The organism is Psychrobacter sp. 1U2 (assembly GCF_051847575.1).
Map to the genome: position 1 here is coordinate 57,672 of NZ_JBPYDC010000002.1, position 115,343 is coordinate 173,014.

Here is a 115,343-nt window from a genome sequence, read left to right on the forward strand (position 1 = left end):
GAGTTTTAACGTACTGCTCATCAGCCGCGTGGGTATCGCGCTCTCGCATGCGATATTTTGGGCAATTACCGCCGCTATAGCCCTGCGAGTTGCGCCTCAAGGCAAAAAGGCTCTGGCACTCAGTATATTAGCGACTGGTACTTCCTTGGCTCTCGTATTAGGAGTACCGATAGGACGTATATTGGGTCAATGGTTCGGCTGGCGTACCACTTTTGCGGGTATTGGTATCATCGCTTTTATCGTCTTTATTTTGCAAGCTAGGCTACTACCAGATTTGCCTAGTATGTTTGATGGCTCTTTTAGTAAGCTGCCAGAGTTACTGAGAAACCCGCTGCTTATCTGCCTCTATTTATTCTGTTTTGTGGTGTTCACGGCTGACTACGCTGCTTACTCGTATATCGAACCGTTTATGAGTAAGATTGGCACTATCAGTGAGAATCAAGTTACCCTTATCTTACTGTTGTTCGGCGGTGCTGGCCTGATCGGTAGTTATATCTTTAGCCGCTGGAATGAGCGCTCAACCACAAGGCTTATGCTCATATCTACCGTATTGATACTGGCCGCTATGATGCTGATGTTATGGGCGGTTAGCTCGATATGGCTACTGAGTATCGTAACGGTGGTTTGGGGCACAGCGATGATTCTATTGATGCTCACCATTCAGTCGAAAGTCATCGAAATCGATGTCAATGCGCAAGATATGGTCATGGCGATGTTCTCGGCAATTATCAATTTAGGAATCGGGATGGGCGCTTTACTCGGAGGTTACGCGGTGACTTATATCTCCTTATCGAGCGTGGGTTTTGTCGGCGCGGCGATAGCTGCAGTTGCTCTGATAGTGATGATATATATGGTTAGGCGTTTTCCTGAGCTCAGTCATAACAGCTGAGATAATTTATCCTATTGTAAGTAATCTACTGTCCTTCTGTGCCTGTCTCAACCTTCACACTCGTCATGATAGAACGTATCTGACAAGGGGTGATTTGCTTAATACTGTCAGCCAGTTTTGGTTTGTCAGTCAAGCCGAGCCAATAGCCAAACCCGATTTGTGTTAAATCGACACCGCTATGTTTGGTGTAGCCAATCCCGCCAGAGGGACGAGAGTTAATCTCTAACACGCAGTGTTGCCCCGCATCGTTTTCTTTGGTCTGTACGCTGACGATACCATCGCAGTTAAAAGCTTTGATTAGTGGAATGACCACATCCATCACTGGCTTATCATAGCCCACGTGTTGAATCTTGCCTTCTTTATAGCGAGTGACTGCCGCTAGCACTTCACCATATTCGCAGACCACGTCGATAGAGTACTCGCGACCTGATAGGTAAGGCATCAACAACATAGGAATAGGGTGCTCGCGTACCATTTGGCTATGACTGTAGGCGTTAATAAATTGCTCAGTGCTAATTTTCTTGCTATCGGTAAAGTATAAATGCTCAAAGCTATCGTATTGACTATCGTTATCAAAACCAGAGTCTAAGCGCCAAAACCCTTGTGCAAATATCCCGGTCACAGGCTTGACACAGAGGCATTTATCGCTATGCTCACTAAGTAATGCAGTGAGTTCAGCGGTAGTATCGAAGCGCCAAGCGGTAGCTACTGGAATGTTATGCGCCTGACAGTGCTGCATAAAAGCAAATTTATCATCGATAGTCTCAAGCGCTGCGACGCTAGTGGCTCCTGTCAGCAGCCGAATACCTGCTTGGGTAAATAAGTCTCTATGTGCTTCATAATCGATACCATTACGGCCAGTCAGCAAAACTTTGACATGGTTTTGCTTGGCCTGTTCTAATACAAAGGGCCAGCGCTCAGCAGGCGCTTGATGGTTTTGCGTTTCTGCTATTTCAGTAGAGTGATAGGGTTCACGAAAAATAGTATCGGCAAACTCAAATATCTCAGGGCGGTCATGACGATGCGAGGCAATAATTGTAAAAGGGGTTTGTGCTTTGAGGGCTTGTAGACTCTCCAGCATATCGCGCTGACTCGATTGTCCTTCCGCGAGCCAAGCCGCTTTTATTAGTTCATTACCATTCGTTTTATTCGTCATAACGCTGTCCATAATTTTCAAAACTTCAAGAGATAACTCGTCGTCATTATATACAAATACGCTAACTGATAAATGACTTATAGTCAGCTAATTTTCAAAATAATCTTGCCAAAAGCTAAGTCATAAGTCGCTATAAAACTAGCCTAATATCCATGCTACTATATAATCATCGCTAAGCGAATCACTCATAAATAGCTTTCACAGATAGATAAAAAGACGACAAACAGCAAAAGGACAATATAATGAGCCAAACCCAACCGCAAGAATTAGTAGCGGGTGCTAATGCGTCGCTGCCCAATGACAGTATTAGCATTCGTATCTTGAGCCACAACGCAATCGACTGCGCCGCTTATCGCTTGACCAGTAGCGGAAAAGTACGCGGTGATGGCGATATGATCTTTTATGGTCAGACGCGCAGTGATGATGGTAGCGTCAGCTTTCGTGGACATGATAGCGATGGGTTTTTTGATATTAATTTGCCTGCACAAGCGAGCGAGATTGAAAAAATCGCTTTGGCGTTCTCTAGCAATCAAACGCTGTCGCAGCTCGGTGATGTTGATATTCAAGTGCTACAAGGTAGCCAAGTATTGATAACTTGCCAGCTCAGTAGCGCCGGACGTAATGAGAAAGCCATTATTTTAGCGGAATGCTATCGCCGTCAAGGCAGCTGGAAGTTTCGCTTTATCGCACAAGGGTTTGCAGGCGGTCTTAAGCCTTTATCTGAGCATTTTGGAGTGGAGATTGCGGACGAAGCGCCAGCCCAGAATCAGAGCCAATCACCATCCATCAATACGCAAAAGCCCAATCGTAGTGCCCAAAATCATGCTAATCAAAGCGATGTTAACCAAAATAATCCGCCGCCGATTCCAGCGAGCCCTTCAGTTAATTTGAGTAAAATCACCTTAACCAAAAACCAATCTACCATTAATTTAACCAAGCGCGATGACTTCGGTAAGATAGCAGTCAACCTCAACTGGAACCAACGTCCCAATATCGATAAAGCGGCACCAAAAAAGGGACTGTTAGGCGATTTATTTAAGCAGCGCGGTTCAGGCGGTATTGACCTTGATATCGGCGCAATGGTGCATCTCAAAAACGGTGAGAAGACGTTAATTCAAGCGTTAGGTAATCGCTTTGGCAATTTGAATGGTTCGCCCTTCGTCTTGCTACGCGCTGATGATAGAACGGGGCAAGTCAGCGATGGCGAATGGCTCGATATTAACGGTCAGCAGTGGTCGCAGATTCAAGAAGTGTTTATCTTTGCTTTTATTTATGAAGGCGTACCCAATTGGGCGCAAACCGATGGCGTAGTGACGATTCATGTACCCGGACAGCCGCCTATTGAAACTCGATTGACCGAAGGCGCGGGCAATGCGCCAATGTGCGCAATTGCGCGGCTCGTGAATCAGCAAGGCAGTATCAATGTTGAACGCATTAACCAATACTTCAATGGCCACAAAGAGATGGATAAAGCCTTTGATTGGGGCTTTAGCTGGAAGCGGGGAAGTAAGTAGTAGAGTATTGTAATTAGCATTTTTGAAAGCAAGCAGCCTAGCTATTTATCGTAGCTAGGCTGCTTTTTTATTAAGAAATCAATGCTATCTTCTAAGCATGCGGAGCAATAGCGGGCATCAAGTCATGAAAGGTGCGGCCAGAAGCGGTTTCGCCGATAGCGTGCATCTTCCATTCGTTATTATGGCGATAGACTTTTGCCATAATCATCGCGGTGTGTCCGCCTTGCGCTGACAGGTTATAACGCGCCACTTCTGAGTTGTTACTGGCGTTAACGATACGGCAAAAGGCGTTTTCAACGGTCTCAAAGGTTTGGCCGGTGAAACTGTTCACGGTAAATACTAAGGAGGTCACAGTAGCTGGAATCTTAGATAAATCAACATTGATCACCTCATCATCGCCGTCGCCAGCACCGGTACGATTATCACCAGTGTGCAAGATACTACCATCTTTGGATTGTAACTGGCCAAACCAAATTGCATCGACGGCTTGCTTATTGCTATCGAACATAATGCATGAGGCATCTAGATCAATAGTATCTTCGCCGCCACTACCACCGCCAAATAGCTTACCTAATAAGCCGGTTTTTTGTGCTTGCGGTGCTTGTGCGACATCCCAGCCTAAGCCAAGCTTGACTTGAGTAAGGGTGCCACCCGCTTCTTTGTTTAAGGATATTTTTTGTCCCTTTTGTAGACTAACTGCCATATCGTATTCCTTTTAATCGTGATGAATGTGTGTGTAAAAGATAATGGCGACTCATCATGTTATGAATAAAACGTCATAGTCAAAATTGTGGTTATGTTTTATCTTCGGCTGTGATTTATAAGATATTATCTAAAAAGCCGCCGCTGCCGCCGCGCCCACCCGCGTTGCTACCTAACACGCTCTGTAGCCAGCCTTGATAGCTATCACGGTTGCGCGAACAGATAATCACTTTACCGTTACCTGAGAAATTTAGCACCATGCCTTCGCCGCTCGTCACTGAATTGATGATATTACTCATAAACCCTTTTTTCTTACTAGTCGATACCGAGAGTTTATATTCTAGATTAGAATCCCAGCAGACCACATGACCATTGTCGATGATGACATCTTTACCCGGCTCAACTTCGATTTCAAACAGCGAGCCAAATCCTGAAACCACGACTTGGCCTTGACCTTGAGTCTGCATCACCATAAAACCGCCGGTATCACCAAACACTGCACCGCCTAAGTTACGCTGTATATTCGCTCTGATATCGACATCTTTTTGCGCGGCAACAAAAGCGCCATCGCTTAGCGTATATTGCTGCGCTCCGACATCGAGTATCTGCATGTCACCATCGAGAGTAGGGGCGAGTAGACAATCGCCTTCACCACCTGTTGCCTCAATCTGCTGTTGAAATAGCGATTCATCATTAGCAAAACGGCGCATTAAAGACTGCATGAGACCGCCTTGTAGCTTACCTTTTAGCTCAAGATTGGACTCCATCATGACCATAGCGTTGGCTTCACAATAGATCGAATCGCCCTTTTGTAGATTGCAGTGCAAAAAAGGCTCGATGGTACCTATTAAACTGAAAGTCGCTGCCATAACGAATAAATCCTTAAGCTAGTTATTTAACGGATCATTTACTTTTGCTATTGATGATATAAAGAGGATGGACGTTTGATGAGTGAATAAAATTAAAGCCAACAAACACGGATAATCATCGCACTTGCTAGCTTTAATAGATAACGCTTACTTATTAAAAGTCTGAAAGTCTAAACTTAGACATTCACACCATAAGAAGAGGCTAATGGACCTAAGCCGCCACTGAAGCCTTGACCGACCGCGCGGAATTTCCAATCGCCACTGTGACGATATAGCTCACCAAAAATCATAGCGGTCTCAGTGCTACCGTCTTCTGATAAGTCGTAACGGGCAATTTCGCTATTGCCGTTGTCATTGACGATACGTATATAAGCTTCGCCAACTTGACCGAAGTTTTGGTTACGGGCTTGGCCTTCATAAATGATCGCGCAAACGGCAACTTTACTGACATCCGCTGGAATACTAGCTAGATTGATTTTAATCTGTTCATCATCACCGTCACCTTCGCCAGTGCGGTTATCGCCAGTATGCTCAACAGCGCCATTGTCTGATGTTAGGTTATTAAAGAAGATAAAGTCTTTATCATTACGCACTTTACCGCCTTCATTGACCAAAAACGCGATGGCGTCTAAGTCAAACTCTTGACCGTCAGTAGCGCGTGGATCCCATCCAAGACCGACAGTGATGTTGGTGAGGCCTGGAGCTTCTTTTGATAAGTTGACGTTACCGCCTTTTGTTAAGCTAATAGCCATAAAATTGTCCTTTTAGTTATAAATAAGTGATTTATTAGTGAATTATAAAGTATGTCATTATTTGCTAAGCGCAGATGGTAGGCTGCCTAGCGTTACGTTTTACTATACTAAGCAGGTACTGACTACGCAAGTCGTATTTTGTGGTTATCTGTTTACAGAGCTGTCTTAAAATTATCTACAACAAGCGTTCTTAAAACTTTTTAACCGAAGGCTTTAGCTGGTATCGCTTTTACTATATAATATGCGCGCTCAGGTTCCCTCAACCCTGAATTAAAAAAAGGACTCTTCTATGAGCATCAATTCTATTTCAGCCACACCTACTCAATCTATTCGCTACAGCCGTGCTTTATTTTGGCTAGTGGGTCTGCACATCTTTATTATCGCCATCAGTAACTATCTGGTGCAAATCCCGGTTGGCTTCTTCGGCTTTATCACTACTTGGGGCGCGGTTACTTTTCCGTTTATCTTTTTAGTGACTGATTTGACCGTGCGTATCTTTGGTCAGCAGTTGGCGAGGCGTATTATCTTTTTCGCTATGCTGCCGGCACTAGCGATCTCGTACTATTTTTCGGTGGTATTCGCCGATGGTCAGTTTGTCGGGCATGAGCATCTGCTTGATTTTAATCTGTTTGTGTTTCGCATCGTGCTAGCCAGCTTTGCCGCGTATGTGGTTGGGCAGCTATTAGATATTCAGGTATTTAACAAACTACGTCAGCTCAAAAGCTGGTGGATTGCGCCGTTAGCCTCAACGCTAATAGGCAACTTAATCGATAGTTTTTGCTTCTTCGCCATCGCTTTTTATAAAAGCCCTGACCCCTTTATGGCAGCGAACTGGATCGAGATTGGTACTGTAGATTATATCTTTAAGATGGTGATGGGCGTGTTGATCTTTTTGCCGCTATACGGGGTGATATTGGCGAAGCTGCAAAAATTGCTAGCAGGTAAGTAGATAAAAGTGCTAAAACAGGGCAATAGCTACAAGAGAGCCGAACAATAAGATAAGCGTCACACACATAAAAAGAGCTATAACGAATCATCGCTATAGCTCTTTTTTGTTGCTGACAGTTTTGGGTTAATCTAGCGATTTAGTATTAAGCTCAGGATTCGCTAACGCCTCAGTCTTACGATGTCTGAGTGAAGCCCATAGCGCTACACCAATAAAAGCAATACCAATCAGACCAGTGATCAGCTCTGGCACATGGAATTTGACCGACAACAGCATGATAACCGCTAACGCGCCAATCGCATAATGAGCGCCATGTTCAAGATAGATAAACTCATCAAGCGTGCCTTTGTCGACTAAGAAAATCGTCATCGAACGTACGAACATCGCACCGATAGCGAGACCTAGCATAATCACAATCACGTCATTAGTAATTGCAAATGCGCCGATAACGCCATCAAAGCTGAATGATGCATCAAGGACTTCTAAGTATAAAAAGCCGATAATCCCGCCTTTCATAATAGCGCTAGTGGCTTGTCCTGTGCTATTACCTTGAGCATCTAGCTCTTCTTCAAGGTCGCCCTCTAGCATGCCTGAGACGACTTGCACGCCTAAGTATACCAAAATACCCCAAACGCCAGCGATCAACACCGCCGCGGCTTGCGTGTCTTCAGCAAAGGATACGGCAATCATTAACACAATCAGCGCTACAAAGACGCTCATCGCATCGACTTTGGCAAGTTTCGCTAAGCGGCTCTCCAGCCAATCAAACCAATGTACGTCTTTATCATCAAAAACAAAGTTTAAGAAGACTAATAATAAGAAGATACCACCGAACGCTGAAATCTCAGCGTGATGCGCCATCAATCTTGCAGAGTATTCTTCAGGATTGTTCAAGGCCAAGTCGATCACCTGCATCATACCTAAGTCCGCGGTAACGGCGACGATGACGATAGGGAAAACCAAGCGCATACCGAAGACGGCGATCAAAATACCGACGGTTAAGAAAATCATTTTCCAAAAGTCGTCCCAGCCTTTTAGGACGGAGGCGTTAACGACGGCATTATCAAAGGATAAGGAGATCTCCATAACCGCCAAAATAGCCGTAATTGATAGCGTGGCTATCATTCCGCCTAAACCACCGTTTGAGTATCCCCACCAAGCCGCTACCGCTAAGGCAATAGCGGTGAAGATAAAATCTAAATAAAAATGTCTCATGACATGTCCTGTCTTATTGCATCAAGCAAATGCTGGGTTAGTCTTGTTTAGTTGGAGGTATAGCCATTATAAAAGCAGCTAGTGATAGCTGCTTTTATGGGAAAAAACTTAGAGAAACATAAAGTATTTTAGCCGGTCTAGCTAGGAAAAGTTATGCTCTTTTGCACCCCATTCGATTTAATTCTCAGAGCTATTATGGCGGTTACTCGTCAGAAATAAAGTCATATCACATAAAATATTACCTAAAATAATGCACTGGGCAGTACACTTTTAACCCTGCTTTTATGCTTCAGTAACAGCGATTTAAAAAAGGCTTTAGCATTAAATATCGACGCCATATTGATGGCACATCGCTTGCAGGCCGCCAGAGTAACCTTGACCTACCGCGCGGAATTTCCACTCGTTGTTGTGGCGATAGACTTCACCGAACACCATAGCCGTCTCAACCGAGTAGTCCTCTGCTAAATCGAAACGAACCACTTCGGTGCCAGACTCTTCATTGACGACACGGATAAAAGCGTTCGCGACTTGACCGAAATTCTGGCTACGAGCGGCAGCATCATGAATGGTCACAGTTACGACGATTTTATCGACATCGCTTGGCACTTGCGTCAGGTTTACTTTGATGACTTCATCATCGCCATCCCCTTCGCCCGTACGATTATCACCGGTGTGCTCAACCGCGCCATTGTCAGATTTGAGTTGATTATAAAAGATGAAATCATGATCGCCGCGTACCTTGCCGGCGTTACTTAGCAAAAACACACTAGCGTCTAGATCAAACTCAGCGCCAGAGGTGGCGCGCTCATCCCAACCTAGACCGATTAGCAGTTTATTAAGGTTAGGGTCGGTTTTGGTTAGCGATAAGTTACCGCCTTTATTTAATGATAGAGCCATGGGAGATCCTTTTTATTAATAGTTGTAGTAAATATCAATGGCAATAAATAGCTTAAGAATAAGTAGTGCATTGAGGTATTGACTATTTATTGATGCTCTATCATAACAACAAAAAATGACCCAATCAAAGCCGATCAGGTCATTGGAGCTGCTGTTATTGTTGCATTGTTATTAACTCAAGATTAGCGATGACGAATCTCAAAGCTTTGATGAATAGGTTTTTTGATATTGAAATCGAAACCTATTGTTTGATGAGTAATCTCAGTAACCTCATAGCGCTCGGTGAGCTGTTCATCAAGTTCAAAACGAGTAAAGTTGTTAGAGAAATAAAGCACACCGTCAGATGTTAAGCGGTTCATGGCGCGATTAATAAGGGCCGCATGGTCACGCTGTACATCAAAAGTACCTTGGAATTTTTTGGAATTCGAAAAGGTCGGCGGATCGATAAAGATAATATCGAACTGCTCAGTATTGTCTTTAATCCACTCAAAGATGTCAGCGGCAACAAACTGATATTTATGACGGCTGATATCGAGACCGTTTAGGACAAAGTTCTGCTTACCCCAATCCAGATAATTCTGCGATAGGTCGACGCTAGTGACTTTTTTCGCGCCAGCGAGCGCCGCATGCACACTAGCCGTACAAGTATAAGCAAAGAGGTTCAGCACTGATTTGTCTTTGCTATTGGCCTTGATACGCGCGCGCATGTTACGGTGGTCGATGAATAGACCGGTATCTAGATAGTCGGTGAAGTTGACATAAAAGTAAGCGCCATCTTCACGCGCGATATAGAATTTACCTTTTTTCTCGCTATTGCCTTGCTTGCTATATTGCTCATTGCCTGACTGACGAGCGCGGGTCTTGATAAATACTTGCTCACGGTCGATATCTAATACTTCTCGAATCCCCATTAGTGCAAGATTAAAGCGTTTTTTAGCCGTCTCAGGCGGAATAGTTTTGGGCGGTGCATACTCTTGTACATGCACGTAATCGCCATACAGATCAATCGCAACTTTAAAGTCTGGCAGATCAGCATCATAAGCACGGATATTACTAACGTTTTGTTTAGCGGCTTGTTTTCTGAGCTTACCTAAGTTCTTTTGTAGACGATTGATGAAGTCTTGCGCTTCTTCGCTGTCGATTTCACGCTTCTCAAAGTTACTGGTTAAGCTGCCTAACTGTCCGGCAATTAGCTTTCCGTAGCGGAAATATACCGTTATCGCGCCATTATGACAGCGCAAGGTTTTTGGCTCTTTAATCGGCAATATATCGACTTGCTCGACATGGGCGGCGAGGATACCTAGCATCGGATCGATACCGCTACCGGCAAAGCTATCTTGTAAAATAAGACCTAACGCTTGATAAAGCGGACGAATAAAGTCCTCATCGCCTAAGCGCTCACCATAAGGCGGGTTAGTGATAATTAGCGGATTGCTCAGGCGACCCTCTTTGACCATCGGCCGTAAAGTATGACTCAGCTTATCAAGCGCGCGCGTCTCAAGATCGATCAGCGGTAGCAGATCTTGCAGACCTGCCGCGATTAGGTTTTTCTCAGTCGCTAAGATAGCGCCGCTATCGGCATCAAAGCCTAATATCAGTGGCAAGGTATCAGGCTGCTCAAGCGCGATAGCTACAGCTTCGCGGTGGCGATCCTGCGCCTCATCGATCATTGTCTGCCACAGACTCTCATCGTGATGCTGCCACTGATAAAAGCCGAATTGATTCGCAGCTTTATCGATACCAACGGCATAATCTAAATGCATCAATAGTGCTTCGATAATAAAGGTACCAGAGCCGCACATTGGATCAATCAAGGCATTATATAAAGGGGCATTATCCGCTTTGTTGTTCAGATGCCACCCTGAGCTGTAAAGCAAGGCGGCCGCTAGGTTTTCTTTTAACGGTGCATCGGTCATTGCTACTCGGTAGCCACGGCGATGCAAGCTAGTGCCAGATAGATCTAAATACAGCTCGGCTTGCTTGTCATTGACGGTGGCAAAAATAGCAAAGTCAGGGTTTTTGCTATCGACATTAGGCCGGCTCTCAAAAGCTTCATTAAAGGTATCGGCAATCGCATCTTTGATACGTAGCATCGCAAACTGCTGACTGACCGCCACGCGCTTATCGACTGACAGACGAATAGCAAAGGTCTGTTCTAAATCAAACTGTTGCGTCCAGTCAATTGACTTGGCTAGTCCATAGAGCTGTTCGGCAACATCATAGTCGCTATTGATATTTTTACGTTTAATTAGCATCAGTACCCGTGATGCCACGCGCGACCAGAGGCAAATCTGGTATAAATCACGCAAGCTTGCGCTAACGCTCAAGCGTCCAGTGCTCTTGATATCACTTTCAATACCGAAGCTTGATAGCTCAGTCTGTAGCGGTAGCTCAAGCCCATCGGCACAGGTGATAATAAGCTCGAGCGTCAGCGATGGTGATGAAGGCTGTGTAGAGGAGGTTGGTTCGGTCATACGGATACCTGTGGCTAGAGGGCGGATCAAAAAATAAAAATACAAAGAGCGTAATGCAAAAATAGAGAGATTATTTGACCGGTAATTTTAACATAATTCACGCTGATATGGTTCAATGACCACAGCGCTCAATGCTATAGCAGTATCAACACGATCTAATTATTATTCTTAGTTAGAGCTATCTCATCTGAGACCAGATGCGTCGTCGTTTCAAAAGGCTTAGTCGCAATAGGATAATCGACATCCTTTGGCATCAGCAGACGCATATGCGGGTAGGGGGTTGAGATATTGGCGGCATCAAAAGCGCGCTTGATATCTTCTTGTAGACCTTCTTTTATCTTTGGCATACGAGCGACAGAGGCAGGCTTGACCCAAAAGCGGATAATAAAAAATACGCCGTATTCCCCAATTTCATCTACGGTAGCTGAGACTTCAGGACGATTTAGCACTACTTCGGTATCTTTTAGCACCTGTAAAATTTCTGTCCTTGCCTTGTCAACATCATCTTCAAAAGCGATACGCATGCGAATATCAAAGCGTATAAAGTTTTTGGAGGTGATATTAGTGACCTCGGAGGAGGCCACATTGGAGTTGGGTATGATAACGGTGATGTTGTCGCGGGTGAGTACATGGGTGGTACGTAGGGCAATGACCACCACGCGGCCTTCATTACCATTGATATTGACCCAGTCGCCTACTTGAAAGGACTGTTCAAGCAAAATTGTAATACCAGCAATAAAATTAGCAAGTGTGGACTGCGCGGCAAAACCTACGGCCAACCCAGCAATACCTAAACCGGCTACTAAAGAGACAATATCAAAGCCAAACTGCGCCATGACGCTGGCAAGGCCCAGCACCAATAAAATGACTGAGAGAATGTTTTTGAGAAGCTGTTCAATCGAGGCGTTTAAGCCATAATGCTGCAGTACTTTATGGATAATCTGTCCGGAAGAGGTCCAAAGGACATAGTAGATGCCCGCCCAAATGCAAGCTTTAGCAGTTGCCTTGACTGTCTCAGGCTCAAAGTTAATTTGACTCATAATAGCAATAAGGCTTGCTACTATCCAGATATAGCGCAGCACCGAGCGCGCAATTTTGGTGCGCCGCTCGTTTATATGCAAGCGAGTACTGTTTTTTTTGATCACATAAATCGCTAACCAATAAAGAAACCCTATGATGGCTAGCAGTATAAGTATCTTAATAGCAGTACTAGCGAGCTCTACAGCATATAACGACCAATCTAAATTATCTTCTTCTATTGAGCCACCCAATGCCAGATAAAGGCTGGCATGCAAATCACGAATGATTTCTTGAAAAAAATCAGTAATGCTAGCGATGGCCATCTTATTGTCCATGTGAGTGTGTTAATAAAGGTTAGTCTAACGTCAAAAACGCTGTTTTAAAAGACGACTGAAACCAAACCACTATCCTAAAAGTGTATCTTAACCGCGCTCTAAAAACCATCTTCTTGCGTGTCGAGCGACTGATAAGGGATAGCCATTTTGTGTTGCACATCTCGTAACGCTGTACGCAGTCCTTCGAGGATAGTAGGATGATAAAAAGGCGTATCAAGAAGCTGTTTCACACAGATATCATTCGTTATAGCGGTGGCTAAGATATGACCAATATATTCAGCATCTGGGCCGACCATACTCGCGCCTAACACCCTGTCTGTCTCTTTACAGCCATAAATATGCAGCAAGCCGCAATTGACGCCCATAATACGACTACGTCCTTGGTTATCGAAGCTGACTTTACCAATCACGTACTCTAAATCTGGATCGTCTTCAATCTCTTGCTGTGACATACCGACATTGACGATTTGTGGGGAGGTAAACACGATAGAAAAAGGAATCGCTACCGGACGAATATAAGCATCGGTATTTTGATCACAAACGATACTGCCAGCGCTATAGCCTTCATCACTAGCGACATGTAAAAGTGGAATATTCGCGTTGGCATCACCCACGATGTAGACATTTAGATCACCTATCTGACCGGTATGTTTATCTAGGTTTTTTGGACGGTTTTTTTCGTCAAGCTCAACTCCTAAATTTTCCACACCCAACTGCTTAATGTTATTACGTCGACCAGTAGCGACTAACACCCGTTCACCCTGCCAGTGCCCCTCGTTGCCGTCTTTATCTGTGTACTCAATAAAAGCCGCTGTCTTACCATCGGTGTCGATCTTGTGACCTATCTCATTAATAGTGCTTTTGAGGTGCATGGTCAAATCTTCACTCAAACAGTCGATGGCTTTGGCGTTAATGTCGGTATCTTTTAGACCAGCGACGCGATTTTCACGGTTGAACGCCGTCACAGCGACTCCCAAACGCGAAAAAGCTTGCGCCAGCTCCAAGCCCACAGAGCCCGTACCAATCACCGCAACAGACTCAGGTAAGTCAGGCAAATCAAAAACAGTGTCAGAAGTAAGGAGCGTTTCGCCTAGTTTTTCGCGCCAGTCATCAGGAATAAAAGGCGAGCTACCAGTAGCAATGATGATTTTCTCGGCTTGAATAATCTCTTCATTGACTTCGATCAGGCCATTTTCATTGATATGCGCCTTACCAGCTATCTTCTTATCGTTTGGCCAGCTCTCGACTTGTTTTTCGATATAGCTCTCAAAATGGCTGCGTTCTGCTTGTACTCGAGCCATGACTTGTCTGCCATTGATGGTCACTTCGCTATGAATACCAAACTCTTCTGAGTATTTGGCTTCATGGGCGCGATCAGCGGCGGCGATGAGCAGCTTACTTGGCATACAGCCTACCGTAACACAAGTCGTGGTCCAAAAACCCTCGTTAATGATCACGATATCTTTCTTAATTTTACTCGCTTGGCGAAAGGCGTTTTGCCCTGCGGTACCTGCGCCAATAACGGCGACTGAAACGCTACGCGTGACACTATTGGATTTTTGTTTAGACTGTTTATCATCGAGGTTTTCAGACGGTTGGTTCATAACGTGTCCCTATTTTTGATAACTATAATTTAATAATGCTGTCATTGTCATAAGTCATTTGAGAGCGACTTTTTGAATCGCTTTGCTGTAGACTTTATTAATCAGGTTTAATCTTTATTCGCCAGCTCACCGCAACGCCAATGAATCATACGCAATGATTAGTCGCTAGGGTAAGTGAATCTGTATAAAAGCGCAGCAGGATAAGCGTAGCGAGCTGTTGCAAAAATGTTTAATTAACAAAGTTATAGTATCAGCGTCCACTAAATATGGGTGTTAGCAAATGCAGCGCTAGGTTATCAGAAGCTTATTTATTCAAGCGCCAACCGTTTATTTAGGCGCTAACAGGGTCAATACGCGTTCAGCATAGCCTTTAGCACGCAGGTTACGCTGAGCATGGGTGAGCATACCTTCGCTATTGAATATAAAAGCGGAGCGCACCAAACCGATGGTTTTTTTGCCATACATGTTTTTTTCTTTGATCACCTCAAAATATTGGCATAACTGCTCATCACTGTCACTGATTAGCGGAATTTGTAAGTCGTGCTTTTCGATAAAGTTCTTATGGGACTGAACGCTGTCACGGGAGACACCAATAATGTCGTAACCCAAGTCATCGAAATCGTGCAAGTGTGCGGTGAAGTCTGTGGCTTGAGTGGTACAGCCAGGTGTATTGTCTTTAGGGTAGAAATAGAGGATCAAGCCTTTTTGTCTGTTCGCTACTAGCTGTTGTAAACTAATATCCTCTTCAATGAAGTTTCCATCTAGTTCGCGTACGAGCGTCACTGGAAAATCAGGTAGGGCAATGTTTTCGGTCGTGGGCTTAGCCATAATAGAATCCTTTTTTGTAGAGGTTTTCAAATTTGCAAATAGTAGTATAGTCAGTACGGAATAAAATCGATACGCTGATGTTATCGTGCAGTTGTTATAAATATTCCTAGCGTGCTGTTATCTTTCGATGCGGCATAACTTAGATTATAAAAGTAAACATCCCAACCGCACTCTATCGTTTTTATTGTGGGTTAACTAACTATAGGCAGTCATCAAAGCTCAGTTTTACACTTTGCATGTTTATTGGCAACTCACAAACAAAAAAAGACTGACAACAGCCAGTCTTATCTCGTTACTTCTAATACAGATCTAATAAAGCAAAAGCTGTGACAAAGCTATCGCTGCTCTGATTAACATAGTTTGTGTTAAGACGGCTTTTGTGGCTGCTTTAAGTCTAAACCTTCAGTACATTGCTGCAAGTCTCGCTGCATCGTTTGCACATAAGGCAATCCAGAAGGGTCTTTTTTGTCTTGCGCGTAACTCTCAATCTCCCACATCTGACCGATAGTCATTCTACTACGAACATCAATAGTGCAGTTACACAGCTTAGACGCGGTATTCTTATCAGCAACTTTATATTTAACTGCGCCATTAATACATTGATTAATATTGTCTCTTTTAATATCAGTAGCGTTTGCTTGTGGCATAACAACGAGTCCTAGCAGCGCCAAAGGTAGAATGCGTAACAGCTTCATAAGTATCCTCTTACAGATCAGTCAGTAAAAATAAATCAATAAACCATAATAATTCAATAAACCATTAGCCAATCATAGAGCAAAGGCGCAGTGGTCGATTGGGTATTAGCTATTTGTGCCCTACCATAGCAATTATAGTCCATAAATAAAACCACAAACATGCTGCAATGATGCAAGAAATTGTTACGCTTTTATCTTTAGAGCTCATAGGACGTTTATCGGTAGCAATACCTAAAATGCAATAAGCTCACTATCTTAATAAAATTAAGAGTTGTTGCTAATAAATTTATTCGTAAGGTTTGCTATAATGCGGCTATTATTAACGGCAGACTATAAAGGTTTAACGCTACTTAAAGCTTGTCAACCTGAGCCTTAGTTGCCGATTTTGTATTACCCAAATATTGAGTCTTTTATGAACACCGCTACTTTATTCACTCCCAATTTTGAGTCTCAACTGGACGTTACTACTAACGACAATGAGTCAGATGCTATTCAATCCGCTACCTTGAAAAAATTACAGAAAAAGCTACGCAGGCAAGTGTCTTTAGCGATTCAAGATTTCAATATGATCGAAGAGGGCGATGTAGTCATGGTTTGTGTCTCGGGCGGAAAGGATAGCTATACTTTGCTCGATATTTTGTTGCTGCTAAAGCGTGTCGCGCCGATTCATTTTGATATTGTCGCAGTTAATTTGGATCAAAAGCAGCCGGGGTACCCAGAAGAGGTGTTGCCCAATTATCTCAATGAGCAAGGGATAGCGCATTATATCTTAGAAAAGGACACTTATAGTATCGTCAAAAGCGTGATCCCTGAAGGTAAGACTTATTGCTCGGCATGTTCGCGCTTACGTCGGGGCTCGCTCTATGGCTTTGCCAAACAAATTGGCGCAACCAAAATTGCTTTGGGTCATCATCGCGATGATATGCTCGCGACTTTCTTTTTGAACCTATTTCATGGCGGCGCGCTAAAATCTATGCCGCCAAAGCTACTCAGCGATGATAAACAAAATATTTTAATCCGGCCGCTAGCTTATGTACAAGAAAAAGATATCATCGACTATGCTGCCCTAAAGCAATTCCCGATTATTCCTTGTAATTTATGCGGCAGTCAAACCAACCTGCAACGCGCGGTCATAAACGACATGCTACGCGAATGGGATGACGCCCATCCGCAGCGCTTGGCTTCTATTTTCAAAGCCATGCAAAACGTAGCGCCGTCACAATTAGCCGATCGCGAGTTATTCGATTTTGAAACGTTAACGACCGAGCGTGATAATAGCGAGCGCCTATTCGAAGGGAATAATATCCAAGTCGGACAGCAAGGCAGTCTTGATGAGATGGGTTTGCCCACTGAGCCTAAAAAGCAAGCTTTTGGTGCTAACGGTTTGGATACAGAGCATTCGGTAACGGCGATAAATAACAGCCAGCAAAGCACAAAAATACCTACTATCAATCCATTGCTTTAATCTAAAGATCACGCTAATAACAAAAAAACCAGCTATTCTTATGGAGTAGCTGGTTTTTTAATGAGTATTAAAAGATCTGATATGGTCTTTAAAAGATCTAATAAAGCAAGCAGGCTAGGAGTCTTTCTCAAATACAGGTAGCGGATCGAAACTAACCTCGGTACGTGGCAGTTTTGCCACATCTTGCATGCGCCAATCATCATCGCCTTCATTACTGACTTGTAGATAGTATTTAGCTTTTAAAGGATCGATATCCGCTTGAGCTGTATATTTATTAGCGCTTTGGTGTTGCAGTACGACATCCCGATCTTTTTTGATGTCAGTGGCATGGGAGATGGATAAGTTAAGGGTATCAGGGTAAGTAACTGGCTCACCGTTTAATAAAGTCCCTGATTGTAGGCTTTGCTCAGGGTAATTAAGATAAAAGGTAATATCGCCCGCTTCTGAAAACTGCATTTTTCCATGCAAATCTAGATCGTAAGTGAGCTTGTCACGTGAGACATCGTGATAGAGAGTCTTGCCATCCATATACCAGTCATCACGCACCACGCTATCACGGATTTGATAAGAGTAATACACGAAGAAAATACAAGCCACTACCACAAACGCCGGTAGACCAATCACAAAGATAATCACCATGTAGTTTTTGTACCACGGCTGACTGTCTTGATGTTTAAAGTTCGATGAGGAAGTAGACATAAAATACCTATTAATAAAATAGCGTTTAATACATAAGCCAAATGTCCTACGTAAGATAAGAACCCCTTATCAAACACAAGGCATCAAGCGAAATTAAGCAAAAAAGTCATCACGTTATTCTAATCGCATCGTGATAAGCGCCTAACCATTATCGGCTACAACTGACCTTGAGTGGTAAAGACGTTATCTTTACTGACTTTATATTGACCATCTTCGCTCTCGACATTTAGCGTCACAAGTGTTTGTCCTGGTTCGACAACTTCTGGATCTCCATAAATACTAACTGACATATCGAAGCTTTCACCAGCAACTAGCGGTACATCATTGAAGCGTAGCTGTAAGCTTAAACCATCTTCAGGCTCTAAAGTAATTTTGTAAGTATGCTCATCTTGCGTTTTATTGGTGAGTTTCACCACATAGCTGTTCTCGATCATGCCTTGTTGGTTCAGCGATGAGAGCTGATTACGGTCACGGCGTATATCAATCTCTAATGGCACGCGATCCGTTAATGCAAATATAAGCCCACCACATAATATCGTTAACAGAGCTAAGTAAGCAAATAAACGCGGGCGCAATATACGGCTAGGCTCTTTTTCAGCCAGCTGCCGCTCAGTTGTGTAGCGGATAAGCCCACGCGGATAGCCAACCTTATCCATAATATCATTACACGCATCGACACAAGCGGCGCACTGAATACAAGCGACTTGCAGACCATCACGAATATCGATACCTGTAGGACAGACCTGAACACACATCTGACACTCGATACAATCGCCTAAATCATCAGGATGCGTGCCTTTTTTGCGTGCACCGCGAGGCTCGCCGCGATCATAATCATAAGAGACGATCAGAGTGTCTTTATCAAACATGACGCTTTGGAAGCGACCATAAGGACAGATCTGAATACACATCTGCTCGCGCATGTAGCCGGCGTTGGCATAAGTTGAGAAAGCAAAGATAAATACCGACACCCATATCCATGTTGGCCAATCAGGAAAAGGGATAAACCCTACCATTTGCCAACTTTGATATATGGCTTCCGTACCAGACACGTAGCTGACAAAAGTGGTCGCAGTAATCATCGAAAACACAAACCAGATAAAATAAATCAGCGAGCGCTTAAAGATTTTTTGTAACCCCATTGGCGACTTATCAAATTTGATACGCTTGTTGCGATCACCGATCACTAGTTTTTCCACATACTGGAACATATGTGTCCAAATGGTTTGCGGACAGGCATAGCCACACCATACTCGCCCTGCATAAACGGTCACCACAAATAAAGTAAAGGCAGCGATAAGAGCAAAAGCGGCAATAAAATAAAAATCTTGGGTCAAAAATGTCATACCAAAGATGTAATAATGCTGCGAGGGTACATCGAACCAAATAGCCTGCCTGCCATCATAACGTAGCCACGGCAACAGCAAAAACAACGCTAAGAAGAAATACATACTAATGACGCGAATATTTTGATAAAACCCCGTTACAAAACGGGGGTGCACTCGGTGTTTAGTTGCATCGAGATCTATCTGTTGTACAGGGATTTTATTTGGTTGTGGAGCTGACATAAACTTGCCTCTTTTAAAAAAAAGAATCAATTTGCAGTCTGGTTAGACGCTACAGAAAATGTTGCCATAATCTAAGGAAAAAACGAGTCTTTATAGACGGCTATTTTAACATTTTCCTTAATATAAATGGGGTTATAATCCCAAATAGCAATATGCATAAAGCTATAATATTAAGGCGCTGGGAGCGCTTGAGTCATAAAAAGTAGTGGACTGCTAACTAAAAAAGGAGAACTGCATTGACAGTCCTCCTTTAGTAAAATGCTATTATTTCTAAACTTGTTTTTCGACTAGCTTAATTATCGCTAGTTGTAGCTGATGCGGTGTTAGCCGTTGTCATATTACTTGTATTAGTGTTAACAGCAGATCTATCCGAAAGCGAGTAGACATAAGCGGCTAGAAGCATAATACGCTCATTTCCTAACTTAGTCTCCCACTCAGGCATCACACCGGCACGGCCATAACGTAGAGTATCTCGTACTGTCTCACGTTCACCGCCGTATAACCAAATATCATCGGTTAAGTCTGGCGCGCCAGCTGAAATCATGCCTTTACCCTCTGGACCATGACATAGTGCACAGTTTTGAGTAAAGATTGCTTCACCTTGTTTGACCATAGTTTGATCTAATGGACTATTGGCTTCGCTACCCTTTTTGGGTGATAAAGATAAGACATACTCTGAAGCAGCGCGAACGCCATCTTCACCGATCTGATCACGCCAAGCTGGCATACCGCCAACACGACCTTTATGTAAAGTTGTCAAGATATGGTCTGCCTCGCCACCATATAACCAGGCATTATCGGTCAAGTTAGGATAGCCTGTCGCGCCTTTAGCATTAGAGCCATGGCAGACGGAACAGTTCTGTAAAAACAAGCGACTACCTACTTTTAATGCATTCGGATCTTGCGATAGCTTTTCAACTGCAGGGGATAGAGCAGCAACTTTTTCATCTATCTTTGTTTGCAAGTCTGCAGGCGGCTCTTCACTACGACGCAATGTCGTTTGTAAGCTACTGAGCTCGTCCAAGATTGCTGTCGCATCACTCGCGTCAGCTCTAGCTAGAATGCTTTGCTCAAAGTTATCGGTAAATATCTTGTCGTTAGCTTCAAGCTCACTAGCTAACTCATTATGCGAGGTCCAAGGCACAGTTTCGCCATCGACTTCTACCGTAGCTATACCGTCCCAGTGTTTTGGCAAAATAGCGGGGAAGAAAATCCAATAAGCTATTGCCCAAACAATTGAACCAAAGAATATAACTAGCCACCACTTCGGTAGCGGTTTATCATATTCTTGAATACCATCATAGCTATGCCCAGTAGTACCGTCTTCTTCTACTTCTGGCTTATATTTTAAAACCATTAGTAAAACACCGAGAATACCCGCCCAACACATAATACTTAATATGGTAATCCAAGAACTCCAAAAGAATGTCATCATTTATCCTTATTGCGCTGCTCATCAGACGAATCATCACGGAGATCGTCATCAAGCGCAAGTTGTGCATCTTCTTCGAAGCGTTTTTTGTTTTTTGGCGAATAAGCCCACCAGGCAACGCCAATAAAGGCGATGAAGGCAGCAACAGTTGCAATTGTTTGTAATTCACCAATACCCATTAGCGCTGTCCTTCCATCGCTGTGCCTAGCTGCTGTAAATAAGCTACTAGAGCGTCAAGTTCAGTAGCACCAAGCACGACATCAGGTGCGCCTTCGATATCTTCTTCAGTGTAGGGGACCCCAAAACGGTCACGGAATAGGCGCATTTTAGCTTGCACCTTAACGCCGTCCACTTCATTAGTCGCAAGCCATGGGAAACCAGGCATGACTGACTCAGGAACTAAGGATCTTGGCGCGATTAAATGCTGCTTCTGCCAATCTTCTGAGTAGCGGCCACCAACCCGTGCTAGATCAGGACCAGTACGTTTCGATCCCCATAAGAACGGGTGATCCCACGTCGATTCTGCAGCACGAGAGTAGGGACCATAACGCTCAACTTCAGCACGCAAAGGGCGCACCATTTGCGTATGACAAACGTGACAGCCTTCACGGATATAAATGTCGCGGCCTTCAAACTCAAGCGCCGTCCACGGCTCCATAGCAGGGAGCGGTGTATTAACCCCGCCATCCTCTGGATTCTTGTTATCATAGATTAGCGGTACAATTTCGACTAGCGTTGCAAAGCTAATAGCGATAACGATAAAGATGACCAATAAGCCTGTATTTTTTTCAATAATTTCATGCGGTGTACCAGCCATGATCGCTCCTTATACTTTAGCTGTCGAAGTTTGGTCAACACTAGGTTCATGATCTGTTGGATCAGCGATATCAACCGGCTTTCCTTCAGGCATCTGAATAGTACGATAGACGTTATAAGCCATCACAAACATACCCGATACATATAACAGACCGCCAAAGGCACGGCCTATGTAAGGGAAATGCGAGAACTCAACTGTATCTACAAAGCTGTATACCAAAGTACCATCAGGATTTGTTGCCAGCCACATCATGCCTTGCCCAATACCTGAGATCCACATTGAGACGATATAGAAAATAGTACCCGCTGTCGCCAACCAAAAGTGAGTAGTGATCAGGCTGACCGAATACATTTTTGGTTTATTATAAATACGCGGTAGCATGACATATATTGAACCAATAGTAATCAAACCGACCCAGCCGAGGGCTCCTGAGTGAACGTGACCTACCGTCCAGTCAGTGTTGTGTGATAGCGCGTTGACCGTTTTAATAGACATCATCGGCCCTTCGAATGTCGACATCGCATAGAAGGATAAGGCCACAATCATAAAGCGAATAATAGGGTCAGTCCGCAGCTTGTCCCAGCTACCTGATAAGGTGAGAACACCGTTAATCATACCACCCCAAGAAGGAGCGAATAGAATAATAGAGAACACCATCGCTAGCGACTGCGTCCAATCTGGTAGCGCTGAATAATGCAAATGGTGACCACCGGCCCACATATATGAGGCAATCAAAGCCCAAAAATGCACGATAGATAGGCGGTAAGAATAGATCGGGCGACCAATCTGTACCGGAACAAAGTAATACATCATCCCAAGGAACGCTGCTGTCAGATAAAAACCAACCGCATTATGCCCATACCACCACTGCACCATAGCATCGGTCGCACCGCCAAATAGTGAGTAAGATTTGAACGCACTAACAGGAATCGCCATACTGTTGACGATGTGTAGTAAGGCAATCGTAATAATAAAGGCAGCAAAGAACCAGTTAGCGACATAGATATGTGAGGTCTTTCGTTTGATCAAAGTACCAAAGAAAACGATAGCATAGGATATCCATACTAAAGCAATCAAGATATCAATAGGCCACTCAAGCTCAGCATACTCTTTAGTCGACGTTAACCCTAGCGGCAGTGTAATGACTGCTGAGACGATAACCGCCTGCCAACCCCAAAAGGTAAACCAAGCTAAATAAGGGGCGAACAATCGCGTCTTACAGGTACGCTGTACGATATAGTAAGAGGTTGCGAACAGGGCACAGCCACCGAACGCAAAGATGACCGCGTTAGTATGCAGTGGTCTTAGACGACTAAATGTCAACCATGGAATGTCAAAGTTAAGTGCTGGCCACGCCAATTGTGAGGCAATGAAAACACCGATACTCATGCCGACGATGCCCCAAATGACGGCCATAATCGTAAAGAATCTTACGACAGTGATCTCATACTCGCGGTCTATAGGGGCGACTGCTGTGTTTTGTAAACTCATTGGATGATTCCTTTACAGCCTAAATTATCAACAGAATTAACTAAAGCTTTGCGATATCCATAAGATAACAAAGCAAGATTAAAAAGCGATGCTATCAAATAGATAGGGATTGCGGTGCATGCTGCTGTCAGACTTATCTATCACTGTAACGGTGTATTAACTAGTGAGCCAGACTTTTGCTATCTCAGCGTTGACTGAGCGGTAAAGCGGCCATTAAGGCCAATAACACAATTAAGCAAAGTAAGGATGATTAATATATCGTTAAAGTTAGTAAAACACTGTCATACTCAGACCTTAATTACCGGGCCGCAGTTACTAGGCTACTAAATACCGACTGGATAATGGTTAACCGAGTATAGACTGAAATACAAGCAGACATCTATCTGTCTCATAAGCTGATAAAAAACAGATATATGCTAGCGGCTGCTGACAAAAAACACGCTCAGGTAACGTTTAGTTAAAACTCCCGACTCTGTTTAAGGGTATTGTAACGCAATCTTAATCAAATATCATCAAACTCCTGCGCCAAAATACAAACTCTTTGGTAAATAATTTATCGGGCAACTTATCCTAATAGGCTCTTGAAAGATAAAACAGAGGGGCCCCTTAGTGAATATCAGGTCTATTTGGCTCATACAGACGCTACCTGATTAGTATGGATAAGAATAGCGATAAGTATTGAATATTGCTCGTCTGTGACTGAGGCCGTAAACAAAAGCTGCTAATTAAAAGCCAAGCGATAAATTTTGTTACTATTTGGCAATCAAGGGTGATATTAGGTTTTACTTATAGTCGGGCTCACCCTTATAATAAAGCCGTATAAATAGTTTTATGACAATGACTACAATTCAATATACTTGTATAGACGCTGTTTATATCAATGTCTATTTTATAAATTCGATGCCAAGGTTGAGGATCAGATAAGTACGATGATAACCCTAACTAATGACACCGAGGATAAGATAAATATAATAAGTATCAATAATAAGTATTCACTAAGGATAATAATATGGCTGTTTTTTTAACGGATACCTGGTTTGAACAAGTAGAGAAAATGGGTAATGAAGCCGGTGAGCTAAACCTTCCTCCTGCATTGGAGAATATGGTTATCAACTTAAAAGTCACGGACGGTGACGAAGTGATTGAAAGTAACTTCGCCAATGGCCTACTGCACAAAGGTTTAAATTCTGAAGCAACAACAACGCTATTGCTTGATAATAAAACTCTGCAATCGATCATCACTGATTTCGATATGAACGAGATTATGGGTGCCTTTATGAGTGGTAAAATTCGCGTTGAAGGTGATATGTCGCAATTAATGGCACTACAAACGGCTCGTCCAAGCGATGAGCAAAAGGCACTGTTTAAAGATATTAAGTCAATGACGACGCTAGCTTAGTTTTTCTTAGAGTGTGTCAATCGATAATGAGGATACATTCTAGCCAGAACCTTATAAAGATATAAGTCTAAGTGAGCAAAAAGGCCCCAAACATCACGTTTGGGGCCTTTTTATTAGTCAGTATTAATATTATTTGTTTAGCTAGCCGCTTGTTCTTGCTGGTTTTCTTTGTAAATAGCCGCTTGTAGCCAGATATTTGCTTGCACATAGTCGTGCACTGCAATTGCTCGCGTCTCATCGGTCTCACAAGCGCCAATACGGACGACAAAAGGCTCGGCGTCTTGTTCACGCAAGATCACGACATCAAACAAAATAATAGGCTTACCGTTAAAGACCGTTTGTTGCTTGCCTAGCACTTGTCCTTGACACCAAGCTTCATCCTCTTGGCCCAAGGTATCGCCGAACAGATAAGCGCACATGTGACCTAGGTTAATCTCGACCGGTGCCATCTGCTCTTTAGTCTCAGGTTGCCACTCTGCAATTTGCTGCTGCAGATCGTCAGGGATTTTTCCATCATTGGCGGCGACGATGTCATTAAAAGCGCGATGATAGCGAATGGCTTCCTCATCTTCGACTTTAATCACCTCGTTTTGTTCGCTGATCGAGATCTCATGCGCCCAAGCGCTAAGATTCACAAAGTAAGAGGTGCCTTGCTGGTATTGATGACGGTTGGCAGTGTAGAGTTGATCAAACGCATAAATAATACTGCCGTCAGCACTGCGTAAGCGTAGTACGGCATCATGAGAATTGTCGTTAGCGATAATACGCTCAATTTTGCAGGTCATTCCATAGGGGCTATCGACGCAAGGGTAGGCGTTGATGAAACGCTCAGGACGGCCCTCTTTCATAGCCAAAACTTGATTGATGTGGCAGGGTTGATCTTCAGACAATAATAGACAGCTGTCTGTCGCACTGACGTTGCTATTGAGGCCTTTAGGAATAGCCGCATGCTCAATCATTTGCTGTAACCATTCGGGCACATCCTGACTCATGTCATCAGTCAATATACGCCAATGATCAGCATGACCAGCAGTTTGTTCGTCGGATAAGGTGATCTTGGTAGGGGCTTGTACGTTTTTATAATGATAATTAATGGTCATGAGGATACTCAAACTTAAATCAGCGGTAAGGTTGGATAGTGAGCGCTAAGTCGTATTCAATGCAGCTAAGCAAGCATAATATATTAATAATTAATAGTATCTAGTTATTATCAGCCTCAGCGTGCTGCGATGTCGTCAAGCTATCCGTCATACCACAATGATGGGTTAATGACATTTGTCTTTAGCATACAATATATAGGTATGATGGCAAACAATAGCAAGCCCCTCCTAAAAAATAATCGCAAACAACGCGAGTTTGCCAAAAAACCCCATTAGTTTATGCTAATCATTGGCACATATTCATAAAATTGTGTCAAACTATCCCCTTTTTTTGGCAGTCTTGTTAACCTATCAGGATGATGGTCGGTTAAATAACAATCAGATCTGTCTAGAACCCTATTTATATGCCTGTTTATTTGGCTACAAAGCTTTATTCGCCCTATTCGCCTTATTCGCTTGAGGGAGTCGTCACGATATAAAGATGCATATAAATAAGATAAAGAGTTTGACTATGTTTCGTCCTTTAGCATTATTTATTGGCTTGCGTTACACCCGAGCCGAGCGCAGTAACCGCTTTATCTCCTTTATATCTCTAATCTCCATGATAGGTTTGACCTTAGGGGTAGCCGTCCTTATCACGGTACTATCAGTGATGAATGGCTTTGATCGAGAGTTAAAAACCCGAATACTTGGTATGGTGCCGCAAGCGACCGTCACTTCAGCCGAGGTGATTAGTGATTGGCAGCCATTAGCCAAACGCATCAAGGCTGAAGATCCAGAAGTGGCAGCGGTAGCACCCTTTATCCAACTACAAGGGATGCTAACAGCGAACGGTCAAGTGGCTGGTATTATGGTTACGGGTATCGAGCCTGAATATGAAAAAAATGTCTCGATTATCAATAATCATATGGTGGAGGGGAGTATTGATACCCTACAAAGTGGCGATTTCAATATCGTTCTTGGGGAAGAGATGGTGCAATCGCTCGGTCTCAATATCGGTGATAAAGTCACTTTGGTGCTGCCAGAAGCCTCGCCATCACCAGCAGGCGTCATTCCTAGGTTTAAGCGCTTTACTTTGACCGGTGTTTTCAATATTAGCCCGGACGTCAACACGTTAGCGGCCTTTATTCCGATGAATGATGCAGCAAAATTGCTACGGCTACCAGATGGCGCACAAGGTATTCGCTTAAAACTTGACGATATCTTCCAAGCGCCTGCTGCCGCGCAAAAAGCGGCTAGCATCGCTCCGCCTCAGCTTTATCCTAGTGATTGGACCCAAACCCATGGCAACTTGTTTGGCGCTATCCAAATGGAGAAAGCTATGGTCGGCTTACTGCTGTTTTTGATTATTTTGGTAGCGGCTTTTAACATCGTTTCAAGCTTGGTGATGCTAGTGACAGACAAAAAAGCTGATATTGCTATTTTGAAAACCTTTGGAGCCTCGCCGCGCCTGATTACGCAAGTATTTATGGTGCAGGGAGTAGTGATTGGCGTTATCGGTACGGTTGCCGGGACGATACTAGGGGTGATATTTGCGCTGACGGTTAGTGATATCTTAGGCTTTATTAATCAAGCTTTTGGCCTAAATTTATTTGATGCTTATTTTGTCAATTACCTGCCTTCACAGCTGCGTATAACGGATGTGGTATTGATTACCGGTGCTTCGTTTATCCTGAGCTTCTTGGCGACCATTTATCCGGCGCGCCGAGCGGCTAAGATTCAGCCAGCGCAAACGTTACGCTATGAGTAATTACAGCAGTATGGAGCTATAACAGGGTTATTGATTCTCTAGGTTATAGTTTTGATTTGCAGACCAATAACGATACAAACCGGACGCTATAGTAGTGACATAAGTCTCTATATAGCAACTGTAAGCCATTAAAGGATAAAGGAAGCGCTATGTCAGCTATTTTGAAGGCAAGCAATATTAACAAGATTTATGATGATGGAGCGGTACACACCCAAGTACTCACGGGTTTGGATCTCGATATTAACGCCGGCGAGCGTGTGGCTATCGTCGGTACAAGTGGTTCGGGCAAAAGTACTTTATTGCACTTATTAGGCGGTCTTGATACGCCTACTAGCGGTGAGGTTTGGCTACATGGTCAGTGTCTTAATCATATGAATGAGACTGAGCGCGGTGCGATGCGTAATCAGTATTTGGGTTTTATTTACCAATTTCATCATCTCTTAGCTGAGTTTACCGCTATCGAGAATGTCGCTATGCCGCTACTTATGCGCCCAAAGGTATCGACTACTGAGGCCCGTCAGCAAGCGATTGAAATCTTAGAAAATGTGGGCTTAGGTCATCGTTTAGAGCATAGGCCCGGCGAGTTATCTGGCGGCGAGCGTCAGCGGGTAGCTATTGCTCGCGCGCTAGTGACTAAGCCATCGCTGATTTTAGCTGATGAGCCCACGGGCAACTTAGATTATGATAATGCGCAAAGCGTATTTGGGCTATTATCAGAGCTGCAAAGCACGATGAAAACAGCGCTACTTATGGTGACTCATGATCGCAGTTTAGCGGCGCTTGCGGATCGTCAGCTGCTATTACGCAATGGTCACTGGGAGAATTACTAATATACAAGTTTATTAAGATGTTAAGGCATGTTTAACGTGCTCAGCAACTTAGCCGCTAGAAAAGCTACGATAGCAATAAATAGTAGCCGTTGTTTTTAACATAAATCGGTAGTATTGTTTTGCTATTATTTACTTTTGAGGAGTGACACTATGGATAAGGGAGATGATCCAATCGCGGCTTTTGGAAGTGCAGAAGAAGGTGAGGAGCCTTTATTGCCTTACATCGACACCTTAGTATTTGAGCAAGTCGATAGAGAGACGCAAAAAGAGCAATTAACCGCGATTTTTGATGCTATTACTTTAGCTGGGGTAGATTATTATTTAGAAGTACAAGAGACAGCGACAGGTAAGCAATATATTTTAACCAAAGACGACAAAGCCATTACTACGCAGGTGATGGACAGTCACTTTAAAGATAATATCCTTGAAGCGTTGGACGAGCATCAAAATAATTAGCGGCGTTTGGCGCTTTATAGCCTTAAAGTTTAGGCGGTCTATCAGTTGGCAGGCGTTGACGCTTTTGCCAACTGCTGACGGTCTTATAACGCCAAATACCTTTAAAGGTCAAGCCACAGATAATACTACTAATAACAGCTAAGATAGTCAGCCCAAGACAAAACGCGGTAAGCGATACTTTGCCGCTATGAATAATAAAAGGGTTGGCACCGTCTGATAATACCCATAGACTAAAATCAGCAATCATCCTACCAATCAGCCGTAAGCTAATCATCGGCACATCAATAATCTTTGCGCCAATATAATAGCCAGCATAAAAAATAGGTAGCGTCGTCAGTGGGTTAGTGATCCAAGTCAGACCCAGCGCCATGGGGACGTTTGCGCGAAAAATAAGCGCGCCGATTAAGGCTAATAGCATCTGCCCGGGTAGCGGAAAAAAAGCGCTAAGCACACCGATATAAACGGCTTTATTTAAGCTGTGGCGATTGAACTGCCATAATCTAGGGTCGCCCAAATGCGGCGCAAAAAACTTTAAGCTGCGGCTCTGTAGGATTTGTTCAGGGGTGGGAAGTAGGTTCTTCAGACGTTTTTTTGACACAAGCCTGCCTTTAGTCGTTAATTACAGCCCGCTGCTAAAAAATAGAAAACAAGCCAATCGGTAGGCGATTATGTTTTAAGACAAAAGTATATCATTATTAATAGTGCTATGATTAGAAGATAGCGACTTCAAGCTTATAGATAAGCTTTTGATAAGTGTTTTTACAGCGATACATTATTAATTATAAATATTTTATTATGAAATAGTATAGGGTAATCAAGGCACGAATGCTATGGTCAGCGCTAAGCTTAAATAACAAACCGCTATTCAACATGCCCTATGCTTAACAATAGAACAAACTCACATTAGCGAGCGAGGAGTGTCAATGTATTGGGGGATTGGCACGCTAATAATCATCATTATGGCAGCCGTATTAACCATAGCAGCGGCTATTCCCTTGCCTCAAAGCTTAGGTTTATTAGACACTAGCCATCGCCTGGTTTTACCTTGTGTACTTATTGTTATTACGACTCTATTAGTCCTATTAAAGCAGCGTATTAGCTTACCTTTATCAAATACCATTTCTATTAATAGTCACTCAAAACTAGCCTCAAAGCCAGCTTTATTAACCACTCGTATGCTCAGCTTGTTTAGGCCGCTACGCTATGTGATCGTAGTAGTGTTGGCACTGGCCTTAATCATCGGCAGCCTGTTACAAGCGCTCATTGCTCATCAGCAATTAGAGCGTACAAAAATAACGGCGTCTGCGCGAGTGCAAGCTTGGGTCACTATCGAGGGGGTTAGTGATAGCGTGTACGACGCGGCGCTGAATAGCGGCTACCGGCAGGTCGCTACTCTTAGCGAGATAGTGCCGCTAACCACTGATCTTAGCGCTGAACAACTAGCTGAAAAAAGTACTGAGAGTGCGGTTAATGATACCCGGCAACCAAATAGTGCGTTATTAAATCGGCGGGTATTGCTAAGTTTGTACCCGAATAAGGCTAAAGATAATCCTAGTGTCGCCAGGTTAAATAGCTTACAGCCGGGCGAGCGCGTATTGATGACCTTGGCGCTCGCGCCATTAGCTAGCTCCGAGCAAGCGCTAAATAATCCGACTGGTTTTGATAGCTATCGCTGGCTACGTGCCCGTCATATCGATGGGGCCGCGACGATTATTACGCTGAGCTCAATTCCTAATAGCTATCCTAATCAGTCGGCGAGTGCCGCTAGTATAGCTACTGATACTATCTCTTTTTGGTCGCGGATGCGTATCACTATTGATAGCTGGCGTCTGCAACTGCGTCAACACTTTTATCAAGACTGGTCTACTAAATCCGCTACTGAACAACAAGCAGATGCGGTGACTTTAAGTTTGCTTACCGGCGATCGTAGCTTAATCAACCATGAAACCAAAGATCTGTATCAGCTAGCAGGTATCTCGCATCTATTAGCGATTTCAGGTACTCATGTGCTGTTTTTGGCTATTATGTTAGCTGCTATGGTGGTGTTTTTAGTCGAGCGCTTTTATCCAGCACTTTATCGCACGCTGCCGCGCTGGCAAGTACGCTGGTGGGTAATGATAGCCTCAGCTTTCATTTATGCGTTATTTACTGGCTTTGATGTGCCAGCGGCGCGCACTGCTTGGATGTTATTAGCGATAGGCTTAGTGCGCTTAACCTTAGTGCCTGTCAGTACCTTGCGGGTGTTATTAGCATTAGCTATCATTATGGCTTGGCTCGATCCGTATGTGTTGTGGCAAGCCGGATATTGGCTGTCATTTATTGCCGTAGCCTTGCTGCTAAGCTATGAGGACGCAATCGCAAACCAAACCTCAGCTGCTACTGCGTCCCTTCCTACCTCTTCTACAAAGATGGCAAAACTAGACAAAGACAAGCAAGTCTTTCTTAAAGTAAGCTTAAGACAGCACAAGAGCTGGCTATTATTTAAGCGCGTTTTTAGATTGCAGTTGTGGCTATTTATAGCGCTGCTCCCTATTACTTTACTGCTGTTTGGCAAGGCTTCGTTATGGGGGCTCGTCATTAACCTATTTGCGATTGGCTTATTTGGCTGGATTATTGTGCCGCTGAACCTTTTAGCTGGGCTGTGCTATTTATTATTACCAAGCATCGCTGACAGTATTTGGGCGTTAGTCAGTTTTATCGTCAGTCACTTACATCAACTGATCGAGTGGCTGACGACGCTACCTGTGCTAAATAGCGCTTGGTTATACACTCCAATCAACTTTGCTATGTTACTGATGGCAGCGCTAATGCTCTTGCCTTGGTTACTACCGCGAGGGGTTATTAGTCGCAGGTTTTCTTCAGTGCCGCTGACGCTTTTGCTGATGACGATTTATAGTAATCAACAGTCTTTCTCGCAGGCGCCGACACTTTATATACTGCCGACAGGAGATCGTTATATAACGGCAGCGGTACTGATTTATCCGAATGATAAAGACACAGATGATCAAAGCAAAGCTAGTAAACCATCATTAAACCAAGAATTAGGTCAAGATAAGATAAGTTGGCTGTTCTTGGCCGATCACAGAACGCAAGGTGAGCGCAATAGACCAAGTACGCTGACGGCTGAAAAATTAGCTGGACGGTTAGAGCAGCTGCTGCGCACCTTGGCGATCAAACATTTAGACGGCATTACTGTACAAAGTAGCGCTGCCACTATGACTAATAATGTCCCTTCTAACCCTACAGACAGTAACCGACATTTAGCTCTGCAAGGAGCATCTTTATTACCTTTGAGCGTAGCACTCTTAAGCCAAAAGCTACCCACAGCGCAGTATTGGCAAGCAGGGCAACATGAGCGCTGGCAAGCGCTACAAAGTGCGCCAACGGTAACAAGCGATGCCCCTCTTGTCAGTGCGCAAGACTGTCAGCAAGGTCAAGAGTGGCAAGCGTTAAATGGTCAGTTAAGGCTGCAGGCGCTCACTGGTTGGAGCGCGATTGATGATACTAGAGTCTGGGATTGTAGTCTTGCTATCGCTAGTCAGTCGCCGATAACCGTCGTGCATTATAATGCCAGTAACCCTCAGCAGCCTATTAAAGCTAGCGTGCAAACGATTGCCAATAATGAAAAGTTATCTGTTTTGAATGATGATGTTTTGAATGATAGTAAGACCGACGCGACAGCTTTATCGCGACTTATTCTCGATGTCGCCACTCATAAGCGCAGTTGGCAGTTGTGGTCCCTATTATGCGCGGCTGAGCCTTTAGATTTTGATATGAGCCAAACAGATTTTAGCTCCACGACTTGGCTGAGTCATAGTAGCTCGGCGGTATCGGCAGAGGTGTTAAGGACGCAGCATGCTGGACAAGTACTGACTTATGATAAGGAACCTTTGGAGGTGGCGCTAACCATTCAGGCTCATGAGTGATTGTAGTAATTCGCTAAATCATTAAACAGGCGCTAGCAGTATCGCTGCAATAAGGTCACATTTTACTATTGAACCTTAGTGACAATGTCACCATACTTAGCAAGCCTTCAATCAGTTATAATTTGACGCGCTTTTATATACGATAGTTGTATTTTGTACTTGATCGATCTCACTTAGGAAGTTATATGCCCAACTGGCCACCAGACCCTAACAAACGTCCTGATAATTCGGCGAACCAGCCAGCACCTGTGCAGCAGGTACCGGCCAATCAGCCCAACGGACAAGAATGGCGTCTCATCGAAAAAACCTTATTAGCTAGTGTTGAAGAGCAGCGCCGCTCAAGGCGTTGGGGTATCTTCTTTAAGCTGCTTACCTTTGGTTATATTTTATTATTATTCTTTACTTTTAGCCGAGGCTGTAGCACCAAAGCGCCTACTGGACTAGAAGGGATGGATACCAGCTCACCGCATTTGGCGGTAGTGGAGCTACAAGGTGTCATCAGTAATGGCGATATTGCCAATGCTTATGACGTTAATGAAGCCTTAACGCGCGCTTTTGAAAATCCGAATTCGAAGGCGGTGGCTTTAGATATCAATTCTCCTGGCGGCTCACCAGTGCAGTCGGATGAGATCTGGCAGACGATGATAGATCTGCGCGCTGAGTATCCTGATAAAAAGCTCTATGCGGTTATCGGTGATATCGGTGCTTCTGGGGCTTATTATATCGCTTCGGCCGCCGATGAGATCTATGTTAATCCTTCAAGTCTAGTCGGCTCTATCGGCGTCATTATGCCAAGCTACAATATCGAAGGGCTGATGGACAAAGTAGGGGTAGAAGATCGTACGATTACTGCTGGCGAATACAAAGACATTTTGAGCCTATCGCGGCCGCTTTCGGATTATGAAGAGCAGCATGTCGAAGAGGTGTTAGCCAATACGCATAAGCACTTTATTAATGCGGTAAAAGAAGGTCGCGGCGAGCGCCTCAAAGATCCGGAAGCCAATAAACTATTTTCAGGGCTGTTCTGGACCGGTGAGCAGTCGATCGCTTTAGGCTTAGCAGACCAGACAGGTAGCATCGCAAGCTTAGAGAAGCAGCTTGAGCTTGATAATGTGGTGAATTATACGCCTGTAGATCCATTCCAGCTATTTATGGATCGCTTTGCGGTAAAATTAGGCGCAGGTGTGGGCTCCAGTATTAACCTTGATGTATTAGGACAGCAAGAGGGTAGCGCTGAGATGCGTTAAGAGTGTCTACTATAAAGTTGGTTTTGAATCTATCAGTACCCGGGCTGAGCTAGTAAATAGCTCAGCCTTTTGCTATAACTAAGTTTGGTTTTTAGTCGTTGCAATCCATCATCCTATAAATATATTTTAATACTCAAAATAATAGAGAGCTTATATGAGTGAGAGTGACCATAAGTCGCAAAGATTTGCGTCCCTACCAGTATCAAAACTAACCCAGAAGCCAGTGCTGCATTTCGCCCACGCCAATGGCATGCCAAGCGCCGTCTATGCGCCTTTCTTTGCCGGACTTGCTGAATTTTTCACTATTGAATATATCCCTATGCTAGGGGAGACAAGTGGCTATCCAGTAGACGATAATTGGCGCAGTCTGACCCAGCAAGTCATCGATAGTGTAGCAGAGGCTTGCACGCGTCATGGCGTGGCACAAGTCGTCGCGGTTGGGCATTCTTTGGGCGCGTTATGTACGTTGCAAGCGCTGTACCGTGCGCCTAAGCATTTCAAGCAAGCCGTGCTGATGGATCCGCCACTGATATATGGGCGTAGTAGTTTATTTATGCATTTGGCAAAGACGCTAGATAAAGTGCCAATGATGAATCACCGCTCAATGGATAAGTTTTCACCCTCAGGCATCTCAAAACATCGCCGTGATGTTTGGGACAGCCGCGATGATGCTTACGAGCAAATGCGCCACAAAAGCTTCTTTAAGAATTTTGATGAGCGAAGCTTTAAAGGGTATATCGAGCATGGCTTACATGAGCGCGCTGATGGCAAAGTAACGCTAGCGATCTCCAAGAAAAATGAGGTGGCGGTGTTTCGAACCAATCCATCTATGTATTGGTTAACCCCTAATGAAGCTCCCAAGCCGCCCGTTAAGCTCGTCATTGGCGAGGAAAGTATATTTTTGAAACGTAAGTTCCCACAGCAAGTCAAAGCGCGCTTAGGGATAGACTTTCGGACTCACGAAGGCGGTCATATGTTTCCGCTTGAGCATCCAGACTCAGTGTCGTCATTGGTGCTAGATATCATCGAGCAGCAGCTGTCTAAATAGTAGCTAATCTTAATGTTAAAGCTGTCCTGTGAAATGGCGTCGCTTATTATTTTTTAGAGTCATTATATATGTCGAAACCTGCAAACTCACTAGACGCTATGAAGCAAACAGCAAAAGCGGGGCCGCTTTTTTCTTTATGGGAAACTTTAGCGCTGCTGGTGGGAATGGTGTTGGCTTTTTTTGGCAGCCAGCTATTAGGTATTTATCTCGCTGGCAAGCTACTATTGCCCTCCACTAAATCACAAGCGGCGGCTGATTTATTTTATTTTGCTAGCGGCAACGGTACGATCGTGAGTAGCTCGATTGTCTTTAGCGGTGTATTTTTGAGTGCTTTAATAGCGCTTATTATTCGCTTAAAAGGCGCTCGGGTCAGCGATTATCTAGCGCTCAAACGGTTCACTTTAAGAGTTGCTATCGGCAGCTTTGGGCTGTTATTGCTATTTATGATCGCCAGTCAAGCGCTGACATATTGGTTAGATAAATCTCCTTCGCTGTTCGTCGATCCTTTATATGCTTCGGTTAGCTCGGTATGGCTGTTGATCATTGCGATGGTGGTGGTCGCGCCCCTCTATGAAGAGCTGGTGTTTCGAGGCATTATTTGGTCAGCGCTTAAAGAGCAGTTTGCAATAAAATTCGATAAAACAGAGCTATCGAAAGCTGAAGGCCTAGGACAATCAGAAGCGCATGGCGCGCTTATGGCGAGTCTGATTACTAGCTTAGTATTCGCGATTATGCATTTGCAGTATGGGCTATATGAGATCAGTACTATCATCGTACTTGCTTTGATATTTTGTTATGCGCGCTATAAGTCGGGCTCGCTTCTATTGCCGATAGCCCTGCATATCTGCAATAACGGCTTAGCGATGTGGCAGTACTTAGCGCTAGCCGCTTAGCTTTATGCTCTTTTATGAGGGATTTATGATTTAGCTTAACGAATGCCAAGGCTGTTTTCTGTCAGTTGACAAGGTTTTAATCACACTTGCCGCTGATTAAATACCAGGATTAAGCGCCAATACTTCAGTGGCGGCTCGTTCAATATCCTCAATCGTCAAACTGGGTTTACCACTTAAAGCCTGTCGCCACTTGCGCGCGCCATTCAAACCTTGAAAGAGGCCTAAATAATGCCGCGCCATCGTCGGTAGCGCTTCGCCAAGCTCGATTTGCTGACGCAGATAAGGGTACATCTCAGCCAAGATATCAGAGCGTTTTGGCGCAGGCTCGCCCCATAAGCTATTGGCCTCTGCGAGCAGATAAGGGTTTTGATAAAAAGCGCGTCCGATCATGACTCCATCGATGTGCTCTAGGTGGTCTGCGATATCTTGCAGCGTTTCGATACCACCATTGATCTCGATATCAAGCTCAGGAAGCTCTTGTTTAAGCCGATAGACATCCTCATAGCGCAGTGGCGGTATTTCGCGATTTTGCTTCGGGCTGAGACCTTGTAGCCAAGCGGTACGAGCATGGACAATAAAGCGAGTACAGCCTGCTGCTGCCACTGTCTCAACGAACTCCTTCATAAACTCATAACTGTCAAAGTCATCGATACCAATACGATGTTTGACCGTTACCGGAATATCGACCGCCGCTTGCATATGCTTCACTAAGCTTGCAACGGTATCAGGCTCTGCCATCAGACAAGCACCTATCTTATTATGTTGCACGCGATCGGAGGGGCAGCCAACATTGATATTGACCTCATCATAACCATGCTGCTGTGCAAATTCAGCACACTGCGTCATATCTGCGCTATCTGCACCGCCAAGTTGCAACACGATAGGATGTTCGCGCTCATCAAAACGTAAGTGACGTGCGCGGTTACCATATATAATCGCCCCTGTGCTAATCATCTCCGTATAAAGATAAACGTGAGGATTGAACAGGCGCGCGAAATAACGGTAGTCCGTCGTTGTCCAGTCTATCATCGGCGCGACTGATAGGCGTTTGTTGGTCATATCTATCATAACTATAAAACTCTTTTTCAAAGCATTTTTAACTATTTGTTTGGTAAGGCATCTTGTTCAGTGCAGCTCTTATTTTAATAACGCATTTTTTAATAAAGCATTAAGACCTATCTAACATACCTGTATTCATTTTAACTTGAATCAATGGTAGCGTTTTCATAATCGGTATGATTTAAAATTAAAGTACATAGCGCTATTAAATCACTCGGTTAAGTTGTCTCGATTCTGGCAGATGATAAAAATACAGACCAATCATAATACTCATAGCGCCGATAAAGGCAATGTATAGAGCCGGTGAAAAGCTAATATAAGAGGTGGCATAACCTAGTACAAAAGGTAAAAGCCCGCCCACGACCGCATACATCACATTATAGGATAACGCGAGACCCGTCAGGCGTACATTAGTCGGAAATAACTGTACAAAGATAGCCGGCACCATACCTACGATACCAGCAAAAAATCCGAGTAGGGCGTACATAATCAAGATGTAGTCGCCGCCGGTTTGCAGATGATAATAAAAGGCAAACATTTGGCCAATTAATAAAACCGATCCGAGAACTAAGATTTTACCAAAATTTTCATGGTTGGATATAATGCCATAAAAGACACAGCCAAAAATCATAAATACAATGCCTAAGCTATGCGAAAAATCGAACAGGTCACTATCCAAGCTAAAACGTAACTCGATTAGGCTTGGCAGTAGCAAAGCCACTACCGTAGTGATGCTAGCAATCATAAAACTGAGCAAAAGGCCCAAAAAAATGGAATGCTTGCAGTGTTTAAATAATAAAGTGAGCGGCTGCCTGGCCTCTTGTAAAGGTGTCCTCGTTTGCATTTCAATAAAAAACGGTGATTCGTTAATAAAACGCCAAGCAAGTAGGGGTAAAAGGCTTAGCAGAGCAGCGGCAGCAAAGGGCACACGCCAGCCATAATCTAATAGCTGGATAGGAGTCATTGAGCCGTTTAGCCAGACAAAAAAAGCATTGGAGAATAATACGCCTACAAAAAAGCTCGCCGTCACATAGCTGCAGCCCACTGATAGATACTGACGCGGAACTTGCTCAGCAATATAAATCCAAGCCAAAGGCACATAAACGCCAAACGCCATCCCCTGTATCAGGCGCAAAAAAATAAATAAAATAGGCGCCACTATGCCCCACTGAGCATAGGTCGGTAGTACCGCCATAGCTACCATACAAAGAGCGGTCGCAAGCATACTCATGAGTAATAGGGGTTTACGCCCTTTGATATCGCCATAGCGGCCAAAAATAATGCCGCCAAGCGGGCGAGCTAAATAACCGATAGCAAATAACCCTAATCCCTGTAACCGAGTGATGCGAGGATCAATATTGGTCGGGAAAAAAGCAGAAGAGATATAATCTGCCATATACAAATAAATCAAAAAGTCAAAAAAAGCGATAGCGCTAGCCAAGCAGATAAAAATCACCATGTTTTTATCTTTACCAGACATGAGCGCATATTGAGGGCGAGAAGGCATGGTCGATTACTTTTCCATATACAAGCAAAGCATTACAACGGCCATCACAATAACCGTCGACGATAAATAAAAAGTCATAAGTGAGCGAAAATAAAATAGTGGATAGATAAAAAAGTGTAGCAACTATAGGCTAAGGCCCTTTTATAGCAGCCAATCAATAGGTAACCACGACATAATAGTTAGCCAAATATGATCTGACAAATCTACCCGTGGTTCAGACTCATAAACCTTCCTCTCGCCGTTTTCTATAGTATGCCACTGCAAATGATTGTCATCGGTCAACTTGACTTCATAAGCTTGGCTCAGTAAGTCATCACTGAGCGCTTCATGCAGTTGACGCGCCAGCTCATCATCATTGATGATAACGCCCATCTCCGTATTGATATTTGCTGAGCGCGGATCGACATTGTAAGAACCAATAAAGACTTGATGGTCATCAATGGCAAAGGTTTTGGCATGTAAGCTAGTTGAAGATTGACTGCGCGCTTTCCACAGCTTGTTTTCGCGATCCTCTTCACTAGCCGTGGATTTTAGCTCATATATCTTTATACCGGATTTGAGGAGCTTAGGCCGCCACTGGCTGTAGCCTGAATGCACGGCGGTCACATCGGTGGCATCAAAAGAGTTGGTCAGTATCTTAATGCTGATACCAGAGTTGGCCAGCTCTACTAACGTATCGACACCATCTTTGGTAGGAACAAAATAAGAGGAGATGATGGTCAGCTCTTTAGAAGGGCGTCCAAGCAAGGTGCGTAGCTGTTGTACTAGATTGGTATCCGTAGGAACAGACTTGGTAAGCTTACCCACATCGTCACTCAAAAACTGCATATCCGTCCAGCGAAAGGGAATGCGCTTATTCAATAAATCAGTATCGATAGAAGAGTCCTCAATCGCTGACTTATATACTGATACGCTACTTTGGCTATCGCTTTTCTCATTATTATCGAGCTGATCAAGCCCTTCGATAAAGTCCGTAGGTCCGTCTTCATCTAAAGTCACTAACGTCTCAATATCGTAAGAAATAGGTGCTGACCAATAACTGCCAAAGCTATTATCAATATCCGCGACCACTTTACCGATAAGAAGTACGTCTAAATCAGCAAATTGGCTGTTTTGGTCGTTACTTAAGTACTCGTTACCGATATTGCGGCCACCGATGATAGTGATTTGTTTATCAAAAGTCATGCTTTTATTATGCATGCGCCGGTTAATACGCGGCAGGCCAGTGACGAAGTTTAGCGCTTGAAACTTACGATGCATCAAAGGGTTAGTAATTCTTACCGCTGTATTAGGATGACTGGAAAAACGTAATAACTGCTGATCAAGTGCCGCACTACTGTTAAAGTCGTCTATCAATAAGCGCACGATAACGCCGCGCTCAGCCGCTTCCCACAAGTCTTTTAGTAGCAGTTGACCGGCCTGATCGTCATGCCAAATATAGTATTGAGCGTCGATATTACGCGTCGCCATATCGGTCAATATGCTACGAGAGGCAAAAGCATTGGCTCCAGTGACAATCGGATGATACCCTGATAAATCAGGATGGATTTTGTTTTGCTCACTAATAGCGGCGACTAAGTCAGTATTATTATCAGCATTGGCGGTATCATCGGTTTCAGTATTGACGTTGTCATCTTCTATACGTGATGAGTTTTTCATACCTGTTCTCTTGTCTGAGTCCAAGATATTTGAATCACCTTGATCCTTTGCGCTATTATTTGTATACAAAGCATTAACTCGCTCAGATAGCGCTTTGCTCTCTGCTAAGTGCGGCTGTTTCGGTAAGCTTTGACAGCCAACTAAACTCAATGACAATCCAAGAGTGAGGCTCATCGTCAATTTACTAGAATAAACATCCAACATCGACATCATAAGGTGGCCTCAATAAACTCAGAAGATTGGCTTAGCGGTCTATTACCGCGCCGTTATTAGTAATATGCAGTATCAGTACTGTATTAATGGCAGTATTCAATACAGGATTAATGCAGTGTTAATATGACTCTACACATAATCATACCGTGGCTAGCAAATATATGACCCATAAAAAAGAATTATATACTTTAGCCATACGCACAAATATTTTTGCCAAGCTTAGCAGGTACAAGGGTATCTGCCTATAAAAAATACGTTAAATTTTTTAATTCATAGCAGGAGCTTATGAACAATAAAGGCTTAGAGCCTAGTTACGAAAAAAAGCTTAGCAGGTGTCTGAAAAGCAGAGGCATGATATGATATTGTGCAGTTTAAAATGTTAACTAACAGCGGTATCGATCATCTTTGTAGCATCAACCTTCACTACGGAACCCTTATGAGCCAATCGCCAGCACAACAAAATAGCAACGACAGTGGTTTGGATAATAACTGGCGCTCAGATGCCTTAGATTTGAGCCTTGATTATGGTATGCAAACCATCGCTGTGCGTGCTGGACAACACCGCACCGACGAGGGTGAACATTCTGAGGCTATTTTTACGACCAGCTCCTATGTCTATACGTCGGCGAGTGATGCCGCCGCGCATTTTAATGGTACTAAGACGGGTAACGTTTATTCGCGTCATACCAACCCAAGCGTGCGTACCTTTGAGCGCCGCCTAGCAGCACTCGAAAACGGTGAGCGCGCAGTGGCAACCGCTTCTGGTATGGGCGCTATTTTAACCATGTGTTTGGCTTACCTAAAAGCTGGCGATCACTTGCTGGCGGCCAATCAGCTGTTCGGTTCCTCCATAGGACTTTTCAATAACTATATGGCCAAGTTCGGCGTTGAGGTGAGTTACGTTGACTGCTTCGACAATGATGCTTGGGCGGCGGCCGTACAACCAAATACTAAGCTTATCTATTGCGAAAGCCCGAGTAATCCGCTGGCGCAAATCTGCGATATTGGCTTTTTGAGTACGCTCTCAAAGGCCAATGATATCTTATTCGTTGTCGATAATTGCTTTGCCTCACCAGTGATACAGCGACCGTTAGACTTAGGCGCCGATGTGGTCATTCATTCGGCGACTAAGTATCTAGATGGTCAAGGCCGAGTCTTAGGCGGGGCTTTAGTCGGTAGCGACAAACTCATGCAAGAGGCTTTTACGGTGGTACGTTCAGGCGGTATCAGCATGAGTCCTTTTAACGCTTGGGTATTCACCAAAGGGCTTGAAACGCTAAAACTACGTATGCAAGCCCACTGTCACAATGCCAATCAGGTGGCTGAGTTTTTGGTGAATCATCCAAAAGTGAGCACCGTGCATTTCTCTGGGTTAAAAGATCACCCAGCGCACGAGCTTGCGACACGCCAGCATCATATGCCAGGCGCTTATGGCGCGATTATGGGTTTTGAGGTCAAAGCCGCCGAGTCTGATAATGGTAAAGATGATCTCAGTGCTAAGGCTGCTGCTTGGCAGGTGATAGATGCGACACAAATGATCTCTATTACTAATAATTTAGGCGATGCTAAGACGACGATTACCCATCCTGCAACCACTACTCATTTTCGCTTAACTGCCGAGGCTCGCGCTGAGGCAGGAGTCAAAGATAGTCTGATCCGACTATCAGTAGGACTCGAGGATGCTGAGGATATCATCAAAGACTTGGCCCGCGGCTTAGACAGTTTATAAAGATAACGGTATAATTGGTTAGATACGAGTAGTTTTAGACGATTGGTTGATTTGCAAAGATACTTTATCTTAAGCTGATACTCTATCTTAAGCTATGGCCATTCCATTTTATGATAAAGACAAAGAGATAATTATGAATATTCAAGCCTTGATGCAACAAGCACAAACCATGCAAAAAAAAGTCGAAGCCAACGTGGAGTCAGCCAAAAAAGAGCTGGCCAATAAAGAAGTACAAGCAGAAGCGGGCAGTGGCCTAGTTAAAGTGACTATGACTGGTCGCCATGTGGTCAAGCGTTTATCTATCGACCCTAGTTTATTAGAGGACGAGCCTGATATGATCGAAGATCTGATCGCTGCCGCTATCAATGATGCCGTTCGTCAGGCAGATGAGCTATACGAAGAAACCATGGCTGGCGCGACCTCAGGTATGGGTCTACCACCAGGTATGCAAGGTATGTTCTAAGCGGTTATTCATTAGTGAATCACACAAAAAGCTTATAAATACTGACTTTAGCAGTCAATAGATGGGGTTGTTATCGTAATGATATGACCCCATTTTTATAACTAGAATTTAAGTTATAGAGTCCGTTTTATAATAGTGAAAGGATAATAATTTGCTTACTGCCAAATTCGATCAGCTGGTCAAACAACTGCGTATACTGCCCGGTGTCGGTCAAAAAAGTGCGCAGCGTATGGCTTTACATTTACTCAGTAAAAAGCGGCCACAAGGTATGGCATTAGCGCAAGCTTTAGATGAGGCGATGCGTGAGATTGTAGAGTGTCAGCGCTGTCATAGTTTCAGTGATGAGAGTATTTGCCCGCTGTGCCAAGATCCAAGGCGCGATAGCACTCAGCTCTGCGTGGTCGAGACTGCCGCTGACGTGATGGCGATTGAGCAAACCGCCGGTTATCGCGGGTTATACTTTGTATTGGGCGGTCATTTATCGCCTATTGATGGTATCAGCGCCGATGATCTCAACATCGATCAGCTGGTCTGGCGGGTCAAGCAAGAGCCGGTAGATGAGCTGATACTAGCGACAGGAACGACGGTAGAAGGGCAGACGACAGCGCATTTTATTAGCGAAGCGGCCAGTCGCCATGTCAAAAAAGTCACGCGCCTGGCACAAGGGGTACCGATGGGCGGTGAGCTTGAGTATCTCGATAGTATGACGCTCGGCCAAGCATTGCAAAATCGCTCTTTTTTATAAAGGCATCGTTCCGTAATATTAATTGATTAGTAAATCGACTAGGCTTTATGCCTAGTTTTTTATTTTTTGAAATAAATAACGCTAGCCCAATTAATACTCTGATATTGTTATAATCGACTCATTAACTTTTCAATTTAAGCAGGTATCTGCCCGTGTCCAACCCTTCTTTAACAACGATAACACCTTCGCAAGATGATATTTCTACCGATAATAACGCTATAGCCACGCTCGATAATCAATCAGTTTCTGCGTCAAACGCTTTGCCTGCCAAGCCAGACATTGATGCGCTACTAGATAGTGCCGATGAGCTGCCGGTGACTTGGATTAAAGAGCAATCCCAAATGGCATCCGTCATTGAGGCTTTAGAAGGCTGCGGACGAGTGGCACTAGATACTGAATTTATCAAGCGTGACACTTATTATCCGCGTTTGGCTTTGGTGCAGATAAACGTGGGGGCTCATATTTATTTATTAGATGCGCCGCAGTTACAATTGCAGGACTTTTGGCAAGCACTAAGTGAAGTGGATGTCGCGATATGGCATGCTTGCGGTGAGGATTTAGGTATTTTTTACTTACTATCTGATTGCCCGCCGCTGACGAATATCTTTGATACGCAAATTGCGCTGTCGTATTTAACCGGTCAGTTGCAGATGGGCTACCAGCAAGCGCTAGATGATCATTTGGATATGCATATTGATAAAGAGCAAAGTCAGTCCGACTGGCTGCGTCGCCCGCTATCTGATGAGCAAGAGCAGTATGCGATAGATGATGTGCGTTTTTTGCCGGCGCTGTATCTGAGCTTAGAGTATGAGCTAAAAAAGCAAGGCTTGTACGAGTATGTCTGGGACGATTGTCAGCTCTATGCTCAAGAGTTGTATGACTCGCAGCAGGTTGCTGATGAAGATATGTACCTTAGCATGGCGGACTATCGCTACGATACGCAGCAAATGGCTATTCTGCAAGCGGTGGCAAGTTGGCGCGAACAGCTGGCGCGCGCCACCAATCAGCCGCGTACCTTTGTCATCAAAAAACAAGCGGTACGCGAGATTATCACCGAAAAGCCTACCACTATGCGTGAGCTGGCGCATAAAACGACCATGCACCGTAGTATGCTCAGACTCTACGGAGATGAATTGTTGAGTGTGATCAAGCAAGCTAAAGAGCAGCATCCAGCAGAGCGTCCAGATCGTCTGCCTGCGCCGTATCGATCCAAGAATAAAGCACTCGCCAAAGCCGTACAGCAAGCAGTGGACAAGCAATCAGAGGAAATCGGTATACCAGCAAACGTGATGATACGCAAAAAGTGGCTGCATCAATTATATGAAGTCATTGCTTATGATAAAGACTTAGCGGACCTGCCAGAGGGGCTACAGGGCTGGCGCCATAAGTGGGTGACGCAGACTTTGATACCCATTATTGAAGAGCATAAAGCTGAGCTTAAGCAGGGCATGGGGGTTAAGGCTTAACCGTTCCGTGATTAAACCTACCATGCTCCAAAAACCAGACCACTTGCCGAGCGACTTTTTTACTCATTAGCATGCCAGTATGAGTGACTGGCAGAATAAGGTGGTCGGTAGCGCCGGCAAGCTGAGTCTCAGTGACATACACTGTGCCATCGTGAGCTAAGCTCTTATCTTTTAGATTGCTATCAGCCTTGCGCCGCTTGCGGTTATGATAGCTCAAAATCGGCTGTCCTAAACCCTGCGCTTTGTTACCGGCGATGATACCAAGTTCGATATCCTTTGGCAGAGGCGGGGCCGTACCGTCCAAAGCTTGCTCGTAAGACTTACCTACGATAGCTGGCAACAGTCGCCAAATATAATCGCCACTGACGCTACCCAAATGGGGCGTGCCTAAAGTGATACAGCGCCCTATTTGCCACTGCGGATAGTGCGCGATAAAATCGCGAATAATCAACCCGCCTAAGCTATGTCCAACCAAATCTATTGGTTCGTCAGGATGATGATGACTTTCAAGCCAAGTATTTAAGCGGGCGCTATTGGTTTTGATACTGTCGCGCATACTGCGATAGTCGAATTGATGAGTCTCAAACCCTTGCGCTTGTAAGCGCTTGGCTAATGGTCGCATGACAAAGGCCGCTTGATGCAGACCATGAATAAGAATCACAAGATTGTGTTTAGGCATATTGTTTGCTAGGGCGCTTTTTATTATAAGTATCAGTTATTGTGAATGCCAGTTATTATAGCTGCGTGTTGTAATAAGTGTGAGATTTACTAAATAACGAGCACTTTATGCGCTTATGCTAGCTGGGTTTATACTGCGTATATAAACTCGACTAAGTTAAATTCAGCTTCTGCTGAGTGTATCTCTTCTACAACCGCCCCAATCACCGCGCTCACTTTTGGTTGGCGCGTATCTTTATTGATATTACGCCAATCACCGAGCACATAACGGGTTTTGTTATTCAGCGTTTGATGAATATTGGGCCTATGTGTGTGTCCATGCAGTAGGGCGTCGTTGTTAGCAACCGCTTGGGCGACAGATTGCTCATTAACGTCCATGATATAGGCGTCTTTAGTACGGTTGTTGAGCTTGCTCTTAGCGCGGATGTTATCAGCGATGGCTAAGCGCCTCTTTAGTGATTTATTGAGTAGATACCATTTGCTCAAGCGATGGCGTATGACTTTTCGGAACCACTGGTACTTTTTATCATCGCTACATAGCGCGTCGCCATGCTCTAAGCGATAATTTTGTTTACCAACATCTAGGGCATAAGGCTCATCGATAAGCTCGCCGCCAAATAGATTGAGAAAACCGCGATCTAATAAAAAGTCACGATTACCATGCATGACTAATATCTCACAGCCATTCACTCGTAGCTGTTTGAGCTTAATGATTAATGGGGTGAGCCAATGCGCTTGTCTTTCGTCGTCTGTTAACGACAGATAAACATCATCGCCAAGCCAAACCTCAAACCAGTCGCCTAAGATAAACAAGCGCTTAAGCTTCGGCAAAGCGAGACAGTCATCAAGCAGCGCTAAAAAAGCCTGCACCAAGGCAGGCTCGTCGAGCGATAAATGCAAATCACTAATCAAGACTTGCCGTATATCATGCGGGCGAGTGGTTATCAGATGATTAAAGGTTTGCATTTATAATTATCCTAATTCGCTATCCTAAATAGTGGTCTATTCAGCTAGCATTTGCTTATTGAGAAACAACTTTAGCAGAGTTGATAACAACAGGCGTTTTTGGTACATCAGCGTGCATACCGAAACGGCCAGTTGGGACGCCGCGCATTTTTTCGATGACATCCATACCGCTGGTGACTTTACCAAATACGGTGTAACCCCAACCTTGAGCATTTTTGCCCGTGTGGTTCAAGAAGTCATTGTCTTTGACGTTAACAAAGAACTGGCTAGTGGCTGAATGCGGATCTTGGGTGCGCGCCATAGCGATAGTGCCTTTATCGTTCTTTAGACCATTGTCCGCTTCGTTTTCAATCGGCGCATTGGTTTTTTTCTCATTCATCTCAGCGTCCATACCACCGCCTTGAATCATAAAACCATCGATGATGCGATGGAAGATAGTGCCTTCATAATGACCTGAATTCACGTAGTTTAAGAAGTTCTCTACGGTTTTTGGCGCTTTTTCTTCATTGAGCTCAATAGTAATGTCACCCATTGAAGTCTCTAACTGTACTACTGGCATATTGCTCATGGTTGTCTCCTGATTGTTGGTGTTGGAAAGTGAATTGGGCTGATTTTGTGAAATAGCTGTACTATTGGTACTAGCACAGCCTAGTATAAATAAAGGGGCAAATAAGCTGGCAAACCCGAACGATTTGATGGCAGGCATAGATCTTCCTTTTAGCTCATAAGAGCCAATCTTAATTTAGATGTCAGTCTAACGGCTTTTTTGGCTGATGTCATGTATCTGGCTGTTAATAGCTTTGCAAAAGCTGATAGAATAACGCAACTTTATTTTTATTCTTCATTTTATAATTATTTTAATTCAAGCCACCCATAAATGGCTTAGGAGCAACGATTAATGACTGCTAAACCTAGTAACAATGTGAGTAATGATGTCAAAAAAGACGAGCCGAAAAACGACTTCATTCGTAATATCATTCGTGAAGATATAAAAGAGCAAAAATATAAGCAAATCGTCACGCGTTTTCCGCCTGAGCCGAATGGTTATTTGCATTTAGGTCATGTCAAATCCATCTGCCTAAACTTTGGTGTCGCTGAAGAGTTTGACGGGCTTTGTCATTTGCGTTATGACGATACCAATCCGACTGCTGAAAAGCAGGACTACATTGACAATATAAAAAAGGACGTTCACTGGCTAGGATTTGAGTGGGCGGGCGAGGCACTGCATGCGTCGAGCTACTTTGATCAGCTGCATGCATGGGCAGTACAATTGATTGAGCAAGGCGATGCTTATGTCGATTTGCAAACTCCCGAACAAATCCGTGATAACCGTGGCTCCTTTAGCGAAGCAGGCAAGCCATCGCCGCAACGCGATGCTAGCGTCCAAGACAATTTACAGCGCTTTGCAGATATGAAAGACGGTAAATTTGCTGATGGCGCAGCGGTACTGCGAGCCAAGATAGATATGTCTGATGCCAATATGAATATGCGCGATCCTATTATCTATCGGGTCATGCATCAAGAGCACCATCAAACAGGTGATAAATGGTGCATCTATCCGATGTATGATTTTGCTCATCCACTATCAGATGCTATTGAAGGCATTACTCATTCGTTATGTACGCTTGAGTTTGAAGATCATCGTCCGTTTTATAACTGGATTGTCGAGAAGATCGGCTTTGAGCAACCGCCGCATCAGTATGAGTTTAGTCGATTAAATGTCGATCACACTTTGACCAGTAAGCGTAAGCTTAAGCAGCTCGTTGATGAAGGCATCGTCGAAGGTTGGGACGATCCGCGTATGCCAACGGTAGCTGGTATGCGTCGCCGTGGCTATACGCCAGAAGGGCTGCGTGATTTTTGTGCTCGCGTTGGTATCGCAAAAGCTGATGGCGTCACCGATATGCGTCTGCTCGAGTTCAGTATTCGCCAGTCTTTGGATACTACTACCGCGCGCGGTATGGCGGTACTTAAACCACTAAAAGTCACGATTACTAACTTCACCGAAGCGGTGAGCCAGTGGCAAGATTTAAAAGCCGATAGCGTTGAGGCACGTTTTGATGAACGCAGCCAAACCTTGTGGCTGACTCAGCCGAAACATCCTAATGTCGATATGGGGGAGCGCGAGATTCCGTTTACCGACACCCTTTATATCGATCAAGGCGACTATGAAATAGAGCCGCCGGCGGGGTATAAACGCCTATCTCCAGAGAAGTCTGAGATTCGCTTACGTAACACTTATGTACTCGCGGTAACTGAGCACATCACTGATGATAATGGCGAAGTGGTCGAGCTCAAAGCGACTATCGATCCATCGACCCTAGGCAATAACCCTGAAGGCCGTAAAGTCAAAGGCGTCATCCATTGGGTTTCAGCGAGCCAAGGCGTGCCTGCAACGGTACGACTCTACGAGCCACTGTTCAATGTTGAAGATCCAAGTAGCGTAAGCGATGTCCATGAGGCATTGAACCCGAACTCTTTGACCGTGCTGAATGCGGTAGTGGAGCCATCGCTTGCTGATGCAGATGCTGGTACTCGCTTTCAGTTTGAACGCGAAGGCTATTTTATCTCAGATAGCGAGGAGCATAGTACTGATAAGCCGGTATTCAATCAAATCGTTAGTTTACGCGATAGTTATAAACCCGCTTAGGTATTGATCTTAGTTATCAATATTAGTTTGCAAATGGGCCCATTTCTAGTAATCTAGTAATCTAGGAATGGGCTTTTATTTGCAGTATTATCGGTAAAGTGTAATTTGGATTTATAGAATATTAGCATGGCAAAGTTTTTGAACAGTAGTGGTACGACTTATCATCTAGAAGAATTGATTAAAAATGCGTCAGATAGACTGGTTATCATTAGTCCTTACCTAAAACTGAACGAGCGTATCAAAGAGCTTTTAGAAGATCGTAACCGTCTCAAAATTGATATCCGCATCGTCTACGGTAAAAACGATTTGCATCCAGAAGAGATAAACTGGCTAAAAAACCTAACTTTTATTCGTACTAGCTTCTGCAAAAACCTGCATGCTAAATGCTATCTCAACGAAAATGAGTGCATTATTACAAGTTTAAACCTCTATGAATTTAGCCAAGTTAATAACAACGAAATGGGCGTACTTATTTACCGCAATGAAGATGCTAAGCTTTACGCAGATACTTATGAAGAAGCGCAACGTATCATTCGTATTAGTGATGAAGTGCGCATGTCTCTCGAAAAAGTAAATGAAGTATCAGACATAAATAGTCAGCGTCCTTCTGACCAATCAGTTACGAGCGCTACTACTCAGGACCCTGCTAAGGCAGCAGACACTAGCACTCCTAATTACTCTAAGTTAACTACCGCAAAGCTTGCCAAAGAGCTAGGACTAAAAACAAAGGAATTAAATGATAAGTTGCTTGAGACAGGATATTTAGAAGACAAAGACGGTGAGCTGCTACTAACTGACGCGGGGCGCGCTGCAGGTGGTATCAGTAAACGTGGTAAATTCGGTGAGTTTTGTTTGTGGGACTCAGGTATGGTGGTCTGACCACCGGCATTGATTGTTAAATGTTAATACTTACACCTAAACGGAATAAGCGCATTACAATCTCTCACAAGACATTCATAACCATTTTGGTAAGCTAGAGAAGCTTGTTTACTACATATAGCGATAAAGTTTCAAAAAGCTATAGAGTTATTATAACAATATAGCGTGAGCAGCCTTATAGGCGCTGACGCTCAAACACTAATAATAAGGATACTATTATGGCAAATTTACGTTTAGGCGATAGCGCCCCGAATTTCGATGCGGTGACGACCGAAGGGGATATTAATTTTTATGATTGGGCAGGCGATAGCTGGGTGGTATTTTTTTCCCATCCTGCAGATTACACACCAGTTTGCACGACAGAACTAGGTCGCACCGCAGCTCTCGGCGGCGAATTTCAAAAGCGCAATGTCAAGCCCATCGCTCTATCCGTTGATGGCTTAGACGATCATAAAGGCTGGGCAAAGGATATTGAAGAGACCCAAGGCACCGCAGTAAACTTCCCTATTATTGCTGACTCAGATCGCAAAGTCGCTGATCTTTATGACATGATTCATCCTAATGCCGATAATACGGCTACAGTCCGTAGCGTGTTTATTATCGATCCAAATAAAAAAGTGCGTTTAACGCTGACTTATCCAGCCAGCTGTGGCCGTAATTTTGATGAAATCGTGCGTGTGATCGATGCTATGCAATTGTCTGATGAATATAATGTGGCAACGCCTGTTGATTGGAAAGAAGGCGATGACGTGATCATTCCACCTAGCGTCAAAAACGAAGATATCGCTGCTAACTATCCAAAAGGTCATACTGAGGTTAAGCCTTATCTGCGTACCACTCCAGCGCCGAACAAATAAGCCAACTTAATAAGCGCTAACGCAATAGCAAGCGTTGGATCAAAGCCCTATGACGTAAAGTCGTAGGGCTTTTTTACTATTCGTAGCAAAAGTTTTAATCAGGTTTGTTATGATAAGGAATGTAAGCTAGCTATTAGACACTGCTACACCAATTATAAAGCGATAATAAACACACTCTAATAGCAAAAAAGTCCTGCATTTATCCAAATTCATTCACTTACAGGGAAGTTACTATGAAAAAGCTATATATTACGCGCACGGCACCCAATCCACGTAAAGCGCTTATTCTACTGGCATCAAAAGGTATTGACGTTGACGATATGGATGATTTGAGTGTGGTTGATATTGACTTTGCAGCCAATGAGCAGTTCTCAGAGTCTTTCGCCAAGATTAATCCGATGCAAACAGTACCAGTGCTGACTTTAGGTGATGGTACTGTACTTAATGACTCGCAGGCAGTCTGTGAATATCTCGATCGCGTTTATGGTGAACGCTCGGTGATGGGTAACGACGTGGTACAGCGCGCGCAAGTCTGTGCCATGCGCCGTATTGCTGAGTTTGAGGTGTTGTACAATTATATGCTAGCGTTTCAGCACAGCCACCCTTCTAAAGCCAAGCGGGTCGACCAAGTACCAGAGTTTGTAGAGCAGTCCATCGCACGCGCTATCAAAGCCTTACCTTATTTTGAAAATGCTCTTAAGGGTCGCGACTATTTAGTCACCGATCATCTCACCTTTGCTGATATTGTACTGTATCTAGGTCTTGATTTCGGTAAAGCACTCAAAGTCAATCCGCTTGAGCAAGGTGAAAACTTAGCGCGCTTCTATAAGAGTATGCACGAGCGTTTTGGAATAAAGGTTATGGCAAAGCCTAAGTCTAATTCCTAAGTCTTAAAGTATAAAAATAATAAACGGCCGAGTACATGTTGATAAAGTCGTTTATTTCGATAAGTATGATGAATAATTATAAACAATATCGACATCAATTAAATTATTTATCACAGCACCTATAATCATGAGAGATATATAGCTAGTCCAGAATAAAAAAGGTACGAACACTTTAATGTGCTACTGGAATGAATTTTGCGAAGCCTCTGGAGTGACGAAGTCGCACAGCAAGCGAGGAAAATTGTTACCAGTAGCACTGTATCCTTTTTAAATTGGATTAACTATAGTAAAAGTAGGCTTTTATGTGCCTACATACAAGGTCTCTCAATGATAGAGATAAATCGATAGCCTATTGTTGAGAGTTCATTCTTATTTACAGTTAACTATTAAACGGTAAACCTGCTAAAAATTTAGACTTGTTTTAAAAGAGAGCGCCTATGCTAATGACGATGAACCAACCAACTGTGAAAACCGCTTTAAAAACCGCTTTTTTGCCCAGTTTGCTAGCAGCAGCGATGACTTTGAGTGCTTGTAGTGATAGCTCTCCAGTAACAGCTGATGACTCTGCCAGTGCAGCGACTACTGAAGAGAACGAAGGGGTAGAAAAGGTTAACACTAATGATAGCGATACCACTGCTGAGTCAATAAGCGCTGAAGATCAGCTATTAACCAAACTTAGTGATTACCGCTGGATATTAGATACAGCGACCGATAGTAATCATCAGCCGATTACGTCACTTATACCTATCAAAGAGCAAGTGACCCTACTGATTAATTCGCGAAACAATCATACTTTGAGCTATAGCGTTGGCTGCAACACGATGGGAGCCTCTTTTGATTTAGAAGAAGATAAATTAACGATTAGTGAAAGTATGAGTACCAAAATGTCTTGTGGTGAGCTCGATAAAGCGGAGACTAAGCTTAATCAGCTCATGCTAGGGGAGAGCCAAGTAAATATAGCGGCTAGTTCCAATAACGCTGCAACCCCAACATTAACGCAAGTCACTAGCGATGATAGTACCTTGGTTTGGAGTGGTAGACTGACATCACAAGCCAAATATAATAGCAAAGGCGAGACTATATTTTGGGAAGTCGCTGCTGAGTCAAAACCGTGTCAGGATAATAAGACTCAGATGTGCCTGCAAGTACGGCCAATCACTTATGATGAGCAAGGCCTAAAGACTAGTGAAGGGCAGTATACAGAGTTTGCTGGTAGCATCGATGGTTATCAGCATGATGGCAAGCATAGGGAGATATTACGTTTGCAACGGTTTAAGACTACTACTGATACTGTACTGGCAGATAATGTCGATTCAGAATTCGCTTATGTATTAGATAGAGTTATTGAAAGTACGGTAGTAGATAGCACTGAATAAACAGCGGTTTTTGTAAATATAAAGCTATGACCATAAAAACGCGCTGCTATCAGCGCGTTTTATAATATAGAAACTGTGCTTAAAGCTTTTAAACGGTATTCGTTAAAATATACCACATACTCTTAACTTAGATTGCCTAAATCCTCTTCACTTAAGCGCCAGCGGCCCTTTTTCTTTGAAGAGCCGCGGCCTCGTAGCGCGCTATTGAGAATGAGCTTGTTCATTGAATGGCTGGAGTGCGCATGACAAATAGCGCAGGCGAGACCATCAGCAGCATCTTGCTGCGGTACTACCTCAAGGGTCAATATTCTACACACCATATCTTGTACTTGCTCTTTGGTGGCCGCACCATAGCCGCAGACCGCTTGTTTTATTTGCCGAGCGGTGTACTCTGAGACTTCTAAGTCCAGTGCTACCATTGCCGCGATAGCGGCGCCACGCGCTTGGCCTAATTTAAGAGCAGAATCCGGGTTTTCGGCCATAAACACTTGCTCGATAGCGGTATAAATAGGCTCATCAGCGTATTTAAGATGATGCTGGGTGATGCGGGTTAGACCATTGAAGATACGTTTTAAGCGTTCAGGCATCTCTTTGGTATCGGTACGAATGGTGCCGGCATCTATATAAGTCAGCTTGTCGCCTGTTTGCTGTATGATGCCGTACCCTGTCATACGTGAGCCCGGATCGATTCCTATGATAATTGCCATAACTCTCCACTATCTTACGATTGTTTTGCTAATGATTACTGTTTTCCCATCTAGGACAATTTAAAGTGATTTATCAGATGACTATTTACTTAAAAATGCGCTACAAGTTTGATAGTATAGCAAGCCATCCCCATATACATCATATGTTAGCCATTTTAATTTTTTAAGTTTATTTTAAGGACGACACGTCATGGGTCAGATAGTTGGGATTGCCATTGTTTGGTTTATTATTGAGATGCTGGTTTGGTATTTGATTGCCCAGTTCACCAGTGGCTGGTTAGTATTTATGTGGTTCATTATAGCCGCAGTGATCGGTATCTCTCTTATTCGTAAAGGCATGATGGCGCTCAACCCGATGGCACAGCAGATGAAAGCTGGCGGTATGATGAATCCTGCTATGCGCCCGCAAGAGTCTACTATGATGAAAAGTGTCGCTATGGCGGTTGCCGGTATTTTATTGTTGATACCTGGTGTGATTAGCGATTTATTGGCGTTACTGGTCGTCCTGCCGCCGGTTCAAAAGCTGCTTAAAGATAAAGCCAATAATTATGTTATGAATAATCAACAAAAGATGATGGAGATGATGGCTAAGCAAATGGGTGGTGCTGGTGGTATGGGCGGTCAAAACCCGTTTGGCGGTATGGGCGGTGGACAGAATCCATTTGGCGGCGGTATGGGTAATCAGCAAAACCCATTCGGTCAGCAGCAACAAAACCCTTTCGGTGATGTGTTCAAGCAGCATACGACAGTAGATGGTACGGCTAAAAATGTACCAAAAGATGTCAAAAAAATTACTAAATCTGCTAATGACGAATAGCCAATAGTTCTCTGTTTTTTGTAACGTTGTTCTTTTATAACTTTGTAGTGTGTCTTAAAAAATCCTATTGTGCATAAAAAAAGCCCCTATCTGTTGGAGATAGGGGCTTTTTGGTGGTTAGCGCTTATTTTATTCGCTATAAATAAGAACACCTAACCGAATTTAACAACCAAAGTGTCGCCGTAAGATGGTGACCCATGAACCGTGAAGTTCAGGGCGGATGTGTCATTGCCTCGGCAGGTTTCCTGATACACTGCAAGCAGTGCAGGCATACACAATGAAGCAATAGGTAGCACATCCTGGTAAAGCATTATCGGCTCAGGGAATAAACATCTACTAGCCAACACTTCAGAATAGTTTTATCTTAACCAATGAAATAAGCTATTGCAAGCCCGATTTACAGATTGATACCCTTTGTCGCTTTTTGACTGTTTCTGCTCAAATAGCTTCAATACATCAATAAAATAAGGGATAAAAAGCCAATTTTTCAGCAATTTCAAGATGTGTGCTAATATAGAGCACTTTATATTGTCTGAATCAGTAGCGCTAAGTTGCCTACAAGTATTCAATGGTAATATTTCACTATTTGAGCAGTACAGGCTTTCATTTACTTGAGGAGCGGTAATCTATGGCTAGTAAGCAACAACCATCAGAGTCTATCAACGACAAGACCCAAAACAGCGATCAGCAAAACAAAAAAACGCCACATGTATTAATGATATTAGATGGCTTTGGGCATCGTGAAGAAAGTGACGACAATGCTATTGCTGCCGCCAATATGCCAAATTTAGATCAGGTTTATCAGCAGTATCCGCATGGGTTAATATCAGGCTCCGGAGAAGACGTCGGACTGCCGCCTGGTCAGTTTGGTAATTCTGAAGTGGGTCATATGAACCTGGGCGCTGGACGTATTCTTTATCAGGACTCAACGCTCATCTCAAGCGAGCTTGCTAATCGTGAGTTTTATAAAAATGAGGCATTAGTAGGCGCTGTTAAAGCCGCTAATGAGCTCGGCGGCAATGTCCATATTATGGGTCTGCTCTCTGATGGCGGGGTGCACGCGCATCAAGATCATATCGAGGGTATGTGTCATTCAGCGCTCGTTCATGGTGCCAAAAACGTCTTTGTACATTGCTTCTTAGATGGTCGTGATACGCCGCCTAAGTCTGCTGACAAATATATTAATCGCCTGCGAGAGTATTTGAATAAGCTCAATGCGCATTACGAAGGAAACGTCCAAATAGCGAGTATCATCGGTCGTTACTATGCTATGGATCGTGATAACCGCTGGGATAGAGTGCAAAAAGCTTATGAGCTGATTACCGAAGGTAAAGCGGAGCGTATGTCAACTCGGGCAGATGGCGCTATTCAAGCGGCCTACAAAGCGCGCGAGACTGACGAGTTCGTGAGTCCAACTACCGTTATCGAACATGGCGAAACGCCTTGCACTGTTGAAAATGACGATGCGGTTATTTTTATGAATTTCCGCTCTGATCGGGCGCGCGAATTAGCGCAAGCTTTTGTACTGCCTGATCATGAGTTCTCAGGGTTTGCGCGTCATAAGCAGCCAAGGCTATCCGCTTTTGTTATGTTAACTAAATACTCAGACGTGCTCGCGGACAACCCAAAAACAAGCATCGCTTATTATCCTACGTCATTGACCAACACATTAGGCGAGTACTTACAAAATCAAGGTAAGACGCAGCTACGCATCGCAGAAACAGAAAAGTATGCACATGTGACTTTTTTCTTTAGCGGCGGCCGTGAAGAAGAGTTTACAGGGGAGGAGCGCATTTTAGTCCCTTCACCTGATGTCGCGACTTATGACTTACAGCCTGAAATGAGTGCGCCGGAAGTAACCGATAAGCTCGTTGAAGCTATCGAGTCCGGTAAATATGATGTATTGATTGTCAACTATGCCAATGGTGACATGGTGGGTCATACGGGTATCTTTGATGCTGCAGTTAAAGCAGTAGAAGCCTTAGATGTCTGTATCGGCCGCGTTGAAGCTGCGGTGCGCGCTGCTGGTGGTGACATGCTCATTACCGCTGACCATGGTAACTGTGAGCAGATGCAGGATTATGAGAGCGGGCAAGTGCACACTCAGCACACCACTGAGCATGTTCCGCTCATTTATATTGGTGAAAAGGATGTCAAGGTACGTAGCGGCGGCCGATTAAGTGATGTTGCGCCAACGATACTTTCACTTATGAATCTAGAAATTCCTAGCGAGATGACAGGTGAAAACTTACTGATTGCTACCGCTTAAATTAATGAGTAGCCATACATAGATCATGATTGTAACAGACGATTTAAGATAAGTTATCATCAGTTAAAGCTAGAAGAAGGGAAGGATAGAGATTATTCTTCCCTTTTTTTCGCTTTGCTCAGCAAGCTTTGGCCTCTATAACTTTCGCGCTTATAGTTTTGAGCGTTTTTAAAGTTTATTTAATAAAAATATACCAGTTATCAAATCTACTTTAAGTGGTTTTTATCATAGCCTTAAGCTATCTTATAGTTATAGCGTCATATAACAAAAATATTTATTTTTTAGATGAGTCTTCCTATGCCTTTATCTGCTCTAAAAAAACCTTTTTCAGAAATGATGATAAATCCATATCAGGCGTTTCGACCGATGCTAATCACTTGTTTATTAGGAGTGTTTGGGTTTAGCGCGCCTACGCAAGCTGCGCTCAGTGATGAGCGAACAGAGATAATGACTGAAGCTAGTAAGCAACAAAAGCAAGAGACAGACTCCACCGCAAAGCTGCAGCTAATTAGCTTGCAAGATAATCAGTCGATGACTACTAACAGTACTGATAGTAGTACTGGCGAATTCTTAGAAGACGATACTAGCGTTCCTAAGCAAAGCCAAGATTGGATAGAGGATGACATCGATAGCATTGATGCCTTTGGAGATGGTACGAGTGATCTGTTAGTAGAAGACGCTGACGGTAGCTATGAGATACCGCGTGAGGTGGCAAATGTATCGCTCAATGCCATTTCGCCTGAGACGCTTAAAACCTTTGTCGCTGTTGTTGATCTGGTGCGCCGTGAGTATATAGAACCGGTGAATGATGAAACCTTATTTAATAACGCTATGAGTGGTATGCTGACCAAGCTTGATAGTCACGCAGAGTTTTTGGATGCTGAGGCGTATGAAAATCTGCGGGCTTTCACTCAAGGCGACGTGGGTGATGTCGGTATCAAAGCGATCTATAAAGCGGACGTGGATCATTGGGTCGTGACCGAGGTGATAAAAGACTCACCTGCTGATAAAAAGGGCGTGACTGTTGGGGATTACTTACACCAAGTGGGTGAATTTAAGCTTGATGATGAGCGCGAGCCCAATGATATCAAGCAACTATTAACTGGTATTGCTGGCTCACAAATCGATGTCATTGTGTCAAGGGCGGGACGACGTAAGCGCGCAGTGACGCTACAGCGTAATCATACTCGAACACAGACGATAGAGACGCGTTTGGTAGATGGCGTGGCTATCGTAAAATTACCAGCGTTTCAAGAAACGACGCGAGAGAAAATAGTACAAAGTCTCATTGATTTAGACGCGCCTATCACCGGAGTGCTATTAGACGTACGAGATAACCCGGGTGGGGTATTGATCTCGGCAGTCGATGTCGCCAGCCTGTTTATGGATGATGTTGATGTCGTACAAGTCAAAGGACGCCAAGGCGATCCACGCATCTTATCGACTAGAGGCAGCGCGTTACTTGCGGCTTTACCGGTAGTCATTTTGCAAAACCGATATTCCGCTTCAGCGGCAGAGGTATTAGCCAGTAGCTTACAGGCGCAAAATCGAGCAATTATCATCGGGGAGACAAGCTATGGTAAAGGCTCTGTACAGTCGGTGATAGCTTTGAATGATGAGCAAGCTGTAAAGCTAACGGTGGCGCACTATCTGACCACGGCGGGGACAAAGATCGATAAAGTTGGGGTGCAGCCTGATGTGACCTTGAGCGGTAGTGAGCGCTCGTGGGAGATGCAAGCAGTTGACTTACTACGCCCAAAAATAAAAAATTCAGGGATTCATCTGGTCAGAAAAAGCCGCGTTGAAAAGCCAGCTGTGAAGTAGCTAGAGTGCTCATTATATAGCTACCTGATGGGAAAACTATGCTGATGTTCTACGCGGCTATTAGTCCGTTTGCTCTTCAGCAATCTCAAGCTTTTTCATGCGATAACGTAAGGAGCGAAAGGTCGTGCCTAGGAGCTCAGCGGCTTGTGTTTTATTCCAGCCCGTTTGTTGCAGGGCGGTGACAATCAGCTGTTTTTCTTGCTGCTGTAGATAAGCCTCTAAGCCTTTTTCGGGTAGTTCAGCAAGGGTGCTATCTTGAATCGCTGCTGATACATTTGGTGCTGTGTCTTTTTCAGTATCATCAAGCGGGTTAGTCTTGCTCTCGGAGCTAGGCTTGACGGTTTTATGCCCCGCTAAGCTACCCGTATTAAAGGGTTGAATAGAGTCCGCTGCAAACGCTGGGCTTTGTACACGATAAGGACGGCTAGGCTGGGTAGGGGTTGTCTCTTCGGCTTGAGGGCTGCCTGCTGGGAAACTGTTTACTGTAGACGTTGAGCTATCTGATAAAGGCGTTGTTTGGGTGGTTTGATCAGTCATAGATAGCGCCTGCTCAAAGGATGATTGCTCAGGTAATGACTCGTCAAGCTCAGGTAGCCCTAAGTGCTCAATAGCAATAGTATCAGTTTCCGCTAACGTAATCGCTCGCTCTAATAAGTTACGTAGCTCACGGACGTTACCGGCAAAATGATGCGTTTTTAGACGCTGAATGGCATCATCGCTTAATTGCGGTGATCCCTCTAATTGCCATTCCTCACGAATCAAGGCTAAGAAATGCTGAGCCAAAGCCGGAATGTCATGAGCTCGCTCATTAAGGGCAGGCAGCTTTAGCTCAATGACATTGATACGGTAGTATAAGTCTTGTCTAAAGCTGTTAGCGGCTACCAGCTGAGCCAAATCTTTATGAGTGGCGGATAACAGGCGAATATCAACGGCGACCTCTTTGGTATCACCAATCGCGCGCACGGTCTTCTCTTGAATAGCGCGCAGTAGCTTGACTTGCATAGCTAAGGGTAAGTCTGCAATTTCGTCCAAAAACAATGTCCCGCCATTGGCTTGTTGAAATAGCCCTTGCTTATCAGCCACCGCACCCGTAAAGCTGCCTTTTTTATGACCAAAAAACTCTGACTCCATCAGCTCAGAGGGGATAGCGCCGCAGTTGACAGGAACAAAATGCGCCTCACGACGAGGACTTAGGTCATGAATGAGCCGAGCGGCGACTTCTTTACCCGTGCCTGATGCCCCTGACAAAAATACCGGCGCTTGCGAGCGAGCGAGCTTTAAGATAGTTGATTTTAGCGTGTCCATGACCTGAGTGTCGCCAATCAAGCGCTGGTCTAGCAATTGCTGCTCAGGCGTTTTAGCGTCTGCTGTTTGAGCAGCATCATCTTGACGAATGACTTTTAGAGCGTTTTCGACCAACTGCCGCAACCGCGGTAGCTCCAGAGGCTTATTGACAAAATCAAATGCTCCTAATTTTAGGGCTTCGATAGCTAAGTCCATACTGCCATGCGCGGTGATGACAGCCACCGGCACACACGAGCTGCTACTGATAAGCTTGACTAACTCAAGACCAGAGCCATCAGGCAATTGCAGATCTGTTAGACAAAAATCATATTCATTGGCTTGCCAGTAAGCTTTTGCCTGCGCTAAATCATAAGCGACATCGCTTTTGATCCCCATTTTAGTCAGGGTGATTTGCATTAAGCGGCACAAATCTACTTCGTCATCGACGACCAGTGCGGTTGCTGTCATAAATAACCTTTCAGTGTTCAATGAGTAAAATTAGTATAAAGCAGTTAGTATAGATCAATGGTCTAAAGGGTAGATAAAGTCGGCAGTCAGTTACGTCACCTCTTTTTATAGACTACTGCTCTCAACCATGCCTTGCTCCGTTAAAATAGCTGGGATAATCAAGCGAAAGCAGGTTTTTTTGTGTTCAGGAACATAGACTAAACGCGCCTGATTGGCTTCGCTAAACGCTTGCGATAGATATAAACCTAAGCCAGTACCGGCTTTGTCAGTGGTAAAAAACGGCTCAAATAAGTGCTCAATATCAGCGCTTTTCACCCCTTTACCATTATCTAAAACATCGATTATAACATCGTTACGTCGACTATAAATCTCTACTTCTGCGTAAGCATGAGGGTGGGATAAACTACTGTAGCGCAAACCATTATTGATTAAATTAATCAATATCTGCTCTAATTGATGCGTATCAAAGACAATAAGAGGTTGCACTGTACCGGATAAAAACACATCATGACCACTAAAATGATTAGCGATAAATTCTACCATCCAGCGCTCAAGCGCAATGCTATGTTTATTGGGTGGCTGTCGTTTGGAGAGCTTTAACACATCTTCAATGATTCTATTAACGCGTTTGGTTTGTGAGAATATCATCTTGTACAGCTCATGATTACCATCATCTACGCTATTAGAAGCCGCAGTGTCAACATTGTTGACAGCCTGCTCATCAACCTCTTCCATAAGGAGCTGGCTGGCTTGTGAGATCGCTGATAAAGGATTACGAATCTCATGAGCAATACTAGCAGTTAGCTGTCCAAGCGAAGCAAGCTTTAGCTGCTGTGCGCTGGCTTGTTCACGGCGTAAGTCTTCTAATATTATCAGGCGGCTATAGTCTTTTAGTGGGGTGATTTGTACCCGTAAACGCGCCACGATTGACGCCTCTATAGTCGTTGGCAACTCGTAAGTAAACAGCCTAGATTGTCCCGCAGGCACCGCCAAACAAGTTTTTAATAACTGTGCGTGCAAATGCGCCAATTGCTGTTGGAAGTTTTCTAGCTCATGGTTTTTTTCAAGGATACCTAATAGCTGATAAGTCGCGCGATTGGCTAATACAACCTGCTGCTGATCTAGGACTATGACGCCATTGACCATTTGGCTGATAACTTCTTGATTGATATCATTGAGTCGTTCGACTTCTTTTGCTTGCTGCGCTGAGACTTTTTCAACGTGTAATAAGCGCTGTGATATCGTCCAACTCAAAAAACCAACGACCAAGAAGCTTGCGGACATAAGCAGCGCGTCGCCTAGATTTGTTAAGCTGATACTACTAGAGAGAGCATAAAAAAACTGCTGATATATAACAAATATAACAGCGAGCAACGTGATGACTAGCGCTTGTGAGCCAGGAAGCAACATAAAGCTTGCGGCAACCACCACCATATACAGCATCGTCAGTTGTAAATCTGGCGCGCCACTGCTATAAAGCAGCAAGCTGAGCATAATGATATCGACCACTAAACCAAAGCCGAGCTGGCGCTGTGGGCGCTTGCGCACAACATAAAACAAACCCAGTAGAATGATACTGAGTAGTGTATAAAATATCAGCGCTGTCTGCTGTAGCAAACTAGGCAAGAGCAAATTATCAGCATTAGCGTTAGCGTAAGCCAATATTAAGTAAAATACATTGACGACCAGGCGGTAACTGCTATAAACCAGTCCCAATCTACGCAGCTGTGAGGAGGGCACAGTATCGTTTTGTTGACGATAGGTGTTGATGATAGTCATCGTTTTGGCTAAGAGGGTCATAAAGCAAAGGTATCACAGCAGTATAATAAAAACAGCATCATAGTAGGTTACCTCAACGAGAGCACGGCGTTAAACAATATCAAATTGCTTTAGACTCCCTTTAAATCAGCAAAGTGCTGATAGAGTAGAGTCTCGATAGAACAAAGTAGTGACAGATCCATACCCTATAAACACATTAAACCAAACCCAGTGAGGGTCGCAAAAGTTTGGTTTAAGGCTGGATCAAACCATGACGAATGGCTAAGTGCGTCAATTTCACATCGCTATCGACGCCTACTTTTTCGTAGATACGGTAGCGGTAAGTATTGATCGTTTTGACACTCACAAATAGCTGATCGGCGATCTCTTGTGGACTTTGACAGTTGACTACCATCATCGCTACCTGTTTTTCTCTATCGCTTAGTAGATCAAAAGGCGAGCCGGCTTTATCAGAGAGTAACACCTCTGCGAGCTGTTCGGCTACATCATGACTGAAATAACGACCCCCTTGATACACTTTTTTGATCGCTCTTATCATCTCATCAAGAGGCGTTCCTTTAGTAATATAACCATTGACACCTGCTTTAAGCAGCATAGAAGGATAGGGCTGAGTGACGACGCTACTCACTGCTAAAATCTTACTGCCTATATCGAGCTGTACCAAGCGTTTAGTCGCCTCTAGACCACCAATATTAGGCATATTGACATCAAGTAAGATGACGTCAGGGGTTAGTTCGCGAGCCAGTTTAATAGCCATGTCTCCGCCGTCAGCTTCACCTACGACTTCGATATCAGCACTATCGGCTAACATCCGGCTAATACCCATACGTACCAGATCGTGATCGTCTACTACTAATACTCTAATCATAGTTATACTCTTAATTATACTCTCCACAGAGTGCTTTATTGCTATTTTTTCTATAAGCTATCATTTATGGTCAAAAATAAAACCATCTCTAGACAAAATATTAAGGATAAAGACTTTGAAAAAGAATAAGTTAATCTTATTATATATTACTGGAATGTTAATCAATATTGCTGAAAACTAAAGCAAATGTAGCAAAGTTTACTCAAGACTCAAAAAGGTTTACGTAGATAGCATAGTCGATTACTCTAAAATACAAACCATGATACACTAAAAGTACACAATACTATCTCAGTAAACATTTAGCTATAATCGTTTCACGCTATTTATCTATCGGTCGTCTATTATAATCGGTGACTGACGCCATACTAACCGCAGGGGGAAGAATGAGAAATTTATCATTAACCAAACAGCAGCTTGTAGCTGCTCTGATTTCGATGAGTTTGGGCGGTGTTGCGCAAGCGGCGCTTACAATTAATGGTAACCCTGAAGCTAGTGCTCGCGTCAGTTGGGGTGGCGCTGATAGTTTATCAGAAGCTCGTAATATTATGTACAGCAAGTCGTCTACTGTCAGCCGCTCTAATAGTGGTTCAGACATTAAAAAAGTAGATAATGGTTACGGCACCACCAATATTACCAATGCTAGTAGCTATGGTAGCAGCAATAACAGATTCAACAATAGCAATAGTTACAATACCACCTACCGCGGCAGTTTTGGTAGCAGTGATATGATTCCGATTAGCACTGATTCTCGTAGTGTTGCGGTAATCGACGCAGAAACTGGCGAATCCATCTACGAAAAAGGCGCTGATATCGCCCGGCCGATGGCAAGTATCACCAAGGTAATGACGGCTATGGTAGTGCTAGATAGTGGTCTTGATATGCGTGAAGAGCTGATACTAGAGCCTGAGGACTTTGTTGGTCCTAAGCGTGCCAGCTCACGTCTAAAATCAGGTGATCGCCTAAACCGTGCTGAAATGCTACTGATGTCTTTGATGAAGTCTGAAAACCCTGCGGCAAAAAGCTTGGCTCGCAACTATCCGGGCGGCTACGATGCCTTTATGCGCGCGATGAACCGTAAGGCGCAAGAGCTTGGAATGACAACGGCCTTTTTTGGTGATCCGACTGGACTAGATAAGCGTAATGTTGCCTCTTCAAATGATTTAGTAAAAATGATACGCGCGGCTGGTAACTATGACGTGATTCGCCGCTTCTCTACCACTAAGAGCTATGATTTTTATGTTGCCAATTACGCTAGTGGTAACCGCACCTATTCTGCCAACAATACCAGCAGCTTAGTGCGCTCAGGCAGCTATCCTATCGGCATCTCAAAGACTGGGTTTATCAATGAGGCAGGTCGCTGCGTAGTTATGGAAACTCGCGTCAATAATCGTCCGGCCATCATTGTGATCTTAGGCGCTAATAGCTCAGCGACTCGTTGGGGCGATGCCAAGAATATCTTGAATAGTTTGGCGAGCCGCCGTACGGTGTAAAGACTATCCTAGTGTTGTGATTATTATTAGGCTGTTATTTAAGATAACAGCCTTTTTTATGACAATTATTTTGAAAGCTGACAGTTAATAAGAGATATAAAACGTAGATCTTGACTTGCATAGTGAATAAATTATCTAAACCTCAATGGAGTCACCCACGATATGACTGAGCTATTGACCCCATCAAACCTACCAATCCCCAAGCTGTATTTACTGACTAATGATGATGAGTTGTCAGTGCTGATGGCTAAGCTGGAGACTGCTTTAGCGACAGGGGTGGTGCACTTACTCCAGATCCGCCGCAAACAGCTCTTGGCATCAAAAGATGGTGCCAATAAGCTCTATCAAGAAGCGCTGCAAATAGTGGCGCTCGCTAAGAAATATAAAGTTGCGGTTGTAATTAACGATGATGTAGCGCTAGCAGAGAAGCTAGGCGTAGGCGTACATTTAGGGCAGGGTGACGGCAGTGTTGAGGAAGCGAGGCGGCGCTTAGGGTGCCAGCAAGTGGTTGGGCGTACTTGTCATAATGACGTCGATTTGGTCATCAACGCCAACAGCGAAGGCGCAAGCTATGCAGCAATGGGCGCTATCTTTAGCTCAACGACTAAGCCTAATGCGCAGCCTATAGAGCGCTCGAAGCTTATAGCAGGATGCGAGCAAGATATAGATATTTGTGTGATAGGCGGTCTAACCGCTGAGAACATTATTCAGCTACAAGGTTTGCCTATTCGTCATGTCGCGGTTGTTGGAGATATTATGGACTTAAGCGTTGATAAGATCGCTCATCGTTGCCAGCAGTGGCAGCAAGCTTTAAGCGCTTGGAATGCGCCTAGCTCCATACAAAGGAGCAGCGAGGCCATAGCTCAAATTACTCAAACGATGTAGAGCAAAAGCGGCGTAAAAAAGGCGCGTTTAAATCTAAACACGCCTTGATTACTATCAATCATAGGTTTGATTGAAGTTTTAGATAGCGTTATTCAGCGTGTTCCATACATAAAGTTGCGTAAGGTACGGCTTTTAGACGCTCTTCTTGAATAGGCTCACCGCAGACTTCGCATTCGGTATAAGTACCGTTTTCGATACGGCTTAGAGCGTCATTGACGTAAATAAGGTTCTGCCTGGCTTCTGCTGCAAGCAGCTGGCGCGTATCGTTTTGACGAATAGAGATCGCTTGATCTTCCCAGTCTTTATTGAGCTCATCTTGTGGGTTTTGAATATGATCTTCAATATTATCGATGCGAGTTTGGTATTCTTCTTTTAGGTCTAATAGTGTTTTCTTGGCCACATCTAAATCAATACTCATTATACTCTCCTACTGGTTTTTGTTGTTTTGTACCGTATCAGCTTAAGGGGGATAAGCCAATAGTACCACCACGAAATGTTACTGAGACTTATCGAGGGTTTATTGGATTATTTACGCAGTAAATATAAGCCAGATTGAGTTGACGATATATGAAATAGACCGCTAAAATGCGGCCAGCAAATAGCGCTATACATAAGAGTTAGCAAATGAAGGTTAGCAAGTGAAAAGTTAGCAGATGCGGCTTGTTAAACAAAATAGTGTCAAAGCAGTAGGACGTGCTCAACACGCTCTAATGAATAAACTGAACATTCAATAAAAGACAATAAGGTAGAAGTGGTCATGAACTTTTTGCGTATGAGTGAGCTGGAATTGACGGGTAAAGTCGTTTTAATTCGTGAAGATCTCAATGTGCCCATTAAAGACGGTAAAGTAATGAGCGATGCGCGTTTGCAAGCGAGCTTGCCAACGATTCAGATGGCCTTAGACAAAGGGGCAGCCGTTATTATTTGCTCTCATTTAGGTCGTCCGACAGAAGGTAGTCCGGAAGACAAATACTCACTAGCGCCAGTCGCCAACTATTTGACGCAGAAGCTAGGAGCGCAAATTGCCAAGCCGGTCACCTTAAATAGTGATTATTTGGAGCACAAGGTCAATATTCAGCCTGGGGAAGTGGTGCTACTTGAAAATGTTCGCTTCAATCAAGGCGAAAAAAATAACGATGCCAGCTTATCGCAGCACTATGCTGACTTGTGTGAAGTCTTTGTGATGGATGCTTTTGGCACCGCTCACCGGGCGCAGGCGTCTACAGAGGGGGTTACCCAAGCGATGCATCAGGCGGGTAAAGTCGCTTGTGCAGGGCCATTATTAGCCGCTGAACTTGATGCCCTTAGCCGAGCACTTGAGACGCCAGCTCAGCCCATGCTAGCGATCGTTGGTGGCTCAAAAGTATCTACGAAGCTTGAAGTACTGCATAGCTTAGCTGAAGTCTGTCGCCAAATCATCGTTGGTGGTGGTATTGCCAATACTTTCCTAGCGGCGCAAGGGCATAATGTTGGAGCCTCTTTATTTGAGGCGGACTTAGTCGATACCGCGCGTGATATTATGACTAAAACGGACATTTTACTACCAGAGTATGTGATCACCGCAAATAAGAATGATATTGATTTTGCAGACTTTACGGGCTCACTACAGCAAGCCAAAGCTGAGGTAAAAGCGGTTACAGATATAGCAGCCGATGATATGATTTTAGATATCGCTGAGCCAAGCGCCAAAAAACTGGCTGACGCTATCAGTAATGCTAAAACTATCTTATGGAATGGGCCTGTTGGGGTCTTTGAAGTGGATGCTTTTGGCACAGGTACGCAAATTATCGCTGAAGCCGTGCAAGAGAGCGCCGGGTTTTCGATCGCTGGCGGCGGCGATACTTTAGCAGCCATTGATAAATATCAAGTCGCTGACGGAGTGAGCTATATGTCGACAGGAGGCGGTGCATTTTTAGAGTTTGTCGAAGGAAAGGTGTTACCTGCCGTTGCCGCTTTACAATTGAGCGCTTAATATCGCTGATAGTAACACTAGGCGTACAAACTTCGTAAATCAACTGAGGTAGTCTGTCAAATTATTCGTAAGCGTAATCGTCATTCGATCATGTTTAAGAATAGTGATATGAAGCAGTTATTATATTGTTAATATACTGAAAATTTTTATTGCATGTCATAATTGCTAACTATAAACTAGCAAAACCATGTAATTTGACATGCATTATTTCCAAGAGGTTTATTATGTTAAAACGTCATTTGTTACTTGCCAGTGTTCTTGCTGGTACTTTCGCAGTCACTGCATGTAGCCAACAAACGGAAGAGAACACCGAAGCTGCTGTCGAATCTGCTGGTGATGATATCGCTGCTAACACAGACGCTGCCGCTACTGAAGCTGAGCTGGCCGCTCAAGACGCTGAAATTGCGGCTGAAAACGCTGGTGATGAGATTGCTCAAGGCGCTGAAACAGCCGGAGCTGCAGCTACCGATGCGCTAGCTAATACTGGTGATGCTATCGCTGATGGCACAAATGCTGCTGTTGAAGGTACGGCTGAAGCTGTAGCTGACGGTGCTGATGCCACAGAAAACGCTGCTAATGAAGTAGCTGTAGAAGCTGACCAACAATACTAATACTCACTAAAGCTGCTAATACTATTTTTGTGGCGGCTTAGAGAATAGTTAGTTCAAGATAAATCTCTACTTTATTTAAAAAGCCTTGGTTATTGCCAAGGCTTTTTTGCGTTTAGCGGTGCTAATTAATTAACTCATCATTGGGTTTTATAATCGAAGTATTAACAAGATAAATAGAGGTGTAAGCACTACGAGAGTTGGGTATATGAGAGTTGGGTATATTTTGCTATAATCACTCCGCAACAATTATCAGTGTTACTTTCATGTTTTTAAAATTTAAATAGAGAGCGTTTTATGGCTTTAATATCCCTACGTCAGCTACTAGATCATGCCGCTGAGCATAGCTACGGCGTACCTGCTTTTAACGTCAATAACTTAGAGCAGATGCGAGCTATAATGATGGCCGCCGACGCTTGTGATTCACCAGTGATTGTGCAAGCGAGTGCAGGGGCACGTACTTATGCTGGATCGGCTTTTTTGCGTCATCTGATTCTAGCTGCTATTGAAGAGTGGCCGCACATTCCAGTCGTTATGCACCAAGATCACGGCATGTCTCCGGCGATCTGTCAGCGTTCTATTCAGCAAGGGTTTTCGTCAGTGATGATGGATGGCTCTTTAGGAGAAGACGGTAAAACACCGATGGATTATGACTACAATGCTAGCGTGACCCGTGAAGTGGTTAAATTCTCTCATGCATGCGGCGTCTCAGTAGAAGGAGAGATCGGCTGTTTAGGTAGCCTTGAGACTGGCATGGCAGGCGAGGAAGATGGCTCTGGCGCTGAAGGCGTGTTAGGTCATGAGCAGCTTTTGACCAGTGCGGACGAAGCTGAGCAGTTCGTCAAAGATACGCAAGTCGATGCGCTAGCGATCGCGATCGGTACCAGCCATGGCGCTTATAAATTCACCCGTCCACCTACTGGTGATATCTTATCTATCGAACGGGTCAAAGAGATTCATGCCCGTATCCCAAATACACATTTAGTGATGCACGGCTCGTCTTCGGTGCCACAAGAATGGCTCAAGGTTATCAATGAGTATGGCGGCGATATAGGCGAGACTTACGGCGTACCCGTCGAGCAAATCGTTGAAGCGATCAAGCATGGTGTGCGTAAGGTGAATATCGATACTGACTTGCGTCTGGCTTCCACAGGGGCGATTCGTCAGCATTTGGCTCAAAACCCAAGCAACTTTGATCCGCGCAAATATTTCAAAGCTTCTATGCAAGCGATGTCCGATATCTGTACCAATCGTTTTGAAGCTTTTGGCTCAGCAGGTCAAGCGCATAAAATTCGCCCTATAAGCCTTGAGGGTATGGTTGATTTTTATAAGTAAGTTTTTTGATCAAAATGGCTTATTTAATAGTATCTTAGAGTTCCATTAACGACAGGTAGCGCATTATGATAGGACTGATTACTGGGCAAGTACAGCATTTGATGGCACCAACCGCTTGCATTATGACTGCTTCTGGTGTGGGCTACGATATCGAGCTGCCGCTACCTTCGTTTTGTCAGTTGCAGCTTGAACAGCAAGCGAGTATTTGGACGCATCTACATGTGCGCGAAGATGCGCAGCTCTTGTTCGGCTTTATCGATCGTAAAGAGCGCGACGTGTTTCGGCAACTGATCAAAATCAATGGCGTTGGCGCAAAAATGGCCTTGGCAATGCTCTCAGCGATGTCAGCCGCTGAGCTGAAAATGCACGTTGAGCAAGACTCTGAAGTTGCGCTCACTCGCATTCCGGGTATCGGCAAAAAGACGGCACAGCGCTTGCTGATTGAGCTAAAAGATAAGCTTAAGAACATTGAGGTTGATAATGGTTCGTTAGCATTTGATGTAGAGCCTGTCGTTGTGTCCTCTGAAGGTAGTGTTTTAGCAGAAGTCGAAGGAGCGCTTGTGAGCTTGGGCTATAAAGAAAAAGAAGCTCAGCAAGCGATTAAAGCGGCTAAAAGTGACGGTGCTATCTTTGAGGATACGCAAAGCTTGCTCAAAGCCACTCTTCAGCAGCTGTCTAGATTTTAGTCAACTTCGCCGATCACAACTTTATAATTTCTTATCAATAAGCGACACTAGATGTCGCTTATTTGCGTTATATTGCCCCTTACTGAGCGTTTATGCATGACACAGGCAAGCACTTTAGTTATGCTATTTAATACCCTAATATTCTTTATAAAACGATATAACTATGACTCAAGAGCGATTAATCAATCCTTTAGAAGGCGCAGGCGATGCTCCTGATGCCAATATTCGTCCGTCATTGCTCGCTGAATATATTGGACAGCCGGTAGTCCGTGAGCAGATGGAGGTGTTTATCGGTGCGGCGCGGGCTCGTGATGAGGCGCTAGATCATACGCTGATATTTGGCCCACCAGGGCTAGGTAAGACGACACTGGCGAATATTATCGCGCGAGAGATGGGCGGTAATTTGCGCTCAACCTCAGGGCCGGTGCTTGAGCGTGCTGGCGATTTGGCAGCGATGCTGACCAATTTAGAAGCGGGCGATGTGCTATTCATTGATGAGATTCACCGTTTAAGCCCTGTTATCGAAGAGATTCTCTATCCTGCGATGGAGGACTTTCAGCTTGATATTATGATTGGTGAAGGGCCTGCTGCCCGCTCTATTAAGCTTGATTTGCCACCTTTTACTTTGGTGGCGGCGACGACGCGAGCGGGTTTGCTGACCTCACCACTGCGCGATCGCTTCGGTATCGTGCAGCGGCTAGAGTTTTACAATATCGCGGATCTGACTACTATTGTAAGCCGAGCGGCGCGGCTAATGCGCGTGCCTATGAGCGAGGATGGTGCTGTGGAGATCGCGCGCCGTGCTCGCGGTACGCCAAGGATTGCCAATCGCTTGCTGCGCCGTGTGCGCGATTATGCCGAGGTCAGAGGTGATGGTAGTATTAACGGGGTGATAGCGGCAAGTGCGCTTGATATGCTAGCAGTCGATAGACGCGGACTTGATCATCTAGATAGACGTTATATCGAGATTTTGCTAGAGCGTTTTGATGGCGGGCCTGCGGGGGTGGAAGCAGTCGCTGCAGCGATGGCTGAGGATAGAGGTACGCTTGAGGATGTTATTGAGCCGTATCTGATTCAACAAGGTTATGTGCTGCGTACCGCGCGCGGGCGCATATTGACGCAAATGGCTATCGATCAGATGGAGTAAGGCTAAAATTCTTTACTCATTAAAAACGCGCTGACTCGTAAAGTTAGCGCGTTTTTAATATCAGCCAATAAAAACAACTAAAAGCGGATTATTCCGTCACAGCTAGCGGCTATGGCCAAATTTTACCAGGGTTTAAGATGTTATTAGGGTCTAGTGCGGACTTTATAGCCTGCATAACAGCGACAGCATTACCGTGTTCTTGCGCCATGTATTTTTGTTTGCCTTGACCGATACCATGCTCACCCGTGCAAGTGCCATCCATCTCGATAGCACGTACTGCTAATCGGCTAATAATGGCGTCAGCGGTGCTGATCTCCTTTGGGTCATCAGTATCGACCAATAGTAAGACGTGAAAATTACCATCGCCGACATGACCAACGATTGGGCCTATCATGCCGGAGTCTTCGATGTCCTTCGCCGTTGCACTGACGCATTCAGCTAAACGCGATATAGGCACGCAGGCGTCTGTCGATAAGGCGCTGGCTTCAGGTCGCAAAGCTGAGCTGGCATGATAAGCATTGTGCCGAGCTTGCCATAGTCGTTTGCGTTCCGTCTCATTGGTATCCCATACAAAGTCGCTACCATTAAACTCTTCTATGATCTCGTTAAAGGTCTCAGCCTGTTCGCGTACGCTAGCCTCAGTACCATGAAACTCGACAAATAAAGTCGGCGTCTCTAGCAAATTTAGATTAGCGTAAACGTTGCAGGCCTTTACTTGCAAGCTATCTAACAGCTCAATACGAGCAATAGGTAAGCACATTTGAATGGTCAGCATCACCGCCTGACAGGCCTCTTCAACAGTAGGGAAGTGGCAGAGACCGCTACCGATACATTCGCTGATACCAAATAGCTTGAGCGTCACTTCGGTCACTATGCCTAGCGTACCCTCAGAACCGATTATTAAGCGTGTCAAATCATAACCGGCAGCGGACTTTTCGGCGCGGGTGCCAGTACGGATGATTTCGCCATTAGCGGTGACCACTTCGAGCGCTAGTACCACATCTTTCATAGTGCCGTAACGTACCGCGTTAGTGCCTGAGGCGCGAGTCGCAACCATACCGCCGATGCTAGCGTTAGCACCGGGATCTATCGGAAAGAACAGTCCGGTATCGCGCAGATAGTGATTAAGCTGCTCGCGGGTGACGCCAGGCTGCACGGTCACGGTTAGATCTTCGTTATGCACCTGCAAGATAGTGTCCATAGCATGCATATCGATGCATAGGCCCCCATATGGCGCATTGAGTTGGCCTTCTAATGACGAGCCAATACCGAAAGGTATCACTGGCATTTTATAGTCATTACAGATAGCGACAGCTGCAGCGACTTCCTGCTTACCGTAAACGCTCAACACCGCATCGGGTGGCTGATTGGTCAACCAAGTCATAGTATGACCATGCTGCTCGCGAGTGGTTAGGTTGGTACTAAGCTGCTTACCAAACCTCTGTTTTAGCGCTGCAATAGCGGCGCTATGATCTGGCGTAGGGAGTTGTTTTTTATGATTAGAGTTATTCTGAGAACCATCCTTGTCAGATTGCAGACTGCTTTTAGTATAGGGATCGAGAGGGCTTTGGGCAGACATAGCTAGCTCCTAGAAATAGATAGGCGGTAACATCTTATATAATCGATTCACTTTAAAACCGATACGTGCTACTGGGATGCTTTTTTTAAACGTAGGTTTCGCAGCCTCAAAAAGTGCGAAGCGCACAGCAAGCAAGAAAAATTTGTACCCGTAGCACTACGATATTAGCGTATTGATTTTATTTCGAATTGGCTATAGTAATTAAGGTGACAGCAGAAACTTTAATAGCGCTACTAATTTTAACAGCGCCATTCCACAGACAAGGCTTGAAGGTTGCTATTAAGCTAAAATACGCCAGACAACTGCAAGTACCGCTAAAATATAAAATAGAGGCGCAAGCCAACCGATGACTTGGGTGGCAATCGCAATGCTGATAGCAAATCCTGCTAATGCTAACCAGTCGCGGCGACGGTCATTGAGCATATCAGCGCGTATTTGCTGTATCTCGCGCAGTTGGCTGTCTTGTCTGGAGCCTTGAGAAGCCAAGCTTTGTAGCCCTTGATCGAGGAGTTTTGGGATATCAGTGCTCGATAATAAAATCTCAGGCAGCTGCTTACGAAGCTGTTGCAAGTTACGCATAGGATCAAGTTGTTCTTTGATCCAGCCGCTCAGAATCGGTTTAGCTAACGACCAAATATCAAGCTCTGGATACAGATCTCGGCCTAGACCCTCAACATGGACTAAGGTTTTGAGCAGTAGCATCAGCTGCGGCGGAATACTCATATGATGGCGGCGAGCGATGTCTAATATCTGCATTAAGACACCGGCAAAATCAATCTCATTGATAGATTTTTGTAGCATAGGGCCGACAGTGCGACGCATGTCACGAACCAAAGCGTGTTTATCGGTATTAGGCGGTATCCAGCCGGCGCGGCTAACAATATCAACTAAGGCGGTAAAATTATTATTCATTACCGCTAGTAGCATCCGCGCGACTATCAGCTGATCATCATTGGATAACGTGCCCATAATGGCGCAATCAAGCCCGATGTAACGCGGTGCATGACCTAAATCGACAGGGGTTATCTCATTGGCAAGAGTTTTAACAGGTGGGGTCTCGACAAAGACATTACCCGGATGCATATCGGCATGAAAGAAGTTATCACGAAAGACTTGGGTAAAAAATATCGTTAAGCCTTTTTCTGCTAATGCCGCGCGGTCATAGCCAAGCTTATCAAAGACTTCTACTTGCGAGATCGGCACACCTTGAATGCGCTCCATCACCATGACGTTTTTCGAGGCGTCATAAACCTCAGGTACGTACATCAGCGCTGAGCCTAAGAAGTTACTGCGCATCTTAGTGGTATTATCGGCCTCTAGCGTTAAGTCCAGCTCATTGAGCATCACTTGCCGATAGTCTTCGACGATATCGATTAGATGGACCGCACGCGCCGCTTCTATCCGTGCAGAGGCCCAATTAGCAAACTCTCGCAGCAGCTCAAAATCAGCAACAATAGTCTTACGGATATCAGGGCGTACCACTTTGACAACCACTTCGCGGCCATCGGGTAGGGCGGCGGTATGTACTTGTGCAATAGAGGCAGCGGCCAAAGGTTTGGTATCGAAGCGGGCGAATAAGGTGTCAATAGTCTGACCTAAACCCTGCTTGCTATCTTCGATTTGGGCGATAGCCGTATCGACATCGAAAGGCTTGACCTTATCTTGCAGTTGAATGAGCTGTTCGATGATGTTAGGCGGCACTAAATCGCGACGGGTCGAGAGCAGCTGACCTAGTTTTAGAAATAATGTGCCCATATCCTCTAACGCGTACTTGACGGCATTAGGCTGATGCTTTTTGCCCCAAGCGGCAGGGTGCAAACGCAGTAAACGCGCTATTGGTTGCAGCTGCGGCGCCTCTTCTACAGGAAAATGGGTGTCAAGTCGATAGCTGGCGGCAATACGCCAAAGCTCGAGTAAGCGTGCGCGGTGAGATAATAGCATGGACAATAATTACTCTAGATAAGATGCAAGATTAAAACAGTGACAGTTGTGTTTGAGAAGATATCGCAATAGATTATTGATTTTGTCTTAAACGCGCTTGTTCCATTCTAAGCGCTGATAGCTTAGCCTCTTCACGCTCGACATCGGCGCGCAGTTTAAGAAGTTGCTGCTTTAAATCATTAACCTCAGCTTTATCCGTTGGATCAGGCTCACTAGTGCCAGCGATATCATTGGCCCAGTCGGTGACATCATCAAAGACGCGCTTACCACTGTGGCGTAGACTCCATTTTAGCTGAGTAATCAGCAGCTGTAGCTGACTTGCCATAGGTTTGCCAATCAATGGCTCTAGCTGACCGGCAATGTCAGGGTCAAACCCAGCGATCAACTGCTTGAGCTGCATCAGCACTTTGTAATCGCCTTCAATGGGCAAGTTACCTTTGGCGTCGCGCATCAAGTTGAGCAGCTGCGCGGGATTATCTACAGTAACAATGCAGTCAGGCTGACTATGGCCTAGCCGCGTCATATCCATATCCGCTTGCGCGCGCTCATCTAACTTATTAACACTTGAGGGATCACCGCCGCGCGGCTCAAACACACTAGGAATCGTTACTGGCTCAAAACGCAGGCGCTTATGATTGAATATGACGTCTAAATGCAGCTCAGGCACCGCCATATTGAGGCGCAGCACTTTACCAGCAAGAGGCTCAAGACCGGCTTGGGTGATCTCATCACTCATCAAAGCGACATTAATAAGCTTTTCAGCGCCTGCCAAAAGTAAGACCGTTAGCATAATATTCTCACAGTAATAAGATTAGGGTTTCAGCTTTGAACGATAAGTGTTAACCGTTACGCTTTAAAACCGCGATGCACCGCAACGATACCCGCAGTTAAGTTATGATAATCGCAATTGACAAAACCCGCTTGCTCCATCATCTGTTTGAGCGTCTGCTGATTGGGATGCATACGAATAGACTCTGCTAAATACTGATAACTCTCTGAGTCGTTAGCGACGATTTTACCCATCATCGGGAGCGCCGTAAATGAGTATAAATCATAGGCCTTAGATAAAGGTTCAAAAATAGGTTTCGAGAATTCTAATATCAGCAAACGGCCGCCAGGCTTTAACACACGGTACATAGAGCGCAGCGCTGCATCTTTATCCGTGACGTTACGCAAACCAAAGCTGATGGTCAATAGATCAAAGCTCTCGTCATCGAAAGGCGCTAGAGTCTCAGCATTGGCAAGAACAAAATCGACATTATTGCAGCCGGCATTGATTAAGCGCTCGCGGCCAACCTCGAGCATAGCGGCGTTAATATCTGATAACACCACATGACCATGACGACCGACTTCACGGCTGAATACTTTAGCCAAGTCGCCTGTGCCGCCTGCAATATCAAGCACCTTTTGGCCAGCGCGAACGCCCGATAAGCTGATAGCAAAGCGCTTCCATAACCGGTGGATACCAAAGGACATTAAATCATTCATGATGTCGTATTTTTTGGCGACTGAGGTAAAGACGTCCGCCACGCGCGCTTGTTTCTCAGCTTTATTAACAGTCTTATAGCCAAAATGCGTTTGCTCTAAGCCATCAGTATCAGGCGTATGCGGGTTATTGATATCATCGCGCTGATTAAAGGCCGTTTTTTTGACTGTGGCATTATTGCTTTGAGACTGGGTGTGGTTATCGGAAGCTGCATTCGTCGTACTGTTGTTAGATAGCATGGTTTGTTGACCTTGCGGCGTTCCTACTGGCAGGTCTTGTACCTGTGTGAAATCATTGGTTTTAGGACTAGCCGTCTTATTATTGTTGGTGTCAGTTTTATTAGCATTCATAATGGTTTGATTCTTAACTTTAGGCACAGGAATTTGGCGAGCTTGAACCTGTGCGGTAATATTTTGGTTATTAGCGATACTATCTTTGACCAACTGGTCCTGCAAGTCGCTATGAGAGTTAGGCTTGCTATGCATACTAGTATCGAGATGAGTCGTATTGATATTATTGTTAAGAGTATCATTGGCATTGTTATTCATAAGATTATCCTATTACTGATACGCATGGCTAGTTATTGATTTAGGAGCGCTAATGCTCGTATTTGTAGCGCTATGATACAGCAAACACGGTAACTGTGTCGCCATTATCCGCGGCATGGACTTGATCAACAATGGCAAGCTCGCGCGCGCAAAAAGGCTCTATAAAGCCTTTGACGCTCTTTAGCGGCCGCATAGCAGTAAATCCTGCATCGATAAAATCATATAGCGGCTGATAATTATGGCGATAGGCAGTACCTTTTGTCATGGCAAAAGCCTTGCGTAGCATAAATGAATTGATATATTTATCGGTGCGGTAGCAGACTTCTTTCAGGTTAGCAAGCTGAGCTCGGCGCTCATCCGCTTCATCGACCGCACGATAAGCACGAATCATAGTCTCTGCATTAACGGGCAAGTCTTGCGCTATTAACCACTGCGCCAAATGCAAGTCTAATTCAATGGCTAAAATAGCGGCGTAGATAGCCATACTCCCTGTTTCTAACGCTGTAGCAGGCGCAAAACGCTCTACTTTTTTGGCTTTAGGGACGATGCGCTGTAGCTGTTCGGCAAGATTTTTGAACTCATCACCGCCATAAAGCTGCGTCAAAAAATAATCTGCCATCGGTCGGTTTTTTGGTTGTTCAAAGGCATCGGCGTGAGTTTGTTCAATACGGGCGCGCTGCCATGCTTGCACTTCAATGAGTTTTTCATTCAGCGCTGCATTATCATGATAAGGCAATTGCCAAAAGCGCGTTAGATGATGCTGTAGTTCTGATAATGCCGACATAAAAATCCTCTATTAAAACCTAACTAAGTATAGACATTAGGGATTGAAACCTAACTGTGAGTAATACAATGATAAATTAGTAATCATGAATGGACGAAGCATGACACAAACAATAGCGAAGTTATTTGGAATCGACTATCAATATTAATTGCGTATCCACGATCCATCTGTTACTTCTATATGGGCCTATGATACCTTAAAGCCTCTATTTTTGTCGCCTTTATCATGCTTACGGCGATGTATTTGCTCAATAATCGCAAGTTCACGGGCACAAAAAGGATCGATGAAGCTGCTAACACTTTCAAGCGGTTTCATCGCCGCAAAACCCGCTTCCACAAAATCATAAAGCGGCTGATAGTTAAGATTGTAAGCAGTACTTTTGGCTAAGGCAAAAGCTTTTTGTAGTAAGAATGAATTGAAGTACTTGTCAGTACGGTAACAGACCTCTTTTAATTGACTAAGCTGCTCACGGCGCTCAGCAGATTTATCGGTCACACTATAAGCGAGCATGACGTTTTTTTCGTTAATGGGCAGCTGATTGTCAACTAGCCACTGAGCTAAATATAAGTCCATCTCAATCGCTACAATCGCTGCTTGAATCGACATACTAGCGGTTTCTAGTACCGACTCTTTAACCAAACGCTCAAGCTTTTGCGCTTTTGGCAACACTCGAGCTAATTGTACCGCTAGTAGTTTAAATTTTTCGCCGCCATAGAGCTGCGTCAGAAAATAATCTGCCATCAGTTGATTGTTAGGCTGTGAAAATAGCTCTTTATGAGTATGTTGAATGCGCAGGCGCTGCCAAGTCTGCACTTCGTTTAGTGCTTGATTGAGAGTTTCATCATCGTGATAAGGGAGCTCCCAATAACGAATTAGATGTTGTTGCAACTCTGAAAAAGCGGTCATGACAGCTAATCCTATGTAATTTAAATAATAAAACCAACCCTACTATAAAGTTACCCTTAAATAAAACAGAATACAAACGGCAAACTGTTACATAGCGAGGTTATGCCTATGGCAAGTGAATGCTATTATAAATAAAAGCTAATAAATCAATATCTGCCAGCTAGCACTACTAATAATAATGTCCTATACCTGACTACAAGAGCAGAATTATCTCCTCTTTACCTGACAAACCTCTATAAAAAGTGAGTCACTATCATGTCAAAGCAGCAGCCAAACCGTAAGCTTGACAAGCAAAAGCTACCAAAAGATCGACTACAAGGAGTTAGCGATAAGCTTGATCCAAAGGTGGTCAGTAGCCGTCTAACTCCCAATCCATTGAGTGAATTTTCGATGGATAAAGACGATTTGCGCCTAGCGTTAGTTACAGCTCAGTTTGCGCTTAGAGCGACAAGGCAGCAGACCCCGCCGCCAGCCAATAAACCTACCGGCTTACTGGTGCTTGTCAATGGTATGGAGCAAGCGGGTAAAGGCAGCTCAGTTAAGCAGCTGAGGCAATGGGTCGATCCAAGGCTACTAAAAGTAGAGGCCACAATTGGCTACCCGCCATTAGCTTATCAACCTATCTGGCAGGCGCATACTAAAGCGATGCCGCGTCACGGCGATGTCATGGTTTATTTTGGTAACTGGTACGCCGATCTGATACATAACGTCATGCGCATGATTCAAGATAAATCAACAAACGGCGCGGAGGTACAACAAAAACTGCCAACAACGGATTGGCACGTTTATTTAAAAGAGCAATTGGCTGAGCTAAAAACTTTTGAGCAAGATTTGAGTGCCAATCATACTAAGGTATTGAAGTGTTGGTTTCATATCGATGCTGAGACGTTAAAGGAGCGCCTAAATGATGATACAGCAGATCCTCAGTATCTGTATCAGATAGACTGGTGCGATGAGAAGGTGCTAGAGCAGTTTAACTTGATAGCAGCAACGATACTGCGCCAACAAGGCGACTGGATCATTATTGATGGCAATGACAAGTCGCAAGCACAAACGAGCTTTTGTCACGAAGTCCTGCATGCTATACAAACGGCACTAGCGAGTAGTGAGAAACCTGCGAAAGAAAACCTAGACAACCCTGCAGCACCTGACTCGCCTGATTGTACAGCGGCTGTTTTTACAGATACGGAGGTGCCAAAAGCGCTCACTGATATCAAAGACCATGATTTAGATAAGTCGGATTACAAAGAGAAGCTAGCGGACAAGCAAGCTGAGTTTGCGAAGTTAATACGAGCTCGCAGAGGTCGTCATGTGGTATTTGCTTTTGAAGGTATGGACGCGGCAGGCAAGGGCGGCTCTATCAAAAGAATGGTTGCACCACTCGATCCGCGCGAGTATCAGATTTATAATATCGGCGCACCCATGCTCTATGAGCTACAGCATCCTTATCTCTGGCGATTTTGGACGCGGCTACCTAACGAGCAAACGGATCGCATCAGCCGTATCGCTATCTTCGATCGTACTTGGTACGGGCGAGTATTGGTCGAGCGTATTGAAGGGTTTGCTGAGCCTGCTGATTGGCAACGCGCTTATGGAGAGATCAATCGCTTTGAGGCGGATCTACAAGCAGCAGGCACGCTAGTCATTAAATACTGGCTGGCTATTGATAAGGATGAGCAGCTCAAGCGCTTTGAGGCAAGACGAGAGACGCCGCATAAAAAATTCAAACTCACTGATGATGATTGGCGCAACCGTGAGAGGTGGCAAGATTATGTACAAGCGGCGGCTGATATGCTGGCGCATACCAATACTGAGCATGCGCCTTGGTGTATTGTCGCGACCAATGACAAGCGCCGTGCGCGTCTCGATGTACTCGATCATGCAATTGAACAACTACAAGCCTCCGAAAAGTGGCGGAATAAAAAGTAAAATAAGCAGATAAACAAAAAGAATTGCGCTCATAAACCTGTCGTTACAATTTTGGCAATTTCATTGTGCATAAGTGCTGAATTTTTAATATAATAGGCGCACGAATAGGGGCTGATGACTCTTTGATCTTGAGGGTTAGTCCTGGATACAATGTGTCAATGTTTATAGCTTTGATATTTCATTGTCTCATTCTAATGATTTGTTCTAATTCTAATGGTTTCATTCTAATAAACTTATCAGCGGCTATTCTTTATTTAAATAACTGCTAGATACCTAAGCCGCGAGCTGCCTTAATCAATTGATTTAGACTGTTACTTGCGGCTTAATTGTATGTCTATAGCATGCAAGTTTATAAGAATTGCTATACATTCAAAGAGTAGCTCTATCCAGATTCAAGCACGATGAAGTTAAGCCGCAATCACGCAACTGAGCAGGGTATAGCGTGTGTTGTGACATCATTATCACTAGCAAGTCTCTTTAATCTTACTCAAGGCGTCTCATTTTATGGGTATTAGCAGCAACTCTACAGCATCAACCAAGCCGGTTGGTTCTATGAGAATCAATTTATTTTTTGCTATTTTACTGACTGCGATGACCAGCTATTTTTTATGGTGGGGTCTCGACTACACTATGCGTCAGCAGACGACGTTGTTTATCGTTGCTACTGCCTTTGGTGTCTTTATGGCATTCAATATCGGTGGTAATGACGTCGCAAACTCCTTTGGCACCTCAGTAGGGGCAGGAACGCTAACTATTCCGCAAGCTTTGGGAGTAGCCGCGATATTTGAAGTATCAGGCGCCGTATTAGCGGGCGGTGAAGTGACTGATACTATTCGCAGTGGTATTGTGGATTTGGACGGTTTGGCAGTCAGTCCGAATCAGTTTATTTATGTCATGCTCTCCGCTTTGATTGCCGCCGCGTTTTGGTTATTATTTGCCACCAAAAAAGGTCTACCCGTTTCAACCACGCACTCCATTATTGGCGGGGTAGTGGGTAGCTCTATCGTATTAGGTATCACTCTAGGTGGTACTGAGATGGCGCTCTCAACCGTAGATTGGGGCACCATCGGCACTATCGCTGTCTCTTGGGTATTATCGCCCTTATTAGGCGGCGTGCTTTCTTACTTCTTATATGGTCATATCAAACGTAACGTCATCGACTATAACGATCATGCAGAAGCGCAAATTGCAGAGCTAAAAGCCGATAAAAAATCCATCAAAAAAGAGCACAAAGAACGCCTTGATGCGATGACTGAGTCCGAGCAGCTCTCCTATACCTCAGCCATGCTTCGCGATCAAGACATTTATAAAGACGATGATTGTGACGTTGAGGACTTAGAGACAGACTATTATAAAAAGTTATATATCGTCGAGCATGAGCGTGAAAGCTTAGATACCCTAAAAGCTCTGAAGAAGTGGGTACCTATCTTGGCAGCTATGGGCGGGGCGGTGATGACCTCGTTAGTCGTGTTTAAAGGCCTTAAAAACGTCAATAGCAATATGACGACCCTACAAGGCTTCTTAATCATGGGTATGATAAGTGCACTAGTTTGGCTAGCCACTTATATCTATACTAAGAGTATTCGCGGTAAGCATAAAGAGGATCTGACCAAAGCGACCTTTATTATGTTCAGCTGGATGCAGGTCTTCACCGCGTCAGCCTTTGCCTTCAGTCATGGCTCTAACGACATTGCTAACGCAGTAGGTCCTTTTGCCGCCATTATGGATGTGATTCGAACGAATACTATTGCCTCAGAGGCAGCAGTACCATCGCCTGTGATGCTCACCTTTGGGGTAGCGCTTATCGTTGGCTTATGGTTTATCGGTAAAGAGGTGATTCAAACGGTCGGCACTAACCTTGCCAAAATGCATCCGGCCTCTGGCTTTTCAGCTGAGCTTGCTGCCGCAGGCGTGGTAATGGGCGCTTCGACTTTAGGCTTACCCGTATCGAGCACGCATACCTTAGTAGGCGCGGTTTTAGGTATCGGTATCGTCAATAGAAACACCAATTGGGCGCTCATGAAGCCTATTGGACTGGCATGGGTTATTACTTTACCAGTCGCAGCAGCGTTATCGGCTATTAGTTTCTTAATACTCAATCAGATTTTTAGTTAGTAAGATATTAACTATAAAATGATGAAACCGACGGGTCAAAAATTTAGTATTAAAAAAAGCTTATCGATAACCATCGATAAGCTTTTTTACTACAATAGAGTATGATTTGGGTTTAATTTATGATGATAGTTTTTGTCATTAACTTAAGCTTCAAGGGCTTGTTTGTTAACAGTTTTATGGGCTGTTTTATCTGTGCCGTACTGTTGACGTTTTTTGGCAAAGAAACGATCTAAGCGGTCCATAGCATTCTCTAAATCATGCAGATTAGGTAAGAATACTAAGCGGAAATGGTCGGGAGTATCCCAATTAAAACCAGTGCCTTGTACCATCAGTACCTTCTCATCAATCAATAAGTCCATCATAAACTGCATATCGTCTTTGACCGGATAGATTTCAGGGTCCATCTTTGGAAAGCAGTAAAACGCCCCTTGCGGCATAGTACAAGAAATACCAGGAATCGCATTAAGACGCGAGATTGCCATTTCGCGCTGCTTGAACAAGCGACCTTTCTCTGAGGTCAGCTCTTTCATGCTTTGGTAGCCGCCCATCGCGGTTTGAATGGCATACTGTCCTTGTACGTTTGAGCACAGGCGCATAGAGGCGAGCATATCTAAACCTTCGATAAAGTCCGTCGCATGTTGCTTTTTACCAGACACCATCATCCAGCCGGCGCGAAACCCTGCAATACGGTGTGATTTTGACAAGCCGTTATAAGATAGGACTAAAACTTCATCGGTAAGCGTGCTCATCGGCTTATGTTCGACATCGTCATATAGCACGCGGTCATAAATCTCGTCCGCCATAATAATCAAATTGTGCTCTTTAGAGACTTCGATGATCTGTTTTAGGTTCTCATCTGAGTACAGCGCCCCAGTCGGGTTATTGGGATTGATAACGACGATGCCTTTAGTTTTGCTCGTAATTTTTGCTTTAATATCTTCGATATCAGGCTGCCAGTTATCGTCTTCATTGCAGCGATAGTGCACCGCGGTACCACCAGAGAGGTTAGTCGCTGCCGTCCATAGTGGATAATCGGGCATTGGGATGAGAACTTCATCGCCATCGTTCATCAGTGCCTGCATGGTCATCACAATCAGCTCTGAGACGCCATTGCCTAGGTATACATCACGCACATCGACTGCTGATAACAGACCCTTGGACTGATAATACTGCAGCACCGCTTTACGCGCTGAAAAGATGCCTTGTGAGTCTGAATATCCTGTCGCTTCTGGCAGGTTCATTGCCACATCTCGCAGGATCTCATGCGGCGCTTCTAAGCCAAAGGGGGCAGGGTTACCGACGTTGAGCTTGAGAATACGTTGACCTTCGGCTTCCATTTTATTAGCTGTTTTTAATAAAGGACCACGAATGTCGTAGCAAACGTTTTGTAGTTTTTCAGACTTTTTAAGTTCAGTCATAGTCGTCTCTTCCTTGTCTTGAAGCCTCTTATCTTGAGGTGTTTTATTTTGGTCTGTCGTGTGAGCATTAGAGTCAATATCTGATTGTTGGGTTGGTTTATCATAAGCTGGCGAGGATTTATTTTGATTTGTCGTTATGGACTGAGGGTTGAGTTGATGCCTATCGCTATCATTGTCACCGCGAAGTAAATAGCCTTCCGTGCATCCCAAAAGTCGTGCCAGTGTAGGCAACTTGGAGGAGACAATACCATTGATACCGCGCTCCCAATTAGAGATAGCGCCGCGACTGACTTTAGCGCCTGCTTTGGTCATCGCTTGTGCCAACTGCTCAGCGGTTAACCCTTTGTCACGGCGCAGTTGTACCAGTCTTTCAGCTTGTGCCAAACGCTGGTCTTGAGCGGATTCATCTTGGGTTTTACTCATAATTATTTTAACCTCAGCTTATTAACGCTTTATAGAGTGCCTCAATGCAAGATATTATTGCATTAATACTGGCAATGCAAGCCGTCTAACCTATTTCAATGCAAGTTATTCTTGCAATATGTAGTTTATCTATATAATACTAAGGAGATGCTTTTGAGTTAATGCAATAATATCAATGCTTTAGAAAGTGCCTTTGAGTTCGATTGAAATTTAAAATATTTTTTTATTTACAAAAATACAAGAGCGCCTTAACGTGTGGTTCGAGTAATCATAATCGTCGATATGTTGAATAATTAGCGATAACCACCATATCTTATAAGGCAAAAAAGTTTTGAAGACTCAAAATTTTTAGAAAGCAAACAAGAATAAGGAATGACTATGCAAGACAGCCAACTTACCAAAGAAGAGATTGCCCAGTTAACCGAAGCCGACTGGAAGCAGCGTTTAACTGCAGATGAGTATCATGTCCTCCGCGAGAAGGGCACTGAGCGTCCTTTTACTGGCGCTTATAATGACGTCAATGACAAAGGCGTTTATCGCTGTAAAGCTTGCGGTGCCAAATTGTTTGACTCAGAAAGCAAGTTTGATGCCGGCTGTGGCTGGCCAAGTTTCGATCAAGGGATCGATAATGCCGCTATCGATGAGCACGTCGATGATTCGCTAGGTATGCGCCGTACTGAGGTCACTTGCAGTAACTGTGATGCACATTTGGGCCATGTGTTCCCTGATGGTCCGCGTGAGACGACAGGTATGCGCTATTGCATCAACTCAGTATCGATCGATTTAGATAAAGCTGAAGACTAATCGGCATTCAATACTCGCTATTGATTACTCAAACTTTGATATATAGTAAGGGAGCTGATAACAGCTCCCTTATTTTTTGGGCAGAGCGACAAACGAACTATAATTCAATTAAGGATGAGTGATGAGTACTATTTATGATTTTACGGCTGAGCGTATGGATGGCTCGATTCAGCCTTTAGATGAATTTAAAGGTCAAGTATTATTAGTGGTTAATACCGCGAGTCAATGTGGTTTTACACCGCAGTTTGAGGGGCTTGAAACCCTAAATGAGCAGTATAAAGATCAAGGCTTGACGGTTATTGGCTTCCCGTGTAATCAATTTGGGAGTCAAGATCCTGGTAGTAATGAAGAGATTGGCGCTTTTTGTCAAAAGAATTATGGTGTTAGCTTTCCGATGATGGCCAAAGTCGATGTTAATGGTAGCGACGCGCATCCAATCTTTAAGTGGCTTAAAGAGCAAAAGGGCGGCTTACTTACCGATGGTATTAAGTGGAACTTCACTAAGTTTTTGATAGGCAGAGATGGCCAAGTGCTTGATCGTTATGCGCCAACCACTAAGCCTGATGCTATTAAAGCCGATATTGAAAAGGCGCTGGCTGACAGTAAGTAAGTTTATCGTTAATCATAAGCCATGATTAGCAGGCAGTGAATAAATATTTTTAGAATATAAAATCAATAAAAACAACTGCTTGATAGTTAAGGGCTACAAAAGACAAAAAACTTTGCTAAAAATGATGAAAACTATTTGACAGCTCTTACTAAATCTATATAATACACACCCACAGCAAGGGGCTTTATTGGTTCTGAGCTGTTAGAAGTTGATTAAGAGGTGACAGTCTTGATTAGCTAGATCTAAGAAATTTTAAACTCAGTTTTGGGTTAAGGTTTCTAGAATTTTCCCTTTAAGGAAAATTCAGTAACATCTAGTGTAGGCAGAGTTTTATAGAATTTACGACAATGTAAATTCTCTTGCGCTCGGACGAAGCAGTGCTTCGTTATATCCTCGCTCAGGGTGATTAGCTCAGTTGGTAGAGCGTCTGCCTTACACGCAGAATGTCGGCGGTTCGAATCCGTCATCACCCACCACTTATTAGCTTGTGTTAAAAAAGCTAGACGACCTAAGCAGCGGTAGTTCAGTTGGTTAGAATACCGGCCTGTCACGCCGGGGGTCGCGGGTTCGAGTCCCGTCCGCTGCGCCATATTTAAAACGAATTTAAACTGTAAAGTTTAAGCAAGTTTCGCCTCAAACATTAGCTTGTTTGAGGTTTTTTTGTGTCTGCAATTCTCCTTAAAGCCTTTATTTATAAGTGCTAGACACTTTCTATCTATTCATCTTTATCAAATGATCTACCCTTTAACAATGCATGAATGATAGGTTTTTGCGCATGAGCTTTATCTTTTAGGAGTCAATGAGCACCTGCTCGGTGACCAAACGGTGACCAAAACCTGTTCTGTAATAATAAAAATAGCGAAAATATTATTTCAAGCTCGGCAACTCGATCTGTACCTCAAAATAATACTCCTCTTTGATACGAATACTCACTTTGCCATTATGAGCCTTGGCAATCGCTTGCACGATAGATAAGCCCAAACCCGCACCTGCTTGATGCTGATGGTCTTTGTCTTGACGATAAAAGCGCTCAAATAGTTTGTCAGTTTCGCTTTGGGCTAAAGGCTCATTTAGTTGATTAGTGATAGTCATTTTTGTCTTCTCATAGTGATCAGTCACAGATTTAATCACTATGACGCTCTCGCTCGTCGCGTAATAGATGGCATTGGACAATAAGTTGGCAAATAGCCTTTGCAGTAAGCTGTCGTCTCCTAATACCGAACCAAACGCACCATTTTTTTCAAAAGCTATCTCGCGCTCTTCTGCTATTAGCTCAAAGTAGTCGATAAGTTTAGTGAGAAGAGCGTCAATATTGACAGGCTTTAACTGCGAGTCGTTAAGCCCTTTTTGGGTTTTGGCGAGTAGTAGCATGTTATTGATCAGATTTGATAACTGCGCGAGGGTGTCGTGCTGATGATGGAGCTGCTCGACATATTCTACAGTGTCTCTGGGCTTACTGAGCATGACTTGGGTTTGGGTGGTGAGCGTCGCGAGTGGCGTGCGTAGCTCGTGCGCGATATTATCCGAGAAGCGCGATAACGAGTCAAAATTATTCTCAAGTTTGGTCAGCATCAAGTTATAGGACGCCGCCAAAGGCCGCAATTCTCTTGGCATTTCATCGACATTGAGTCTCTGATCGAGCCTGTCAGGACGGATCGCTTGCATCTTTTGCATGATAGTCGACAGCGGCGCAAAGCCCCAATAGACACTCAAGGCGGCGATAGACACTAGCAGCAGGGTAATAACTAATAAGATCAGGCTAAGCTGGCGGTTAAACTGCAATAAATACTGATGATGAACATCGATAGGGAGCGCAATAAGTACCAGTGCTTGCTGATTTTCGATAACGATAGCGCGGTAATGCCTGTCATTTATATGAGTAACGAATTGCTGCTGAGCGTTGTTTTGTCGTAAAGCTAGTAGATCAAAATTATCACCCAATTCATTAGCGAAGCTAGCAGGGGTAGTGGCTAATAGCTGTCCTTGCTTATTGGTAATGACACTTTTGAGATCATAATCAAGCGCTGAGGAATGCAGATGCTTGTCTTTGGGTATCAAAGAGGGGTAGGTTGATTCTGACAGAGTAGCGTTTGGATTTTGCGAATCAAGATCGCTTAGACGCTGACGCCAATTAAAGGCGGCATGAGTGATAATCTCAGCGTCCATTTCTTCAAAATGACCCTTCACTGAGTGCTGAACCCAGATATAGATCACTATCTGCGAGAGCACTACAAAAATCGTTAATAATAATAGCGTGCGCCATAACAGTGGCAGACGACGATTGTCAGCGTTATAAGCCATATTATTCCACATCGATCGCGTTAGTTTGAGCAACAGAACACTCGTCCTTCTCAGCGTTTTGTATTTCCTCTAACTTATAGCCCATACCGCGTATGGTATGAATGAGCTTCACTGTAAACTCATCATCTACTTTGAGCCGTAGCCGCCGTATTGCCACATCTATGACATTGGTATCGCTATCAAAATTCATGTCCCATACTTGCGAGGCGATCACCGAGCGCGGCAATACCTCCCCTTGGCGCTCAAGCATAAATTGTAATAAAGCAAACTCTTTTGCCGTCAACTTGATGGGCGTCTCTCCTCGGTGCACTGTGCGCTTAGCGATATCTAGCTTGAGATCGGCAAGTTGCATGACCGTGTTTTGATAATCCGCTTGATTGGCTCGGCGCAGTAAGCTTTTGATACGTACGATAAGCTCGGCAAAAGCAAAAGGTTTAGTCAAATAATCATCTCCGCCGATCTCAATACCCTTTACTCTATCGCTCAGCTCATCTTTGGCCGTTAAAAACAGCACAGGCGTATGCTTGCCTGCCGCGCGATAATTGCGCACCAGCTCAAAGCCGCTAACGTCAGGCAGCATGACATCCATAATGATGACGTTGAAGGTATTCATCATCATTGCGTGATAGCCGTCTAGTCCCGTCGCTTGATGCTCAACGATGAAACCTGCTTCGCTTAGACCCTTTTTTATATATTCGCCCAGCTTATGCTCATCTTCTACCAATAACACTTTCATGCTTTTTCCTTGTGATACTTATAGCTAATACACTCTAAAAATGACATAGCGCTACTGGCATGCTTTTTTTAAACATAGGTTGTGCAGCCTCTAGGGAGAGCAGCACGCAAGTAAAATTTATACCAGTAGTGCTGAGTCGTAACGCTTTTAAAGTGAGTCAACTATAACGCAATAGCTCTATTAGCAGTACTTAAATCAGTGAAGATGACAGGATTGTCATCTTGCTGTCATCTGCTAGTCAGAAAGGGTCCGTTATACTTTAGACTCATAAAAGCCTTCTCAACCTCATTAAGGATCAACTATGTCACTATTTAAATCAATCGTAGCCACTGCCGCCGTCCTAGTCGTATCAACCTCAGCGCTCGCCCATGATCCCAAAATGCATGGCGAAAAAGACCAAATGAATTGTGAAAAAATGCAAAAACATATGCAGATGATGCAAAACATGGATCATAGCAAAATGGATATGAATGATCCTGCCATGCAAGCGATGATGGCTAATATGGGTAAAATGAAACAGATGCATCAAATGCACTGTGTGAGCGATGATGCCAAAAAGGCGAACAAAACTTCTTAAAAGCTAGCTGAAAACAGTGATAACTTAAACTTACTTTTTTAATAATCAAAGCCAATGGATGGCGGAAAAACTCATGAAGTTTTTACTAGGAATACTGTTTACTGTCGTAGTCGCTCTTGTGGGTGTGTTTATCGTGGTTATGAGTGGTGTTATTCATATCGGCGCTGATCAAAGTCATAGTCCATTGGTTTATCGCTTTTTGGAGACCGCTCGCACCCGTTCAATCGCTAACGCTAGCAAGGACATTATTGTTCCAGATTTAGAAAGAGCAGAGATGATTAGCTCAGGCGGTGCCGACTACAAAGATATGTGTGCCCGCTGCCATTTATCCCCTGATGTGGCCAGTACTGATCTTAGTGCAGGCTTGTATCCTAAACCGCCTAATTTTACCGATGCAAAAGTGGTTGAGCGTTATAAGAGTGAAACAGGTGCTCAGCAGAGCTTTTGGGCGATTAAGCACGGTATTATGGCGTCAGGGATGCCCGCTTGGGGTGCAACTCACGATGATGATAGGTTATGGGCGATGGTTGCTTTCATTAGGGTATTACCTGATTTGAGCGCTGATCAGTATATGATGCTGACCACTAGATTTGATGAGAACATGCTCGCTATATCTTTTGATAATGAGACAAAGACCTCAAAGATGACAGACCGTTAGTTAGTTTTGTTTATGTAAAAGGTTAAGACAGTTATAGTTCGGCTCTAATTGGGTTATAAAATAGAGTTTGTGCTTATTTATGTTAAATAAGACAAAATAATCTTTTTAAAAGGATAAAAGTATGATGACTAATAAATACCACAAGCTATTGGCTTCAATGCTGCTATTCACTTCAGCCTCAACTTTATTGGCGTGTAGTGGAACCGAGAATACAGCCGCTGAAGTACAGCCAGTAAATGGCGACAGCGCACCTACTAGTGTGCAGGTATCACAAACAGAGGCTAGCGCTATGCCAGCGCCGCTGCAATCAAACTCTGATCCAACGATTTTGCAAAATGTCTCAGCGACGGTCTATAAAGATGCCAACTGCGGCTGCTGTAAAGAGTGGATCGGTCATGCCAAAGAGCATGGTATGACCGCTGAGGGGCAAGATGTTGCCGACTTAGCGGTATTTAAACAGCGCTACGGCGTCCCTAATAATATGCGCTCTTGTCACACCACGGTCACGAGTGATGGTTATGTGTTTGAAGGCCATGTACCCGCTAAGCATGTTGCAGAGTTTTTAGCAAACCCGCCAAGCGACGCCATTGGCCTTGCTGTACCGGGTATGCCTATGGGGAGTCCTGGTATGGAATATAACAATCAGTTCGACCCTTATCAAATCATGCAAATAAATAAAGATGGTAGTAGCACGGTTTATGCGCAGATTGAGTCGCCGCAGCAGCAACTTTAGTTTGAAGCGTTTTAAAGATTTTAGTACTTATTGAATACTTATTATGAGTAACCCTATGAATAATAAACACAAGCTTAATCGCCGTAGCTTTTTGACTGGCTCCTCTGCCTTAGTAGGGGCGTCAATGCTATCTGGCTTGCCAACGATAGCTAATAGTGCTTTAGGTAACTCGCAAAACAATGCAGTTATCAATAGCGATAGACCCGATCATCAAGTGCCTATCTTGACGGGTGATGAGTTCGATCTTTATATCAGCAAAAAGCCCATTATCGTCAATGGTAAGTCGAGTATAGCGACGCTGATTAATGATTCCTTGCCTGCGCCAACGCTCAAGATGCAAGAGGGCGATACGGTCATCATCCGCGTGCACAATCAGATGAATGAATCGACTTCTATTCATTGGCATGGTCTGCTCGTGCCGTTCGAGATGGACGGTGTCCCCGGCATTAGCTTCGATGGCATACCAGCGAATAGTACCTTTACTTATAAATTCAAACTTAAGCAATCAGGGACTTACTGGTATCACTCGCATACTGGCTTTCAAGAGCAGACCGGTATGCGCGGCGCGATCGTCATCGAGCCTAAAGCCGCGGAGCGTTATCCTACCCAAGAAGATCATGTGGTTTTGCTCAGTGATTGGACGCATCGTAATCCGCATACTTTATTGAAACTACTCAAGCAGCGCGCTGACTTTGATAATTATCATCTACCCGATTTTAAAAAACTACTCTCGGATATCGCAGCCACCGATATAGAGGCCGCTTTTGATAAGCGCAAGATGTGGAATCAGATGCGTATGATGCCGACTGATTTTAGTGATTTATCAGGTGAAACCACGTTTACTTATCTGATTAACGGTAAAACTACTGCCGCTAATTGGGCGCAGCTTGTTAAAGCAGGACAACCCGTTAAGCTACGCTTTATCAATGCTTCTGCGCAGACGATATTTGATGTGCGCATACCCGGTCTTAAGATAAAAGTCATCGGTACTGATGGTAATGATGTTGCGCCAGTCGAGGTCGATGATTTTCGGATTGGTGTGGCTGAGACTTATGATGTCATTGTCACGCCAACGGCGGACGCGCATACTATTTTTGCGCAAAACATCGATCGCACCGATTATGTGACAGCGACCCTAGCAACTCGCAAAGGCGCTCGCGCCGCGACGCCTAAGATGGATGATATTGAGTGGCTCACCATGGCCGATATGATGGGCGCAATGGGCGACAAAGGCTATAAGGCGCACCACGCCAAGACCGAATATGATTTTAAGACCGATATGCGCGTCGATAGTCCGCGTATGAATCTGGATGATCCTGGTATTAACCTGCGCGAAGTTGATAGAAAGGTGTTGACTTATAGTCAGCTGCGTTCTGTCGGCAGCGATATTATGAGCGAACAGCGCAAACCAACTCGCGAGATTGAGATTCATCTAACGGGCAATATGGAGCGCTATATTTGGGCGCTTGATGGCATCATGTTTAAAGATGCGCCGCCTGTCAATATCAAACCTAATGAGCGCGTGCGCATTACTTTAGTCAATGACACGATGATGAGCCACCCGATGCATCTACATGGCATGTGGAGTGATTTGCGTATGCCTAATGGCGATTTCCAAGTCCGTAAGCATACGATATTGGTACATCCTGCGCAAAAGGTGAGCTTTGATGTGACGGGCGAGGCGGGACGATGGGCTTGGCATTGCCATCTGCTTTATCATATGGAAGCAGGCATGTTTAGAGAAGTCGCTGTCGTTTAATGAATTGTGCAAGGTGAGTTTTATTATGAAAACAATTAAAAAAGTTCTGCCATTCGTCGGCTTGTCATCATTAGCATTACTGACATCGCCCTTAGTAGCGGCAGCTGAAATGACTATGTCAGATATGAATCACACTGGCATGGACATGTCAGGCATGGATCACAGTGGCATGGACATGTCGGATATGGACCATAGCGGTATGGATATGTCGGACATGGATCATAGCGGTATGAGTATGTCGGATATGGATCATAGCAGCATGAGTATGTCGGATATGGACATGTCAGGAATGCAAGGCGGAGAGCCGCCTGCTGACGCGCGTAGCCCTGATTATTCCAATGGCGTGGGCTATGGTGAGTATGGAAAGCCGGTGATGATGGGCAGTTTGCCGACTTGGGGCGTATCGGTAGATGATTTGGGCTATCAGTTCGAAGAGGACGCAGTCAACTTTGAGATCGAAGGCTGGTATGGCGATGATAGTAATCGTCTTAGATTACGTACCGAGGGCAGCATAGCGACCAAAGACGATAAAAACATTGAGAGTCTGAGCTCGCTCGCTTATTGGCAGCCGCTTAGTATCTTTTGGAATGGCGAAGCGGGCATCGCTTATAACACTGAAAACGACAAATCGGCGCTGATGGCGGGCATTGCTGGAACAGCGCCGTACTTCATCGAGACTGATGCTAGAGCCTATGTTTATACTGATGGTCAAGTTCAGCTTGATCTTGGTGCAGAATATGAGTGGCGCTTGGATCAACACTGGGTGGTGATACCTGAAGCTGAGTTAACGGTATTTAGCAAGGATGATACTGACAATAACATTACTAAGGGCTTTAATGAGTTAGAGACTGAGGTTCGGCTCACTTATGAGATGCTTAGTCGTCAGCTGTCCCCTTATGTGGGCTTTAGCTATGAGACAGCGTTAGGAGATGCTAGAGACTTACGTCGTCAAAAAAATGAAGGCGTCGATACCAGTAGCGTCACGGCAGGGGTAAAGTTCTGGTTTTAGTTTAGACCACTACTTAATAAAGATTTAAATATTGTGAAAATGCTTTTACTAGTGGCTTTAGCTCTAACTTAATTATTAATCCTGGCATCTATTCATATAGGTGTCATTTTTGGAGATAATTACATGGATATGAATAATAATAAATCGCAAATGAATCCTTACGTTAAGTTTGGTCTAATGATTTTGACCTCGACTGTCGTCATGTACATCATGATGTATCTCAACACTTATAAGTGGGATCACGTTTATTTTAGTGAAACTCGTGCTTATATGGCGCTATATATGGGCGCGATGATGGCGATCATTATGCTAGCCTTTATGACCAATATGTATAAAAAAACTAAGGTCAATCTGATGATTTATGGCCTTAGCGTCTTTTTGTTTGCTTTTGGTCTTTGGGGCGTGCGCTCACAAGCGACCGTTGATCAAGTCGACTGGATGCAGGCGATGATTCCGCATCATTCCATCGCTATCTTAACCAGTGAGCGTGCCGATATCGAAGATCCACGCGTGCGCCAATTAGCGGACGATATTATCGAAGCACAAAAACGTGAAATCGGTGAGATGCAGCAATTGATTGAAGAGCTTAAGTAGTTAAGGCCAAAAGCAAGGAGCAACCATAATGAGCATTATAATGCACGCGATGACCAATGACGCTATGCACGGCATGATGAACGGTTCAATGAGGCATGGTATGGGCTGGGGAGGTTCACTTATCTATTGGCTATTTATGCTAATGATCTTTGCAATTTTGATATTAACCATTCTGGCGCTGCTTAAATACTTGCGTAATAAAAGTTAAATGCTAATTGCAATCAGGTTTACAGATATTCTAATTAATATGGATTGAGAAGCAGTTAAGGCTCTATTTATTACCAATGCTCACTGCCCTCAAGGAGTAGTTTTATGCAACAGGTCAACGACACTAAGTTTATTAGAGACAATAAAGTGCCAAAAGATTATAACGGAACCATCTATTCCTGTCCTATGCATCCTGAGGTTAGAGATATCGAAGATAGTAGCTGTCCGATATGTGGCATGGCGCTTAAGCCCGAAGATGAGATTGCTAATTCAGATAGTAATGAACATAGTCATACAAAAGAGCATGCGTACGGTCGCAAAGCGGATGCTGATAGCAACGACGTAAAATCCACTAAAGGTGCTAAATATGACAAAGTGCCTGAAAACTATACGGGTACGGTCTATATCTGCCCGATGCATCCTGAGGTCAGAGATGTTGAAAAAAGCGATTGCCCGATATGCGGTATGTTCCTTAAACCTGAAGATGAAGTTGCTGAATCCAACAGCAATGATGATAGTCACGCCAACTGTCATGGTAAAGGTAGCGACAGCGGTGACATAAAATCTGTCAAAGGTGGCAAATACGATAAAGTGCCCGCCGATTATGATGGTACGATTTATACCTGTCCGATGCACCCCGAGGTTAGAGATGTCAGAAATAGCGGCTGCCCGATATGCGGTATGGCGTTAGAGCCAGAAACGATTACTATCGGCGAGGAAGATACCGAAGAGCTTGACGATATGACGCGTCGCTTCTGGATTTGTACGCTGTTGACCTTGCCGCTATTTATCTATGCTATGAGCGATATGGTCGGCATAAATCTAGATCAGATTGGCTCATTTGATATTTCTGGGCAACTGGGTCAAATTATTCAATTGGTGCTAGCGACTCCGGTAGTGGTTTGGGGCGCGGCACCATTTTTCGTCCGTGGTTGGCAGTCGATTCAGAGCCGCAATCTCAATATGTTTACCCTAATCTCTTTAGGTGTGGGCGCAGCTTACGGCTTTAGTATTGTCGCCACTTTCTTCCCCGACATCTTTCCCGATAGCTTTCGAGGACCCTCAGGTCAAGTTGGTGTTTATTACGAAGCCGCCGCTGTTATCACAACCTTAGTCTTGCTCGGTCAAGTGTTAGAGCTCAAAGCCAGAAGCCAAACCTCAGGCGCGATTCGGGCTTTGCTCGAGCTGGCACCGCCTACGGCAAGGCGCGTCAATGACAATACAGAAGAGATTGAGGTTTCGCTTGATGAAGTCGTTACTGGAGATAAGCTACGTGTTAGACCCGGTGAAAAACTGCCTGTCGATGGTACCGTTATCGAGGGCAGTAGTAGCGTCGATGAATCTATGGTCACAGGAGAGCCGATTCCAGTAACTAAAGAGCAGGGCGACAACGTCACTGGCGGTACGGTAAATGGTACGGGTACGTTACTGGTTGAAGCAGTCAATGTCGGCGAAGATTCAGTACTATCCAAAATCGTGCAAATGGTAAGCGATGCCCAGCGTAGCCGCGCGCCTATTCAGCGTTTGGTCGATCAAGTAGCAGGCTGGTTTGTGCCTATTGTTATCGTCAGCTCAATTATTACCTTTATTGTTTGGGCACTATTCGGCCCTGAGCCTGCGATGGCTTATGCGATGGTAAATGCGATTGCGGTACTCATTATTGCTTGTCCTTGCGCGCTCGGTTTGGCTACACCGATGTCTATCATGGTCGGTACGGGTAAAGGCGCACAAAGTGGCGTATTGATTAAAAACGCTGAAGCACTGGAAACCATGGAAAAAGTCGATACCATCGTTGTCGATAAAACCGGCACGCTAACGGCAGGTCGTCCTGAGCTGACGGCGATTGATGCGCTAGCAGGTCAGGATGAAGATGAGTTTTTGGCATTAATCGCCGCAGTCGAGAGCGCCAGTGAACATCCTTTAGCAGAAGCTATCGTCAGAGCGGCAAAAGATAAATCGCTTACTATCCCCAAAGCCCATGACTTTAATTCAACCACAGGCGAGGGCGTAGAAGCTGTCGTTAATGGCAAAGCCGTCGCTATTGGTAACTCAAAACTTATGGAGAGTCTAAATAGCTTCGATCAGGATTTATCAGGTAGGGCCGACGTCCGTAGGAAGGAGGGTGAAACGGTGATGTTTGTCGCTATAGATGGCAAAGCGGCTGGTATTATCTCAGTAGCTGATCCTATCAAGCCGAGCACTAAGGAAGCTATAGGATTACTGCACGAAGCTGGGCTGAAAGTCATCATGCTAACCGGTGATAATCAAAAAACCGCGCAAGCCGTCGCGAGTAAACTTGGTATCGATGACGTCCATGCCGATGTCTCGCCCGAGGATAAAAACCGCATCGTCAAAGAGATGCAAGATAGCGGTAAGTTGGTCGCGATGGCAGGCGACGGTATCAATGATGCTCCTGCCTTAGCGCAAGCCGATGTCGGTATCGCGATGGGTACAGGAACTGATGTGGCGATGGAGAGCGCTGGAGTTACCTTGTTAAAAGGCGACTTGATGGGTATTGCTAAAGCTCATAAGCTGAGCCGCTCGACCATGAGTAACATTAGACAGAACTTGTTTTTTGCTTTCATCTATAATGCTATTGGCGTACCGATTGCCGCCGGCGTGCTTTATCCTGCGTTTGGGCTACTGCTGAGCCCAATGATTGCAGCGGCGGCGATGAGCTTATCTTCGGTATCGGTGATTGCCAATGCGTTGAGACTGCGCCGACTACAGTTGTAAGTGTTGATTGACTACAATTAATGAAGATAATGAAAGGATAGATATGGTATAAAAAGAAGGTCTTAATAAGACTGATACCAGAAAATCAAGGAAGAGCTATGACAGGGATTGAGTTTTATAGCAATGGTCATATTATCAGTGAAGCGGGTAGTATGCGCCAGAAATTAGGCGCTTTGGCAAAACAATACGCTGCCACCTCAGCGGTTATTATTACCGATGCAGGTATCACAGAGCTTGGTTATGTTGATATCGCTCGGCAATCGCTACAAGATTCAGGTGTCAAAGTAACTGTATTTGATGATGTGGTTGCTGATCCACCGATTGCCGTAGTCAATCAAGCTATCGAGATGGCAAGAGCGTATCAGTGCGACTTAGTCATTGGCCTCGGCGGTGGTAGCTCTATCGATACTGCCAAAATCGTCGCTTTATATCCTAATGACTTTGACTCTATCAACGATATCTTAGATGCTGATCTAAGTACCTTCAAAAAATTACCGTTATTTGCAATTCCAACCACAGCAGGTACGGGCGCTGAGTCTACTTTTGTCTCAGTCATTACCGCAGAAGACGGTAGCAAAAAGGCTATTTATACGCCCAAAATCCTACCTGACGTCGCTATTCTTGACGCCACCTTAACCTTGAAATTACCTCGTCATATCACTGCCGCCACCGCGCTTGATGCTATGGTGCACTGCATCGAGGCTTATACGAGCCGCACGAAAAAGAATGCTATCTCCGATGCCTTAGCGCTGCAAGGTTTAAAAATGCTTTGGCAGAACTTCGAGCAGGTTCTCAATCAAGGCGATGACCTTGAGGCTCGCGCTGAGATGCTATTAGGCTCGACGTTAGCAGGAATAGCTTTTGTCAATTCCTCAGTAGCTGCGGTGCATGGTTTGTCTTATCCTTTAAGTATTAATTTTCATATCCCGCATGGGCATGGCAATGCGTTAGTGATGTGTCCGGTATTCAGCTTTAATCTACCAGAGGCCGCGCCGCATTATGCAGAGCTTGCGCGGACAGTCATACCAGAAGCTCTTGCTATGACTGATTTAGAGGCCGCTACAGCCTTTATCGCGCAGCTAAAAAGCTTCTTACAGGCCAGTGGTCTTAAATATCGACTGAGTGCGCTTGATATTACTGAGAACGATATTCCTGCGCTAGCGGATATTGTCGTCAATACTTACGCGCGCCTTATCGCAACGAATCCCAAAGATATCAGTCTAGAAGAGGTGAGGGCTATGTATAAGGAGGTACTGTAGTAATCTAAATATAGTCAATTGAAAATAAAATGGTTGTAAATTTAGACGCGCTACTGTTGTAAGTCTGACTGGCGTGCTGTGCCTACGCCAACAAAGGCTGCGCAAAATTCATCCCAATTCATCTCAGTATCGCTATCACACTTTCAGTGTAAATCAATTATATAGCATATTAATAAAGTTCAAACTACGCCCTTTATGACAAGGAAGTCAAACAACATTTAAGGATAATCATTATGTTAGATAATACAACACAACATCTAGAAGTCGTGGTCGATGGTTTTCATTATTTAGAAGGGCCGCGCTGGTACAAAGACGCCTTATGGTTCGTTGATTTTTATACCCAAGGCGTGTATCGCGTCAACGAACAAGGTACTGCCGAAAAGGTAGTAGAAGTACCACAGCAGCCATCAGGTTTAGGCTGGTTGCCCGATGGGCGCATGCTTGTGGTGTCGATGAAAGATCGTAAGGTTATGCGTCTTGAGGACGATGGCGAGCTAGTGGTTCACGCCGATATCTCAGATCATTGTGGTGGTCATGCCAATGACATGGTTGTCGCTAATAATGGTAATGCTTATGTCGGTAACTTCGGCTTCGACTTGATGGGCGGCGAGGATTATAAAGCGGCTGGACTTGTGCTAGTCAAGCCTGACGGTAGCTCGCAGGTAGTGGCAGAGGGCTTAGCCTTTGCCAATGGTATGGTCATCTCGCCCGATAACAAAACCTTAATCGTCAACGAGCTATTTGGTAATAGAATATCGCAATTTGCTATCTTAGATGACGGTACGCTTGGTGATAGACGCGATTTTGCTAACTACGGTGAGCTTGGCGATGAGCCTGATTTGATGACTCGTATCGGTAGTGCCAAGATTCTGCCTGATGGCCTAGCCTTAGATAGCGAAGGCGCGGTTTGGATTGCCAATACCTTAAATCAGCAAGCATTGCGTATCGCTGAGGGCGGTGAGGTATTAGAGACGGTAAACACGCCATCTGAAGGCGTGTTTGCGGTAGCGCTGGGTGGTAAAGACGGCAAAACGCTGTTTATGTGCGCGGCTCCAGACTGGGATGAAGGCTCACGTAAGGCTGAAACCAAGGCCCGTATGCTGGCAACGCAAGTCAACGTAGATCATGCAGGTACGCCATAAACACTATTAGTATTGCTATGATTATTTTCAGCGCAATTTTTTTTGGAACTCTACAGTAGTTTGCAATACCATAGACAAGGAAGCCGAGAATGAGTAAAGACATTAGCTCACTAAGCCATTCAGCAATCAAAACAGTCTTGATAAGCGCATCATTACTAGCACTATTAGCCAGCTCGGGCTGCGCCACTAGCTCACTGCTAGACGACAATAGGGTCACTACCACAAGCTCTGTCAAAAGCATACTGTCGCAAGATCAGATTATCGCTTTTGGTCGACCCGCTATGACCCTGCCGCAAATGCCCATGGCCACTATGGTGATTGTTGGTAATAAAAACAGCTATGTGCTCAGCCAAGGCGGCACGGAGATGATCAAGCTGCTGACTAATCTAACCGCCAAAAATATCCAAGTCGAAAACGATATGAGCTTTAACGTGCCGAATAGTGATGGCTACTTTCAAGGACAAATGAAGCTGTCTTATGCCAAACTAAAAGATGAGTTCGATCGTAGCGATTATCAATTCTTTTTACAAAACGGCGGTACGGAGTGTAGCTCAGCCAGTGATATGCGTATCAATGCTCAGCGCTTTTGTTTCACTGTCCCTGTTAAAGGCGCTATCTATCCGCAAGTGAGCAATATCAGCATGATCCAGTCCAAGTATCGTCCGCTGAGCAAGCCTTATACCGTGACTTTTTATGGTCAAAGTGAGCAAACCCGAACCACGAGTGGCGGCACTAGTACGGCTGGCAAGTTAGTACTGCTGCCTTTCGCTTTAGCGTTTGATGTGGTGACTTTACCTATTCAGATTTTAGATAGTTTATAGATTAATAGTTTATTACGTCAGCTTTTAAAGCGATTATCATCCTTAAATTGAAAAACCTCAAGAGCAGTTAGCGCTTGAGGTTTTATTTTGTGAGAGTGTTAACTTAAGTTATCTACTCTTAATAACGCGCATCTTTAGGTTTTTTGCCACTAGGCCAATCATTAACCTTACCAGCAAAATCAGGGCGCGGCTTATGCGTAAAGAACTCTGCCACATCGACGGCATCTTGATCGGAGAGCACATTACCATGACCCCAAAGCCCTTGGGTTTGAATGCCCATCGGCATATTGTACTTTACAAAAGCCGCGGCCTTGTAAGTGCGTGCCATACCCGCGCCAATATTAAAGGATTCCTCACCCCATAGCGGCGGAAAGACGATATCACCGCGACTGTCTTTGATGCCCTCGCCATTGTCACCATGGCAGGTCGCACACTGGGCATAGTAAATCTTTTCACCTTTTACGGGATCACCCACTAAAGTAGTATCCACTTTACCAGCATTATTAATATCGACTTTTTGATCCTTAGGTGTATTTTGTGCGAGCCACTTCATATAAGCGATCATCGCAAGCATCTCAGGCGACTCACGATCGAGCGGTTTACCGTTCATCGAGCGCTTAAAGCAGCCATTAATGCGAGCTTCCATGTCTACTTCAATACCTGCTCGCGGCATGACCTTCGGATAAGTGTTATAGCTGTTGATGTACGGATCGCCTAATGGAATTTTACCTTGGGCGATATGGCAGCTATTGCAGTTCATTTCTGCGCCAACATGCTCAGGTAGTAGCCGTTTGGTCTCGTTTAATAAGCGCTTACCATAGAATATTTCATCGGCGTTAGGTTCATCCAAAATTGCAGTATCTTGCGGCATGACATAGGTACCGATATCTTCGTTGGCATCATCAGCGGTGACTAGCTTATACTCTGCTGCATTTAGATCAACGGGTTCAGGTTGACTACAGCTAGTGATACTAATAGTAAACAGAGCTGTAGTCAGGACAGCAATAGCGGGATTGAGGATGATTTTAGATGAGATTATAGTCATTATTCTGCTCCTTTTGCTGTCGCATCAAGGTTGAGATCAGGGGCGATGTCAGTACCCGTTTGCGGTTTTTTGGCTAAGAAGGCACGCATTTTTACCACATCATCGACGGTGATCTCTGGTGCTTGGTTAGTCCAGCTATTACGCACGTAGTTGACTACTTCGGCGACATCAGCGTCAGATAAGTTCGTGAATTCAGGCATAGTAAAAGCCATGCGATCATGCGGAGTTTTTGGCATACGTCCGCCGCCTAGAGTGATCTGTAGCACTGAGTCAGCATTTTTGGCATAGACCGCGCTATTACCATCGAGAGCTGGGAAGATACGCGGAACCCCTTTGCCATCAGCGCGGTGGCAGACGGTGCAATACTCAACATAGAGTAGCGCGCCGCGTGAGTCGTAGTTACCGGCTAGTAATTTTTCAGTGGTGACGTCTTTTTTGACGGGTAGCGTCACTTCTTTATTGGGTGCAGGAGACAAGGTTTTGAGATAAGAGGACATGGCGTTGATATCGTCCTCGGTCATGTATTGCGTACTATGCTCAACTACTTCCGCCATCGCACCAAAAGCTGCGGTGGTGTCGGTACGACCGGTTTTAAAGAAGTCATTGAGCTCAGCGACGTTCCAAGTGCCAAGACCGCGATGCTCCCCGCGAATACTTTTCGCGCGCCAGCCATCAATGACCGCGCCGCTTAGATACTCCTCAGAATCCGCGTTAGTCAGCGCAACCTCTTGATAGCCAATCCCGCGCTCGGTATGACAAGAGCCGCAGTGCCCTGGTCCCTCAACAAGGTACTGACCGCGGGCAAGCACGGCATTATCGGTTTCGGGAACAAACTCACGCTTGGGTGCAAATAAAGCTTGCCAATACGCCAGCGGCCAACGCCAATTGGCTACGGGTGGTAGCTCGCTTTTTATATTGGCTTGCTTGACCGCTTTGACGTCAGACATAAAGTAGGCATACATCGCTGCCATGTCCTCATCAGGCATGATTTGATAAGACGGGTAGGGCATTGCTGGATATAGCGCCTTATTACCTGGAGCCACGCCATGCTTGACTGCGTTTTTAAAATCACTAAAGCTATAATTACCAATACCCGTCTCTTTATCAGGGGTAATGTTGGTTGAGTAAATCGCTCCAAGTGGCGTCAACATCGGTAGTCCGCCTGCATAAGTCTCACCGCCCAAAGTAGTATGGCAGGCGACACAGTCACCGGTGCGCGCCACATATTCGCCTTTTTTAATTAAGGCAGGATCAGTGATATTGATCTCAAGATTGCTATCACTAGTACGCAGACTAGGCAATAACTGACCGATAATAAAGGCCAGCGCCAATCCAATGATAGCTGCGATAAGGATAATCACTGGCCATTTTCTCATAAGCCCACTTCTCATAAGCTTATCCTCCATAATAGGGTTACTAAGTCGGTTACGGATGCTCTAGAATAAATCGACATGCCGCTTAATATTTTTATAAACAATGGCTTGCTGTTTTAACAAGTTACAAGCTTACTATTAAGTATAGGGGAAGCCATAACCTTACGATATTGTGGAAAACCACATTGTTTATAAGGTTATAATTTAAGCTACGCGATAAGCTATACTTCATTCACTGCTTTAAGAGAGTGAAAGCTTCGAGAGGATAACAGTGATGTTCATTGGCTATATAAGAGAGTGCAGACCTTGATAAGTGCTATCTTGCCCATTAATGACTCAATAGCGGTGCTGACAAAAGCGCTACGGCAAAAGTTGCTTTTAGCTTACGCTGTTGCCTTACTGCTCATATTGACGGCGCAAAATACTCAGGCTCAGACTTATTATTTGGGTGTTCTTGCTCCGCAGGGTGAGGCAGTAGCTCAGCAGCGTTGGCAACCATGGTTGGATGAGCTAAATAACACTTTGCAACAGGACACTATTGTATTAGTACCGTTAGCGCTGGAGAATTGGCAACAACAGATAGAGGCCAAACAGTTTGCATTGGTATTAGGACCGCAGATACAAGTCATTAAAATGGATACCGCGGGCTGGCGCTGGCTAGCGACTTTCCAAAGTAATGTCACCACTGCTAAGCCTAGTGAGTTTCAGATCTCAGATATCAATCAATCTGACTTTCAAACTGCCGCGCAATACAAGTTATATAAGCAGCTCAAAAATGATCTTGCGCTGTTAGAGCAACAAAAAGCGAATAATGCCATCAGTCAGCCAAGTGCTATGGAGCAGATTGCTAGTGCGCTGTGGGTGAATAAAGACAGCGATATTCAGCAGCTACGTGATTTGGAGCGGCGCAAAATAGTCGCCGTGGCCCCTGATGCTTTTGGCGGTTATCTACTGATCGCCCACCTACTAAAACAAAACTCGCTAACTCCGAGCGATTATCAAACGCAGTTCGTCGGTTATCCTATTGAGTTGACTTTGAGTACGCTCGCCAGTGGCGCGGTAGATGCCGCCATAGCTCCTTTGTGCCTGATGGAGGAGATGGCAAGTCAAGGTAAGCTTGATCAAGCTCAGTTTCGGCTTCTTCATCCGCTAACTACTGACTCAAGTTGTCAGTCATCAACCAAAATCTATCCCAACTGGACGCTAGCGGCGACTGATCAAGCGCCAACGGCTCTTATCAACCAGATCAGTCCGCAGTTATTTTCAGAACCGGCTAATGACCGCTCTAATCCATCACTAAGTTGGTTATCCCCTGAATCAAGCGTTGATGCCGAGCGTATCTTATATGAGATGAATGAACATCCCGCCCAAAAAACGCTAGGCAGCTATATTATTGAGTGGATACAATCGCATCGCTGGTGGATGAGTATCATCGTGCTGATCATACTGGTATCGACTATTAATTATGCTTGGATGAGTTGGCTGGCATGGCGTCGGCAACAGCAGTTATTGATTCAAAACCGTCTTATTCGTGATTATGATCAGCAGCTGCGTCATTCTGAGCGTTTTGCGGTAATCGGAGAAATGAGTGGAGCGATTGCCCATGAGATCAATCAGCCGCTAGCCACTATTCAAAACTATGCGCAGGGCTTACTCATTCGTAGTGAAAATCCAGTGCAGGGTGGCGATAATAATCATGAAGATAGTACTGATAAACAACGACTAGATAAGCGAACGACCCAAAAAGCCCTCAAGCAAATTGTCAATGAGACTCAGCGAGTAGCGGCTGTCATTAATAACATCAGGCGCTGGGCTGGGCGTCCAGCAGCGGATGAAATCAGCGTTGATATTGCGGCGACTTATAAGCAGTGTATTTACTTTATGGGGGAGCGCGCGGTCGACATTAGCTTTTGGCTAGCTTCTGATTATCAAACGCTGCAACTGCCTAATCTGCTGCTCGATCAGCTGCTCATTAACGCCATACTCAACGCGCAGCAGCAAGGCGCGCAGCATATTATCTTGCGCTGTAGCCAAGAGCAGTATCAAGGTAAAGACTGGTTAGCGATAAGCGTTATAGATGATGCTGGAGGGTTTGATCAGAGGCGTTTGAGTGCTAATCAAGCCGCTTTAGCTAATGGGCCTAAATACAGTGAGACCTCCACTAAGCTTGAGGGTTTGGGCTTAGGGTTGATGATTTGTCAGCGCTTGTGCAAGTCATTAGATGGCATGATGCAGCTGAGTAATATTGAGGTGCAAGAAGAGCTTGCTATCATAAAGGATGTGTCCATGAGCTATCAATTAAGGCTTAAGCATACGCTTGATAGTAAAAACCAGCTTATCCAAACCCAAAGCTATTATCCTTTTAAGGAAAAAGTAGGCGCAAAAGTCACTCTCTACCTACCTTTGCATTTAGCGGATGATAAGTTAAATAAAAACTAGCTATAATAAAAGAGATAAAAGGAGACTGCGCGATTCAGACAACTATTTAATAATAAAAAGGTATAGCAAGGTAGCCTATGACTTGTGCCAAGATAAATACTGAACCACTGCTCATCCATATCATTGATGATGAAGAGAGCGTGCGTACCTCCTGTGAATTTTTACTCAGTAGTTTGGGCTTATCGAGCCAAACTTGGGCTAGCGCCGTAGATTTTTTGGCGGCAGTGGATATTTATAGCCCTGCGGTGGTAATTAGTGATTTGAATTTACCTCATATGACAGGGCAAGCGCTGCAAGCTCATCTAAATGAGCATAATAGTCCAATAGCGCTGATTGCTTTGACCGGAAATGGTGAGATTAGCGATGCGGTTAAGATGCTAAAACAAGGAGCGGTAGATTATCTAGAAAAGCCCATTAGTAGTCAGCGCTTACAAGAAGCTATGCGCTCCGCTAAGCAGCTGACTAGTAAGCGCGCCAAACTTCATGATATTGCTAAGTTGTATGAGCAGCTCACTGATAAAGAGAAAGAAGTCGCTAGTAAGCTGATGCAGGGTAAGCTAAATAAAGTTATAGCCGATCATTTAGAGGTGTCAATGCGTACCGTAGAGGTACATCGCTCGCAAGTTATGAAAAAGATGCAGGCTCAGCATATTAGTGAACTCATTCAAAAATTGGCTTTATTAAAAAATTAACTAGATTAAAAAGCAGTTAAAGCGTCAAGGCTAATAGACAAAAACGCCTACTATTAAGTAGACGTTTATAGGTTTAACACCCATAAAATAATTAACTCAAACCAGCAGTTAACTCAAAATCAGACTATCATCATCAATCTTTTCACCGCGGGTGCGCTCAAACATATCGAGTAAATCATGTACCGTCATACCTTGACGCTTTTCGCCTGCGACATCTAATACCACTTGTCCTTGATGCAGCATGACTGTACGCGTGCCATGAGCAAGGGCTTGTTGCATAGAGTGGGTGACCATCATGGTGGTCAGATTATTATCCGTGACGATTTTGTCGGTCAGCTCTAATACGAAAGCAGCGGTTTTTGGATCGAGCGCCGCGGTATGCTCATCGAGTAGCAGGATTTTAGAAGGCTGCAAGGAGGCCATAAGCAAGCTGACCGCTTGGCGTTGACCCCCTGATAATAGCCCCATACGGTCAGTGAGTCGATTCTCAAGCCCTAATTTCAACACCGATAGCTTTTCTCTAAACAGCTCGCGATTATTGTGATTCAAAGCGAAGCTTAAGCCGCGCTTACCACCGCGCTTAAAAGCTAAAGCCATGTTCTCCTCGATAGTCAGCGCTTCACAAGTGCCCGCCATCGGGTCTTGGAATACTCGTGCTACCCAGTGCGCGCGCTGATGTGCTGACTTCTTGGTGACATCGATACCGTTAAGTAAAATCGAACCACTATCGACCCGAGTCGTACCACTGACCGCATTCAAAAAGGTCGATTTGCCCGCGCCATTGGTACCGATGACCGTCACAAACTCGCCATCTGCGATATTGAGATTGATCCCGCGAAGAGCAGGGTTTTCAATAGGAGTGCCTGGATTGAAGGTCAGACGTAAATCATTGGCTTGCATCATAACGTGATTGCCTATATTGCTAGGTTTATAGTCTGCTCGCTTTAAGCTCTGACTCTACGCGATAAAAACTTGGTTTTTGCTTTAGGTAGTACTAGCGCTAAAACGACTAGCAGTGCTGTGATCAAATTCAGATCTTGCGGGCCAAAACCTATACTGCGTAAGGTGTCGCTCGATAAGGCCACTTGAATAAAGAGCTTATAGAGTACCGCGCCGATAATGACAGCTAAAGTAATGAGCCAAATACGCTTAGCGGGAATAATGGTCTCACCGATGATTACTGCTGCCAAACCGATGACGATGGTACCGATACCGATAGAGATATCCGCGCCGCCCTGCGTTTGCACAAATAACGCCCCAGCTAAAGCAATCAAGCCGTTAGAGATCGCCATACCGATGATAGTCATCCATGAGGTATTGATACCTTGAGCTTGTGCCATCCGCAAGTTAGACCCTGTCGCACGCATCGATAGACCAGACTCAGTGCTATAAAACCAGTCCAAAAATAGCTTGGCTAGTATCACCACGACACCGATAATTAAGCAGCGCATCCAAAAGCCATTATCGTTCGTGACCAGTGAGCTAAAGACAGTAGTCTCACCTAAGAGTGGCAGGTTAGGCGCGCCCATAATACGCAGGTTAACAGAATACAGCGCCACCATCACTAGGATACTCGCAAGTAGCTGTAAAATGCCAAGCTTGACATGTAACCAAGCAGTGACTACACCTGCAACTGAACCTGCGAGCATACCAAAGGCGCAAGCGAGCCAAGGGTTGATACCTGCAACGATGGATACGCCAGCAACCGCGCCGCCTAAAGGAAAGCTACCATCAGCGGTCAAGTCAGGAAAGTCTAAGGTTCTAAAGGATATTAAGACGCCGAGGGCGACCAGACCATAGATGAGACCACTCTCAAGCGCACCAAAAAAAGCAATTAAAGACATAAGTAATCAGTAAGTCATAACCAAGTGCTACCTGAATTCAGTAGCGACTAAGCGGTGGGTTAAACAGATTATGCAATCTGCGATTAGGGTGAACCAAAGCGTGTATTCGCTAAGAGATAACAGGCTTTTATTGTATAGTTTTATAGACAATATCAAAAATAGACAGTATCAAAAACAAGCCCAGTCTATAAAGGGATAGCTGGGCTGTCTCTATGCTTAGCGAGCAGCAAAATAAGCTTATTCTACCACTTCTTCCGCGTCATCGATAACCGCTTGCGGCAAAGTAATGCCTTGCTCTTCAGCATTTTTTGGGCTGACATAAAGGTTTAAGTTTTGCGGCGTATAAACCGGAATAGCGCCAGGATTTTCACCATTTAAGATACGCGCGACGATTTTACCCGTTTCACGGCCCAAGCTGTAGTAATCCACACCTAAGGCAGCGATAGCACCGCGTTCAACGGAGCTGGTATCAGAGGCAATTAATGGAATCTTACTTTCTTTAGCGACTTGATATAGCGCTTCATAAGCTGAGACGACATTGTTATCCGTTGAGGTATAGATCATATCGACCTTACCTTCAAGGCTGCGCGCCGCCATAGCAATATCATTACTGCGCGCTGCAGGCGCTTCTAGGACATTAATGCCCATTGGCGAGAGCTTTTCTTTGAGATTTTTTAGGGTGATAGTCGAGTTGACTTCACCTGGACTATAGACATAGCCGACGTTCTTTAGGCTTGGAATTATTTGGCGCATTAGCTCAATTTGCGGCTCATAAGGAAGCGCATCAGAGCCGCCGGTGACGTTCGTACCTGAGCCATCAAGTTTGGAGACGAGCTTTGCTTCTACAGGATCCGTCACCGCAGAGAACACCAGCGGAATAGTGCTAGTCGCTGCTGCTACCGACTGCGCTGACGGGGTGCCGATTGCGACAATGACATCGGCTTCATCAGCGACGAACTGCTTGGCAATCTGGCCAGCAGTTGCGGTATTACCTTGCGCGCTTTGGAAGTTTAGCGTCAAGTTTTCACCGTCATTAAAACCTTGCTCGGCCAGCTCATCAACTACGCCTTTACGTACATCATCTAGCGCAGGATGTTCAACAATAGCGGTAATAGAGACCTCTTTCATCTCGGTGGCGACTTCACCACCAGCCGCACCATCGATAGTGTCCGGATCATCGTTTGGCGATTGATTACAGCCGGTCAAAATAGCGGTACAAACACTGCCTACCATTAAGGCTTTGGTAAAGCTAAAACGGCTAGCTCGATTCTGATATAACATAGGTCTTACTCCTAAAGATAAAATGTGTCCATACAACCAGTAAAGGTAGATAGGGTCATAATCGGTAGTTATTAGCAAATCCTTTACTAATCCCTATACTCAGCTTAATAATAATGCTTCAATTTATTTCTTTATCGTCATTGTACTAGGATCACTGATCATCGACATTGATAGCGTCTTTCAGTACTTCGTCAGATAAAGTCACGCCTTGCGCTTGCGCATGTTTAGGACTGACATATAAAGTCAGGTCATTCATCACTTGTGGTTTTACCGTTGTGACCGCTTCATCGTTTAATACTCGATAGACCATCTGACCAGTAACGCGGCCAAAGTCATAATCATTGACCCCAAGCGCGGCAGTAGCTCCGCGTCTGACGCTAAATTCATCAGAGGCGATCACTGGGATTTTGAGCTCGTTTGCTGCGCTTGCCATCGCCTCAAACGCTGAGACAACATTGTTATCGAGCGAGGTATATATCACATCGGCGCGACCGTCTAGGCTACGAGTAGCCATCGCCACGTCAGTCGGGCGGTTGGCGGTCAGATCCAAAATTTCGAGCCCACGGGCAGGGGCGGCCGCTTTGAGCTGATTGAGCACAGTGACTGAGTTCGCCTCGCCAGGACTATAAACATAGCCAATAGTTTTGGCTTTAGGTGCAATTTTTTGAATGAGATCTAGCTGTGGCTCGATAGGCAGCTGGCTTGACAAGCCAGTGACATTATCCTGAAAAGGAACGTTGTTCTCATCGATAAGCTTGGCAGCTAATGGGTCAGAGATAGCGGTATAAATAACGGGAACCTGAGTCGTGGAAGCGACAACAGACTGTGCCGATGGCGTTGAGATGGCGACAATCGCATCTGGCAAATCACCGGCAAACTGTTTAGCAATCTGTCCGGCAGTGGCGAGATTACCTTGCGCGCTTTGAAAGTTGACCGTTAGGTTTTGGCCTTCCACATAGCCATTATCTGCTAGCTCCTCTAACATCCCTCGTCTGATCTCATCCAATGAAGGATGCTCAACGATTTGCGTGATGGCGAGAGTCTTGGCAGGTTTTTCGCTGTTGGTAGCCGCATCATCGGTCGTGGTTTCAGTAGTTGAGTTTGAGCAACCTACTAAGCCAAACATACTGATGGCACTGAGAGCAGCTCCGCATAGGCTTAGGCGTAGAGGGGTAGCAATAGTCATTATCAAATTAACTCTTCGGTTGGAAAATGCAAGTCAGCTCGTTAACTTAACTATAGCGACACTGTTAGTGCTCGCCTACAGCTGACTGAGATGGCATAGAGGGTTCATAAATATAAGTGGTTATATTATGACAGTAATGTAACGATTCGCAATAAAAAATTAGTCAATAAGTTTTATAAGTTCAAAAAAATGCTAAAACTATCATTCGGTAAGTCGCACGTTTCAGTGGTTTTATAGCTCAGTACTATTAAACGTCAATAACTTTGAACAAAAAATCAGCTTTAAGGTTAAATGCTAGGATCATAAAAAAGATGCCAAGCTAGGCACCTTTTCTATACTTATCTATACTTAGTGTTTATAAGACACAATGTTTATGAACTTATAAATTTAAAAAACTGAGTGAGTTTAAAACACTAAGCGAGTACATCACCAACGACGCAATCATCTGGCAAAGTAACCACTGTCAGCCCGGTTTTAGGATTGCCAGTCGAGAGTACCATGCCTTCTGATATTCCAAATTTCATTTTACGCGGTGCAAGATTGGTCACGCAAATCACTTTTTTATTCAATAATTGCTCAGGCTCATAAAACTTGCGTATACCGCTAAAGACGTTGCGTGGTTTGTCTTCGCCCACATCGAGCGTGAACTGCAGTAGCTTGTCTGCGCCTTCGACATAGTTGCATTCTAAAACGTGCGCCACTTTCATCTCAACTTTGCTAAAGTCCTCGATACCGATATAATCATCTTGCTCAGCGCTATTATCATTCCCATCTGTAGCGGCTGCTTCCTGCTCTTGCGAATCGCCCAATGATGCTTTTGAGGCTTCTACCATAGCGGCGACATCTTTTTCTTCGATACGCTGCATCAGCGGTTTGAACTTATTAATTTGATGACCCAGCAACCACTCATTACGGCTATGAAAGCTCAAATCATCTATATTCAAAAATGCTTTGGCGTTATTGGTCAGCTCTGGCAATACCGGCGCGAGATAAACCATCAATTGACGGAAGATATTAATCGCCACCGAGCAGACGTCTTGCACTTCTTGCTCGGTGCCTTCCTGCTTAGCGAGTGACCAAGGTTTTTTCTCATCGATATACTCGTTGGCTTTGTCTGCGCACTGCATAATCAGACGCATCGCGCGTGAGAACTCACGATTCTCGTATGCCGCAGCGATCTCATCACCGGTCTTGGTGATATCTTCTAATAGTTTTGGCTCCGCGCAAACCTCAGTGAGCATACCATCGTATTTCTTCACTAAAAACCCAGCGCTACGACTCGCGATATTGACTACTTTACCGACTAAGTCGGAGTTGACCTTTTGCATAAAGTCTTCAAGATCTAGGTTAATATCTTCCACTTTATCCGATAGCTTACTGGCAAAGTAATAGCGCAAGTACTCAGGATGCAAATGCTCAGCGTAAGTCTCAGCCTTGATAAAGGTGCCGCGCGACTTACTCATCTTCTCACCATTGACCATCAAAAAGCCATGCGCATAGACGCCAGTCGGGGTACGGAATTCGCTACCCGCGAGCATCGCCGGCCAAAACAGCGCATGGAAATAAACGATGTCTTTACCAATGAAGTGATAAACTTCCGTTTTATGCTCATTCTCCGCCGCCCAGTAGCGATCAAAATCTAGCGCGTTGTCCGTACCTGCGCGCTGATCACAAAGGTTTTGAAAGCTGGCCATATAGCCGACAGGCGCATCAAGCCAAACATAAAAGTACTTATCCGGCTCGCCCTCAGGGGTATCCGGTATCTTAAATCCAAAGTAGGGCGCGTCACGCGAGATATCCCAGCTGGCAAGACCAGCATCGAACCATTCTTGTAGTTTATTGGCGACTGAGGGCTGTAGACGCTTATCACTCCGCGTCCAATCTTTTAAGAACTGCTCAAACCCTGGCAAGTCAAAAAAGTAATGCTTAGAGACTTTAAGAACTGGCGTAGCATCGGATAGAGTCGAGCGCGGGTTTTTGAGCTCAGTGGCATCATAAGTAGTGCCACAAACTTCACAATTATCACCGTATTGATCGGACGATCCGCATTCAGGACACTCGCCTTTGACAAACCTATCGGCCAAAAATAGCTGCTTTTCAGGATCGAATAATTGCTCGACATCACGGGTTGAGATGTGACCGGCACTATTGAGACGACGATAAATCAGCTCTGAATAGTGCTTATTCTCAGAGGAGTGAGTGCTGTGATAGTTATCAAACTCGATCAAAAACTTAGCAAAGTCAGCTTCGTGCGAGGCTTTGACCGAAGCGATCTGTTCCTCTGGCGTGATACCGTTATCTTCAGCCTTTAGCATAATAGCCGTACCATGAGCATCATCGGCGCAAACATAAGTGACTTGATGGCCTTGCGCCTTCATCGCCCGCGCCCAAATGTCAGTTTGGATATATTCTACGAGATGGCCTAAATGAATATAGCCATTGGCATAAGGTAGGGCACTAGTTACTAAAATTTCACGCACTTTTATCACCTTTGTTATTCGATATAAATGGGTTGGTTATCTCACGGCTCGACTTTTCAAGCTTTATAGCTATCCACTATAATAATGAGATTTTTCTAAATTGAAAATTTTGTCTATGATACCGTAAATCTATCATTTATGTGATAGTGCTTAGTAATTATCTAAACAACGGCGGTTCATCACACGTTGGTTGATGGCGCTCAGTCTTAGCTATAGTTTAATCCACCCTTATAACGATTAAAGCCTACTTAGTACTTTACTAAGTAGGCTGATAGTGTCAGGACAGTTTTTTTCTATTTTATACAAAATAGCGTTAAAACGAGCCGAATAATGTCCCCAAGATAATAATAGAGACGACTGCTGTCAGCGGTATAATCATAGTCACCATAGCGATATTGAGATAAGACTGTTTATGAGTCAAACCACAAATCGCAAGCAAAGTGATGACCGCGCCGCTATGCGGTAGCGTATCAAGACCGCCAGCTGCCATCACCGCCACTCGGTGCATCAGCTCAGGATCGATGCCAGCTGCTACTGCCATCTGTAAATAATCCTCGCCTAAAGTCGATAGTGCGATACTCAAACCGCCAGATGAGGAGCCGGTGATACCAGCGAGCGTCGTCATAGCAACGGCCTCTGAAATCAGGGGATTATCCGGGCTTAAATTAAGGATACTATCGCGGATGATAAGGAATCCGGCGAGTGAAGCAATCACGGCACCATAACCGACTTCTGAAGCGGTATTAAAGATAGGTAACATTGAGTCGTAAGTACCGCGGTTGATGGTTTTTTGTAGATCATTCCAGTGACCTATACGCAATACAATCAATACTAAACAAGCGATCACTAACGAGATGATGATCGACCAAAGCCCTAATGAACCGGCGATGTTTAGATCAGGGAACTGCGCTTGGATAGCCTCGAAATTCATCGAAGGAAAAATAGCATAAGTTAAGATAGCGTTAAGCCCAATCACTAATACTAGCGGTATCATTGCCACGGTAAAAGAGGTCTGATGCGTACTGCGCGCCTCAAGGGTGCTGGCTAGATTGCTCTGAGCGACATTGGTTTGAGCGCTATGACTTGCAGGGTCGTCTTTAGAAACGGCTACTTTTTTGGCATCAATACCACCAACGCCGATATCTTCATCATCATGCTGACCGTAGCCTTCACCCGCCGCATTGGCTTTTTTAGCCCGCGACTGCAACCACCACCAGCCCAGTACAAACATAATCGTACCGCCGATGATACCTAATACAGGGGCGGCAAAGACGTTGGTATTGTAATAAGGAATTGGAATCGCGTTTTGAATGGCAGGAGTGCCTGGTAGGGCAGTCATAGTAAAAGTAAAAGAGCCTAAAGCAATAGCGGCAGGAATCAGACGTTTAGGGATATCCGCGGCTTTGAATAAATCTTTGGCAATAGGATAGATAGCAAACGCCACCACAAACAAAGAGACGCCGCCATAAGTCAAAATAGCGCAGACTAAGATCACCGCAAGAATGGCTTTACTAGCGCCCAGCTTTCTAACCACCGTATCAGCAATCGCTGTCGCTGCTCCTGAGTCAGCCATCAAACGCCCAAACAGCGCCCCTAATAAGAATATCGGAAAGAATTTGAGCAAAAACCCACTCAAAGCGCCCATAAACACATCAGTGTAAGCTGGAATACTACTTAGAAAGTCACCGGATAATAGGACGGCTAAGGTCGCCATAATCGGTGCCAAAATCAATACTGAATATCCTCGATAAGCGAAGAACATCAGTAGTAGCAAGGTAATAACAATAGCAAAGGTACTAAACATAACAGCCTCTCCTTGGCATAAAAAATAATGAGTAAGATATACTCACTGCTAACTGAAATAATTACTTAATAAAGATAGAGTAAAAAAGCGAACTAGAGGCAACGAGCTATGACTTAGTACTGCTAACGGTATGAATGACTGCAACTAATTATCACGGCTTTGGGTTTTTCTCTAGGCTCTATCAAAATATTATGCTAAGTTAGCATAATCTTTTAAAATAAGATATAACGATATGATACGTATCTTTTTAGATAAATACGCTTGCCGTTTAACTTTCAACGATAAGTCTATGAATTTTAAAATAAAAAAATGCGTAAGCGATTATCGGAAATAAATGATAAAAAACAGCTTAAAGGAGATAAGCATGAGTCAATCAAAAGTATATAACAGTGCTAAGAGCGCTCTAAGAGATATCGTCAAGGACGGTCAAACCCTTGCTATTGGTGGCTTCGGGCTATGCGGAATACCTGAGGCATTAATCGCCGCGCTACGTGATAGCGGCGTCAAAGACTTAACTTGCATCAGTAATAACGCAGGCGTCGATGATTTTGGTCTAGGGCTGCTGCTACAAACGCGGCAAATTAAAAAAATGATCTCATCCTACGTGGGCGAAAATAAAGAATTTGAGCGTCAATACTTAGCAGGCGAGCTGGAAGTTGAGCTGACCCCGCAAGGAACGCTGGCCGAAAAGCTCCGTGCAGGTGGCGCCGGTATTCCAGCATTTTATACAGCGACTGGTGTCGGCACTTTAGTCGCAGAAGGTAAGGAAACGCGAGAGTTCGATGGTCGTACTTACGTGCTTGAGCATTCTTTAACTGCTGATGTGTCCTTAAT

96 protein-coding genes, 2 tRNA genes and 1 other RNA gene (2 of these 99 cut by a window edge) are annotated in these 115,343 nt (G+C 44.5%); 51 read left to right on the forward strand and 48 right to left on the reverse strand.

The genetic code is table 11. The features are described from left to right. Positions 1–889, forward strand: the 3' portion of a protein-coding gene (locus ACS8FD_RS01460; RefSeq protein WP_439274098.1) for a sugar transporter. The gene continues 308 nt to the left of window position 1, outside the view; only the last 889 of its 1,197 coding nucleotides appear in the window; its start codon lies off the left edge, out of view; its stop codon occupies positions 887–889. 25 nt (positions 890–914) lie between these two features. Here ACS8FD_RS01460 and ACS8FD_RS01465 read toward each other — a convergent pair whose 3' ends face one another. Beyond that, entirely contained in the window at positions 915–2,045 is a 1,131-nt protein-coding gene (locus tag ACS8FD_RS01465; RefSeq protein ID WP_439274099.1) for an ATP-grasp domain-containing protein, read from the reverse strand. A 242-nt stretch (positions 2,046–2,287) separates the two neighbouring features. Here ACS8FD_RS01465 and ACS8FD_RS01470 point away from each other — a divergent pair, with 242 nt between their 5' ends. Further along, a complete protein-coding gene (locus tag ACS8FD_RS01470) occupies positions 2,288–3,559 on the forward strand; it encodes a TerD family protein (protein WP_439274100.1) in 1,272 nt (423 codons plus the stop codon). A 91-nt stretch (positions 3,560–3,650) separates the two neighbouring features. On the opposite strand, the gene ACS8FD_RS01475 is transcribed toward ACS8FD_RS01470, so the two are convergent. The 3 genes from ACS8FD_RS01475 to ACS8FD_RS01485 all read right to left on the reverse strand — a co-directional run bounded on the left by ACS8FD_RS01475 (position 3,651) and on the right by ACS8FD_RS01485 (position 5,882). Then, positions 3,651–4,262, reverse strand: a complete 612-nt coding sequence (locus ACS8FD_RS01475) for a TerD family protein (RefSeq protein WP_439274101.1) — start codon at positions 4,260–4,262, stop codon at positions 3,651–3,653. A gap of 115 nt (positions 4,263–4,377) precedes the next feature. Next, positions 4,378–5,130 carry a TIGR00266 family protein gene (locus tag ACS8FD_RS01480; RefSeq protein ID WP_439274102.1) on the reverse strand — a complete coding sequence of 251 codons (753 nt, stop codon included), beginning with the start codon at positions 5,128–5,130 and terminating at the stop codon, positions 4,378–4,380. Between the two features lie 176 nt (positions 5,131–5,306). Beyond that, a complete protein-coding gene (locus tag ACS8FD_RS01485) occupies positions 5,307–5,882 on the reverse strand; it encodes a TerD family protein (protein WP_439274103.1) in 576 nt (191 codons plus the stop codon). A gap of 289 nt (positions 5,883–6,171) precedes the next feature. On the opposite strand from ACS8FD_RS01485, the gene ACS8FD_RS01490 reads away from it, so the two are divergent. Next, positions 6,172–6,831: a 7-cyano-7-deazaguanine/7-aminomethyl-7-deazaguanine transporter gene (locus tag ACS8FD_RS01490; RefSeq protein ID WP_439274104.1), complete on the forward strand. Its 660-nt coding sequence runs from the start codon at positions 6,172–6,174 to the stop codon at positions 6,829–6,831. Between the two features lie 123 nt (positions 6,832–6,954). On the opposite strand, the gene ACS8FD_RS01495 is transcribed toward ACS8FD_RS01490, so the two are convergent. The 7 genes from ACS8FD_RS01495 to ACS8FD_RS01525 all read right to left on the reverse strand — a co-directional run bounded on the left by ACS8FD_RS01495 (position 6,955) and on the right by ACS8FD_RS01525 (position 15,896). Next, complete coding sequence (locus ACS8FD_RS01495; RefSeq protein ID WP_439274105.1) at positions 6,955–8,043, reverse strand: DUF475 domain-containing protein; 1,089 nt, start codon at positions 8,041–8,043, stop codon at positions 6,955–6,957. Positions 8,044–8,364: 321 nt separating this feature from the next. Beyond that, on the reverse strand, positions 8,365–8,940 hold the full coding sequence (locus ACS8FD_RS01500; RefSeq protein ID WP_439274106.1) for a TerD family protein: 576 nt from the start codon (positions 8,938–8,940) through the stop codon (positions 8,365–8,367). 182 nt (positions 8,941–9,122) lie between these two features. Next, entirely contained in the window at positions 9,123–11,414 is a 2,292-nt protein-coding gene (gene rlmKL, locus ACS8FD_RS01505) for a bifunctional 23S rRNA (guanine(2069)-N(7))-methyltransferase RlmK/23S rRNA (guanine(2445)-N(2))-methyltransferase RlmL (protein WP_439274107.1), read from the reverse strand. Positions 11,415–11,569: 155 nt separating this feature from the next. After that, positions 11,570–12,757: a mechanosensitive ion channel family protein gene (locus ACS8FD_RS01510; RefSeq protein WP_439274108.1), complete on the reverse strand. Its 1,188-nt coding sequence runs from the start codon at positions 12,755–12,757 to the stop codon at positions 11,570–11,572. A 110-nt stretch (positions 12,758–12,867) separates the two neighbouring features. Further along, a complete protein-coding gene (locus tag ACS8FD_RS01515; protein WP_439274109.1) occupies positions 12,868–14,373 on the reverse strand; it encodes a dihydrolipoyl dehydrogenase in 1,506 nt (501 codons plus the stop codon). Between the two features lie 327 nt (positions 14,374–14,700). Further along, a complete protein-coding gene (locus ACS8FD_RS01520) occupies positions 14,701–15,201 on the reverse strand; it encodes a peroxiredoxin (RefSeq protein WP_439274110.1) in 501 nt (166 codons plus the stop codon). A gap of 365 nt (positions 15,202–15,566) precedes the next feature. Next, the gene (locus tag ACS8FD_RS01525; protein ID WP_439274111.1) at positions 15,567–15,896 is read right to left on the reverse strand and encodes a hypothetical protein; all 330 of its coding nucleotides are present in this window, start codon (positions 15,894–15,896) and stop codon (positions 15,567–15,569) included. 412 nt (positions 15,897–16,308) lie between these two features. Between ACS8FD_RS01525 and ttcA the strand changes: the two genes are divergently transcribed. Next, the gene (gene ttcA, locus ACS8FD_RS01530; protein ID WP_439274112.1) at positions 16,309–17,361 is read left to right on the forward strand and encodes a tRNA 2-thiocytidine(32) synthetase TtcA; all 1,053 of its coding nucleotides are present in this window, start codon (positions 16,309–16,311) and stop codon (positions 17,359–17,361) included. Between the two features lie 114 nt (positions 17,362–17,475). Here ttcA and ACS8FD_RS01535 read toward each other — a convergent pair whose 3' ends face one another. From ACS8FD_RS01535 to ccoN, 6 genes are all read right to left on the reverse strand, one after another. After that, entirely contained in the window at positions 17,476–18,060 is a 585-nt protein-coding gene (locus tag ACS8FD_RS01535) for a FixH family protein (protein ID WP_439274113.1), read from the reverse strand. Positions 18,061–18,215: 155 nt separating this feature from the next. Then, on the reverse strand, positions 18,216–19,628 hold the full coding sequence (ccoG, locus tag ACS8FD_RS01540; RefSeq protein WP_439274114.1) for a cytochrome c oxidase accessory protein CcoG: 1,413 nt from the start codon (positions 19,626–19,628) through the stop codon (positions 18,216–18,218). A gap of 292 nt (positions 19,629–19,920) precedes the next feature. Continuing rightward, entirely contained in the window at positions 19,921–21,060 is a 1,140-nt protein-coding gene (ccoP, locus tag ACS8FD_RS01545; protein WP_439274204.1) for a cytochrome-c oxidase, cbb3-type subunit III, read from the reverse strand. Further along, positions 21,060–21,239, reverse strand: coding sequence for a cbb3-type cytochrome oxidase subunit 3 (locus ACS8FD_RS01550; RefSeq protein WP_439274115.1), 180 nt, complete (start codon positions 21,237–21,239; stop codon positions 21,060–21,062). The genes ccoP and ACS8FD_RS01550 overlap by 1 nt, the downstream gene beginning before the upstream one ends. Beyond that, positions 21,239–21,877 carry a cytochrome-c oxidase, cbb3-type subunit II gene (ccoO, locus tag ACS8FD_RS01555; RefSeq protein WP_439274116.1) on the reverse strand — a complete coding sequence of 213 codons (639 nt, stop codon included), beginning with the start codon at positions 21,875–21,877 and terminating at the stop codon, positions 21,239–21,241. The genes ACS8FD_RS01550 and ccoO overlap by 1 nt, the downstream gene beginning before the upstream one ends. A 9-nt stretch (positions 21,878–21,886) precedes the next feature. Further along, positions 21,887–23,368, reverse strand: coding sequence for a cytochrome-c oxidase, cbb3-type subunit I (gene ccoN, locus ACS8FD_RS01560; RefSeq protein WP_439274117.1), 1,482 nt, complete (start codon positions 23,366–23,368; stop codon positions 21,887–21,889). Positions 23,369–24,377: 1,009 nt separating this feature from the next. Between ccoN and ACS8FD_RS01565 the strand changes: the two genes are divergently transcribed. Then, positions 24,378–24,767, forward strand: coding sequence for an SCP2 sterol-binding domain-containing protein (locus ACS8FD_RS01565; protein ID WP_439274118.1), 390 nt, complete (start codon positions 24,378–24,380; stop codon positions 24,765–24,767). Between the two features lie 137 nt (positions 24,768–24,904). On the opposite strand, the gene ACS8FD_RS01570 is transcribed toward ACS8FD_RS01565, so the two are convergent. Continuing rightward, a complete protein-coding gene (locus ACS8FD_RS01570; protein ID WP_439274119.1) occupies positions 24,905–25,867 on the reverse strand; it encodes a hypothetical protein in 963 nt (320 codons plus the stop codon). Positions 25,868–26,378: 511 nt separating this feature from the next. On the opposite strand from ACS8FD_RS01570, the gene ACS8FD_RS01575 reads away from it, so the two are divergent. The 3 genes from ACS8FD_RS01575 (at position 26,379) to ACS8FD_RS01585 (ending at position 28,903) form a co-directional block, all read left to right on the forward strand. Continuing rightward, positions 26,379–27,617 carry a lipoprotein-releasing ABC transporter permease subunit gene (locus tag ACS8FD_RS01575; RefSeq protein WP_439274120.1) on the forward strand — a complete coding sequence of 413 codons (1,239 nt, stop codon included), beginning with the start codon at positions 26,379–26,381 and terminating at the stop codon, positions 27,615–27,617. A 149-nt stretch (positions 27,618–27,766) separates the two neighbouring features. Then, positions 27,767–28,447 carry a lipoprotein-releasing ABC transporter ATP-binding protein LolD gene (lolD, locus tag ACS8FD_RS01580; protein ID WP_439274121.1) on the forward strand — a complete coding sequence of 227 codons (681 nt, stop codon included), beginning with the start codon at positions 27,767–27,769 and terminating at the stop codon, positions 28,445–28,447. Positions 28,448–28,597: 150 nt separating this feature from the next. Continuing rightward, entirely contained in the window at positions 28,598–28,903 is a 306-nt protein-coding gene (locus ACS8FD_RS01585; protein ID WP_439274122.1) for a hypothetical protein, read from the forward strand. Positions 28,904–28,925: 22 nt separating this feature from the next. Here the strand turns inward: ACS8FD_RS01585 and ACS8FD_RS01590 are convergent, their stop codons facing one another. Then, on the reverse strand, positions 28,926–29,501 hold the full coding sequence (locus tag ACS8FD_RS01590; protein WP_439274123.1) for a DUF2062 domain-containing protein: 576 nt from the start codon (positions 29,499–29,501) through the stop codon (positions 28,926–28,928). A gap of 325 nt (positions 29,502–29,826) precedes the next feature. Here ACS8FD_RS01590 and ACS8FD_RS01595 point away from each other — a divergent pair, with 325 nt between their 5' ends. The 4 genes from ACS8FD_RS01595 (at position 29,827) to ACS8FD_RS01610 (ending at position 36,017) form a co-directional block, all read left to right on the forward strand. After that, positions 29,827–32,829 (forward strand): ComEC/Rec2 family competence protein, encoded by a 3,003-nt coding sequence (locus ACS8FD_RS01595; protein ID WP_439274124.1) that lies wholly within the window; start codon positions 29,827–29,829, stop codon positions 32,827–32,829. A gap of 185 nt (positions 32,830–33,014) precedes the next feature. After that, on the forward strand, positions 33,015–34,076 hold the full coding sequence (sppA, locus tag ACS8FD_RS01600; protein WP_439274125.1) for a signal peptide peptidase SppA: 1,062 nt from the start codon (positions 33,015–33,017) through the stop codon (positions 34,074–34,076). A gap of 154 nt (positions 34,077–34,230) precedes the next feature. Continuing rightward, positions 34,231–35,124 (forward strand): alpha/beta fold hydrolase, encoded by an 894-nt coding sequence (locus tag ACS8FD_RS01605; protein ID WP_439274126.1) that lies wholly within the window; start codon positions 34,231–34,233, stop codon positions 35,122–35,124. A gap of 68 nt (positions 35,125–35,192) precedes the next feature. After that, positions 35,193–36,017, forward strand: a complete 825-nt coding sequence (locus ACS8FD_RS01610; protein ID WP_439274127.1) for a CPBP family intramembrane glutamic endopeptidase — start codon at positions 35,193–35,195, stop codon at positions 36,015–36,017. 96 nt (positions 36,018–36,113) lie between these two features. Here ACS8FD_RS01610 and dusA read toward each other — a convergent pair whose 3' ends face one another. The 3 genes from dusA to ACS8FD_RS01625 form a co-directional block, all read right to left on the reverse strand. Next, positions 36,114–37,085 (reverse strand): tRNA dihydrouridine(20/20a) synthase DusA, encoded by a 972-nt coding sequence (gene dusA, locus ACS8FD_RS01615; protein WP_439274128.1) that lies wholly within the window; start codon positions 37,083–37,085, stop codon positions 36,114–36,116. A gap of 196 nt (positions 37,086–37,281) precedes the next feature. After that, positions 37,282–38,583: an MFS transporter gene (locus ACS8FD_RS01620; protein ID WP_439274129.1), complete on the reverse strand. Its 1,302-nt coding sequence runs from the start codon at positions 38,581–38,583 to the stop codon at positions 37,282–37,284. Positions 38,584–38,724: 141 nt separating this feature from the next. Then, complete coding sequence (locus ACS8FD_RS01625; RefSeq protein WP_439274205.1) at positions 38,725–40,452, reverse strand: phospholipase D family protein; 1,728 nt, start codon at positions 40,450–40,452, stop codon at positions 38,725–38,727. A 439-nt stretch (positions 40,453–40,891) separates the two neighbouring features. Here ACS8FD_RS01625 and ACS8FD_RS01630 point away from each other — a divergent pair, with 439 nt between their 5' ends. The 4 genes from ACS8FD_RS01630 to ACS8FD_RS01645 all read left to right on the forward strand — a co-directional run bounded on the left by ACS8FD_RS01630 (position 40,892) and on the right by ACS8FD_RS01645 (position 44,858). Further along, positions 40,892–42,184, forward strand: a complete 1,293-nt coding sequence (locus tag ACS8FD_RS01630) for an O-succinylhomoserine sulfhydrylase (protein ID WP_439274130.1) — start codon at positions 40,892–40,894, stop codon at positions 42,182–42,184. A 133-nt stretch (positions 42,185–42,317) separates the two neighbouring features. Continuing rightward, positions 42,318–42,647 carry a YbaB/EbfC family nucleoid-associated protein gene (locus tag ACS8FD_RS01635; RefSeq protein WP_439274131.1) on the forward strand — a complete coding sequence of 110 codons (330 nt, stop codon included), beginning with the start codon at positions 42,318–42,320 and terminating at the stop codon, positions 42,645–42,647. 151 nt (positions 42,648–42,798) lie between these two features. After that, a complete protein-coding gene (recR, locus tag ACS8FD_RS01640; protein WP_439274132.1) occupies positions 42,799–43,392 on the forward strand; it encodes a recombination mediator RecR in 594 nt (197 codons plus the stop codon). Positions 43,393–43,544: 152 nt separating this feature from the next. Beyond that, positions 43,545–44,858 carry a ribonuclease D gene (locus ACS8FD_RS01645; RefSeq protein WP_439274133.1) on the forward strand — a complete coding sequence of 438 codons (1,314 nt, stop codon included), beginning with the start codon at positions 43,545–43,547 and terminating at the stop codon, positions 44,856–44,858. Here ACS8FD_RS01645 and ACS8FD_RS01650 read toward each other — a convergent pair. The 3 genes from ACS8FD_RS01650 to ACS8FD_RS01660 all read right to left on the reverse strand — a co-directional run bounded on the left by ACS8FD_RS01650 (position 44,848) and on the right by ACS8FD_RS01660 (position 47,070). Then, positions 44,848–45,537 carry a lipase family alpha/beta hydrolase gene (locus ACS8FD_RS01650; protein WP_439274134.1) on the reverse strand — a complete coding sequence of 230 codons (690 nt, stop codon included), beginning with the start codon at positions 45,535–45,537 and terminating at the stop codon, positions 44,848–44,850. The genes ACS8FD_RS01645 and ACS8FD_RS01650 overlap by 11 nt on opposite strands. A 128-nt stretch (positions 45,538–45,665) precedes the next feature. After that, positions 45,666–46,502: a UDP-2,3-diacylglucosamine diphosphatase gene (locus tag ACS8FD_RS01655; RefSeq protein ID WP_439274135.1), complete on the reverse strand. Its 837-nt coding sequence runs from the start codon at positions 46,500–46,502 to the stop codon at positions 45,666–45,668. Between the two features lie 55 nt (positions 46,503–46,557). Further along, positions 46,558–47,070: a peptidylprolyl isomerase gene (locus ACS8FD_RS01660; RefSeq protein ID WP_439274206.1), complete on the reverse strand. Its 513-nt coding sequence runs from the start codon at positions 47,068–47,070 to the stop codon at positions 46,558–46,560. Positions 47,071–47,400: 330 nt separating this feature from the next. On the opposite strand from ACS8FD_RS01660, the gene ACS8FD_RS01665 reads away from it, so the two are divergent. The 5 genes from ACS8FD_RS01665 (at position 47,401) to ACS8FD_RS01685 (ending at position 53,151) form a co-directional block, all read left to right on the forward strand. Further along, positions 47,401–49,152 carry a glutamine--tRNA ligase/YqeY domain fusion protein gene (locus ACS8FD_RS01665; protein ID WP_439274136.1) on the forward strand — a complete coding sequence of 584 codons (1,752 nt, stop codon included), beginning with the start codon at positions 47,401–47,403 and terminating at the stop codon, positions 49,150–49,152. A gap of 126 nt (positions 49,153–49,278) precedes the next feature. Further along, positions 49,279–50,031 carry a phospholipase D family protein gene (locus ACS8FD_RS01670; protein WP_439274137.1) on the forward strand — a complete coding sequence of 251 codons (753 nt, stop codon included), beginning with the start codon at positions 49,279–49,281 and terminating at the stop codon, positions 50,029–50,031. Positions 50,032–50,249: 218 nt separating this feature from the next. Next, positions 50,250–50,888 carry a peroxiredoxin gene (locus tag ACS8FD_RS01675; RefSeq protein WP_439274138.1) on the forward strand — a complete coding sequence of 213 codons (639 nt, stop codon included), beginning with the start codon at positions 50,250–50,252 and terminating at the stop codon, positions 50,886–50,888. 233 nt (positions 50,889–51,121) lie between these two features. Next, the gene (locus ACS8FD_RS01680) at positions 51,122–51,775 is read left to right on the forward strand and encodes a glutathione S-transferase family protein (protein WP_439274139.1); all 654 of its coding nucleotides are present in this window, start codon (positions 51,122–51,124) and stop codon (positions 51,773–51,775) included. 449 nt (positions 51,776–52,224) lie between these two features. After that, entirely contained in the window at positions 52,225–53,151 is a 927-nt protein-coding gene (locus ACS8FD_RS01685) for an META domain-containing protein (RefSeq protein WP_439274140.1), read from the forward strand. Between the two features lie 122 nt (positions 53,152–53,273). Here ACS8FD_RS01685 and ruvC read toward each other — a convergent pair whose 3' ends face one another. Beyond that, the gene (ruvC, locus tag ACS8FD_RS01690; RefSeq protein WP_439274141.1) at positions 53,274–53,858 is read right to left on the reverse strand and encodes a crossover junction endodeoxyribonuclease RuvC; all 585 of its coding nucleotides are present in this window, start codon (positions 53,856–53,858) and stop codon (positions 53,274–53,276) included. Between the two features lie 190 nt (positions 53,859–54,048). On the opposite strand from ruvC, the gene ACS8FD_RS01695 reads away from it, so the two are divergent. After that, positions 54,049–54,675: an FxsA family protein gene (locus ACS8FD_RS01695; RefSeq protein ID WP_439274142.1), complete on the forward strand. Its 627-nt coding sequence runs from the start codon at positions 54,049–54,051 to the stop codon at positions 54,673–54,675. Between the two features lie 162 nt (positions 54,676–54,837). On the opposite strand, the gene ssrS is transcribed toward ACS8FD_RS01695, so the two are convergent. Next, positions 54,838–55,033: non-coding RNA, 6S RNA (gene ssrS / locus ACS8FD_RS01700), on the reverse strand. Positions 55,034–55,303: 270 nt separating this feature from the next. On the opposite strand from ssrS, the gene gpmI reads away from it, so the two are divergent. Together gpmI and ACS8FD_RS01710 are read left to right on the forward strand one after the other, a co-directional pair. After that, on the forward strand, positions 55,304–56,944 hold the full coding sequence (gpmI, locus tag ACS8FD_RS01705) for a 2,3-bisphosphoglycerate-independent phosphoglycerate mutase (protein WP_439274143.1): 1,641 nt from the start codon (positions 55,304–55,306) through the stop codon (positions 56,942–56,944). A 297-nt stretch (positions 56,945–57,241) separates the two neighbouring features. Next, on the forward strand, positions 57,242–58,768 hold the full coding sequence (locus ACS8FD_RS01710; RefSeq protein ID WP_439274144.1) for a S41 family peptidase: 1,527 nt from the start codon (positions 57,242–57,244) through the stop codon (positions 58,766–58,768). Positions 58,769–58,828: 60 nt separating this feature from the next. Here ACS8FD_RS01710 and ACS8FD_RS01715 read toward each other — a convergent pair whose 3' ends face one another. From ACS8FD_RS01715 to ACS8FD_RS01725, 3 genes are all read right to left on the reverse strand, one after another. Further along, a complete protein-coding gene (locus ACS8FD_RS01715; RefSeq protein ID WP_439274145.1) occupies positions 58,829–60,520 on the reverse strand; it encodes a sigma 54-interacting transcriptional regulator in 1,692 nt (563 codons plus the stop codon). Between the two features lie 105 nt (positions 60,521–60,625). Then, positions 60,626–62,299: a sensor histidine kinase gene (locus tag ACS8FD_RS01720; protein WP_439274146.1), complete on the reverse strand. Its 1,674-nt coding sequence runs from the start codon at positions 62,297–62,299 to the stop codon at positions 60,626–60,628. 232 nt (positions 62,300–62,531) lie between these two features. Continuing rightward, entirely contained in the window at positions 62,532–63,167 is a 636-nt protein-coding gene (locus ACS8FD_RS01725; protein WP_439274147.1) for a response regulator, read from the reverse strand. 383 nt (positions 63,168–63,550) lie between these two features. On the opposite strand from ACS8FD_RS01725, the gene ACS8FD_RS01730 reads away from it, so the two are divergent. Both ACS8FD_RS01730 and ACS8FD_RS01735 read left to right on the forward strand, forming a co-directional pair. Further along, a complete protein-coding gene (locus ACS8FD_RS01730; protein ID WP_439274148.1) occupies positions 63,551–64,657 on the forward strand; it encodes a serine hydrolase in 1,107 nt (368 codons plus the stop codon). 162 nt (positions 64,658–64,819) lie between these two features. Next, entirely contained in the window at positions 64,820–65,542 is a 723-nt protein-coding gene (locus ACS8FD_RS01735; protein ID WP_439274149.1) for a thiamine phosphate synthase, read from the forward strand. 88 nt (positions 65,543–65,630) lie between these two features. Here ACS8FD_RS01735 and ACS8FD_RS01740 read toward each other — a convergent pair whose 3' ends face one another. Then, positions 65,631–65,960, reverse strand: a complete 330-nt coding sequence (locus ACS8FD_RS01740) for a TraR/DksA family transcriptional regulator (protein WP_439242450.1) — start codon at positions 65,958–65,960, stop codon at positions 65,631–65,633. A gap of 339 nt (positions 65,961–66,299) precedes the next feature. Between ACS8FD_RS01740 and ACS8FD_RS01745 the strand changes: the two genes are divergently transcribed. The 5 genes from ACS8FD_RS01745 (at position 66,300) to ruvB (ending at position 71,290) form a co-directional block, all read left to right on the forward strand. Further along, on the forward strand, positions 66,300–67,514 hold the full coding sequence (locus tag ACS8FD_RS01745) for a phosphoglycerate kinase (RefSeq protein ID WP_439274150.1): 1,215 nt from the start codon (positions 66,300–66,302) through the stop codon (positions 67,512–67,514). 224 nt (positions 67,515–67,738) lie between these two features. Beyond that, positions 67,739–68,125: a hypothetical protein gene (locus ACS8FD_RS01750; protein ID WP_439274151.1), complete on the forward strand. Its 387-nt coding sequence runs from the start codon at positions 67,739–67,741 to the stop codon at positions 68,123–68,125. 294 nt (positions 68,126–68,419) lie between these two features. Next, complete coding sequence (gene fba, locus ACS8FD_RS01755) at positions 68,420–69,457, forward strand: class II fructose-bisphosphate aldolase (RefSeq protein WP_439274152.1); 1,038 nt, start codon at positions 68,420–68,422, stop codon at positions 69,455–69,457. Between the two features lie 65 nt (positions 69,458–69,522). Further along, positions 69,523–70,143 carry a Holliday junction branch migration protein RuvA gene (gene ruvA, locus ACS8FD_RS01760; protein ID WP_439274153.1) on the forward strand — a complete coding sequence of 207 codons (621 nt, stop codon included), beginning with the start codon at positions 69,523–69,525 and terminating at the stop codon, positions 70,141–70,143. A gap of 163 nt (positions 70,144–70,306) precedes the next feature. Beyond that, entirely contained in the window at positions 70,307–71,290 is a 984-nt protein-coding gene (gene ruvB, locus ACS8FD_RS01765; RefSeq protein WP_439274154.1) for a Holliday junction branch migration DNA helicase RuvB, read from the forward strand. A gap of 109 nt (positions 71,291–71,399) precedes the next feature. Here ruvB and ACS8FD_RS01770 read toward each other — a convergent pair whose 3' ends face one another. From ACS8FD_RS01770 to ACS8FD_RS01795, 6 genes are all read right to left on the reverse strand, one after another. Further along, complete coding sequence (locus ACS8FD_RS01770) at positions 71,400–72,869, reverse strand: FAD-binding oxidoreductase (RefSeq protein WP_439274155.1); 1,470 nt, start codon at positions 72,867–72,869, stop codon at positions 71,400–71,402. A gap of 279 nt (positions 72,870–73,148) precedes the next feature. Beyond that, positions 73,149–74,810: an ABC1 kinase family protein gene (locus tag ACS8FD_RS01775; protein WP_439274156.1), complete on the reverse strand. Its 1,662-nt coding sequence runs from the start codon at positions 74,808–74,810 to the stop codon at positions 73,149–73,151. 73 nt (positions 74,811–74,883) lie between these two features. Next, entirely contained in the window at positions 74,884–75,600 is a 717-nt protein-coding gene (locus ACS8FD_RS01780) for a ubiquinone biosynthesis accessory factor UbiJ (RefSeq protein ID WP_439274157.1), read from the reverse strand. Between the two features lie 56 nt (positions 75,601–75,656). After that, positions 75,657–76,535, reverse strand: a complete 879-nt coding sequence (gene ubiE, locus ACS8FD_RS01785; protein ID WP_439274207.1) for a bifunctional demethylmenaquinone methyltransferase/2-methoxy-6-polyprenyl-1,4-benzoquinol methylase UbiE — start codon at positions 76,533–76,535, stop codon at positions 75,657–75,659. A 379-nt stretch (positions 76,536–76,914) separates the two neighbouring features. After that, positions 76,915–77,628, reverse strand: coding sequence for an FFLEELY motif protein (locus tag ACS8FD_RS01790; RefSeq protein ID WP_439274158.1), 714 nt, complete (start codon positions 77,626–77,628; stop codon positions 76,915–76,917). A 186-nt stretch (positions 77,629–77,814) separates the two neighbouring features. Beyond that, positions 77,815–78,534: an FFLEELY motif protein gene (locus ACS8FD_RS01795; RefSeq protein WP_439274159.1), complete on the reverse strand. Its 720-nt coding sequence runs from the start codon at positions 78,532–78,534 to the stop codon at positions 77,815–77,817. Positions 78,535–78,789: 255 nt separating this feature from the next. Between ACS8FD_RS01795 and ACS8FD_RS01800 the strand changes: the two genes are divergently transcribed. Continuing rightward, entirely contained in the window at positions 78,790–80,463 is a 1,674-nt protein-coding gene (locus tag ACS8FD_RS01800) for an ATPase (RefSeq protein ID WP_439274160.1), read from the forward strand. A 504-nt stretch (positions 80,464–80,967) separates the two neighbouring features. Beyond that, a complete protein-coding gene (locus ACS8FD_RS01805) occupies positions 80,968–82,578 on the forward strand; it encodes an inorganic phosphate transporter (RefSeq protein ID WP_439274161.1) in 1,611 nt (536 codons plus the stop codon). A gap of 143 nt (positions 82,579–82,721) precedes the next feature. Here ACS8FD_RS01805 and ACS8FD_RS01810 read toward each other — a convergent pair whose 3' ends face one another. Then, a complete protein-coding gene (locus tag ACS8FD_RS01810) occupies positions 82,722–84,419 on the reverse strand; it encodes an aminotransferase class I/II-fold pyridoxal phosphate-dependent enzyme (RefSeq protein WP_439274162.1) in 1,698 nt (565 codons plus the stop codon). A 378-nt stretch (positions 84,420–84,797) separates the two neighbouring features. On the opposite strand from ACS8FD_RS01810, the gene msrB reads away from it, so the two are divergent. From msrB to ACS8FD_RS01830, 4 genes are all read left to right on the forward strand, one after another. Further along, complete coding sequence (gene msrB / locus ACS8FD_RS01815) at positions 84,798–85,223, forward strand: peptide-methionine (R)-S-oxide reductase MsrB (RefSeq protein ID WP_439274163.1); 426 nt, start codon at positions 84,798–84,800, stop codon at positions 85,221–85,223. Between the two features lie 121 nt (positions 85,224–85,344). Further along, positions 85,345–85,833, forward strand: coding sequence for a glutathione peroxidase (locus tag ACS8FD_RS01820; RefSeq protein WP_439274164.1), 489 nt, complete (start codon positions 85,345–85,347; stop codon positions 85,831–85,833). Between the two features lie 400 nt (positions 85,834–86,233). Further along, positions 86,234–86,309, forward strand: a tRNA-Val gene (locus ACS8FD_RS01825). A 36-nt stretch (positions 86,310–86,345) separates the two neighbouring features. Then, a tRNA-Asp gene (locus ACS8FD_RS01830) sits at positions 86,346–86,422 on the forward strand. A gap of 278 nt (positions 86,423–86,700) precedes the next feature. On the opposite strand, the gene ACS8FD_RS01835 is transcribed toward ACS8FD_RS01830, so the two are convergent. Next, complete coding sequence (locus ACS8FD_RS01835; protein WP_439274208.1) at positions 86,701–88,134, reverse strand: heavy metal sensor histidine kinase; 1,434 nt, start codon at positions 88,132–88,134, stop codon at positions 86,701–86,703. Between the two features lies 1 nt (position 88,135). Further along, positions 88,136–88,870 carry a heavy metal response regulator transcription factor gene (locus tag ACS8FD_RS01840; protein WP_439274165.1) on the reverse strand — a complete coding sequence of 245 codons (735 nt, stop codon included), beginning with the start codon at positions 88,868–88,870 and terminating at the stop codon, positions 88,136–88,138. Positions 88,871–89,171: 301 nt separating this feature from the next. On the opposite strand from ACS8FD_RS01840, the gene ACS8FD_RS01845 reads away from it, so the two are divergent. From ACS8FD_RS01845 to ACS8FD_RS01895, 11 genes are all read left to right on the forward strand, one after another. Next, positions 89,172–89,447, forward strand: a complete 276-nt coding sequence (locus ACS8FD_RS01845) for a hypothetical protein (protein WP_439274166.1) — start codon at positions 89,172–89,174, stop codon at positions 89,445–89,447. Positions 89,448–89,505: 58 nt separating this feature from the next. After that, positions 89,506–90,105, forward strand: a complete 600-nt coding sequence (locus tag ACS8FD_RS01850; protein ID WP_439274167.1) for a c-type cytochrome — start codon at positions 89,506–89,508, stop codon at positions 90,103–90,105. Positions 90,106–90,226: 121 nt separating this feature from the next. Beyond that, positions 90,227–90,838 (forward strand): DUF411 domain-containing protein, encoded by a 612-nt coding sequence (locus ACS8FD_RS01855; protein ID WP_439274168.1) that lies wholly within the window; start codon positions 90,227–90,229, stop codon positions 90,836–90,838. Between the two features lie 55 nt (positions 90,839–90,893). After that, positions 90,894–92,597 (forward strand): copper resistance system multicopper oxidase, encoded by a 1,704-nt coding sequence (locus ACS8FD_RS01860; protein ID WP_439274169.1) that lies wholly within the window; start codon positions 90,894–90,896, stop codon positions 92,595–92,597. A gap of 25 nt (positions 92,598–92,622) precedes the next feature. Further along, positions 92,623–93,606, forward strand: a complete 984-nt coding sequence (locus ACS8FD_RS01865; RefSeq protein WP_439274170.1) for a copper resistance protein B — start codon at positions 92,623–92,625, stop codon at positions 93,604–93,606. Positions 93,607–93,729: 123 nt separating this feature from the next. Beyond that, positions 93,730–94,200 carry a DUF305 domain-containing protein gene (locus tag ACS8FD_RS01870; RefSeq protein ID WP_439274171.1) on the forward strand — a complete coding sequence of 157 codons (471 nt, stop codon included), beginning with the start codon at positions 93,730–93,732 and terminating at the stop codon, positions 94,198–94,200. Between the two features lie 28 nt (positions 94,201–94,228). After that, positions 94,229–94,408, forward strand: a complete 180-nt coding sequence (locus tag ACS8FD_RS01875; RefSeq protein ID WP_439274172.1) for a hypothetical protein — start codon at positions 94,229–94,231, stop codon at positions 94,406–94,408. 104 nt (positions 94,409–94,512) lie between these two features. After that, positions 94,513–97,143, forward strand: a complete 2,631-nt coding sequence (locus ACS8FD_RS01880; RefSeq protein ID WP_439274173.1) for a copper-transporting P-type ATPase — start codon at positions 94,513–94,515, stop codon at positions 97,141–97,143. A 98-nt stretch (positions 97,144–97,241) separates the two neighbouring features. Then, positions 97,242–98,402: an iron-containing alcohol dehydrogenase gene (locus tag ACS8FD_RS01885; protein WP_439274174.1), complete on the forward strand. Its 1,161-nt coding sequence runs from the start codon at positions 97,242–97,244 to the stop codon at positions 98,400–98,402. A 233-nt stretch (positions 98,403–98,635) separates the two neighbouring features. Beyond that, on the forward strand, positions 98,636–99,544 hold the full coding sequence (locus ACS8FD_RS01890; RefSeq protein WP_439274175.1) for an SMP-30/gluconolactonase/LRE family protein: 909 nt from the start codon (positions 98,636–98,638) through the stop codon (positions 99,542–99,544). An 89-nt stretch (positions 99,545–99,633) separates the two neighbouring features. Then, positions 99,634–100,365 (forward strand): YidX family protein, encoded by a 732-nt coding sequence (locus ACS8FD_RS01895; RefSeq protein WP_439274176.1) that lies wholly within the window; start codon positions 99,634–99,636, stop codon positions 100,363–100,365. Between the two features lie 118 nt (positions 100,366–100,483). Here ACS8FD_RS01895 and ACS8FD_RS01900 read toward each other — a convergent pair whose 3' ends face one another. Then, positions 100,484–101,410, reverse strand: coding sequence for a c-type cytochrome (locus ACS8FD_RS01900; protein WP_439274177.1), 927 nt, complete (start codon positions 101,408–101,410; stop codon positions 100,484–100,486). Next, positions 101,410–102,786, reverse strand: coding sequence for a c-type cytochrome (locus ACS8FD_RS01905; RefSeq protein WP_439274178.1), 1,377 nt, complete (start codon positions 102,784–102,786; stop codon positions 101,410–101,412). Before ACS8FD_RS01905 ends, ACS8FD_RS01900 begins: the two co-directional genes overlap by 1 nt. A gap of 294 nt (positions 102,787–103,080) precedes the next feature. On the opposite strand from ACS8FD_RS01905, the gene ACS8FD_RS01910 reads away from it, so the two are divergent. Together ACS8FD_RS01910 and ACS8FD_RS01915 are read left to right on the forward strand one after the other, a co-directional pair. Then, positions 103,081–105,222, forward strand: a complete 2,142-nt coding sequence (locus ACS8FD_RS01910; RefSeq protein ID WP_439274179.1) for a PhnD/SsuA/transferrin family substrate-binding protein — start codon at positions 103,081–103,083, stop codon at positions 105,220–105,222. Between the two features lie 77 nt (positions 105,223–105,299). Continuing rightward, a complete protein-coding gene (locus ACS8FD_RS01915; protein WP_439274180.1) occupies positions 105,300–105,914 on the forward strand; it encodes a response regulator transcription factor in 615 nt (204 codons plus the stop codon). 108 nt (positions 105,915–106,022) lie between these two features. On the opposite strand, the gene ACS8FD_RS01920 is transcribed toward ACS8FD_RS01915, so the two are convergent. The 6 genes from ACS8FD_RS01920 to ACS8FD_RS01945 all read right to left on the reverse strand — a co-directional run bounded on the left by ACS8FD_RS01920 (position 106,023) and on the right by ACS8FD_RS01945 (position 114,509). Further along, the gene (locus tag ACS8FD_RS01920) at positions 106,023–106,817 is read right to left on the reverse strand and encodes an ABC transporter ATP-binding protein (RefSeq protein WP_439274181.1); all 795 of its coding nucleotides are present in this window, start codon (positions 106,815–106,817) and stop codon (positions 106,023–106,025) included. A gap of 41 nt (positions 106,818–106,858) precedes the next feature. Then, a complete protein-coding gene (locus ACS8FD_RS01925; protein ID WP_439274182.1) occupies positions 106,859–107,758 on the reverse strand; it encodes an ABC transporter permease in 900 nt (299 codons plus the stop codon). A gap of 237 nt (positions 107,759–107,995) precedes the next feature. Beyond that, positions 107,996–109,039 (reverse strand): ABC transporter substrate-binding protein, encoded by a 1,044-nt coding sequence (locus tag ACS8FD_RS01930; RefSeq protein WP_439274183.1) that lies wholly within the window; start codon positions 109,037–109,039, stop codon positions 107,996–107,998. A 151-nt stretch (positions 109,040–109,190) separates the two neighbouring features. Beyond that, the gene (locus ACS8FD_RS01935; protein WP_439274209.1) at positions 109,191–110,165 is read right to left on the reverse strand and encodes an ABC transporter substrate-binding protein; all 975 of its coding nucleotides are present in this window, start codon (positions 110,163–110,165) and stop codon (positions 109,191–109,193) included. A gap of 473 nt (positions 110,166–110,638) precedes the next feature. Beyond that, positions 110,639–112,705: a methionine--tRNA ligase gene (gene metG, locus ACS8FD_RS01940; RefSeq protein ID WP_439274184.1), complete on the reverse strand. Its 2,067-nt coding sequence runs from the start codon at positions 112,703–112,705 to the stop codon at positions 110,639–110,641. Between the two features lie 313 nt (positions 112,706–113,018). Beyond that, entirely contained in the window at positions 113,019–114,509 is a 1,491-nt protein-coding gene (locus tag ACS8FD_RS01945) for a GntP family permease (protein ID WP_439274185.1), read from the reverse strand. 364 nt (positions 114,510–114,873) lie between these two features. Here ACS8FD_RS01945 and ACS8FD_RS01950 point away from each other — a divergent pair, with 364 nt between their 5' ends. Continuing rightward, positions 114,874–115,343: the 5' portion of a CoA transferase subunit A gene (locus ACS8FD_RS01950; protein ID WP_439274186.1), read on the forward strand. Its footprint extends 244 nt past the window's final position; only the first 470 of its 714 coding nucleotides appear in the window; it begins with the start codon at positions 114,874–114,876; its stop codon lies beyond the right edge, outside the window.

Excerpts from the sequence above, each read along its gene's own strand:
- ACS8FD_RS01475 (WP_439274101.1), bottom strand. The coding sequence starts at position 4,262 with ATGGCAGTTAGTCTACAAAAGGGACAAAAAATATCCTTAAACAAAGAA.
- ACS8FD_RS01525 (WP_439274111.1), bottom strand. The coding sequence starts at position 15,896 with ATGAAGCTGTTACGCATTCTACCTTTGGCGCTGCTAGGACTCGTTGTT.
- ACS8FD_RS01605 (WP_439274126.1), top strand. The coding sequence starts at position 34,231 with ATGAGTGAGAGTGACCATAAGTCGCAAAGATTTGCGTCCCTACCAGTA.
- ACS8FD_RS01730 (WP_439274148.1), top strand. The coding sequence starts at position 63,551 with ATGAGAAATTTATCATTAACCAAACAGCAGCTTGTAGCTGCTCTGATT.
- lolD (WP_439274121.1), top strand. The coding sequence starts at position 27,767 with ATGTCAGCTATTTTGAAGGCAAGCAATATTAACAAGATTTATGATGAT.
- ACS8FD_RS01820 (WP_439274164.1), top strand. The coding sequence starts at position 85,345 with ATGAGTACTATTTATGATTTTACGGCTGAGCGTATGGATGGCTCGATT.
- ACS8FD_RS01685 (WP_439274140.1), top strand. The coding sequence starts at position 52,225 with ATGAACCAACCAACTGTGAAAACCGCTTTAAAAACCGCTTTTTTGCCC.
- ACS8FD_RS01620 (WP_439274129.1), bottom strand. The coding sequence starts at position 38,583 with ATGCCTTCTCGCCCTCAATATGCGCTCATGTCTGGTAAAGATAAAAAC.
- ACS8FD_RS01535 (WP_439274113.1), bottom strand. The coding sequence starts at position 18,060 with ATGTCTACTTCCTCATCGAACTTTAAACATCAAGACAGTCAGCCGTGG.
- ACS8FD_RS01575 (WP_439274120.1), top strand. The coding sequence starts at position 26,379 with ATGTTTCGTCCTTTAGCATTATTTATTGGCTTGCGTTACACCCGAGCC.
- ACS8FD_RS01670 (WP_439274137.1), top strand. The coding sequence starts at position 49,279 with ATGGCAAAGTTTTTGAACAGTAGTGGTACGACTTATCATCTAGAAGAA.
- ruvB (WP_439274154.1), top strand. The coding sequence starts at position 70,307 with ATGACTCAAGAGCGATTAATCAATCCTTTAGAAGGCGCAGGCGATGCT.
- ccoP (WP_439274204.1), bottom strand. The coding sequence starts at position 21,060 with ATGACATTCTTTTGGAGTTCTTGGATTACCATATTAAGTATTATGTGT.
- ACS8FD_RS01500 (WP_439274106.1), bottom strand. The coding sequence starts at position 8,940 with ATGGCTCTATCATTAAATAAAGGCGGTAACTTATCGCTAACCAAAACC.
- ACS8FD_RS01675 (WP_439274138.1), top strand. The coding sequence starts at position 50,250 with ATGGCAAATTTACGTTTAGGCGATAGCGCCCCGAATTTCGATGCGGTG.
- rlmKL (WP_439274107.1), bottom strand. The coding sequence starts at position 11,414 with ATGACCGAACCAACCTCCTCTACACAGCCTTCATCACCATCGCTGACG.
- ACS8FD_RS01790 (WP_439274158.1), bottom strand. The coding sequence starts at position 77,628 with ATGTCGGCATTATCAGAACTACAGCATCATCTAACGCGCTTTTGGCAA.
- ACS8FD_RS01770 (WP_439274155.1), bottom strand. The coding sequence starts at position 72,869 with ATGTCTGCCCAAAGCCCTCTCGATCCCTATACTAAAAGCAGTCTGCAA.
- ACS8FD_RS01835 (WP_439274208.1), bottom strand. The coding sequence starts at position 88,134 with ATGGCTTATAACGCTGACAATCGTCGTCTGCCACTGTTATGGCGCACG.
- ACS8FD_RS01485 (WP_439274103.1), bottom strand. The coding sequence starts at position 5,882 with ATGGCTATTAGCTTAACAAAAGGCGGTAACGTCAACTTATCAAAAGAA.
- ACS8FD_RS01715 (WP_439274145.1), bottom strand. The coding sequence starts at position 60,520 with ATGACAGCAACCGCACTGGTCGTCGATGACGAAGTAGATTTGTGCCGC.
- ACS8FD_RS01930 (WP_439274183.1), bottom strand. The coding sequence starts at position 109,039 with ATGTTATATCAGAATCGAGCTAGCCGTTTTAGCTTTACCAAAGCCTTA.
- ACS8FD_RS01695 (WP_439274142.1), top strand. The coding sequence starts at position 54,049 with ATGGGTCAGATAGTTGGGATTGCCATTGTTTGGTTTATTATTGAGATG.
- ccoO (WP_439274116.1), bottom strand. The coding sequence starts at position 21,877 with ATGGCTGGTACACCGCATGAAATTATTGAAAAAAATACAGGCTTATTG.
- ACS8FD_RS01865 (WP_439274170.1), top strand. The coding sequence starts at position 92,623 with ATGAAAACAATTAAAAAAGTTCTGCCATTCGTCGGCTTGTCATCATTA.
- ACS8FD_RS01465 (WP_439274099.1), bottom strand. The coding sequence starts at position 2,045 with ATGACGAATAAAACGAATGGTAATGAACTAATAAAAGCGGCTTGGCTC.
- ubiE (WP_439274207.1), bottom strand. The coding sequence starts at position 76,535 with ATGCTATCTAACAACAGTACGACGAATGCAGCTTCCGATAACCACACC.
- ACS8FD_RS01745 (WP_439274150.1), top strand. The coding sequence starts at position 66,300 with ATGAACTTTTTGCGTATGAGTGAGCTGGAATTGACGGGTAAAGTCGTT.
- ACS8FD_RS01480 (WP_439274102.1), bottom strand. The coding sequence starts at position 5,130 with ATGGCAGCGACTTTCAGTTTAATAGGTACCATCGAGCCTTTTTTGCAC.
- ACS8FD_RS01875 (WP_439274172.1), top strand. The coding sequence starts at position 94,229 with ATGAGCATTATAATGCACGCGATGACCAATGACGCTATGCACGGCATG.
- ACS8FD_RS01795 (WP_439274159.1), bottom strand. The coding sequence starts at position 78,534 with ATGACCGCTTTTTCAGAGTTGCAACAACATCTAATTCGTTATTGGGAG.
- ccoG (WP_439274114.1), bottom strand. The coding sequence starts at position 19,628 with ATGTCAGCTCCACAACCAAATAAAATCCCTGTACAACAGATAGATCTC.
- ACS8FD_RS01495 (WP_439274105.1), bottom strand. The coding sequence starts at position 8,043 with ATGAGACATTTTTATTTAGATTTTATCTTCACCGCTATTGCCTTAGCG.
- ACS8FD_RS01720 (WP_439274146.1), bottom strand. The coding sequence starts at position 62,299 with ATGACTATCATCAACACCTATCGTCAACAAAACGATACTGTGCCCTCC.
- ACS8FD_RS01680 (WP_439274139.1), top strand. The coding sequence starts at position 51,122 with ATGAAAAAGCTATATATTACGCGCACGGCACCCAATCCACGTAAAGCG.
- ACS8FD_RS01905 (WP_439274178.1), bottom strand. The coding sequence starts at position 102,786 with ATGAGAAAATGGCCAGTGATTATCCTTATCGCAGCTATCATTGGATTG.
- ACS8FD_RS01750 (WP_439274151.1), top strand. The coding sequence starts at position 67,739 with ATGTTAAAACGTCATTTGTTACTTGCCAGTGTTCTTGCTGGTACTTTC.
- ACS8FD_RS01840 (WP_439274165.1), bottom strand. The coding sequence starts at position 88,870 with ATGAAAGTGTTATTGGTAGAAGATGAGCATAAGCTGGGCGAATATATA.
- ACS8FD_RS01570 (WP_439274119.1), bottom strand. The coding sequence starts at position 25,867 with ATGACCATTAATTATCATTATAAAAACGTACAAGCCCCTACCAAGATC.
- ACS8FD_RS01595 (WP_439274124.1), top strand. The coding sequence starts at position 29,827 with ATGTATTGGGGGATTGGCACGCTAATAATCATCATTATGGCAGCCGTA.
- ACS8FD_RS01710 (WP_439274144.1), top strand. The coding sequence starts at position 57,242 with ATGCCTTTATCTGCTCTAAAAAAACCTTTTTCAGAAATGATGATAAAT.
- ACS8FD_RS01585 (WP_439274122.1), top strand. The coding sequence starts at position 28,598 with ATGGATAAGGGAGATGATCCAATCGCGGCTTTTGGAAGTGCAGAAGAA.
- sppA (WP_439274125.1), top strand. The coding sequence starts at position 33,015 with ATGCCCAACTGGCCACCAGACCCTAACAAACGTCCTGATAATTCGGCG.
- ACS8FD_RS01635 (WP_439274131.1), top strand. The coding sequence starts at position 42,318 with ATGAATATTCAAGCCTTGATGCAACAAGCACAAACCATGCAAAAAAAA.
- gpmI (WP_439274143.1), top strand. The coding sequence starts at position 55,304 with ATGGCTAGTAAGCAACAACCATCAGAGTCTATCAACGACAAGACCCAA.
- ACS8FD_RS01470 (WP_439274100.1), top strand. The coding sequence starts at position 2,288 with ATGAGCCAAACCCAACCGCAAGAATTAGTAGCGGGTGCTAATGCGTCG.
- msrB (WP_439274163.1), top strand. The coding sequence starts at position 84,798 with ATGCAAGACAGCCAACTTACCAAAGAAGAGATTGCCCAGTTAACCGAA.
- ACS8FD_RS01895 (WP_439274176.1), top strand. The coding sequence starts at position 99,634 with ATGAGTAAAGACATTAGCTCACTAAGCCATTCAGCAATCAAAACAGTC.
- ACS8FD_RS01650 (WP_439274134.1), bottom strand. The coding sequence starts at position 45,537 with ATGCCTAAACACAATCTTGTGATTCTTATTCATGGTCTGCATCAAGCG.
- ruvC (WP_439274141.1), bottom strand. The coding sequence starts at position 53,858 with ATGGCAATTATCATAGGAATCGATCCGGGCTCACGTATGACAGGGTAC.
- ACS8FD_RS01900 (WP_439274177.1), bottom strand. The coding sequence starts at position 101,410 with ATGACTATAATCTCATCTAAAATCATCCTCAATCCCGCTATTGCTGTC.
- ACS8FD_RS01870 (WP_439274171.1), top strand. The coding sequence starts at position 93,730 with ATGGATATGAATAATAATAAATCGCAAATGAATCCTTACGTTAAGTTT.
- ACS8FD_RS01945 (WP_439274185.1), bottom strand. The coding sequence starts at position 114,509 with ATGTTTAGTACCTTTGCTATTGTTATTACCTTGCTACTACTGATGTTC.
- ACS8FD_RS01885 (WP_439274174.1), top strand. The coding sequence starts at position 97,242 with ATGACAGGGATTGAGTTTTATAGCAATGGTCATATTATCAGTGAAGCG.
- ACS8FD_RS01625 (WP_439274205.1), bottom strand. The coding sequence starts at position 40,452 with ATGTCGATGTTGGATGTTTATTCTAGTAAATTGACGATGAGCCTCACT.
- ACS8FD_RS01860 (WP_439274169.1), top strand. The coding sequence starts at position 90,894 with ATGAATAATAAACACAAGCTTAATCGCCGTAGCTTTTTGACTGGCTCC.
- ACS8FD_RS01915 (WP_439274180.1), top strand. The coding sequence starts at position 105,300 with ATGACTTGTGCCAAGATAAATACTGAACCACTGCTCATCCATATCATT.
- ACS8FD_RS01735 (WP_439274149.1), top strand. The coding sequence starts at position 64,820 with ATGACTGAGCTATTGACCCCATCAAACCTACCAATCCCCAAGCTGTAT.
- ACS8FD_RS01925 (WP_439274182.1), bottom strand. The coding sequence starts at position 107,758 with ATGTCTTTAATTGCTTTTTTTGGTGCGCTTGAGAGTGGTCTCATCTAT.
- ACS8FD_RS01880 (WP_439274173.1), top strand. The coding sequence starts at position 94,513 with ATGCAACAGGTCAACGACACTAAGTTTATTAGAGACAATAAAGTGCCA.
- ACS8FD_RS01845 (WP_439274166.1), top strand. The coding sequence starts at position 89,172 with ATGTCACTATTTAAATCAATCGTAGCCACTGCCGCCGTCCTAGTCGTA.
- dusA (WP_439274128.1), bottom strand. The coding sequence starts at position 37,085 with ATGATAGATATGACCAACAAACGCCTATCAGTCGCGCCGATGATAGAC.
- ACS8FD_RS01510 (WP_439274108.1), bottom strand. The coding sequence starts at position 12,757 with ATGGCCATCGCTAGCATTACTGATTTTTTTCAAGAAATCATTCGTGAT.
- ACS8FD_RS01655 (WP_439274135.1), bottom strand. The coding sequence starts at position 46,502 with ATGCAAACCTTTAATCATCTGATAACCACTCGCCCGCATGATATACGG.
- ACS8FD_RS01630 (WP_439274130.1), top strand. The coding sequence starts at position 40,892 with ATGAGCCAATCGCCAGCACAACAAAATAGCAACGACAGTGGTTTGGAT.
- ACS8FD_RS01520 (WP_439274110.1), bottom strand. The coding sequence starts at position 15,201 with ATGGCTAAGCCCACGACCGAAAACATTGCCCTACCTGATTTTCCAGTG.
- ACS8FD_RS01890 (WP_439274175.1), top strand. The coding sequence starts at position 98,636 with ATGTTAGATAATACAACACAACATCTAGAAGTCGTGGTCGATGGTTTT.
- ruvA (WP_439274153.1), top strand. The coding sequence starts at position 69,523 with ATGATAGGACTGATTACTGGGCAAGTACAGCATTTGATGGCACCAACC.
- ACS8FD_RS01565 (WP_439274118.1), top strand. The coding sequence starts at position 24,378 with ATGGCTGTTTTTTTAACGGATACCTGGTTTGAACAAGTAGAGAAAATG.
- ACS8FD_RS01850 (WP_439274167.1), top strand. The coding sequence starts at position 89,506 with ATGGCGGAAAAACTCATGAAGTTTTTACTAGGAATACTGTTTACTGTC.
- ACS8FD_RS01740 (WP_439242450.1), bottom strand. The coding sequence starts at position 65,960 with ATGAGTATTGATTTAGATGTGGCCAAGAAAACACTATTAGACCTAAAA.
- ACS8FD_RS01610 (WP_439274127.1), top strand. The coding sequence starts at position 35,193 with ATGTCGAAACCTGCAAACTCACTAGACGCTATGAAGCAAACAGCAAAA.
- ACS8FD_RS01660 (WP_439274206.1), bottom strand. The coding sequence starts at position 47,070 with ATGAGCAATATGCCAGTAGTACAGTTAGAGACTTCAATGGGTGACATT.
- ACS8FD_RS01805 (WP_439274161.1), top strand. The coding sequence starts at position 80,968 with ATGGGTATTAGCAGCAACTCTACAGCATCAACCAAGCCGGTTGGTTCT.
- ttcA (WP_439274112.1), top strand. The coding sequence starts at position 16,309 with ATGAACACCGCTACTTTATTCACTCCCAATTTTGAGTCTCAACTGGAC.
- fba (WP_439274152.1), top strand. The coding sequence starts at position 68,420 with ATGGCTTTAATATCCCTACGTCAGCTACTAGATCATGCCGCTGAGCAT.
- ACS8FD_RS01855 (WP_439274168.1), top strand. The coding sequence starts at position 90,227 with ATGATGACTAATAAATACCACAAGCTATTGGCTTCAATGCTGCTATTC.
- ACS8FD_RS01550 (WP_439274115.1), bottom strand. The coding sequence starts at position 21,239 with ATGGGTATTGGTGAATTACAAACAATTGCAACTGTTGCTGCCTTCATC.
- ACS8FD_RS01490 (WP_439274104.1), top strand. The coding sequence starts at position 6,172 with ATGAGCATCAATTCTATTTCAGCCACACCTACTCAATCTATTCGCTAC.
- ACS8FD_RS01665 (WP_439274136.1), top strand. The coding sequence starts at position 47,401 with ATGACTGCTAAACCTAGTAACAATGTGAGTAATGATGTCAAAAAAGAC.
- ACS8FD_RS01515 (WP_439274109.1), bottom strand. The coding sequence starts at position 14,373 with ATGAACCAACCGTCTGAAAACCTCGATGATAAACAGTCTAAACAAAAA.
- ACS8FD_RS01780 (WP_439274157.1), bottom strand. The coding sequence starts at position 75,600 with ATGCTAACGGTCTTACTTTTGGCAGGCGCTGAAAAGCTTATTAATGTC.
- ccoN (WP_439274117.1), bottom strand. The coding sequence starts at position 23,368 with ATGAGTTTACAAAACACAGCAGTCGCCCCTATAGACCGCGAGTATGAG.
- ACS8FD_RS01810 (WP_439274162.1), bottom strand. The coding sequence starts at position 84,419 with ATGAGTAAAACCCAAGATGAATCCGCTCAAGACCAGCGTTTGGCACAA.
- ACS8FD_RS01935 (WP_439274209.1), bottom strand. The coding sequence starts at position 110,165 with ATGTTTGGCTTAGTAGGTTGCTCAAACTCAACTACTGAAACCACGACC.
- ACS8FD_RS01775 (WP_439274156.1), bottom strand. The coding sequence starts at position 74,810 with ATGCTATTATCTCACCGCGCACGCTTACTCGAGCTTTGGCGTATTGCC.
- ACS8FD_RS01800 (WP_439274160.1), top strand. The coding sequence starts at position 78,790 with ATGTCAAAGCAGCAGCCAAACCGTAAGCTTGACAAGCAAAAGCTACCA.
- ACS8FD_RS01920 (WP_439274181.1), bottom strand. The coding sequence starts at position 106,817 with ATGATGCAAGCCAATGATTTACGTCTGACCTTCAATCCAGGCACTCCT.
- ACS8FD_RS01725 (WP_439274147.1), bottom strand. The coding sequence starts at position 63,167 with ATGATTAGAGTATTAGTAGTAGACGATCACGATCTGGTACGTATGGGT.